At 43.1% G+C, this 115,343-nt stretch carries 76 protein-coding genes and 8 pseudogenes (1 of these 84 running past the window's edge); 12 read left to right on the plus strand and 72 right to left on the minus strand.

Going from position 1 to position 115,343, the window contains the following annotated elements; all coding sequences use genetic code 11:
* The first annotated feature begins 80 nt into the window (after positions 1–80).
* Positions 81–851 carry an IS3 family transposase gene (locus tag AC1DLI_RS25120; protein WP_477607210.1) on the plus strand — a complete coding sequence of 257 codons (771 nt, stop codon included), beginning with the start codon at positions 81–83 and terminating at the stop codon, positions 849–851.
* A gap of 110 nt (positions 852–961) precedes the next feature.
* On the opposite strand, the gene AC1DLI_RS25125 is transcribed toward AC1DLI_RS25120, so the two are convergent.
* The 10 genes and pseudogenes from AC1DLI_RS25125 to AC1DLI_RS25170 form a co-directional block, all read right to left on the minus strand.
* Positions 962–2,545 carry an extracellular solute-binding protein gene (locus tag AC1DLI_RS25125; RefSeq protein ID WP_477607211.1) on the minus strand — a complete coding sequence of 528 codons (1,584 nt, stop codon included), beginning with the start codon at positions 2,543–2,545 and terminating at the stop codon, positions 962–964.
* 59 nt (positions 2,546–2,604) lie between these two features.
* On the minus strand, positions 2,605–4,227 hold the full coding sequence (locus AC1DLI_RS25130) for a response regulator transcription factor (protein WP_477607293.1): 1,623 nt from the start codon (positions 4,225–4,227) through the stop codon (positions 2,605–2,607).
* A 9-nt stretch (positions 4,228–4,236) separates the two neighbouring features.
* Positions 4,237–5,976: a cache domain-containing sensor histidine kinase gene (locus tag AC1DLI_RS25135; RefSeq protein WP_477607212.1), complete on the minus strand. Its 1,740-nt coding sequence runs from the start codon at positions 5,974–5,976 to the stop codon at positions 4,237–4,239.
* 160 nt (positions 5,977–6,136) lie between these two features.
* A complete protein-coding gene (locus tag AC1DLI_RS25140; RefSeq protein ID WP_477607213.1) occupies positions 6,137–7,174 on the minus strand; it encodes a LacI family DNA-binding transcriptional regulator in 1,038 nt (345 codons plus the stop codon).
* Positions 7,175–8,053: 879 nt separating this feature from the next.
* Entirely contained in the window at positions 8,054–8,443 is a 390-nt protein-coding gene (locus tag AC1DLI_RS25145) for a DeoR/GlpR family DNA-binding transcription regulator (protein WP_477607294.1), read from the minus strand.
* A 166-nt stretch (positions 8,444–8,609) separates the two neighbouring features.
* Positions 8,610–8,846: pseudogene (locus tag AC1DLI_RS25150) on the minus strand (heterodisulfide reductase-related iron-sulfur binding cluster); the annotation flags it as partial.
* 265 nt (positions 8,847–9,111) lie between these two features.
* Complete coding sequence (locus AC1DLI_RS25155) at positions 9,112–9,384, minus strand: hypothetical protein (RefSeq protein WP_477607214.1); 273 nt, start codon at positions 9,382–9,384, stop codon at positions 9,112–9,114.
* Positions 9,385–9,451: 67 nt separating this feature from the next.
* Positions 9,452–10,000: an RNA polymerase sporulation sigma factor SigK gene (gene sigK, locus AC1DLI_RS25160; RefSeq protein ID WP_477607215.1), complete on the minus strand. Its 549-nt coding sequence runs from the start codon at positions 9,998–10,000 to the stop codon at positions 9,452–9,454.
* 24 nt (positions 10,001–10,024) lie between these two features.
* Positions 10,025–12,745, minus strand: a complete 2,721-nt coding sequence (locus AC1DLI_RS25165; protein ID WP_477607216.1) for an amidohydrolase family protein — start codon at positions 12,743–12,745, stop codon at positions 10,025–10,027.
* Entirely contained in the window at positions 12,735–15,539 is a 2,805-nt protein-coding gene (locus AC1DLI_RS25170) for a hypothetical protein (protein WP_477607217.1), read from the minus strand. The genes AC1DLI_RS25165 and AC1DLI_RS25170 overlap by 11 nt, the downstream gene beginning before the upstream one ends.
* Before the next feature lie 968 nt (positions 15,540–16,507).
* Here AC1DLI_RS25170 and AC1DLI_RS25175 point away from each other — a divergent pair.
* A complete protein-coding gene (locus AC1DLI_RS25175; RefSeq protein ID WP_477607218.1) occupies positions 16,508–16,918 on the plus strand; it encodes a DUF4362 domain-containing protein in 411 nt (136 codons plus the stop codon).
* A 77-nt stretch (positions 16,919–16,995) separates the two neighbouring features.
* Here AC1DLI_RS25175 and AC1DLI_RS25180 read toward each other — a convergent pair whose 3' ends face one another.
* The 15 genes and pseudogenes from AC1DLI_RS25180 to AC1DLI_RS25250 all read right to left on the minus strand — a co-directional run bounded on the left by AC1DLI_RS25180 (position 16,996) and on the right by AC1DLI_RS25250 (position 41,541).
* Positions 16,996–17,310, minus strand: coding sequence for a hypothetical protein (locus AC1DLI_RS25180; protein ID WP_477607219.1), 315 nt, complete (start codon positions 17,308–17,310; stop codon positions 16,996–16,998).
* Between the two features lie 47 nt (positions 17,311–17,357).
* Positions 17,358–17,618 (minus strand): hypothetical protein, encoded by a 261-nt coding sequence (locus tag AC1DLI_RS25185; RefSeq protein WP_477607220.1) that lies wholly within the window; start codon positions 17,616–17,618, stop codon positions 17,358–17,360.
* A gap of 303 nt (positions 17,619–17,921) precedes the next feature.
* Positions 17,922–18,683, minus strand: a complete 762-nt coding sequence (locus AC1DLI_RS25190) for a hydroxypyruvate isomerase family protein (protein WP_477607221.1) — start codon at positions 18,681–18,683, stop codon at positions 17,922–17,924.
* Positions 18,684–18,749: 66 nt separating this feature from the next.
* A complete protein-coding gene (locus AC1DLI_RS25195) occupies positions 18,750–22,220 on the minus strand; it encodes a glycoside hydrolase family 2 TIM barrel-domain containing protein (RefSeq protein WP_477607222.1) in 3,471 nt (1,156 codons plus the stop codon).
* Between the two features lie 30 nt (positions 22,221–22,250).
* Complete coding sequence (locus AC1DLI_RS25200) at positions 22,251–24,653, minus strand: glycosyl hydrolase (RefSeq protein ID WP_477607223.1); 2,403 nt, start codon at positions 24,651–24,653, stop codon at positions 22,251–22,253.
* A gap of 153 nt (positions 24,654–24,806) precedes the next feature.
* Positions 24,807–25,670, minus strand: a pseudogene (locus tag AC1DLI_RS25205) (beta-galactosidase).
* A gap of 199 nt (positions 25,671–25,869) precedes the next feature.
* Positions 25,870–26,078, minus strand: a pseudogene (locus tag AC1DLI_RS25210) (sigma factor-like helix-turn-helix DNA-binding protein); the annotation flags it as partial.
* Between the two features lie 118 nt (positions 26,079–26,196).
* Entirely contained in the window at positions 26,197–28,254 is a 2,058-nt protein-coding gene (locus AC1DLI_RS25215; RefSeq protein WP_477607224.1) for a glycosyl hydrolase 115 family protein, read from the minus strand.
* Positions 28,255–28,633: 379 nt separating this feature from the next.
* Positions 28,634–31,273: a family 78 glycoside hydrolase catalytic domain gene (locus tag AC1DLI_RS25220; protein WP_477607295.1), complete on the minus strand. Its 2,640-nt coding sequence runs from the start codon at positions 31,271–31,273 to the stop codon at positions 28,634–28,636.
* A 5-nt stretch (positions 31,274–31,278) separates the two neighbouring features.
* Complete coding sequence (locus AC1DLI_RS25225) at positions 31,279–34,401, minus strand: glycosyl hydrolase (protein ID WP_477607225.1); 3,123 nt, start codon at positions 34,399–34,401, stop codon at positions 31,279–31,281.
* Between the two features lie 8 nt (positions 34,402–34,409).
* Positions 34,410–35,294, minus strand: a complete 885-nt coding sequence (locus AC1DLI_RS25230) for a carbohydrate ABC transporter permease (protein WP_477607226.1) — start codon at positions 35,292–35,294, stop codon at positions 34,410–34,412.
* 27 nt (positions 35,295–35,321) lie between these two features.
* Positions 35,322–36,239 carry an ABC transporter permease gene (locus AC1DLI_RS25235; protein ID WP_477607227.1) on the minus strand — a complete coding sequence of 306 codons (918 nt, stop codon included), beginning with the start codon at positions 36,237–36,239 and terminating at the stop codon, positions 35,322–35,324.
* 83 nt (positions 36,240–36,322) lie between these two features.
* The gene (locus AC1DLI_RS25240) at positions 36,323–38,008 is read right to left on the minus strand and encodes a type 2 periplasmic-binding domain-containing protein (protein WP_477607228.1); all 1,686 of its coding nucleotides are present in this window, start codon (positions 38,006–38,008) and stop codon (positions 36,323–36,325) included.
* 145 nt (positions 38,009–38,153) lie between these two features.
* The gene (locus AC1DLI_RS25245) at positions 38,154–39,767 is read right to left on the minus strand and encodes a helix-turn-helix domain-containing protein (RefSeq protein WP_477607229.1); all 1,614 of its coding nucleotides are present in this window, start codon (positions 39,765–39,767) and stop codon (positions 38,154–38,156) included.
* Positions 39,760–41,541 (minus strand): sensor histidine kinase, encoded by a 1,782-nt coding sequence (locus AC1DLI_RS25250; protein ID WP_477607230.1) that lies wholly within the window; start codon positions 41,539–41,541, stop codon positions 39,760–39,762. Before AC1DLI_RS25250 ends, AC1DLI_RS25245 begins: the two co-directional genes overlap by 8 nt.
* A 431-nt stretch (positions 41,542–41,972) precedes the next feature.
* On the opposite strand from AC1DLI_RS25250, the pseudogene AC1DLI_RS25255 reads away from it, so the two are divergent.
* Positions 41,973–42,056, plus strand: a pseudogene (locus AC1DLI_RS25255) (IS3 family transposase); the annotation flags it as partial.
* Positions 42,057–42,131: 75 nt separating this feature from the next.
* Here the strand turns inward: AC1DLI_RS25255 and AC1DLI_RS25260 are convergent.
* From AC1DLI_RS25260 to AC1DLI_RS25280, 5 genes and pseudogenes are all read right to left on the minus strand, one after another.
* Complete coding sequence (locus AC1DLI_RS25260) at positions 42,132–43,832, minus strand: type 2 periplasmic-binding domain-containing protein (RefSeq protein ID WP_477607231.1); 1,701 nt, start codon at positions 43,830–43,832, stop codon at positions 42,132–42,134.
* 74 nt (positions 43,833–43,906) lie between these two features.
* Entirely contained in the window at positions 43,907–44,803 is an 897-nt protein-coding gene (locus AC1DLI_RS25265; RefSeq protein ID WP_477607232.1) for a carbohydrate ABC transporter permease, read from the minus strand.
* A gap of 3 nt (positions 44,804–44,806) precedes the next feature.
* Positions 44,807–45,700, minus strand: a complete 894-nt coding sequence (locus AC1DLI_RS25270; RefSeq protein WP_477607233.1) for an ABC transporter permease — start codon at positions 45,698–45,700, stop codon at positions 44,807–44,809.
* A gap of 170 nt (positions 45,701–45,870) precedes the next feature.
* Positions 45,871–46,239: pseudogene (locus AC1DLI_RS25275) on the minus strand (suppressor of fused domain protein); the annotation flags it as partial.
* Between the two features lie 358 nt (positions 46,240–46,597).
* Entirely contained in the window at positions 46,598–47,440 is an 843-nt protein-coding gene (locus tag AC1DLI_RS25280; RefSeq protein ID WP_477607234.1) for a helix-turn-helix transcriptional regulator, read from the minus strand.
* 116 nt (positions 47,441–47,556) lie between these two features.
* On the opposite strand from AC1DLI_RS25280, the gene AC1DLI_RS25285 reads away from it, so the two are divergent.
* Positions 47,557–49,542 carry a beta-galactosidase gene (locus AC1DLI_RS25285; protein WP_477607235.1) on the plus strand — a complete coding sequence of 662 codons (1,986 nt, stop codon included), beginning with the start codon at positions 47,557–47,559 and terminating at the stop codon, positions 49,540–49,542.
* Positions 49,543–49,825: 283 nt separating this feature from the next.
* Here AC1DLI_RS25285 and AC1DLI_RS25290 read toward each other — a convergent pair whose 3' ends face one another.
* On the minus strand, positions 49,826–52,003 hold the full coding sequence (locus tag AC1DLI_RS25290; RefSeq protein ID WP_477607236.1) for an alpha-galactosidase: 2,178 nt from the start codon (positions 52,001–52,003) through the stop codon (positions 49,826–49,828).
* A 205-nt stretch (positions 52,004–52,208) separates the two neighbouring features.
* On the opposite strand from AC1DLI_RS25290, the gene AC1DLI_RS25295 reads away from it, so the two are divergent.
* Positions 52,209–53,027, plus strand: coding sequence for an AraC family transcriptional regulator (locus AC1DLI_RS25295; RefSeq protein ID WP_477607237.1), 819 nt, complete (start codon positions 52,209–52,211; stop codon positions 53,025–53,027).
* Here AC1DLI_RS25295 and AC1DLI_RS25300 read toward each other — a convergent pair.
* From AC1DLI_RS25300 to AC1DLI_RS25340, 9 genes and pseudogenes are all read right to left on the minus strand, one after another.
* On the minus strand, positions 52,999–53,307 hold the full coding sequence (locus AC1DLI_RS25300; protein WP_477607238.1) for a hypothetical protein: 309 nt from the start codon (positions 53,305–53,307) through the stop codon (positions 52,999–53,001). The two genes, AC1DLI_RS25295 and AC1DLI_RS25300, sit on opposite strands and share 29 nt — an antisense overlap.
* A gap of 349 nt (positions 53,308–53,656) precedes the next feature.
* Positions 53,657–53,914, minus strand: a pseudogene (locus AC1DLI_RS25305) (sigma-70 family RNA polymerase sigma factor); the annotation flags it as partial.
* Positions 53,915–54,175: 261 nt separating this feature from the next.
* Entirely contained in the window at positions 54,176–56,428 is a 2,253-nt protein-coding gene (locus tag AC1DLI_RS25310; protein ID WP_477607239.1) for an AAA family ATPase, read from the minus strand.
* Positions 56,429–56,582: 154 nt separating this feature from the next.
* The gene (locus AC1DLI_RS25315; protein WP_477607240.1) at positions 56,583–57,044 is read right to left on the minus strand and encodes a hypothetical protein; all 462 of its coding nucleotides are present in this window, start codon (positions 57,042–57,044) and stop codon (positions 56,583–56,585) included.
* 158 nt (positions 57,045–57,202) lie between these two features.
* Positions 57,203–57,496, minus strand: a complete 294-nt coding sequence (locus tag AC1DLI_RS25320; RefSeq protein ID WP_477607241.1) for a hypothetical protein — start codon at positions 57,494–57,496, stop codon at positions 57,203–57,205.
* A gap of 55 nt (positions 57,497–57,551) precedes the next feature.
* Positions 57,552–58,064 (minus strand): annotated as a pseudogene (gene sigK / locus AC1DLI_RS25325) (RNA polymerase sporulation sigma factor SigK); the annotation flags it as partial.
* Positions 58,065–58,523: 459 nt separating this feature from the next.
* Positions 58,524–66,215, minus strand: a complete 7,692-nt coding sequence (locus AC1DLI_RS25330; protein WP_477607242.1) for a fibronectin type III domain-containing protein — start codon at positions 66,213–66,215, stop codon at positions 58,524–58,526.
* Between the two features lie 539 nt (positions 66,216–66,754).
* Positions 66,755–67,558: an imm11 family protein gene (locus AC1DLI_RS25335; RefSeq protein ID WP_477607243.1), complete on the minus strand. Its 804-nt coding sequence runs from the start codon at positions 67,556–67,558 to the stop codon at positions 66,755–66,757.
* 17 nt (positions 67,559–67,575) lie between these two features.
* Entirely contained in the window at positions 67,576–72,702 is a 5,127-nt protein-coding gene (locus AC1DLI_RS25340) for a S8 family serine peptidase (protein WP_477607244.1), read from the minus strand.
* Positions 72,703–73,210: 508 nt separating this feature from the next.
* Between AC1DLI_RS25340 and AC1DLI_RS25345 the strand changes: the two genes are divergently transcribed.
* Both AC1DLI_RS25345 and AC1DLI_RS25350 read left to right on the plus strand, forming a co-directional pair.
* Positions 73,211–73,342 (plus strand): hypothetical protein, encoded by a 132-nt coding sequence (locus AC1DLI_RS25345; RefSeq protein WP_477607245.1) that lies wholly within the window; start codon positions 73,211–73,213, stop codon positions 73,340–73,342.
* A 45-nt stretch (positions 73,343–73,387) separates the two neighbouring features.
* Positions 73,388–73,579: a hypothetical protein gene (locus tag AC1DLI_RS25350; protein WP_477607246.1), complete on the plus strand. Its 192-nt coding sequence runs from the start codon at positions 73,388–73,390 to the stop codon at positions 73,577–73,579.
* 292 nt (positions 73,580–73,871) lie between these two features.
* Here AC1DLI_RS25350 and AC1DLI_RS25355 read toward each other — a convergent pair whose 3' ends face one another.
* The 7 genes from AC1DLI_RS25355 to AC1DLI_RS25385 form a co-directional block, all read right to left on the minus strand.
* The gene (locus tag AC1DLI_RS25355; RefSeq protein ID WP_477607247.1) at positions 73,872–74,138 is read right to left on the minus strand and encodes a hypothetical protein; all 267 of its coding nucleotides are present in this window, start codon (positions 74,136–74,138) and stop codon (positions 73,872–73,874) included.
* Between the two features lie 53 nt (positions 74,139–74,191).
* Complete coding sequence (gene sigK / locus AC1DLI_RS25360) at positions 74,192–74,893, minus strand: RNA polymerase sporulation sigma factor SigK (protein ID WP_053374990.1); 702 nt, start codon at positions 74,891–74,893, stop codon at positions 74,192–74,194.
* Positions 74,894–75,029: 136 nt separating this feature from the next.
* On the minus strand, positions 75,030–76,703 hold the full coding sequence (locus AC1DLI_RS25365) for a recombinase family protein (RefSeq protein WP_477607248.1): 1,674 nt from the start codon (positions 76,701–76,703) through the stop codon (positions 75,030–75,032).
* Between the two features lie 76 nt (positions 76,704–76,779).
* Entirely contained in the window at positions 76,780–78,423 is a 1,644-nt protein-coding gene (locus AC1DLI_RS25370) for a recombinase family protein (protein ID WP_477607249.1), read from the minus strand.
* 3 nt (positions 78,424–78,426) lie between these two features.
* On the minus strand, positions 78,427–78,768 hold the full coding sequence (locus AC1DLI_RS25375) for a hypothetical protein (RefSeq protein ID WP_477607250.1): 342 nt from the start codon (positions 78,766–78,768) through the stop codon (positions 78,427–78,429).
* 236 nt (positions 78,769–79,004) lie between these two features.
* A complete protein-coding gene (locus tag AC1DLI_RS25380; protein ID WP_477607251.1) occupies positions 79,005–79,145 on the minus strand; it encodes a hypothetical protein in 141 nt (46 codons plus the stop codon).
* Between the two features lie 85 nt (positions 79,146–79,230).
* Positions 79,231–80,181 (minus strand): hypothetical protein, encoded by a 951-nt coding sequence (locus tag AC1DLI_RS25385; protein WP_477607252.1) that lies wholly within the window; start codon positions 80,179–80,181, stop codon positions 79,231–79,233.
* Between the two features lie 588 nt (positions 80,182–80,769).
* Here AC1DLI_RS25385 and AC1DLI_RS25390 point away from each other — a divergent pair.
* From AC1DLI_RS25390 to AC1DLI_RS25405, 4 genes are all read left to right on the plus strand, one after another.
* Positions 80,770–82,074 (plus strand): tyrosine-type recombinase/integrase, encoded by a 1,305-nt coding sequence (locus tag AC1DLI_RS25390; protein ID WP_477607253.1) that lies wholly within the window; start codon positions 80,770–80,772, stop codon positions 82,072–82,074.
* Positions 82,071–83,216: a tyrosine-type recombinase/integrase gene (locus AC1DLI_RS25395; protein ID WP_477607254.1), complete on the plus strand. Its 1,146-nt coding sequence runs from the start codon at positions 82,071–82,073 to the stop codon at positions 83,214–83,216. The genes AC1DLI_RS25390 and AC1DLI_RS25395 overlap by 4 nt, the downstream gene beginning before the upstream one ends.
* The gene (locus tag AC1DLI_RS25400; RefSeq protein ID WP_477607255.1) at positions 83,200–84,174 is read left to right on the plus strand and encodes a tyrosine-type recombinase/integrase; all 975 of its coding nucleotides are present in this window, start codon (positions 83,200–83,202) and stop codon (positions 84,172–84,174) included. The genes AC1DLI_RS25395 and AC1DLI_RS25400 overlap by 17 nt, the downstream gene beginning before the upstream one ends.
* A gap of 595 nt (positions 84,175–84,769) precedes the next feature.
* Positions 84,770–84,934 carry a hypothetical protein gene (locus tag AC1DLI_RS25405; protein ID WP_477607256.1) on the plus strand — a complete coding sequence of 55 codons (165 nt, stop codon included), beginning with the start codon at positions 84,770–84,772 and terminating at the stop codon, positions 84,932–84,934.
* A gap of 162 nt (positions 84,935–85,096) precedes the next feature.
* On the opposite strand, the gene AC1DLI_RS25410 is transcribed toward AC1DLI_RS25405, so the two are convergent.
* The 5 genes and pseudogenes from AC1DLI_RS25410 to AC1DLI_RS25430 all read right to left on the minus strand — a co-directional run.
* Complete coding sequence (locus AC1DLI_RS25410; RefSeq protein ID WP_477607257.1) at positions 85,097–85,939, minus strand: hypothetical protein; 843 nt, start codon at positions 85,937–85,939, stop codon at positions 85,097–85,099.
* 622 nt (positions 85,940–86,561) lie between these two features.
* Positions 86,562–86,753, minus strand: coding sequence for a hypothetical protein (locus AC1DLI_RS25415; RefSeq protein ID WP_477607258.1), 192 nt, complete (start codon positions 86,751–86,753; stop codon positions 86,562–86,564).
* A 24-nt stretch (positions 86,754–86,777) separates the two neighbouring features.
* Positions 86,778–87,908, minus strand: coding sequence for a DUF4238 domain-containing protein (locus AC1DLI_RS25420; RefSeq protein WP_477607259.1), 1,131 nt, complete (start codon positions 87,906–87,908; stop codon positions 86,778–86,780).
* Between the two features lie 33 nt (positions 87,909–87,941).
* Positions 87,942–88,529 carry a hypothetical protein gene (locus tag AC1DLI_RS25425; protein ID WP_477607260.1) on the minus strand — a complete coding sequence of 196 codons (588 nt, stop codon included), beginning with the start codon at positions 88,527–88,529 and terminating at the stop codon, positions 87,942–87,944.
* Between the two features lie 447 nt (positions 88,530–88,976).
* Positions 88,977–89,213: pseudogene (locus tag AC1DLI_RS25430) on the minus strand (RNA polymerase subunit sigma-70); the annotation flags it as partial.
* A 757-nt stretch (positions 89,214–89,970) separates the two neighbouring features.
* Between AC1DLI_RS25430 and AC1DLI_RS25435 the strand changes: the two are divergent.
* On the plus strand, positions 89,971–91,203 hold the full coding sequence (locus AC1DLI_RS25435; RefSeq protein WP_477607261.1) for a nitrate/nitrite transporter: 1,233 nt from the start codon (positions 89,971–89,973) through the stop codon (positions 91,201–91,203).
* A 158-nt stretch (positions 91,204–91,361) separates the two neighbouring features.
* Here AC1DLI_RS25435 and AC1DLI_RS25440 read toward each other — a convergent pair whose 3' ends face one another.
* The 20 genes from AC1DLI_RS25440 to AC1DLI_RS25535 form a co-directional block, all read right to left on the minus strand.
* A complete protein-coding gene (locus AC1DLI_RS25440) occupies positions 91,362–92,789 on the minus strand; it encodes a sulfatase family protein (RefSeq protein WP_477607262.1) in 1,428 nt (475 codons plus the stop codon).
* Positions 92,758–93,702 (minus strand): AraC family transcriptional regulator, encoded by a 945-nt coding sequence (locus AC1DLI_RS25445; protein ID WP_477607263.1) that lies wholly within the window; start codon positions 93,700–93,702, stop codon positions 92,758–92,760. Before AC1DLI_RS25445 ends, AC1DLI_RS25440 begins: the two co-directional genes overlap by 32 nt.
* Before the next feature lie 45 nt (positions 93,703–93,747).
* Complete coding sequence (locus AC1DLI_RS25450) at positions 93,748–95,166, minus strand: sulfatase family protein (protein ID WP_477607264.1); 1,419 nt, start codon at positions 95,164–95,166, stop codon at positions 93,748–93,750.
* Positions 95,167–95,221: 55 nt separating this feature from the next.
* Entirely contained in the window at positions 95,222–95,809 is a 588-nt protein-coding gene (cysC, locus tag AC1DLI_RS25455) for an adenylyl-sulfate kinase (RefSeq protein WP_477607296.1), read from the minus strand.
* Complete coding sequence (locus AC1DLI_RS25460) at positions 95,806–96,810, minus strand: Gfo/Idh/MocA family protein (protein WP_477607265.1); 1,005 nt, start codon at positions 96,808–96,810, stop codon at positions 95,806–95,808. The genes cysC and AC1DLI_RS25460 overlap by 4 nt, the downstream gene beginning before the upstream one ends.
* Positions 96,807–98,201 carry a sulfatase family protein gene (locus AC1DLI_RS25465; RefSeq protein WP_477607266.1) on the minus strand — a complete coding sequence of 465 codons (1,395 nt, stop codon included), beginning with the start codon at positions 98,199–98,201 and terminating at the stop codon, positions 96,807–96,809. The genes AC1DLI_RS25460 and AC1DLI_RS25465 overlap by 4 nt, the downstream gene beginning before the upstream one ends.
* Before the next feature lie 34 nt (positions 98,202–98,235).
* Complete coding sequence (locus AC1DLI_RS25470) at positions 98,236–99,039, minus strand: sugar phosphate isomerase/epimerase family protein (RefSeq protein ID WP_477607267.1); 804 nt, start codon at positions 99,037–99,039, stop codon at positions 98,236–98,238.
* A 37-nt stretch (positions 99,040–99,076) separates the two neighbouring features.
* Complete coding sequence (locus tag AC1DLI_RS25475; RefSeq protein WP_477607268.1) at positions 99,077–100,183, minus strand: Gfo/Idh/MocA family protein; 1,107 nt, start codon at positions 100,181–100,183, stop codon at positions 99,077–99,079.
* 411 nt (positions 100,184–100,594) lie between these two features.
* Positions 100,595–101,428: a carbohydrate ABC transporter permease gene (locus AC1DLI_RS25480; protein WP_477607297.1), complete on the minus strand. Its 834-nt coding sequence runs from the start codon at positions 101,426–101,428 to the stop codon at positions 100,595–100,597.
* Between the two features lie 68 nt (positions 101,429–101,496).
* Positions 101,497–102,363 (minus strand): carbohydrate ABC transporter permease, encoded by an 867-nt coding sequence (locus tag AC1DLI_RS25485; protein WP_477607269.1) that lies wholly within the window; start codon positions 102,361–102,363, stop codon positions 101,497–101,499.
* 90 nt (positions 102,364–102,453) lie between these two features.
* Positions 102,454–103,851 carry an ABC transporter substrate-binding protein gene (locus AC1DLI_RS25490; protein WP_477607270.1) on the minus strand — a complete coding sequence of 466 codons (1,398 nt, stop codon included), beginning with the start codon at positions 103,849–103,851 and terminating at the stop codon, positions 102,454–102,456.
* 292 nt (positions 103,852–104,143) lie between these two features.
* Positions 104,144–105,646, minus strand: a complete 1,503-nt coding sequence (locus AC1DLI_RS25495; protein WP_477607271.1) for a response regulator transcription factor — start codon at positions 105,644–105,646, stop codon at positions 104,144–104,146.
* Entirely contained in the window at positions 105,643–107,466 is a 1,824-nt protein-coding gene (locus tag AC1DLI_RS25500; RefSeq protein WP_477607272.1) for a sensor histidine kinase, read from the minus strand. Before AC1DLI_RS25500 ends, AC1DLI_RS25495 begins: the two co-directional genes overlap by 4 nt.
* Positions 107,467–107,708: 242 nt before the next feature.
* Positions 107,709–108,056, minus strand: a complete 348-nt coding sequence (locus AC1DLI_RS25505) for a hypothetical protein (protein ID WP_477607273.1) — start codon at positions 108,054–108,056, stop codon at positions 107,709–107,711.
* Positions 108,057–108,131: 75 nt separating this feature from the next.
* Positions 108,132–109,103 carry an ABC transporter permease gene (locus AC1DLI_RS25510; RefSeq protein ID WP_477607274.1) on the minus strand — a complete coding sequence of 324 codons (972 nt, stop codon included), beginning with the start codon at positions 109,101–109,103 and terminating at the stop codon, positions 108,132–108,134.
* On the minus strand, positions 109,096–110,007 hold the full coding sequence (locus AC1DLI_RS25515) for an ABC transporter ATP-binding protein (protein WP_477607275.1): 912 nt from the start codon (positions 110,005–110,007) through the stop codon (positions 109,096–109,098). The genes AC1DLI_RS25510 and AC1DLI_RS25515 overlap by 8 nt, the downstream gene beginning before the upstream one ends.
* Positions 110,004–110,804: an SGNH/GDSL hydrolase family protein gene (locus AC1DLI_RS25520; RefSeq protein ID WP_477607276.1), complete on the minus strand. Its 801-nt coding sequence runs from the start codon at positions 110,802–110,804 to the stop codon at positions 110,004–110,006. The genes AC1DLI_RS25515 and AC1DLI_RS25520 overlap by 4 nt, the downstream gene beginning before the upstream one ends.
* Positions 110,805–110,824: 20 nt before the next feature.
* Complete coding sequence (locus AC1DLI_RS25525) at positions 110,825–111,553, minus strand: uracil-DNA glycosylase family protein (RefSeq protein WP_477607277.1); 729 nt, start codon at positions 111,551–111,553, stop codon at positions 110,825–110,827.
* Between the two features lie 30 nt (positions 111,554–111,583).
* Positions 111,584–113,365: a glycerophosphoryl diester phosphodiesterase membrane domain-containing protein gene (locus tag AC1DLI_RS25530; RefSeq protein WP_477607278.1), complete on the minus strand. Its 1,782-nt coding sequence runs from the start codon at positions 113,363–113,365 to the stop codon at positions 111,584–111,586.
* 202 nt (positions 113,366–113,567) lie between these two features.
* Positions 113,568–115,343 carry the final stretch of a rhamnogalacturonan lyase family protein gene (locus AC1DLI_RS25535; RefSeq protein ID WP_477607279.1) on the minus strand. The gene runs 2,799 nt beyond the window's last position, so only the last 1,776 of its 4,575 coding nucleotides appear in the window; its start codon lies off the right edge, out of view; it ends in the stop codon at positions 113,568–113,570.

The raw sequence follows: 115,343 nt of genomic DNA on the forward strand, positions 1-115,343 counted from the left end.
AAGTGAGACAAATCAAAACACCTTCAAGAGAATGTGAACATGTCGTAAGATGTGGATACAACCTTGGAGGTGTTTTTGCGTTGGYAACAAGAGTAAGCTACCCAGTGGAAACAAAGATGAAGGCTATTGAATTGAGATTGGCAGGTGTCCTAGTAAAAGAAGTAATGGAAGAACTGGACATTCGTAATGTAACGCAATTGAAGGTTTGGATGGCATGGTTCCGGAATAATGAGCTCCATCGCCTGGAGCAGCCTGTTGGTAAACTATACAGCTATGGAAAAGGTCCGGAACACACTTCAGAGCTTGAGAAAGTGAAAGCAGAAAATCGGTTTCTGAAGCAACAATTGGACGTTCTAAAAAAGTACAAGGAGATGGAAAGGAGGTGGAACCGCGAGTCGTTGTCGCCTTATTTGCCGTATGGTGGAAAAATGTTATACCTATCGAGTATCTTAGACTTGTTTAACGGAGAGATTGTCGCTAGCAGTATATCAGACAAACAAGATACTGCATTTGTGCTGCACACGCTAAATCAACTGCCAGCTCTGCCAGGTGCTGTGCTCCATAGCGATCAAGGCAGCGTCTACACGTCGCAGGCCTATCAGGAAGCTGTAAAAGGAAAAGGCATTACCATGAGCATGTCCCGCAAGGGTACGCCCGCTGATAATGCCCCCATCGAATCGTTTCATTCCACGCTAAAGTCTGAAACGTTCTATCTCGAAGGGTTAACCTGTACAACGACAGCCATCGTTGAGCAGACCGTTCGAGATTACAACACTTACTATAACTCAATTCGGATTCAAACGAAACGAAATAACCAGTCGCCGATTGATTTCCGACGACTGGCTGTTTAAACTTGAAAGGTGTTTTGATCCCTGTCTCACAAACGGGGGTCAGTCCCATGGAGACACCAGCTTTTTTTTGCGGTAAAATGCCCCTTCCGCCTCGAAGTGAAGACATGTCATTACTTCAGCTTCTGACGTTCCTGATATTGCTTCGTCCACTCCTCCTCAACATCCTTAATACCCATCTTCGCATACTTGGCCAGCAGTTCCTCAAGGCGTGCCCGGGCATCTTTTACGCTATCAGCGATCAGCACTTTCGTAATGTCCATGAGCAGAGCGGATTTTATATTCGCCCAGACGATCCCCGCTTTGCTGTTCGGGTCGATCGTTAAAACGCTCAGGTCCGTTCCGTCAAATTTGAAAAGCTCGGCAATACGGCGATCCTTTTGCTGGTCCGGCGATTCGCTTTGCCTTTCCCAATTATACTTTTGATATTGGTTCAGTTCGAGATAACGTACTCCCGTTTTCTGACTGTAGCCATCCCAATCCTTCTGAAATTCCTTGTAAGCGTTCTGCTTCAGGACCGGTGTACCATCTTTCATTTCCCAAGTCTCGCCTTCGATGCCATAGAAGCTTAACATTTGGCCTTCCGGACTCATGTAGTAATTGAAGAAGCGCATGATCGCTTCGGGATGTTTGGCGTTCTTGGTGATGACCGCCACGTTCCAGCCGACCGTGCTATAGCCCCCCATATAAGGCTTGACACCGTCTTTTCCTGCCGGAATTGCGTAGGCTTTGTAATAAATGCCGGGATCGGTCTTCTTTAGCACCTCATTCGGCGTCCAATAATCCCAAATCGCCGAGTAGCTTGCCGCCCACTTCCCGTTGCTCCGCGCTTCCCTTTTCATTCCGTCGTTATAAGAGAAATTCTCGGGGTCAATCATTTTCTCACGGTACATCTTGTTCAGCCATAGGAGCATGTCCTTGGTGGACTCGTTGAACATAAAAAACTTGACCTTCTGTTCCTTCTCGTCATAATAGCGGTAGTCCTTGTTTTTGCTTCCCCACATGTTCGACATTTCAATAAAAGAACCGTCGTCATAATCCAAACCGAGAGGAAACACTATTTCACCGTTCGTCGTGCTCAGATTGGCATTACGCACCTTGGCTAAATAGGCTTCGAAATCTTCGATCGTCTTGATGTCGGGCCTTCCCATTTTCTCATAAATGTCCTCACGCAGCATGAGGGTTCTGCCGACAGAGAGCTCCCCCTTGTCGCTGAACCAGTTGGGGATCCCGTAAAGATGGCCGTCCGGGTGTTTCAAGCTGTCGATGACATGCTGCGGAATATAAGTACCGATCAGCTTGTCGTACCCGTACTTTTCCGCAAGCACGTCAATTGGCAACAGCGCTTTCGAATTGACATAACCGTCCCACGTCGGCCCGCGGTCCATCCACATCACTTCCGGATAGTCTCCGGACACGAGCATGACATTCGCCTTCTGATCGCCGTCACCGCCGGGACCGCTAAAATCGAATTGAACGCCGGTTTTTTCAGTAATACGTTTCGTGACCGGATCTGCACCCCACTTCTTTCCTTTAAACCAGTCATACATCCACATGGCTTTGACGGTTACATTCGTCATGATATTCGAAGAGTTTTCGGGCGGTATCTGCGCAGCAATCCCCTTCGGTTTCGAATCGGCGCTCCCGCCGGAACAAGAGGCGACCAAAGCCGCGGTCAATGTTGTGGCGATCGCCATGCTCACTCCCCTCTGCCAACGCATCTCAACCACACCTTTCCACTATTTGAAAGCCGTTATTATCCATCCCGCATCAAAGTCAACTTGCGGTAATCGAGAGGCGAGTAGCCACAGCACTTTTTGAATTGCTGGGCAAAATAAGAAAAATGAGAGAACCCGACTGCTTCCGCGACCGCGCTGATCTTCAAGTTTGTTTGGGAAAGCAGACATTTCGCTTCCTCCATCCGGACGTTCAAAATATACTCCGACAAGGAATACCCCGTTTCTCTGCGAAAAATACGGGAGACGTAACCTGCGTTCACATGAACGATCCCTGCGATCGTATCACGGGTAAACTCTTCATGGAAATGCTCTTGGATCCATTGCTTGATCTTCATGACCGCAACGGAATCATCCTTGCAATACGCTTTAAAATAGGACACGCACGTCCGTATTACCTTATCGCACCACCCCACAAAGTGATGAACGGAGCGCCTGGCGGCCGGGGCGGAAAGTAAATCTTCGTCCGGATAGATAGCGGAGATGGAAATTGTTTTTTTATGCGCGGCCATATAAACCATATGGAGGATAGTATAGTACAACGATTCCAGCATTTCCGGATGTAAATCTTGCTCCCGACCCCAATGGTTGATCGTTTTTCTGATTTCCTCCATTAGAAGCTCCTCTTCTCCCGCTTCCAGCAAAGCAGACCACTGTGATGCAGGAAACTGACGGAACGCCCCCTTCAGAAGTTGAGGCGATCCTTCACGCAAGGAAACGACTTGATTCGATGCCGACACACTATCCCGTTCCAGCTTGACGAGCCGCCTATATACTTCTGCCAAATCGGGAACTAGTGTCCATTCGCCGATATAACAGGACAAGCTGCATTTGAAATACCGTATGCATGATTGGATGTATTCCCGGCACTTTCCCTTGATCTGCTCGTCGAGGTGATACGGATCATCCTGTTGATAGGCATCGAGATGAATCAATACGACATTGTGGCCATCCAGGCTCTGTACGGTAGTGCCGCTCCCATCGTGCAGAATGATCTCCTGCGCAGCCTTGCGCAATGCATACTCCATAATCTCCTCATCCCTCAGGCTGAATTCTTCTTTCCAGCGTTCCACGCTGATGAGAATGGGAAGAATAGTTCCGCCTGCTTGGACGGGAATTTCGTAGAGCTGAAACATCGCATTCAGCTTCTCCGGTTCTAATCTGCACCTCTCTGACAGCAAATCCTGCCATATACGCTCCGACATAGAGGGAAGCTGATCTTCCCATAAGCGTACGTATTTATTGTAGGTTTCCCGAAACGCTTCATTTTCTTTGCGCTGCTCCAGCTTCCGTATCATTTCCTTCACGACAGACAGCAATTTATCAAGCTCAATCGGCTTAAAGATATAGTCGTGAATCCCGAGATGAACGGCTTTCTGCGCATACGAAAAATCGGCATACCCGGTCAGAAATACCGACTCCAAGCCGGGATGGTTGTTCACGGCCCACTCCATCAACTCAATTCCGCTTCGCCCCGGCATTTCGATATCCGTAATCATACAATCAACCGGTTCGCGGTTCAGGATTTCGATCGCCTGCTTGGTGCTGTATGCTTTGTAGACAACAGAAACACCGACACCGGACCAGTCGATTCCTTCCGCAATGGCTTGTACCGCTAGTTTCTCGTCGTCAACCACCAGCATCCGATACAATCAAGACATCCCCTTTTCCTGATGATTGTTGCAAACGTTCGGGATCTCCAGGGTCACAGCCGCTCCCTGAGGCTGCCTATTGGCAAAACGGATAGCCACTTCTTCCCCGAAATGCATCCGCAAGCGATGATAGACGTTCCAAATGCCCACACTTTCTCCTTGCCTGTCAAAGTATTCTCCGGTTTGCAACCGTCTTAGCTTCTGTTCCTCAAAACCCTCTCCGTCGTCGAATACTGCAATGAATATTTTCCCCTCCGCCGTATCTGCGTCCATTCTCACTTCAATCGAGATATGAAGAACCGCTTCTTCGCCCTGGAAACCGTGAATCAACGTATTCTCTACGAATGGCTGAATGGTTAGCGGCGGGATCTCGACATCTTCTAGCTGTTTCGGAAGCAGTACCTGATAGAATAGTTGATCCGGAAACCGCAGCCTCTGAATTTCCAGATAATTGGCGATATGGGTGCACTCCTCCTTCAGTGTAACGATCTGACGGTCGGTTCGGATCGTAAAACGGAAGTAATCGGCCAGATGAATCGCCAATTTTTGTACGGTGGCATGATCCTTCAGCACCGCCAAACTATAGATGATATTCAGGGTATTCAAATAAAAGTGGGGTTTGATTTGACTTTGCAAATGCTTGAACTCGGCTTTTTGCACCCTCAATTTCTCTTCGTACATACCGATTGTTAAGCCTTCGATTTCGGAAGCCATATGATTGAATGTCTTGATCAAATAGGCGATTTCCCATTGTGCGGGAACCGGGAGACGAATCCTCAAATTTCCCTGGCCGATCATTCGCATCCCTTTCAGCAAGGAGCTGATCGGTTTAATTAACACACGCTGCAAAATCATAACAAAAATGAAAATGAGAAGAAGTACAATGAACGGAATCGAATAAATCGCTCGTTGAAAAAAAGGCAAGTTCAAGAGCAAATCTTGTTCCGGGATCAACAGCAGCATCCATATGGAAGACTGGGTGTACGGATGCACCATGTATATATAGCTTGCTGCACTTTTGTCATTGATCGTTCCATATTGTCCGTTTTTTTCGTTCCCCGGGTTCAACAATGGATCGGGAAAATCATTTGCGCTTATCGAAGTGAGTACTCGTCCCTCATCGGATACCAGCAAAAATTTGCCTGACTCGCCGAAATTCAAATTTTTCACCGGCTCCATGAACCTGGATTCCGGAATCCAGGCTCCTACATACATTCCGCTCGATCGGACGATACGAATCAGGCCCGATTCCGTGCCGGTGCTAACCCAGCGCCATCGGTCGCCCGATTCAGACGTGTTCACTAAGCTGCGGATCAACGCATTTCGTTCGCGCCCCCGATTCGTATCGTACGATTCGTAATACGAAATCAGATCATCATTGTCAGCGTTATATGCAAAGAACGAATCGACCAGATTGTATAGTCCGTGATCCACATCGAATTTATGCATCAGCATGATTCGAGAGAAGATATAGTCCTCGGATTGTTCGGGGAATATAGCTAGAGTTTTGACATAAGTATCAGTGGTTGCGAGCTTGTACAAGTAGGAGTTGATATCGCTTAAGGATTTATCCATTGCTCGGGTGTGCAGGGACAACAGGTTCAGGTTCGATTGGGCGACTTGCTTGCGGACCACTTCCATTGCGTAATAATTGCTGTAGTACAAAAAGGCCGCCAGAGGCACGATGACGGACAGAAACCCAAAAATGAGTTTGGTTCGCAGCGAGCTGTTGATAGCCATTGATCTCCCCCCGAAAAAACTCTTCTTGTTTATTCCTCCACAACATTTTGAACACAAATCGGTCCATGAAAGTCATGGCAATCGACGGTATATAGCTGCGAATCATTAGCCCCTTCGTTCAGAAAAAGTGTGGTCCTGGATTCGATTCGTACTTTGTACGTCACTCTTTCGTATACCTGCCACTGCTCCCGCGTACCACCAGTGTCGTAGGTATGATTACTGTTAACGGTACTTCTCGCCCTCTTATCCGTTCAAGAAGAAGATTCACAGCTGTTTTCCCCATTTGCTCAGCATAAAGCTTTACTGTTGTCAACGGGGGATGTACATAAGCAGATAAGTCGATGTCGTCAAAACCAATGATCGTAACATCTTGTGGAATCCGGATTCCCGCTTCATGCAATGCACGCATCGCACCGATTGCGATCGGGTCATTCGCGGCAAAGAAAGCTGTCGGCATATCCCCATTTGCAATGGCCGTTAACATGAGCTCATATCCGCTTGCCGAATTCCATTCCCCAATATAGATATCGGATTCCTTACAGTAGCCTTGATCCTTCGCGATTCGTTCGAACGTTCTGTACCGAACTTCAAACTCTTCATCACCCTTGTTAAAACCTGGTTTCAGAGAAAATTCCCGTCCACCTATAAAGCCAATGCGGGTATGTCCCAACTGCAACAAGTAGTTCAGGGCTTGCTCCGTACCGTTCCCTAAGTCAGAAATAACACAATCATATTTTTGATGATCCGGAGGGAGGTTGTTTACAAACACCACACGATTATCGCGGGAATATATTTTCTCGATATCGCTCATAGAAACCTTAGCTACCACAATCATGCCGTCCAAGTGATTCAACGTTTCATCTTGCCTAAACTGATTCATCCTTATGGTTTTCGCGAGTTCAAAACCCGCTTCCCTCGATTGCTTCTCAATCCCTTGCCTTATGGTGTGGAAGTAAGGATCTTCATATTCATCCTCCATCGAACACCACATTAACAGACCAATTTTCGGAATGTTATCCTTCTTTGGCCGCTTTGGAGCTTTCCTCACTTTGTTTTGATATCCCAATTGGTTTGCAATGAAGATGATTCTTTCTTTTGTTTCCTTTGTAACCGAAAGCGTCGGATCTTCATTGAGAACTCTGGAAACCGTTGCAATCGATACCTCAGCCACTTTTGCGATATCCGTTATGGTAGCCAATACCATCAGCCCTTTAGTAAAATATTTGTTATTTTAGTTAAACCGATCCTATCATATGACCTTTTTTTATGTCAATCACAATGTATATCCGGCTAAATAAATGCCATTTTGGTTAAAATGCATTTTTAACTATTTTATTTAACCTTTTTTAACTGATATTTCGTAGGCAAACCGACCGTTATGTTAAAAGATGGATCTCCGTTTCCCATGAAAGCAAAGAAGAGTATTCAATCCTCGAGGGATAAAAACCCAAATACATGTTATTTCCTCCGTTAATGTGCTGGAGGATATAGGCTTTTAATGTTTTCGGACTAAATCCTTGAATACGTTTGTCAGCCTCATACAATCGCCACAGCTCTCTCAAATTCATAACAAAACCTCCCGTTTAGAAGCTCTTAAATCTAGTTTGCTTCTAATAGGAGGTTTTAATCTGAAAGCTTTGAACTAGCGTTCCTTGTTAACTTAAATTCGCCCTTTATCTGCATCTACTTTAATTTTATTTATTATGTGTAATAGCAGCCAAGGTTAGTTAAATGTCGGATGACAAGAACTTGTACCATTCCCGTAACAATGGCTGTGATGCACAAAAAACAGCGATCAGGTTTTTCACTGATAGCTGTTTTTCATTCCCCATGGAATCCCTCAAGTCTATCTAACGGCAGATATGTATTTTTACCGGGATCTAATTTCCCCAAGTAATTCTGCATACTACTTTGTTTCATAGAAGTTTTCGACGATTCCATTGTACTAGACAAATTTATTTGTTCTTTATTCGAGGATCAAGCGGGGAGTTGCATGCTGATAGAAAAGATTACTGAAAGGGAAACACAATCTTGATTTTTTTACATCTTTCCATATTTCAATTTTAATTAACTATTTCTATGCTAAAAAGATGCTTGTCTCAGCCGTTTGACAAATCGAAACCATTTCTTGATTCGGACTTTCGTCCGTAATTATGGCAGTTACGACCTTTAAATCCGCGAAAGAAACCAGCATGCTCGTACCGAACTTAGAGTGATCCATTACAATATACGACTCTTTTGCTTTTTGAATAGCAACACGCTTGATTTCTGCTTCATGCATATTGGAGTTACTGAATCCGTGCTGGGGATGAAGCCCAGTTGCTCCTAAGAATACCTTATCAAATGCCATGCGAGAAATCGTCTCCAGCGTGACAGGCCCTACCATTGACTTGGTCGTATCCATTAATATTCCACCAAGAACTATTGTCGGAATCCTTTTTTCTGACAACTCGGCAGCTACGTTAATAGCATTCGTATCTCCAGCAGATGGTTTTTAAGCAAAAGCAATAAACGATTTCATTTCCGAAAGGTTGTACTTTAATTGTATGGGATGAATTTTTGGAAATCAACAAAATATGTTTCATTTCATAATGTTTTCGTCCTTTTTAAACATTCTACTGCTTGTAACTACTTCATTGCTTCTCGACTTTCAGTCGATCATATAGAAAATCCACGATATGGACAGCTTTCACTCGTTCAGGAGCGCCATGTTTTTCGATCCCATGCTTCATTTGCAGCAAGCAGCCGGGATTGCTGGTCACAATATATTCCGCCTGTGTATGATTTGCATGCACCATCTTATGCTCCAGTATTAGTCCTGCCATCTCCGGTTGCGTCACATTATAAATGCCTGCAGAGCCACAGCTTCTCGTCAACAATTCGTCAACAACATCCCTAAAGCCCTCAAAGACGTAATACGACGAGAAAAGACAAAAGACAACAAAAAAACCCTTGCGCCGCAAGGGTTTTCTAATTGTTATATATGGTACAGTTGACAGGATTTGAACCTGCACGCCCGTTGGACACTACCCCTTCAGGGTCGTTCCCATAATAATTAAATAGGACAACGAAAATCCCAATTTTCGTTGTCTTATTTAATTTAAAAACGCATGAACCAGCTTAATTTTCAACCTCTCAATAACTAATACTACTTCTCCAATATTTAGTCTTTCTTTTCAAACGTTCCTTCAAGTGTCCAATATAAATCTGATCTGGATCATCTGGATTGTATTTCTTGAGGACGGCCTTATTAACCGAATCAATTTCTCTAGCAAAATCATAAGCATTTAAATAAAATCCAAAAGTACGTTTCACAGGCCGGTAATATCGCAGCAATATTCCTTTAGCATCGGCATAGCCTAAAGACTCCAATTCCTTTAATACTTCCTGAATATATGGCTTATCCATCAATGTTTAACCATTTAGCTACCTCTATCTCAAAAGTGAATGTCCCAATAAAAACAGATCAAACAGCTTATCTCTTCGCCTTATAAAACTCATGATACAGCTTCATTAGTGCCCGCTTCTCTATCCGCGACACATAACTCCGCGAGATCCCTAATTCCTTAGCAATCTCCCGCTGCGTCCGCTCATCCCCGCCATGCTCCAGCCCGAAGCGGCCAATGACAACTTCCTTCTCGCGGTCATCGAGTATATCTAAATTCTTATATATTTTGCTCTTCTCAATCTTCAGCTGCACCTTATCCACGATATCATCAGCCTCAGTACCGAGGATATCGATCAACGTAATTTCATTACCTTCCTTGTCCGTGCCAATCGGGTCATGCAAAGATACATCCTTCCGAGTCTTCTTCAAAGACCGCAGATGCATAAGTATTTCGTTCTCGATACAACGAGCCGCGAACGTCGCGAGCTTCGTGCCCTTACCAGTCTGAAAGCTCTCGATTGCTTTGATCAATCCAATCGTACCGATCGAGATCAAATCCTCGAGGTCCTCCCCAGTATTGTCGAATTTTTTGACGTTGTGGACACAACCTGATGTAAGAACCAAACAAGGCCTCATCGCTGCCAGTGATGTACTCTCCCATTAGCACTCTTCACAATAAATCGGGTCACTCAATGCAGTAATAAGATATTTCAATTGGTTGATATAATCGTAATTGCTCACATCGTCACGAATAAAAGAAGTATCCATACCTGATTTGCGTATTCTCTCGATCCACTCCAACGCTGCGCTTTTCCCCACGCCTCTGTAAAGCATTCCATAGTAGAGATATGCAATCTCATTGCTAATATTTGTATTAAATACGATAGGGTCATCTGTATTAATATTAATCATGATATTAGGCAAGTCTTCGTCATTAAGCTTGTTAATCTGGAAAAATTGATTATCGAATATCGATTTCATGTTTCCGATTACATAATTAGATGATGGATTAACCTCGACTACAATCCCATTCATAGCCACTTTATGTTTGACATAACGCTGCATGTCCATCATGATTTCTTGTTCTATGTCCGTCGTCTTCACATAGATAGGCTCTGCCATTCGCTCTAGGTAAACTTTCTCATGATACATTTGTATCAGACTATCTATATCCCAACCTTTTCTCTCATTAGCTGAGTTCTGCTGTTGAGCATTAATTGCCGCACGAACCGTCTCCGGAATAGACTTGAACCTTCGCTTATACACTTCATACAACATCTCGATCGATAAGTGATAATCGAAAGCATCCTTCAAAATGCCTTTAGCCACCTCATGAATTTTGTGCTGTAAGTACGAATAGGTTTTGAAGTTAACATCCGACACCCGAGTATATACGCCCCAAATCCACAACAGATTATCGAGGTATTCGCCCCGTGGAATGATAATGATCCGGTTTTCGGAAACCCAGTCCTCCACAGATACACCTAATGCAATTCCGTGCCCGATGCGATCACCCGAATGGAACTTGCAGAAATCGATCACTTCATCGATGCGGCGGAGTCCGGAATTCAAATGTCTGAAATCTTCGCCCGCATGAAAGGTAAAGAACATGCTCTGTTGCTTGGTGATTGCTGCATTCCGATCAATCGTGAGCATTTTATCATGGTCGCTGTTGCGGGCTGTTTCAAATACAGGTGCAAACACATGGATCGGCGTATTGTTCTCCAAGCTAGCCGCGTCCAAACCAACAATGAAATTGGATAAATAGGGAATTCTATTACGTAAGTTCAGAATAGATTGGACTTTAGTTTTATACTGCTTCTGAATTTGTCCGAAATGCAAGGCTTTCACTCTCTTGTCGTCATCTCTAAAAACAGTCCAATCTTTATCGCTTTCATCCTTCTCCTTCTTCAAATGATATACAATTCCTAATCTTGGGAATTTTGATTCCATATTATCATTGACATTATAATCTTCATCCAATATTTGCTTATAGGCTACCAAAATCTTTAATATTCTTCCACGATTGGTTGCATCCGTATTGGATATCGACAGCCTAAATTCAACCTTCTTCAAATATTGGTTCTGAAACAAGTTTCTGAGCATATCCAGATAATAGCTATCGTCCTGATTATCGAAGCCCTTGGTTGCCCTGCTAAAATACTCTTGGAAATAATCCAAACCATTAAGCGTCTTAGATTGATTCACCTGCTGGTAGAATTCATTTTTAATTCGGATGTATCGAAAGAACATAAACATAAATTCGTTAAAAACTTTGTCCTTCGCGTTGTTTTCTTCCAGCTGTTTTATATATTGCATCACTTGATGCAAGTAAATATTTTCGCCATAGGTCTTAATCGTGGCTAGTTTTTTAAAAACAAGCAATATCCAGTCGTTCCCATCCTCCTGCTCTTCATTTCCAAATTCATTGTTCAGTTTCACTAGGCACTCCGACAAATCAACAACGCTGGCAAACTGGCTTTCATCAAAACAGATCGAGATAATCTTCTGTGCATTAGGATAATTTTTACTAATCCAAGAGCTGATTGGCTTTGTTTCGCCTGATTCCATATAGCGAGCCAAGACAAGTCGAATGATGTGAGCTGTCAGAATATACTCTTTGATTTGTTCAGAATGGCAAGTTAAAGAGCTTTTGAAATTCTCCAAGTAACCCCCTATACGACTCTTAGCAAACTTCCCATTGAAATTCATGCATTGCTGCCATAACATGGAAAAGGTAAACGCCGCGCTCGCATGCAAATGATTCTCTGCCACTCCATTGCGCAATACATCATGCAAAGGCGCATCCGCCAGATTAATATGCTGAAATAAGCCGTTAAGCTGAAGCGGGTCTGTTAATTTATTAGCAGTATAATAGCTTGCAATTAGCAAATCCATTGGAATGATTCGGCTCAGCATGCTGAACATATGAACCTTGTCTAGTTCCGTATAGGCATCCCAAACATCAACGTAAGGGGTATCGCTATCCGAACGCTCATGCTTCCAATATTTAAATACCATCTCACCATCCCGATGAGACAATAGAGCACGCGCAAATTCTTTTAGTAAACCGGAGTAGTGATTATACAGCTTTCTCTCCATTCGGGCTTCATCCATCTTCAGTTCCTGAAAATACTTCCGGAACAAGTAGGGATGAAACTTTTCCATGTAGAGATCGATTTCATCCAGACTCGATGGGGCACATTGCGATAATAAGGCGCGATAGACCTTCTCCTTAAAGAGATCGCCTAACTTAGTGCGTTCTTTCGTGTGATTATGGATCGCAAGAGCCGTCTCTACCAACACTTTATTTTGCGCGAATAACAGATCTTTGAAGGGGATGAAAGCTGCATGCAGCATGAGATGCATTTTATCCAGCATCGTCATCTTCCCCAGAAACTTCGTCCTCCCAAAGCTCCATACCCAGCATTTTCAAATCTCCTGTAGCCAGCTGTTTCGCTTGATCGAAGGCTTCATCAAGCTTTACTCGCATTTCCATTTTCACTTGTTCATATTCAGTATCCACAAAAACAGATGTATTCACTTTATTTAAATAATGAATGAGATTTTTAATGACCCATAGTTCATCGGCCAACAAAATAGCGGGATCTAAATAGGCCTGTGCTTGAAGGTCCGCTGAGAGCTCTTTCGCTTCTTTTCTCCCATACCATACTTTAAAATTGTTAGATAGATCCTCAAGTAGTAACCTGCAATTACGATAGGTGTTGTAATCCGTATAGTCTCCTAGAAGCTGTCGGAATTCTTGTTTTACTTTGCTATAGTTTGTACCTGAGCTACCGTCGACTCCCTTATCAAATACATTAAGTTGAAGATTAATGATTGAGCTGTCTCTCCATAAGATCCTTAGCTTTCCTTCATTTGATATCGCTCTTTTAAATCCATTAAACAACTCTTTATAAAAGTCAGATATCAATCTGCTGATAATATTAATTTGATTTGGTTTAAACTGCCCACTATCGGTTTGGTTATGAGTCAGCTTATTTAAAACCGTTCTAAGCCGACTAGCTGCCGGATTACTTCTAACGTTTTCATTAACTATCAAATCCTTAAATGAATGATTAAAATCATCACTATCACGAGTTTGAATTTGAATAATCATATTAATAAAAAGCTCTATTACATAATCAGTATTGTACTGTGGCATTGTCGTTAATTTACGCCAATAACCTTGACCTTTCGGATATTCATACATGCTTTGATAGTAAACAAAATCTTTTCTTCTTGTACTTGTGTTATTTAGAAATTGAAGAACATTGTGTACATACCGATTCTTACGTTTACTCTTACTCGTAACATAAGCATCATAATAAAGATTCGTAAGCAAGTCTGGTTCTTTGTCATTACTCAGTAATTTATTAATCTGAAGCAGCATCCACTGGTCTTTTATTTCATTCGTATAAATTGATTCCTCATTCGCTTTATTGTAAGATTCTATTAACCAATTACTATGCTCCTCAATCTGGTTAATGAAAAAGAGCGAATTTTGAAAACTGATAAAATTCACAATTGCCTTTGCAACTCTACCTAGTTTTACAAGATTTATATCATCCAAATTATCCATCTTCAGCAGGTTAAGAAGCAGCTTATTTTGTAAAAAGTTACGAACCGCCTCATCATAACGTACCTCCTTAAGCAGCTGTTGAATGATTTCGCCGATAATGACCAATGGAAGAAGCAATGCAAAATCCAACACAATAATAGCTGAATTATCTTCTTTCTTGTTGAGTGCTACAACTTCTTCAAGCTTGGAATAATGAAGAATGGTGCTACTAGCATCATGTCCCCACTGAATAAAACCGTTGATTATATCCGATTGCTTTGCAAGAAGTGTTGTTGACGACAGCAGGATCGTGTCGATTAAGGATTTAACCGTATTAAACCAATTTTGCTTCTCCTCATCACTGAAACCTTGATGTTTTTGCCAAAAATCAGGATAGCGCTCATTGATTTCGTGAATATGGTAGTACACATTAATGATACCCCTCGGTGTAGTGTCAAATATACTATAGCTATTGTTGATTGGCATACGCTCTTCGCTGCCATCTGTTGTATAGCTGAATACATTTTTCACTCCGAGCAAACGATCCATCACATCCATCAGCGACTGTTTCCCAAAAGCGAATTTAGGCAGCGTATTTATATTCCACTTCAATAACTGATGCCGTCTGGCAGGAGGAATTATCTTTTTCAAATATTCATGCGCAAGAAATTGTTTTCGATCTTTAATGGAATGTTCCGCATTCACTTTAAAATGAACACTCAGATTCCCCTGACTGAGCCGTTCATCCTGAATAAGCCCCAGCATAATGGATTCCTGCATAATATAGTAATCGCCCGACAAGACCGTAATGATGTTAGGATGATTGGCATATTGCAGAATCGCTTCGACCAGTTCTTTGCTTCGAGTCATTTTCAAATCAATATCATCAATGAACAAGAATAGAATCGGCTCCTCCTCCGATTTCCGAATGCTTAAGTGCAATAGGGCACGCTGATTCTCAATAAAGGACGATATTAGCCAATGTAGTTTTTCCTTAAACTCGATATCAGGCGTAAGCAACCGCGCAGATTTTCTAATATGGGTTGCTAGATCGTCATAGGTGTGAATCAACAGCTTGCGGTACTCACTTGCTGTATACATATGATATTCAATTAATTCATTCAGGCTGTTCTGCAAGGGATTATTCGATTTATAAATACCTTTGCTAAAATATTCGTCAAAACCCTCTTTCCCTTCCAAATCCCGTAAATTCAACTGTTGAATTCGTTTCAGCTGCTGTTCAACAGCCCTTTTGAGAAGACCCACAACGGAGCCCATAATTTTGCTGTTATCACCGAAAAGGTCTGGTTCAATGATAGGAAGAATGATATTATGATGCGCCATAATGGAATCTGAATCCTGTACATCTGGACTCAACTTATTAATAAGCGTATAGAGCACGGATGTTTTACCCGTACCTCTTGCACCGAATATCCCAATTGTGTTGTTGACATCTTTTCTTATATTTTTTGATTCCTGAGCGCCTATCCGCAACTGCTCGATCTGCTTGACTAACAAATCGAATGTAGGCAATATTTTATAAACTTCCTCCTTCAAATCTCTGGCTCCTATAAAAACCCCAGATTTCTGGGATTGCTTATCGCTGCTACTCATCGATCTTCCTCCTTCAAGACTAAGAAAAATAGGTTTCAATATTGTATCAATATTACCAGAGTCTTACTGCATTTTTTACAATCATAACACAAAGTTCGACATTGGATAATCTTTCAATAGTACAGAATGACTACAAAATAATATATATATACCATCTTGGAAATTGCAAACAAAGCTCGTCTATCCAGCATGAGATGTCCCATTCGTTATTAAACTTGCTAAAGAAAATTATTTGAAAGGATTAGCCTGCGCAATAGGGTAACATGGTGTGCTCTACATTCCGCGCCTTCGTTCGAAGCGATTTCATTCACATTTCCCCCGCGGTCTGCTCTTTAGCATTCCACCAAACAACAAAAAACTACTTCCGAAGAAGTGGTTTTTTGTTGTTTGATGGAGCCTAGGGCGATCGAACCCCTGGCCTCATCGCTGCCAGTGTTAGAGATGGATTAGGATCTAGTATGATAATGTAGGAAGAATTCTTATAAAATAAGGGTTTTTACCGACTGTCGTATGATCTATTTGGTTCTTTTATGATGCTCGGTGACGGTTTTCGTCCCCAATTCGTCCCATTATTAATAAAAAGAAAATAATTGTTGAAAAACACGTAGCACAGCATATATTTCTAAAACGATGTATTACGTAGCGGAGTATATAGTTCGTAGCAGGTTTTATAAAAGCACAAAAAACGCTTTTCCAAAAAAAATTCACAACCCACTATGGGTGTAAGATAGCGCTCTTTGGAAAAGCGTTTTTAAGCCTCAGGACTCCTTGAGCCTTAAGGGAGGAGTAGAGTAGAGTAGTAGAATAGGATAAGAAAGATAGCTAGATTGTACCAAGTTGCTACGGGAGTTGCTAAAGAGCAAACCGCCCTTTGCTACTGTAAAGATGAGATTTTGAAGGGGGGCCGACTTATACTTTCTTAAAGCACAACTAGGCGTAGCCAAAAACATTAATAGAAGGAGATAATTATGAAATATCAAAATCTCTTTATTCTTGCCACACTTTTTATGTTATTATTGGGATGTTCCGCTACACCCGAAAGAGCTGTGAAAAATGGTGATGTTGTGTCTGACTTGGGTGTTGTAGGGAATATGGATAAACTAGACAATTTTATTTCAGAAGTATCAAACAAAAAAGACTCCAGTGTAAAGATTACACGTTTCACTAAAGAGGGAGATCCAGTATTCATTCAACTCAGTTATACTCAGAATAAAATAAAAATTGAAGAAGATCCCTCAAAGGATAAGAATGGTGATAAAGAAAAAAGGAACTATCTTTGTAAGAGTATCACTAAAAAAGAGCAAGCAAATGAAGTTCAATATCTCGTTTTGGATTGTAGCCCTTCGAGATCGAGTGAACTACTTGTTGTTCCGAAATAAAATAACCTCCCAACAAAGAGCAAAGCACTTCCTATTGTCATTTAGGGAGCGCTTTGCTCTTTGTCCTACATAAAGTTTTACTCGTTAAACTTAATGGTTGCCTCCTCAGTAAATTTCTTGATCATTTTATAATCACTATCGTCTTCTTCGGAATAAATCTCAACCGATCCGTCAGATGCTAACTTTCCTTGGGTTACACCATTAATTGTATAAACATTATCCACAGGTGTTTTGTTTAAGAATACGATATAGTTTTTGTTAGGGTTCATCGCCTTATATCCCTCGTAAGAAGAAACAACTCCTTTAAAAGTAGCAACCGGTTCAATTACCGTTATTGTTTTTACATCTTTTTTATTAATATTATCGGAATACACTTTATTAACTTCAAACACTGTCTCCGTATAATCAACGTCTATTGTTCCGATATCAGTGAGTCTTACTACTTCCTTGCCAGATAGTTTTTACCACGAACTATCAAATCGGAGTTTTGTTCTAGTTCTTCTATTGATTTGAAATAGTCTGATTTGCCTTCTGAAATACTTATTTTTTCTCCATCAACAACTTTATGAACTTCGAGTGAAAAAGACCTTTCTGAAGGGATTGCGTTTTTTTCTTCAATTTTATTCGTTCCAATGTTGATAATGATACAGATTACAGAAAAAACAACCATTGCAGAAATACCTATTATTTTTTTCTTCATATTTTACTCTCCTATATTCCGTTATATAGAGTGGTAATTTTATCTTGGTCCCACCAGGTTGGTGTGCTAGTTCCCAACCAGTCGTATTGAAGGCATCTGCTAACTCAAAAGAGCTTGGCAGATTTTCAATTGATAATCCTTCAATAAACCTATACTTTTGATCGTTATTGAAACTATTGGAATTCAACAATTGGTTTAAACATGAATTTCCTCCACATTCATCTATCTAGTTATTTATTACTAACAAAACATGGCCGGGCAGCTCACAGAGCGCCACGGCCACTATTTCTGATAAGCTATTTTTTAGGACGCATCCATCAAACTCCTAACGTAATCCAATCCTAAGGCAGGTTCAGCAGAAGGCATAAACTCCAGACCAAAATAGTTTGAATACCCCGCGTTGCGCAATGCTTGAATGACGTTGGCATAATGGATTTCGCCAAATTGTAATTCATTGCGCCCTGGACAACCTGCAGCATGTAAATGACCAATGCTTTGAAGATTACTCAGCATTGAGCTAATTAGATTACCTTCAGTGATCTGTTGATGGTAGATATCAAATAATACTTTCACATAATTACTTCCAACCTGTTCGATAAGCTCAAATGCCTCGCTGGAGCGCGTTAAGAGATACCCGGGATGATCAACTGTCGTGTTGAGAGGTTCCAGAAGGAGTGTAACTCCAGCCTCTTCCGCAATTGGAGCCGCCAGCCGTAACCCTGTCAAAACATTTTCAATTTGGTGCTCACGCGAGATACCACTTAATTCATTTCCAGTTTGAGTTATCAGCGTCCCGCAGCCAAGTCTTTTAGCAACACTTATCGCTTCCTTGAGGCCTTGCAAGTATTCCTTGTGAGACTCTTGGTCTACTAGATTGCCACCATCTGTACAAAACGTCGAGAGCGAAAGCTCAAGTCGTTTCATTTCGCTTGCCATCAGGTTTACGTCTTTATGTCTCCAATTCCAAAATTCGAATGCGTCAAACCCCGATGATTTTACATGTGACAATGCCTCTGACAAATTCATATTCCTAAATACGGAATCGATGCAAACTGAAAATTTCATAAGTTCCCCTTTCGTTATTACGCTCACTGTATCCTGTACTACTTCAATTAATATGGTGCATTAAACTCATCTCTCAAAGCGGAACCCTTTGAAGTCAAAATTGCTACCCGGTAAGAAGATAAACGTCACTTTCTTCATACTATCAACCTTTTCTAACTCAAATACTTGCTCTTCATAACCTTTGGTTTTCTTGAACTCTACGATTTGTCTTTTCTCACCATTCTCGTCGATGAACTGAATGTGAATAGTATTCTTGTCGATAGGTGATCTTCCCCAGACGACCAGCTTCGATGCACCTTCAACGGAAAAATCCATTTGTGAGAATTCAAGCGTAACGTTATTCCCGATGCCCTCAACGCAATGACCGGCCACAGTAAATGAGTCTCCATAGATATGGTCGCTATCTGCGGCCCAATTTTGCTCGAAAGCCCTGTTCTGGCGCTCAAAGGTGAAGCCTTTAATTTGCAGCTTTTGGTAGAGAACGATGCAAATTGATGTAATACCACGAAGGCGCTTAGAGAGACGATAGGTTTCTTCTTTATACGTACTCCACTCGTAAGGCTTTTGATAATAGGTGTCGGCAACTAATACGCTGCCGTCTTCTCCAGGAATTCCTTCCCAAATTTGAAGCTTGTATGCATTACTAGACAAGCCATAACCCGGAATCGTTACCGTGTCGGATCCGAAAGGTCCGAAGTCGATATTCCGGAAGCCAATATGCGTTTCGGTGTCATTAGCAGGCGCTACGCCTTTCTCATTACCAGTCGCTATATCTCCTTTGTTGTAATCGTATAGTCCTCCCGAAATAAAGGAGTAAGGATTCTTGTAAGCTGTTCCTAAACCCGTTACCTTAAATTCCAACTGTGAGATGAGTTTCGTTTTGTCCGTACCGTTCTTGCTTGAGCAACGAAGTAGAAAGTCGCCGTCACCAATAGCGTTAATTTTCACTTCCAATCCGTTTGCTTCTGTTCTCGCAATATTCGAGTCAATCCCTTGATCCGTTACAACCCGCCATTCGACATCTTGATAGGTGGTATTTTCCGGATATAGCCTAGCTTGAACGACGAGTTCTCTCACGGATTCGTTGAAAGATTGTCCCAATTTACTCACGATTTCGATTTTACGAAGTGGTATTTCGTCATTATGCCCACAAACGTATGGCTTTTCTTGATTTCTTGCATTCACAGAAATGCCGAAAGGTATTTCGTTATGTGCAGGGAAAGACTCAAACTGGAGTGTCTCCGTTTGTAAACCTACGCAATCTACTTCTACTTTAATCTTGCCAGGTTGTAGTGTCGCCCCGATTATCGCCATGAGTTTACCGCTGAACAATCTTCTACTTAACCCTTTGTATTCGTCGAAGTCGGTGCTGTCTCCATTATCAAGCCCGAGCAGACGCCCTTCCCCCGATACCTTTACATTCACGCGATTGTTTGCGTTCGCGACCGGGTTACCATCTTCATCCACCATACCGATCTCTACGAAAATCAAGTCAGTACCATCTGCCGTTAGAACCTGTTTGTCAGACTGAAGAGAAACTCGTTTCGCATCTCCAAAGGATCTTTGAATATCGGTTGCAATGACGTTGCCCTCTTCGTCATAAGCTATTGCTTTAATCTCTCCTTTTGCATAAGGGATTTTCCACCAACCTACAAGCTGCGTCCCATGATGATGGTCGATATCATAAGTACCTATGGTATAGCCGTTAAATTGCAACTCAATCTTAGGTGCATTCGAGCATACGCGGATGTCAATTAATTGTCCGTCATTGAAATCCCAGTACGGAAATACATGCACCATCGGTTGTGTCCGATAATCAGTCCAAGCAGCCTTATAGATATAGTAGGAATCTTTCGGAAACGTGGCCGTATCAATTTGGCCGAAATAAGAATTCTTGGTTTGGTACGGCGTCGGTTCTCCAATATAATCGAAGCCAGTCCATAGAAATTGCCCTAAGGAAAACGGAGCATCTCTTTCTGCAAGAATGCAAGCTTCAGCTGATTTCGCTCCCCAACTGAGCGGACTGTTCCCGAGGGCGGAACATTGTTCGTCGTCTTCGGAAAAAATCGACTTTTCGAATGGGAAATGATAGATCCCTCTGCTCTGGACGACCGAAGATGTCTCGCTGCCGTAGATGATCCAGTCCGAATGCTCGGCATGTTGGGTATGGTACAGATTTTCCCCATAGTTATAACCCGCCAGTTTCAAAACATCGGCACATTTCTGTCCATTCTCCCAGGCCATGTAGTTGGAACCGATCGTCGTCGTAGCATTTTTCTTTGGATCAAACTCCTCCACATATTCCTTGAGCATTCTAGTAATTTCTTGCCCTCTCTCGTCTGCATGCGTATCGTAAATCTCATTTCCGATACTCCACATAATTAGACTCGGATGATTTCGGTCCCGCAGCACCCAGCTTTTTATGTCACGGTATACCCAATCTTTGAAAAATCTTGCGTAGTCATAATTCGTCTTAGGTCGTTCCCACATGTCGAACGCTTCCGATGCGATGAAGAAGCCCATTTCATCGGCCAACTCCATAAGCTCCGGCGACGGCATATTATGAGCAGTACGGATAGCGTTGACACCCATTTCTTTCAGAATCCTAAATCTTCTGCGAAGGGCATTGACGTTAAACGCCGCTCCTAAAGCACCTAAATCATGGTGCTCACAAACACCGTTTAATTTCATTTTTACCCCATTAACATAAAATCCTTGCTCAGGATCCATTACAATGGTGCGGAATCCGAGGTTTTGCGTGATCGTCTCCAAAACTTCGTAACGTGGTTCCGCGTTAGGTTCGGACTCTGGTGCCTTTTGCTGCAATTTGGTAACCATTTTGTACAAATTCGGCTCGTCCGGGCTCCATAAAAACGGGTCCGGTACTTTCAATACCTGCTGATTGGACGCGATCGAACTGCGACTAGCAGTCATTTGCTCCAAAGTGGAAGTAATCACTTCTCCCTGATAAACAATGCTGTGTTCAAGATGCAGGCCTTCATAGTTGATGGCGTCGATTTGAACATTCGTATCAACTTCCACCAGCCATAGGCTGTCTTGTTCTTTCGTTGAAATATATACGCCATCTGTCACGATGTGATTGTTGTTTCTTGTCTTTAACCACACGTTTCGGTAGATTCCAGCACCCGAGTACCATCTGGAATTTGGGTGCTGGTGAACGACTTTCACGATGATTTCATTATCCCCTTCGACAAGTGCAGCCGAAATATCGTGTTCGAAAGAGGAATACCCATACTTCCACTCACCTACGAACTGTCCATTTACGTAGAGAGAGGAATCCATGTATACGCCTTCGAAATAGATTAAATGTTGTTGGCCGTTTTGTATGTCTGATTTTGTCCGAGATAGGATCTTGCGGTACCAGCCAATGCTATTCTCATATAGCGCCAACGTATTATATATGAGCCAATCATGGGGGAGATCAACTGGTTCAAAGCGTAAGTCCGTGCAATCTACTGCATCCACACCGCTCTTTGCAAATTCCCAGCTGTCATTGAAAAGCATTTTTGTATTCATAGTGAATTGCTCACTTTCTATTAATTGTTATTATCCATTATGCGGTACAGAAACAATAGCCGAAGCCTGGGTTTTGTTACCCGCATGATCAACGGCTTCATAGGTAACGGTGTATACCCTACCTGAGCCATTCCCCGATCTTTCGGCGCGCAAGAGAATCTTGTTATCACTTGTCCCAATCTCCGCGCCTTGGATATCTCCTGTCGTATTACCGTCTCCAGAGCCATTATCCGGCTCGTTGCTCGTAACTGATACTAGCTTCACACTTGCAATGCCAGAGTCGCTGTCTTCTGCTTCCCAAGAGAAAGTAACCTCTTCGAGTTTATGGTTGTTTTTTGTAAGTTTGGGCTTATCCGAAAAAACCTTTAAGGTTGGGGGAATTTTGTCAATATTATTAACGGTAGCCACTGCGGTCCCTTGGAGCCCTTTTTGATCAACAAACTCAAAGGTGAAACTTCCATTGTTGGCAAAGGTATAACTGCTCTTGCCATCATTATTCGTTATAGTGACCTGCTTATTCGTTGTGATGGTTGCCACCACATCTTGATTTGTTAAACCGGTTTTACTGTAGCTCACTTCTGCAACAGGTGCCAGCCCATATGAATACAAATCAGTGGGAAGTTCATCCCTTGTAATGACATAATCACTATGATAGACCTTTTGTAAATGCTGAGGATCATTCTGCAATCCATCACGGATCGAGTTTCCTGTCCAAGTCATGAAGTACAGCCAGTCCGCACCAAGGAGTGGTAAAAGATCAGGATCAGGAATAGGTCCATTCTCTGCTAGAGCAACCAACTTAGTACCGTTCACCAGCGAGACAAGTTGATCGTATTTGTTGACAAGTGGGTTGTAATCACCATTAGGAGCATAATAGTCTGTAGTCACGATATCAACGACGTCGTCGCCAGGATACCATTCTTCACTTTCCGAGTTAAATACCCAGATTAAGTTATTCAGCCCGTGTACATTTTTCATACGATCATACATGAGGCGGTATAACTCCTTGTATGCCTCAGGACCTTTTGCCCCCCACCAAAACCAACCGCCTTCAGCCTCATGCAATGGTCTCCAAATTACAGGAATATGTGCATCCTGCAGCCGCTTTAATTGATTGGAAATTACATCAATATCTCTAAGAAGCAACTGGTAGTCTTCCGAATCAGGATGGGCAAGTGCATAAGCAACGTCAAAAGTTGTCGCTCTCGTATAGAATCCACTCCACCATTCATTCCCAGGTTCGTCAAGAAGATCCTTTGGTGCGTTCCAATGCCAATGAATTTGAACAATCCCACCTTGTTGACCCCAATCGAGCGCCTGTTCAATCGATTGGGAGGACGTCCCATGTTCCACACGGCTAGGTGAATAATCCATCATATCTAAGCCAAGAAGTGCTGGGTACTTTCCTGTCTGATCATAAATCCAATCCGCATCATGTCTTTCCTGCTGACCAGAGATAATTCCGTTGCCATACGTGTCCACCAAGTAGTTCATCAATGCCTGTGTTTCTGGTGTAGCGTTCGGGTTAGAAAGAATTTTCTCAACTTGATGAGATCCGCCTACTTCAGCAGAAGTTACGATAATATAGTCAATATTGTACCAACCCCAGCCCAAGTTGATTTTTACTGTGTTATCACCGGATTGTAACTGTACTTTTCCTGCTGATACTTCTTGAAAACCTGTCGATTGCACTAAAGATATTTCACCCGTGCCTTGGCCATTCACAATCAATTCTGTTTTCTTATCTCCAAACGGTGAGTTGTAGCCGACAATGATTTCGAACAGTCCTTCATTAGGAGCGTGATAGGTAAGCGTTAAATCTCCCTCTCCCTTAAAAGAGGCATATCCTGAACCCGAATAACCGCTGATCGTATTTTCAACAGAAACCGTGCCTGTCTTGGTACCATCCTCTGCTTCGATCTTCTCAGATCCTCCAACAGGTGTTACCAAAAGATAGTCGAGATTGTACCAACCCCAACCCAAGTTGAACTTAAACGTATTTTCCCCAGCTTGCAACAGTACTTTGCCTGCTGATAGCTCATGAAAGTCAGCCGATTCCTCCAAGGAGATTTCGCCTGTACCTTGGCCATTCACAATTAATTCTGTTTTCTTACTTCCTAACGGAGAGTTATAGCCAACAGTGATTTCATACAGTCCTGCATTGGGAGCTTGATAAGTTAGCGTTAAATCTCCCTCACCCTTAAAAGAGGCATATCCTCTACCAGAGTAACCGCTGGTTGTATTGTCAACAGAAACCGTGCCTGTCATTACGCCATCCTCAGCCTCGATTTTGTTCCCTACTACAGAAACCTGAGTATTGGCAACCTGATTATTAACAGCGTAAACTGGTATGACAAAAGAAATTAACAAGCAAAGAGACAATAAATGGATTAAGCTGAATCTTAATAGTTTGAGACGTGATTTATTTTTCAAAATAAATTTCCTCCCTGGCATATTAGTTTTAAGATCGAATGAGTAAGCTTAAAAGCCAAAAAACAGTAAGTGTCTCTCTAAAACAATTAGATAAAACAGCAATCTTCTCTGTACTATTTGCCTGAAATCATTTCTCTGCCATACCACCCCCTCTCAGCAACGGATTAAGCTCCCAAATCGGAAGTTCGTCACGCGTGACGGTGACGGGGTCATCATAGAACTTGCGAAGCATCGTGCGTTCTGTATATCGCTCGGATAGCACGTTGTTGCCCACTTCATCCTAAATTGCCACATGTTATGCGTCACGAATTGGACTGGACAGTTTCTGCGTACAATTTCAAGCTGCCATCCTAGCAGATAGCCTACGCTGTCCGAGCAGAACCGCTTGCACTTCAGAAGATAAGAAGGATTCATCGGCTTGCTGGTACCGAGCGGCGTCGTTACTTCGGCCCAACTGCTGTACTCTCCGCTCCAGACGACCATACCCCACTCCCAATTCAACTCTTCCAGACTGGAATAACGCTTTTGCAGCCAAGCGACAAATGCACGATTGCACGTATCGCAATGGCATTCCTGGTAGTGCATCTCGTTATCGATTTGCCAGCCAATGATGGCGGGATGCTTCGCATAGCGCTGTGACACCGCTTCCACAAATTTGGAGCCCAGCATTCTCAAGGAATAGCTGTTGTTGCAATGATGTCCACGCACACCCGGCCGGATGATTTGACGTTGCTCAACCATTGGCAGTACATCCGGATAACGGGTTGTCATCTAGTTCGACGGCGTATTGGTAGGTGTGCATAACACGATCTCTATACCGCGTGCGGCGAATACTTCTATAGACGCATCCAATCAATCAAACCGATAATCACCCTCGGTCGGCTCCATTCGGCTCCAGGCGAACTCCGCCATTCGTACAACAGCAATACCCTTCTCTTGCATAAGCGCTGCATCCTTCTCCCATAGCTCGGGAGTCCATTGCTCTGGATAGTAATCAATTCCGATCTTAAACGTCATCCTGTGATCTCCTATATTCACCAATATATTGCGATTATATGCTATATTAACTGGAGTGAATATCTTAAATAATTAATACGATATAATAATATTAAGTTAACAGGAGAGTTGGTCGCATACCTCATCCCAATCGCGCTTTCCCGGTAAAGTGGATCGAACTTGAGATTGCCACTTCTTTAGTTGTGAACTGCTCACTTTACTACAGTTTCACCTTATAAAACTCATGATATAGCTTCATCAAAGCCGCTTCTCAATTCGCGACACATAACTCCGCGAGATCCCCAGTTCCTTCGCAATCTCCCGCTGACTCCGCTAATCCCCGCTATGATCCAGCCCAAATCGGCCGATCACGACTTCCTTCTCGCGGTCATCGAGTATATCCAAGTTTTTATAGATCTTAGATTTCTCGCATCATGATCCTGTAGATACCGATTCCGTATATCTTATTCGTGAGACCTCGTTCTCGCAGAGCTTGCATACTCATTCCTATCGCTCCTTTGTCAAGTACGACATATATTCCTCTACCTCACAGTTCAAACTTCTCTTTCAATCTTCGAGCCAACTCGTCGTCTGACAAGGGATTGCGATGCGTATTTTCTAAATAAATATATTTCTCCGTTTCCGGCATGAGATAATTTTTATACCAGGCAAAGAAATCGGGACTGTCTCCGTGGATACGGAGCCATCTTCTTAAAGTATCCATATTGTTCACAGTGCTCTGTATATTCGTGAGCCAGTCCGCTCTGTAGAAATTGTGCCAATGTCCGTGTTCAGCTTCTTGCATAGCTTCTAATCCCTGTTGATAGCACCACATTGCTCGCGATGCATGTACGAATGCAGCGGGAAATTCCTTATTCATATAAGCTTTATAAGAATCACCTAAAGCTACAAAACCCTCGCAGCCGGATAGATGCAGCTTGACGTGTAGCAGCAGATGATCATTCATTCTTTGCTGCTCCTCGTTCGGAAGCTTAGTTATAAGCTGCTCGATGCGCTTTTTGAGTAACTGCCAGCTAGGTACCGCGTCCGCACATTTACGGCTAAACCAATCAACCTGCTCCGCAAAACCGACCGACCCCGTTGCCCAGTTCAGCCTCTGCAACGGTTGTCCGTCTCTTCCTTGAAGCCAATGACCGACGATCTCTCGGGCCGGATGATGATAGAGTTCCTCACCCGCACGATCATCTTCATTTGGGCCGTACGAAATGGTCTGCTCAGCGTAATCAAGATGTAACGCGGCAATCTCGTCTTCGCAAGCGGAGTACATACGGTATACAAATTGAAGGAGGTGCTCCTTTGAATCCGCATGACCCTTGCTCCACAGCTCGCGGATAAAGTCCAAGGTATATACGTGCGGTCTAATATTACCGCTGTTCACCAGCAGGTATGAGCATGCTCCCGAATGGAAAGCATCCTCCAGTTCCTGCTGAATAAAGGAAGCTGGAGAGGGAAAAAGGGTCAAATGATTTGATGCCTGAAGATCGTGGAACGTTACATGATAATAAACACCGTGCTTCCCTCCGTCTTCTTTCGAAGGGAGCGAAGGAACTCTCAGATTATGGTTGTTATGACGACGGGAAACCATCTTACCGTACCCATTATCGGCCCATATTCGCATAATATCTTCAGGGATGTCGATATGACCTGCCTTGTATAATTCTGCGATCTCACCGTATAAAGCTACACAGCAATACGGTTCTTCAACCTTCTGCTTAACCATGTCATACTGCCTACGGACGACTCTGCTGATCATCTCTCCGCGCTTCTCTGGTGTATCGAATGAAGGGTCTTGTATCCAAAAAGGCTGGTCTCCTTGCCCTCGGAAGGAAAGAACCCAAACAATCTTCCGGTCCTTCTGTGTTTCAATTGCTTCCTCCCATAAAGCTTCGAACAGCTCCGGATTATCTTGATAGCTAGCCTTCTTGCCGGGATATGCACGCAGGAACATCTCAGCGCCAAGCGGCTCTGCATGATGGTGCGTTACCCATAACCCCATCTCTGACGCAAGATCAGCATGAATGCCATGTTTAGGCAGATCGGTACCGGGGATCAACATATTGCCGCCGCACCGCAGTAAGGCTTCGAAGACGGGATACCACACTTCTTTGGCTGGGGGATACTCCTCCTTCCATCCAATCAAGCACACTTCATCGTTGACGAACCATCCTCGGAAACGAACAAACGACTCTGGAGAATCGTAATTCTCTTCGGAAATGTGTATTTCGCCCCGGCGCACCGGGTATTTATCCATCCAGAACCAGAACGGATCCACTCCCAGATATCTGCGACTATATTCTAACAAACCAAATACTAGCCCGAGGTCATCGTGGGCCATAATGTGGAGCGTCATGACCCCATCTGCTTCGATAAACTGAAAAGAAAATGCCTCTGGATGCTCGGGGCATAGATCCTCCAGGAGAGCATAACGGACTTCCACTTCAACTGGAGCGTCTTCGTCCACTTGAAGCTTTGGCACCTCTCCAAACACATATTTAAGATCCCTTCCCACCATTTCCCAAGCATGGCGTACTGGAGAGGTTAACTTCTTAGGCAAGCGATAAGTCGTGTGTCGATCAATGATCATTGTTATCGAATTCCCCTTTCATGTACCTAATCGATGTAACACTGCATCTAGATCTCAACGATTTTCCGGTTTACTGAGCAATAAATGCAAAAGTCAGGCTATTGAGAACGTCTCATTGACTTTTGAACAGACCAATTTTTATGCTATTATTCTCATCTCGGAATGAAAAAGTTGATTAGAAACGATCTGAGAGACAGCTTTATCTACCGATTGACTAAATGCTCGGATCATCTTAACTATTGCAAACTTCCGATAGCTCTTATACAATTCCGACTATCCCAGTTTCTGCCCACGAGCCGGAAAAAGGACCATCCCTAAGGACGATCCTTTAGCAATGTTCTTGACACCTCTTCATACGTTTGAATGAGTAAATTTAGCCTTACAGATCCCCTGTACGGAACCTATACGCCCCCGAATGGATAGACGTTACGGCATAATGCTTTCCTTGTTCGCTTACCGGCTTGTAATCGACTTTCTGTCCGTTCTCATATAGATCATTACCGAATGAGAGGAGCGGAATCTTGACTAGTGCCGTTGTATTTGGAGGGATGCTTACGCTGAGTCTGGATCCAGCTTCGTCGTAAGAGAAATGAACGTCAATCAGCCCTCTTGCCGATTGATAACTGCCTTTGATATCCCGGACGGAATCCAGATACAGAGGAGAAATGTTTATTTCTTTGTAAGCATCTGTAATAGAAGAGATGCCTAGAAGCTCTCTATATAACCATTCCAAGATATGACCCATCATATCATGATTACTGGATCTTGCATTGTCCGTCCAAAACTCCGGCAGGGCCGTCTCGCCTTTCTCCACGAAGCGGATATAACTTGGGTGCTCAGGCTGCATCATCATATCGAAGATGATATCATTGCGCTTCATACCTGCGAGAGCATGGAATAAATAGCGAAGTCCGATCTCTCCCGATTTAAATTGCCTCCCTGCTGCGGCATTCAGCAGTGACGCTTCTACATCGGAACGATAGTTTTCGTCCACCAGTTCAAAAGATAATGGGATTGCCTGAATCACTTGGTTGAGCGGATCAAACTCTCCATTCCGTCTGCAATAAGCATAACGGTCTTCATCCGGTATCCAGCGCAATAGCTTGGCGTTATACACCACTTTTACCCGTTCCGCTTCTGACGCATAATGCGCGGCATCGTGATCCAGACCGAGCATAGTCGCAAATTGAGACAATCGTTTGTAGCACTCATAATAAAACGCCGTCTCGACATTTTCGATATAATCCCCGCCGCTTTGAGGCACGATTCCCCAATCCCCAAGCCCGTGGTTAATGAGTCCGCCTTCTACTTCTTTGCTCTTCAGATATCGCATGTACGCCTTCATGGCAGGATACGCTTCTACCATTGCCGTTCGATTGCCATACCATTTCAACAATAATTCGGGTACGAGAATAATAGCGCTGCCCCATGCGATAGAATCACGAAATCCTTCACTAAATTTGGAGTATTCCGGCGCAATATCGGGAATTAAGCCCTCTTCCGTCTGAGCTTCGATCATGTCTCGTGTTATTTTTAGCCACAGGGCTTCAACATCTTTGACAAACATAATGGAAGGTCCCATCAGACTCGCCGTTTCAATCCAGCCCAGTTTCTCGATAGTAGGACAATCCGAATGCACGCTTTGCAGATTGCTCTCGATCGCCTTAATAATAATTTGAGCAAGCTTGTTAATACGAGGATCATCGGTTTCGAAATGCCCCGCATCCATTGAAGCCGAAGTCACAAAATGCCCTTTCACATCATGAATGAATGGTTTGGATGTGTCCGACTCGTCACGCGTACATCCCTCGATTTGCACCCATCTCGCGCCATAACAGGAGAAGTCGGGTTTCCATACTTCCACTTCTCCGCTTCCGGCAAGAGTATATTCCGAATATGTGACAATATCCCACGGTGTAGCTACTGTAGCGTCTTCATTCCGAAGCTCACCAGGCTTGATTGTGACCTTGCTCCCCGCAGGACCGCTGACATAAATCTCGAACATACCCGACATATTTTGACCTAGATCAAAAACATAAATTTGATCCTTTGGCTCCTCAATCTTGATCGTATCGTAGGTGGTCTTCACTGTAATCGGGGGCTGGTTTTGACTTACTAGCTTTCCTTTAGGTGGCGTGAGTATCTTGGGAATTGCCCACGATGAATCATCATAGGAAAGATCATACCATCCTGCTGGATAAAGCCTTGCGTCGAAGTTCTCGGAACCATAAACATTAGCGAGTGTAGTCTTGCTTTCTCTAACTCTCCAATTCTCGCACTCCGTTCGTACATGTTGCACGGAACCGTCCTCATATTCGATATGCCATTCGCCTATTGCAAGCAACTCGGATCCATAAGACTCATAACCTTTATCGAGGGTATAGAAATGCCGGTCTCCGGCATCCCCCAAATAAAAGCCGTTGCCAACCGATAAACCTATTACATTGTTGCCATCACGCATCTGGTTCGTTACATCAAAACATACGTATTGTACGGATTTATTGTAGTTCGTCCAGCCCGGATCCATCTCGTTGGGTCCTACTTTCTCGCCGTTCATATAGAGTTTAAAATGACCAAGGCCAGACACAAGCGCATAAGCACTCTTAACCTTTCCTTCGGCCGCAAATCTCATGCGGGCATAGAAGGGCTTGGCCCCTCCATCTCCAATCCATTTTGCCTTCCAAGCTTCCTCATATAAATACCCCGTAAACAAGGACATCGGATCGCTCCAACTCATCTCTCCGTGCTGATTCCAGACGGCGACCCTCCAGTAATAAGTCGTTACACTTTTCAAAGGCTGCCCTTGGTAGCCGATGCCGAATTGCTCGGAAGAATACACTTTCCCGCTGTCCCAAAGTAAATCTTCGCATCGTTCGAGAGATACTTCCTGTTCAGCGAAGATGATTCGGTAATGGGATTGGCATTGATCCCGCTCCTCGCTATCCAGTTGCCAACCGAATAAAGGAACACCCGTGTCTATACCAAAGGGGCAGTAATAATTATTGATCCTTAACCGCACCGGTTTCAACGCTTCTCCACCTTTTTAATAAGCTTTATCGGTTCGATTAGTCCGTATGGAACTCCCTTGTATTCGGGAGTATACCCATCTTCCTTGGGATGGAAGGACCACCAATCCATCCAATTTGGCGCGTCATCCAATTCGTGAAGCGGACCAAACAAATTCCGAGGACTTCCAATAACTTCGATAACGACTTGACTCAACTTTCTATCCATCAAGCAAGGATCCAAATCCACCGATGATTCGCATCTCCAAGGAATCGTCTTACACGCTTCTCCGTTCACCTTCACGTCGAGCAGAACAGCTTCATACTTTCCGAGCTCCAGCTTGTATCCATTTCCAATTACAGCATCGTTATCAATTTCAAAACAATAGTTCATACTGCCGCAATAATAAGGATATCCTTGCTCGCGCCAGTCGCCGTACGACAGCATGCTAGGCTCGCGAGTGATTCTACGATTGTGATCCACCGCGAAATCACCGATGATATAACCATTTTCGAGCTCCATATCATGGCAATAAGCAATATGAACATCAAGGGTATTAATGCCTTCTCTCAAATCCAATAATTTAATCTTTTTCATGCAAATATCCATGTAGTAGCCTTCTGGCGATGCTTGTATGCGCCTGCCGTTTAGTTCGAACACGAAACGATCTGCATCTTCGAAAACCAGGAAGGTATCTGTCGCAGGGATATCCGTTACCACGAAAGTAAATCGAAGTTCAACCGCCGATTGATTGCAAGGATGCTCCTCATGAATCCACAAATACCTTTGTAGATTGCCATTATGGAAGACTTGACGCATGCCGAGGCGTTCACGGATGATTCGTTGAGCTCTCCATACCTCCATCGCCTCCGACCACTCTCCATCTTCCATACGGAATTGACATTGATCCAGAATAAAGGCGTTAGGTGCGGTTCGTTGGAATGCAACAGGTTCGAGCTCCGCAGCAAATTGTTCACCCGTGGTTGATTTCTCAACAAGACCATCGACCGCATCTGTTTCATTATTGGTCTGAACGACGGAGTCGCTCGCCAAGACATATAACCTGGACTGGGCAGGGCCAAATGTCTCGCGGAATATGACCGAATCACCTGCTGAATCAGTGAACCGTCTAGTAACCTTTCCCGTCCAAGCATCCCATTCTTCCAAGCGTTGTCCGCCCGAGATTTCAATTTCTACTTGATGAGTATGATGACGGTCATTATTCACAATGAAAACGACCGATCCATCATTGACTTGTCGATGCATGTGCAGGAAGTGTTCGGATTCGTTGCCCGACATATCCGTAATGGCAACTCCTCGGGACACCGTTTTCATCACATACGACTCAAGTTCACCTGCATTCTGTAAACGAATAAGATTTTTATGATTCAAAAACGCGTCCAGCCGATGACAATTGAATGTTGTTCCATCTAGTAAATAAGGGATTTCCCCGAACGAAACAACCTTCCCTCCACTGCGCATATAGGCAAGCAGCAATTCAAGTGTGGAAGACATGAGATTGTGAAGAGACGGCAACACAACTAAATGATATTGCGCCTCACCGACATGCATAGCTCCCCCCACAGCCGCGGCGAAGTCCTTCATGATTAGCTCATCGCCTAAATCGAAATCAATGTGCAATTCGACCAATCGGTTTACGAATGCATTAAACGAACGATCATACTCGGCAAGTATAGCTTCATTTCCAGCACTATTTTTCCACGATGCCGCATTCACGCTTCGCCCTAACCTTGACCATACAGATGTAGCTGGATGAATAACAAGTACGTTTCGAGTTAGTTTCCCTTCACTCAGTACGGCGCTAAGTCTGGCGTAATAATCTTCCATGCTTTTATTATGATTCCACCAATTCGTGTGATAGTTAAAAGAAGGGGGATAATCGCGTTTACGACAGCCTCTGAGCGAGTACCAAGATAAATGGTGCGTCAACAAATTAACACCTAAGGCAAATTGCCAATCTCCTATCCACCTGCGGTTCTCGAAAGTTAAGTCCCAGCCGGTTACGCCATAGGTTTCGGTAATGACCTGCTTCTTGCCCAGCTGGTTCGCAACGCTAGATACTTGCTTCAGAGTCAGATGCTCATCCGTTTTTTCGCATAAAGTATCGATCCCGGGTATATCTAGATACCGATAATGGGACATAACCGATCCGCTGTTCAATGCCTGACCGACGATACTGCCTTCGGAATGAAAATGTCCGGTAAATTGAAGACCGTGCTCCCTGCACCAATCTCCAATTTGTTTAGTATACGACTCGCTAAATGTTTCCGTAACGGTTAACCAATAATCGTAACGAATCTGCGAAGAAGCCGCTCCCCGGAAAAATAGGAACGGGAGGAGCTCCCATATCGAATAACCCCTTCTCCTTTCGAACTCCTCGGCTAATACCTCGCTCCATGCAATCCAAGTTAGATCAGGTTCTTCCAAACGCTCGGAAAAACCTTTAACCGTAGGTTCATCCGTAAATATCCCTGGAATTGTTTTTCCAAATTCTTCTCCTACTGCTTTTCTATATGGTTCATAATTCGTTTCGATAAATAATCTAACCGTTTCCGGATTCATTAGATCCGTATAGGTGTCACCGTGAGACCAATCATTTTTTTTAGCAATCCTTACACGGAATAAGAGATACACTTCATCGCTTTGCGAAAGTTCTTCTCTGACTTGTTTAACGGTTACTCGACTAAAATGAGTGAGATCATCTCCATTGATGTTGGCACGGTAAGCAACTAGGATCGATAGATCTTCAGGGTCAAAATTTCGGCTTATCGTCAGAGTCAGCGCCTTTGCGCGAACCGCATCCCCGCCTAATTTCGCAACCATTCCTCCTGCCATGCCGGAGGAATATCGGTCCTCATCATATAACCAGGCTGTCATTTCCGATTCCTTTGCTTTGGCGACACTATCCTTGATTCGGTCCATAAATAGTTCGCTCATGTAAGGGGTCTCTAAACCTTCGCGCACGTGCATCATAAATCCGCCCATGCCTTGTTCTTTGAAACCATCAATCTGACGATTCAATTCCTCTTGCTTTAACTCATCATTCCAAGCCCAGAAAGGAACTCCTCTATATTGATTTTCAGGTTGCTCAAAAGATTGCTTTAATTTCTCTCGATTCATTACACACCTCACCCTTTTACGCTTCCTAGTACGATTCCTTTAACAAAATACTTTTGCAGAAATGGATAGATACACAATACCGGCAGCATGGAGACAAACAGTTGAGCAGCCATGACGGTTCGATTCGAAATATTGGCGATAAGCGATAAATCGTTTGCGTTCATATTCGTTAAATCTCTAGAGACAATAACAGTTCTCAAATAGGTTTGTAGAGGATAGTTGCTAGGCGAGTTCATATATATCATGCCGTCAAACCAAGAATTCCAATGGAAAATGATTGTAAACAAAGCAATAGTCGCCAAGGACGGCATAGAGATTGGTAAATAAATACTCCATAACGTTCTCCAAGCTCCGGCTCCGTCCATCTGCGCCGATTCATCAAGCTCATGCGGCTGCGTACGGAAGAAATTCAGCATCAGTACAACATTGAATACATTAACCGCCGAGGGTAGGACGAGCGCCCAAATGGAGTCCATAAGCCCCGTTTCTTTGACCACCATAAAGGTCGGTATTAAGCCGCCGTTAAAGATCATCGTCACAACAAAAAACCACGAGTATGCCGTTCTCGATCTGAACTTCAATTGGGATTTGGAAAGCGGGTAAGAAGCTAGAACGGTAAGTGTCAAGCTTAGTGAAACGCCGATAAAAAGCCTTTGAAACGATACGCCTACCGTGTTCATAAATACATTGTTGCTGAAAATGTACTTGTAAGAATCCAGGTTAAATCCGATCGGCCACACCGTAACCCAACCAGCGGTTACGGCGGCATTGCTGCTCAATGACATCGCGGCCATATGAGCAATCGGAAACAAACAGGTTAAGGAAAATAAGGTAAGGAAAATATAGTTGGCGTATATAAACAATTTACGAGAAAACGTACGTCTTTCAATCATTCTGAATACCTCCTTATGTGACAATGATTAAAAAATCCGATAATTCGCGAGCCTGTAGGCTAGCAGGTAGGAGGTGCAGATAAAGACAAAAGAAACAAACGACTTGAAAAGTCCAACAGCCGTTGCTACGCCATACTGCATCTGTTCCATTCCAATCCGGTAAACGTAGGTGTCCAGAATATCAGCACTAGAATAGACTTGAGGACTATATAAATTGAATACCTGATCAAATCCCGCATTCAAAATATTTCCAAGACTCAACACGCTCAGCAACACGATAATCGGTCTCATGCCTGGCAACGTAATATGCCACATTTGTTTCATATGACCCGCACCGTCTAATGAGGCCGCTTCGTACAACGATTTATCGATGCTTAGAATGGCGGCTAAATACACGATCGTATCAAAGCCAAGTTCTTTCCAAATGTGTGAAGCCACTAATATAAAACGAAACCACGGGCCCTCGCCAAGAAAATAAATCGGTTCAAATCCCAGAAACGCAAGAAAATTGTTTACGATGCCTCCCGATGGTGACAAAATATCAATCAGAATACCGGATAAGATAATCCATGAAAGAAAGTAAGGCATATAAACGACGGTTTGAACGGTACGCTTGAATAGCACATTTTTGACTTCATTAAGCAAAATCGCCAAGCCAAGCGGAAATACGATACCCACTATCATTTTCAAAAAAGAGATTAATAAAGTGTTCACTATAACCTGCATCGTATTGGGCATTCCAAATACATACTTGAAATTGTCAAGGCCAATCCACTCCGACCCAAACCAGCCATTAGATGGGATAAAATCCTGGAAAGAGATTACGATGCCAACGATCGGACCGTAGCTATATATGAGAACCAAGATGACCGCCGGCAGCAGCATCAAATGATAAGCGCCTGTAGACAACCGACGTTTGCGGGTTCCTTTCAACTCCATCGACATGCACACTCCATCCCTATGTTTATATAGAAGAAGGAGGAATGACCGAGGTCCTCCTCCTCCACTGTTACTTATCGATACTTCAATTACTTCGCTGCATCCCAATCATTAACTTCCTTCGTTACCTCTTCAAGACCCAACTGGTTCAATTGGCTAACGAATTTCTCAAAGTTATTAACCGAATCCGATCCCATAATCACTTTTGTGTAATACTCTATGACCGCTTGTTCAATCGTTTTGAGACGATTTTTCATGACGTCAGTCGAAGCCCCATAGAACTCATCCATTTTAAATAAATTGTTAGTTACATACTCATTCATGGATTTGAAAGAACCGGTTTCGCCGAATACCTTCTCGAATTGGGCATTGGCGTTGTCTCCGTCTTTATATTTTTGGATATTATCATAATATCCCTTTTCCTCTGCATTAAGCTTGGAAGTATCTCCTGTTTTGAACGCTTCTTTAAGCTTAAGATGCGCTTGGAGATTTTTTTGCGCTTTCCATGCTTTCGCCACCGTCCAGTGATGTCCTGGAGCCGGAGCAGGACCTAGAAATTTGTCATACTCCTCTTGCGACGTATCCCCGTAATTCAGCTCTGTCCAGAAATTAATCAGCTTCATAATGGCTTCTGGGTGCTCGTAACCGCTGCGCATCACATAGTAGTTCTCCACATTCAGCTTGATTTGAGGATTGGCTGGCTGATCGTCTTTGGAAACAATCGGATTTGCCAGCCAATTGGAATCCGGGAAGTTATCCTTTGTTTGCTGAAGTGGAAACATCCCGTTCCACATTGCGCCGATATTGAAACCAACTCGTCCTGCAGCAGCCAATTCGGCTGCTTTATTTGAATCCTTAGCTGCAAAATCTTTCTCGATTAACCCTTCTGTATAAAGTTTATTTAGATAGGTTAGAGCGTCTTTCACCTCGGGTAATGCACTGCCGTAAACAAGCTTGCCATCTTCTCCGCGGACCCAAGTTTTCGGATATGCATCAAATGCATTGAATAAACCAATTGCTTCTGCCAAGCCCGGCGATAGAAAATCTTTGTTCATCATCAGACCAACGGTATCGTTTTTACCATTGCCGTCAGGATCCTGTTCTACAACTGCTTTGATAGCTGTATAAAGTTCATCTGTCGTTTTTGGAGCTGGAAGTCCAAGCTTATCCAGCCAGTCTTGCCTAGCCCACAGGAAGGAGGCGCCGTCGATTGCCGAATTCGTTCCCGGAATCGCAATGAGCTTTCCTCCGAAGGTAGCGGACTCCAGAGCCGAATTGCCTTCCTCCGTAATAATTCCCTTCGTTAATGATGTCGCGTAGTTTTCATACACTTCTGTTAAATCGGTATACAGATTCGTTCTGGACAATGTAGCGAGTTGTTCCGTGCTAACGCCGATAAGATCAGGAATATCACCAGACGCAATGGCAACGCTCATTTTTTGTTTACCTGCGTCAGAACCCTTCGTGTACCAAAGAGGCTTGATTATAATGCCCAGTTCATCCCGATAGGCTTTAATCCATACGCTATTTTCCCATTTTTCTTCTGTAAAATCGTCAGCCATTGCATCCCCGATCGCCACCCCAACGGTTAATTCGATTGGCGGATCAAACTTAGCCATAGGATCAATAGGAGTATTCGTCTCCGTACTGACGCTATTATTGCCCCCATTATTTGTTGTCTGGTTTGCATTGTTCGTGCTGCATCCCGCCAGTAGAGCGATACTCAGCGTAATTGCGGATACCATTGTAAACACTTTCCGTTTTCTGTAGTTCATGCTTGCTCCCCCATTCAGTCCTGATTGCTTACAAGATAATCATACTTTTCTGCGCAACAGAAAACGATTTCAAATTTCCGATTATCCTTGTATTATTCCGACTTCCATGTATGGTCGTCGTGAATATGCAATTCCAACTCAAGTTTTAGGTTGTTCGGAACTCCTGTGGGGTTTGTCCCGTTTCCTTCTTAAAAAAACGGCTAAAATAACCCGCCGATGTAAACCCTAGCGTCTTAGCAATGTCTTGAACTAGCATACGCGGATCGGAAAGCATTTCCTTAGCTTTTTGAACCTTCAACGCCGCGATGTATTCGGTTATTGTTAGTCCTTTCGATTGTTTGAACATTCTTGATAGATAATCTGGATTCAAGTAAACTTGTTCAGCAAGTTTTGTTACCGAAAGGTCCCCATCTAAATGATCAACGATATATTGAATGATTGTACCTAATACATCCACCCGCATCTTCGAGGACTGTTCTGCGTGATAATGATGAAATAAATTAACGATATGTTGAAGCAAATCAAGCCCTTCCTTGCGAGAATGAAATGAAGAAGGCTGTAAAAGCTTGATAAGATGCGGTGCAGCCGTAGAATCACGGTCTAAACCTATTTTGTTTGCTGATGACAAAATCCGAAGCGCTACCGCGTAATACAACTCCAGGTACCTCATCTCATCTATGGCTTCCCATTCTGTAAATGAGGCAAGTTCAGTGAGAATCATCTGAACCTCATCCTTGCGTCCTGATTCAATATAAGTATCGAGCGCATTCGCACGTTTATGGAATACTTCTATGAAGCCACGCACATCGTCTTCGTATTGCTTCACTTTCGACTGCACATTCTTATCCGTTACAATAATTTGTTTGGCATCAAAATAGCGTGACAAAAAGGCCTTAAGCACGATAAACTGTTTGGCCACATCATTCCATTCGATTGCTCTTTCGGTAAGAGCGAACGAGAACGTATATCCTGTGGATTTTTCCACTGTCTGTTGAATCGTTTCGAGTGAGCCGTGTAAGAAAGTCATTAGCCCCTCTAGTGTCTGAAAAGAGTTTTCGCGATCTTGAATGAATATAACGTAATATTCCCGACTGTAGCTAACATCCGTAAACTTCAGATAGGGTGATAATAAACGAACGTTAACGGAATGCAGTGCCGTGAATAGGAGATCCTTTTCTGGAAGACGCATCTTCGAGCTGGCTAAATCCATCCTGGCTATTGCCATAGCTATTGGGCTATCCATAGAGAGTCTAATACCTAGCCCTTCCAGCGTGAGCTGATTGAACTCTGACTGCGACAACATGCCATCCAACAAGTCAGATAGATAAATGGCTCGATGGTGTGCGACTTGTTCCCTTTGTATTTCGCGTGCTTGCTTAATTAGCATTCCCATCTTCTGTTGTTCGTCAAGCAGGGCTATCGATTTGCGAACGACCTCAAGGATCGCCTCGTCACCCTCGGATTTCAAGACATAATTTTCCGCACCTTGCTTTATTGCATGGTGAATGTAATTAAATTCATCAAAGCCGGTTAAAAATATTAATTTGCACTCCGGCCAACTTTGCTTAACCCGATCACCGAGTTCTAACCCTGACATCTTAGGCATTTTAATATCAGTCAACAGGATGTCGAAACGTTTTTCGGACATGGTTTTTAAGGCTTCCAATGCAGTCGAAGCCTTATATAGCTCAAGTCTGTGTCCTTCCATCTCCAAGAATAATTCATACAAGCCGTCCAGAATCAACTTCTCATCATCCACTATTAGCATTCGATACATCCGCAGTCACCGCTTTCGGATTAATGATTAACTCTATTTTGACGCCGCCTAGTGCGCTTCTGCCGACCTTTATCCCACTCTCCGGGCCATATTTGTAACGAAGCCTTTTGTGGACATTCAGAATACCTGTAATTTCTTGCGTAATCTGTTTATTCTGCTCGTCCATTACTAGAGCAGAAAGCCTTTCTAATCCTTCTTCGCTATTCTCCCCGTTATCTTCGACGACAATAACAAACCTTTCATGTTCCGGTACATCCACAAACGTCACTCTGAGAATGCCGCCTTCCAGAACGTTCTCTAATCCATGAACAAATGCATTCTCCACTAATGGCTGAATAATTAGTCGAGGCACCGAATATGGCTTAAGACTTGCCGGTAATTCTTCAAATTCAACGGAAACACGGTCTGAGAATCTTGCTAACTGAAGCATGACGTAGTTACGTGCATGAGCAACTTCATTTTCGAGCGGTACCGTATCTCTCGAATTACGAGTAATGAACTGAAAATATTTAGCCAACTGATTGGTAAAGTTCACGGCTTCATCATCTTTTTCCATCTTAATGAGACGAATGATGCTGAATAGGCAATTATAAAGAAAATGTGGATTGATCTGCGACTGTAATTGTTTCAGCTCTGCATTCTGCAAATGAATTCGCTGGTTGTAAACTTCATCTATCGAGATTTTCAAATTAATCAGCATCTCATTGAAACGTTCATATATATAACCGAATTCGTCTTCTTTATCATGCCGGATATTCAGCTCTAAATTGCCTTCCTCGATTCGTTTAAATGCTCTTACAAGCTTGACCATAGGTTTATTAATGATTTTGTTGATATAATACAGATATAAGGCGACCATTAGGATGGTCATGCAAAAAAACAACCAGAACCATTTGTAATACTCCGAAATCGTTTTAAACATAGTTGGTTTATATAAGTAATGGTCTACGTATAAGCTGCTATCCATAAGACTGGAATGTGTGAAAATATAGGTTTGATCAAGTTTGGCGGGAGGCTGTCTAACCGTCGCTTGTTTAGATGGCAACGATCGTCCGTAATGTTTCCTAATTGGCTCTTCCAACTTCTCGTCATTGATTATGTACATATTTTCAGCATTCGTACCCAATCCCAAAATCAGTGCTCCTGAATAGTCCTTTTTTAACGCCGCTTGAAAACCACGCTGAATCTCGCTCGGCCGCAATTCCATTTCAATTATTATGTTTGGGATTGTGGCAAACTCGCTTTCTAATGGATAGGCCACGATGAGCAGTTTATTATTATAACTGATAACATTATAAGGATCATGAAGCTTCGCAACAGGCACGTCCTCATCTTTCAAATGCCCATACCCATCGACCGCCGAAATTTCCACGTTAATTCCGGGAAGGTACAGACGAGTGTCAACGATTAATTCGCTGCTATTGCGCATGGAGACAAGCTTGGATCGCAAGAAGTGAATAAGTTCTATTCGACGATATGATTCAAGAATGTCGTATGTATTAACTAACTTATTCAAATATGTATCATTTAGCATATCGTACTGAAGCGAGTTAAAACGGCTAATCGTATCATTTAGCTCCCTTAAATAATTCTCGGACTGAGTTTCAGCTGAGTCCATAATATCCTGGCGAAGTAGATTTGATGCCCAGCTGTATAAGATGCCAGCAAGGATATATATGGGTATCGTTGCAATAATAAAGGCAATGATTAGCCGCTTGTAAACCGAAGATTGCCAAACTTTTCGTGAAAGCTTCATCTCCGTCTCCTTTCCAACTTACAATGTAATATTTCATTATACCCATCACTTAAGATGTGTAACAACGAGACAATTCCGACTTCACTTTCACATTTCCGATATCCGTCTAGCCCCCTTACAATTAAGATTCGCGCAAAAAAACTACTAAGAGAACTCAGTAGTCAGGCTGTTGGTAATCCCGCATTTTTTATGTCTTCCACAAGCATACCTAAACGGCTGGGCATCGAATTAAACAAAATCTCCAGATCGCCAAGCTCATCTTTAGCCGTGTTGCGGATGCTGACATCGAATTGATCTTGATTGACATTTACATACGCGTTCCTAGCTTATGAATGCGCCACACGACATTTTTCAGCACCGTCATAATCAAAAAAATGGAACAAAGCAGAAATTTGTCCCTGTAGCTTTCAAGCGCAAGATACCGCGCAGACTATATCCACTTTTACATTAACGAACGGTTACAAGCAAAACTAAACGGCCTCAGTCCGATGGAATACAGAACTAAGGCCGCTTAATTGATTTTTATTTATTGTTCTGTCTGCTTGACGAAGTGCAGTTCACTACAAGGATTGCTCCCTCATTGTTTATAGCTATCCTTGCTCTTTCAGCAATACTTCATATTGCTCCTGCCATTCTTGCTTAACTTCAGTCCAGTGCCCACGTTTCTCAAGGGCATCGCGGAAAGCCAACCAAGTTGCTTCGAACTGCTCGTCGCTTTTGGACATGATGAATTTCGCTCTATATTCTTTACGAATGTTTTCGAGCTCAGGCAAGTATTTCTCTAGCAGACCGCCTGCCTTCGCTTTAACTAAGTCATAGGTTTGCGTGCTGCGCACGGCGCCCATCTGTCCAACCGTTGCCGTGAATTCCGACGTTTTTTCGTTTCCGACTTTATCACCTGTGCCGTAATTCCACCACGGATACCAGTCGTTATTGTAAGAAGAAATCATGTAAAGCTCTGGCGTTACTTTCGCTTTCTGTGCAGGCTCGCCAGAATTACGCGCTTTATCATATTCTGCATCAATATAATTCCATCGACCTAGCGGCTGATCGATCCAGCCCCAAAACTTTCCTTCCGGTCCTTCGTTAATGACTTGCTGCTGTTCCGCTCCAGGCTTAAGTGAGTAATCAAGAAACTTCAAAACCGCCTCTAGATTTTTGGAATCTTTGCTAATGTAGACGTCATATCCTGGATACGGATTGATGACAGTGTTCGCGCCAAGCTTCTCGACGCCCTCTACCTTAGGGAATGGAACGACTTGATAGAACCAGCCTGGCTCAGTCGGGCCGTCCAGCGTCTCCCAGATTGAATTATCCACGTTAAAGAAGGAGCCTACGTTCATTGCTACGCGTCCAGCTTTGTTTTTCTCTTTGTAGCGTTCCTTTTTATCGGTTACGACCTCTGGGTCCACCAGATTGGAACGATACATTTTGTTCATCCATTGGTAAGCCACTTTATACTGTGGGTCGTCATACAAGAGGACAAGGTCGTCACCCTTCTTCTCTACCGGGATAATACCGCCTCCCGTCGTTACGCCAAACGTGCTCAAAACTGTATTTTCATCGTTCCAGCCTGCCGTATCGTTAGGATCCATTAAGAAGCTAAGCGGAATTAGCGGCTTGCCTGATGCGTCTTTTTGCTCAGCGGCTTTTTTCAAGTACGCTTCAACGCCTTCAATCGTAGCCAAATCAGCCGTGGTCATTCCCGCTTTCTCAAGCACGTCCGTACGGACAAGCCATGTTTGCGATGCCCAGCCCGGCCATGGATTGTCTGGATTTTGGTCGAACCAGGTTGGAATGGACCAAATATGCCCGTCCGCATCCTTCATTTGGTCCAAATATTGCTTAGGAATCGCTGCAAGGTTAGGATATTGATCAGGCATATCGAAATATTGCTCGACTGACATAATTTTATTGGAGCGAATCATCGCTGCTTTCACGATTTCACTGCGGTTGAAGACCGCTGCATCTTCGAAGCCGCCCGTATTCAGCTTCAAGTTAAGCGCCGTAACGGCGTCACCTTGAGTAGCTTCAAGCACAACTTCAATGCCTGGCTCCGTTTCCTTCCAATTTTTTTGGACGAGGCTATCATTATTAACCGTTGCTGACCAGCCCAGCCATAGATTGAATTTGTTCGAGCCTTTTGTCGTTTCCGTTCCGCCTTGCGCTGCGTTCGTGCTTTTCGGATCGTTCTTGGATGCGTTCGAACCGGAACATCCTGCGACCACAGAAAGCAGTACGACCGCGGACATAGCCATTAAACCGGTCTTCTTTACCCATTTGCTCTGCATGCTTCTTTTCTCCCCTTTTCGCTTGCCTAAATAACGGTATGTGATGAAGCCCAATACCCTCAAAGTAACGGCTCTTAACCTTTGACCGAGCCGATCAATACGCCCTTCACGAAATACTTCTGAAGGAACGGATACACACATAGAATCGGAATCGCGCTTACCATGACGGTTGCCATTTTGACTGACATGAGTGTCACGTTTTGCATTTGCGATCCTCTGGCTAGTGCTTCCTGATTCGAGTTCGAGCCCAGAATGGCTGACATATCCTGTGCCGACAATAACTGCTGCAGAAACGTTTGTACCGGAATAAGATCCTGCTTGGTAACGTAGAACGCCCCGGCGAACCAATCATTCCAATGGCCGACTGCGGTGAACAATCCGATCGCCGCGAGCATCGGCTTCGACAGCGGAACGATAATTTGGAGCAATACGCGGAACGGTCCTGCACCGTCCAGCTCTGCCGACTCCACAAGAGCCTCCGGAATGCCTTGAATGAACTTCAGCATGACAAACATATTCCAAGCCGAGAACATGCCAGGTATGATATAAACTAAGAAGTTGTTAATAAGTCCCAAATTATAAAGTTGAATATAAAGAGGCACAAGCCCGCCGCTGAAAAGCATCGTCAGCAAAATATAGCTTAGAATCGATTTGCGGAATGGAACCTTCGTATACGATAAGCCGAATGCCACCATCAGCGTGACCATAAGGCCAGCTATTGTACCCGCAATCGTACGCAATATTGTAATGAGATAAGCGTGCTGAATTACTTCGTTACCGAGTACGATTTCATAGTTGATTAGCGTGAATGCCCTAGGCCATAAATATACGCCGCCCTTCGCTGCGTCGGTTCCCTCATTCAGCGAGATCGCCAGCATATAGGCAAACGGATACAGCACGGACACACATAGCAGAATCATGAGAACGACAAGGATGCTTTGTGAGATGAGTTCTCCCATTGTACGTTTCATCGGTTACCACAACCCCTCGCCGTTCAATTTTCTAGATACCTGATTCGTGAACACGACTAGAATAAGACTTATTACGGATGACAGCAGTCCGATAGCGGTCGCCATACCGAAATACCCCTGTTGCAGGCCAGTTCGAAGAACATACGTATCAAGAACGTCCGCCACCTGCATGTTTGCCGGATTCAAGAGCGGATAAATCTGATCCATGCCTACGGTAATCAGGCTTGGAATGCTAAGAATAAGGACGATCGAGACCGTTGGGATCATGCCTGGCAGCGTGACATGCCGAATCTGTGCCCATTTGCCCGCGCCTTCCACCTTGGCCGCTTCATATTGCTGGGGATCGATCGCCGTAATCGCCGCGAGATATAGAATCGTATTCCAGCCCACTTCTTTCCATAAACCGCTAGAGACGATCATTGGCCGGAACCAGCTCTCCGAGCCTAGGAAAAAGATAGGTTCTCCGCCCATTTTCGCAATCAAGTCGTTTGCCAAACCGCCGTCTAGCGTAAGAAAGGATTGTAGAATATAAGCAACGACAATCCATGAGAAGAAGTGAGGCAAGTAGCTGACCGATTGAACAAATCTTTTGAAGCCTGCGCTCACCAATTCATTAATCATTATGGCCAATATGATTGGAGCCGGAAATCCGAATACGAATTTCAATACCGAAATAAACAACGTATTTTTCACGACGATCCAAAACTGAGGCTCTTGCAGAAACGTGAAGTTTTGGAATCCAACCCACGCGCTGTCCCATATAGAGGACCCGATCTGAAAATCGCGGAATGCGATTTGAATGCCCGCCATCGGAACATAGTTAAACAGAAACAAAAGCAAAACTGCCGGTAAAATCATGACATACTGCCAACGATATTTGTATAATTGTGCTAACATGATGTCGCATCCCTCCTTCTGTTATACATTGTAAGGGGTTACAATTAGTTAAACCATATAACGTTGATTGGATTTTCATCGTAATGATTTGTTCTTTGTGCCAGAACAAAAAAAAAGCGGCCATGAGGCCACCTGTTAATATCTTCGTTTTTTCTCGAGAATGCTTATTGTTACCTTATCCATTTGGAGAAAAAGGATTGCTTGCATGCGTTTTTTATATTTAAATTAATCACATCATCGATTCGATTGTTGGGAAACTTCCTAGCGAGCGCTTCACTACCCTGATTTAATTTGAATTTCATCTCTTCATCGAATAGCGGAACAAGGCAGTAGCAGCGTACATTGCATTCGCTGTCCATTATTAGTATATGAAAGGCAGTCTCTTTACGATTGGGAGATAGAAGATTGATGCCCGTCATCTTTTTGTCCGTTGAAAAAGGTTCTGTTGGATCTCCATTAGGAATGGTAGGTCCTTCGCTGAGCCAAGTATGGTGTTCATGAGGCAATCTTGCCAGCTTTTTCAACCAGTGGATTGGCCAATAGTGATTAAAATCTTTGAACGCCTAATCCGATAGCGGTCAGTCAGGCGGAAGTAAAACATTAGCTCTGCATATCGGTAAACTTCTTTGCCCTCTGGATATTCATGAGCAGATAGCTCATCCCCGTTATGAACTATACATAATAGGGTTGATGCGGAGTTGGCTTAATATGATGCACATCAATGAGAATCAAATCTTTGAAGAATGCCTGCTCAAGCAAAGCTGGCATTTCACTGAAATCCTAATAAAAACGCGTTATCCCATATGGATAACGCGTTTTTTATGTCCAATGAATTTGCTTCCAAGAAGTTGACTAGGTACAAATTTACTCTCCGTACGCACTTAGACAGCACATATGTTACGACTTCTGATAGCTACGGCGGAAGGCACCAGGAGTCAGCCGTTCCAGCTTCTTGAAGATAGCTCCATAATAGCTGGCAGATTCGAAGCCGACTTGATGAGCAATATCCTGCATCCCGTGCTGCACATTGTCGAGCAGCAGTTCCTTGCTCTTGTTGATCCTTACCTGATTGACATAACTAATAGGGCGAATGCCTGTCGTCTTCTTGAACAAATGGCAAAAATATTCCGGTGTGACGCACAACAATCCGGCGAGCGTATGCAAAGCAATCTCTTCAGCATAATGCTGGTCAATGTAATCCAAGACCGGTTTTAACCGCTCATACTGCTGCCCGACGGTATCGCTACCTTCGACAGAGACGCGCTGAATAATTTCCGTCAATAAGGTATAGAGGATGGCGGAACAGGCGTAATTGCTTAACGTTTGCTCTTGCGGCGTAAGGGCAGCTTGCAGCAGCTCCCGCATGCGGGATAAAAGGTATTCGGGCGATGCAAGCGCGAATACGCATGTGTCTACAATGCCGACTGTTTCAAACAAGCTCGCTGACCCGCTGCCATCAAAGATAATCCAGTCGACTTCCCAGTTCCCCGACAAAGCATAGTATTCGTGCTTCTGACCGGGGAACAGCAGCATGCCCATGCCTTGCTTGACGATATACTCCGTTTCGCTTAGCTTGAGCTTGCCTTCGCCACTGCGGCATTGAATCCACTGATAATCGAGAATGCCTGGGTCTCGGCGTATATGCTCCTGTTCATGATGCAGGCCAATGCCAAGCAAATAAAAAGGGAGCAGCTTGTCTCGGGCGGAAAGTACTGGGAAAACGCGATTGGGATGAGGCATGCGATCAACTCTCCTGATATCTTAATATTGTTATACTATATTAATTATTTAAGATTTTCACTCCAGTTAATATATCATATACTCGCAATATATTGATGGACAAAGGAGATTACAGAATGGCGATTAAGATCGGAATCGATTATTATCCAGAGCAATGGGCTCCCGAGCTTTGGGAGAAGGATGCTGCGCTTATGCAAGAAACAGGTGTTGCAGTTGTACGATTCGCGGAGTTCGCCTGGAGCCGAATGGAGCCAACCGAGGGTAATTATCGGTTTGAATGGTTGGATGCGGCTATAGAAGTATTCGCCGCACGCGGCATGGAGATCGTATTATGCACACCTACCAATACGCCGCCGAACTGGATGACAACCCGTTATCCGGATGTGCTGCCAAGGGATGAGCAACGTCAAATCATCCGGCCGGGTGTGCGTGGACATCGCTGCAACAACAGCTATTCCTTGAGAATGCTGGGCTCCAAATTTGTGGAAGTGATGTCACAGCGCTATGCGAAGCATCCCGCCGTCATTGGCTGGCAAATCGATAACGAGATGCACTATCAAGAATGCCATTGCGACACGTGCAATCGTGCATTTGTCGCTTGGCTGCAGAAGCGTTATTCCAGTCTGGAAGAGATAAACCGGGAGTGGGGCATGGTCGTCTGGAGCGGAGAGTACAGCAGTTGGGCCGAGGTAACAACGCCGCTCGGTACGAGTAAGCCGATGAATCCTTCTTATCTTCTAGAGTACAAGCGGTTCTGCTCGGACAGCGTAGGCTATCTGCTCGGATGGCAGCTTGAAATTATACGCAGCAACTGTCCAGGCCAATTCGTCACGCATAACATGTGGCAATTCCCGAATAGCTTGGACTATTATGATCTTTACAAAGAGTTGGACTTTGCCTCTGTCGATTATTACCCGAATGAGCTGTATCGCGATCATGGCGATCGGTTTCCGAGGAACGGAGCGCTGACGCTGGACTTGGTTCGCGGCATCAAGCGCCGCAATTTCTGGGTAATGGAGCAGCTGAGCGGAGCGCAAGGCGCCTGGATGCCAATTCAGCGCACCCCTTATCCCGGACTGATCCGAGCTCGTTCCTGGCAGACAATCGCCCGCGGCGCCGATATGGTCGTCCATTTCCGCTGGCGGAGTGCTGCCGTTGGAGCCGAACAGTTCTGGCATGGGCTTATCGACCATAGCAATGTTCCTGGACGCAGGTTCAGGGAGTTCGCGGAGCTTACTCGCGAGGTGAACCAGCTGGGAGAACTGCTTGCAGACTCGACGATCGTTACCCAGGTTGCTATTCTGCATTCGCATGATCAACACACGGCGCTTTCCCTTCAGGCGCAAACGGAAGGAGGAATGCATTATATAGACAACTTGTCCTCTATGCACAATGCATTTCTGAAAATGGGCGTCGGTACGGACGTTATCAACTGGACCGAGGAGCTCGATGGCTACAAGTTGGTCATTGTCCCATCCCTCTTTCTGTTAAGTGAAGAAGTAGCGCAGCGGCTGGAGCGATTCGCAGCCGGTGGTGGCACGGTCGTCCTCACCAATCGGACAGGCGTGAAGAACATGAGAAATGTATGTGAGATGCTGCCTCTGCCAGGGCTGCTTGCAGAAGCGGCGGGTGTTGTCGTGAGTGAATATGATGCAATCGGCAACAGCGAACATCGAATACGGAACGCGGCGGGACAGACATTCGCTGCGAAGCAATGGTGTGATTTGCTGGAACTGCGAGGAGCAGAACCGATTGCCTGGTATGACAACGACTTTTACGAAGGTGTGCCGGCGGTCACTGTCAATAAGCTTGGTGAAGGTGAAGTGTATTATGTCGGCACTTGGCCGGAGCCATCGTATTTCTATCAGCTGTTCGAAGGGATATTGAAGGAAAACGACTTGGCTCCCAAGCTCCAGCTGCCGGAAGGTGTCGAGCTCTCAATTCGAACGAAGGGTGAGGAAAGCTTCCTGTTCCTAATCAATTTGACGAATGATCAACGTGAGGTTACGCTTGACGTTCCCTATCGCAGCTTGTTGACGAGCGAGAGATCAGAGCAGAAGATCACGCTGCCCGCTCTGGGAGTAGATATTCTAACATTATAAGATCAAGCAGCTTGCATCTTGCTAAGGGCTGTCTCACAAAGCTGAATACTTTGAGGGACAGCCCTTTATCGATGTTCAACAGGAGTGTCGATGGACGCGTGATAAAAATGAAAGCATTTCATTCTTGTATATTCTATGTACAATATTTCTTTCATCCAAGGAGATTCTGCAACAAGAAAATATCTGACTCCCAGGCCATTTCGGCCGTTACATGCAAAATGCCCCTTTTCATAAAAATGGGGCATCAGTCAATTGCAAGTTCTCTAGAACATTTAAAGGAGTCTTACCCTAGCTTAATTGCTTTAAGTCTGAACGATCCACTTTCATAGTCTTTCTGATGATAAGCAAGGTGTAGTCCTAATTGCATGAGCCTGTCTCCCCCATAGCTTGACTTTTCACCATCGTCACCTGACCAAACTTCGTATTCAAGTTCCGGGTTAAGCCCATCAAGCCGCAAGGTTCTTCGCCTTGCATTCGGCACGGCCATCACTTGGAAAAAGTACACAACGGCTTCTTCTTTGTCTTCGGATACAAACATCCAAGCCGATTCGTTCCCTTCAAATGGACTCTTCAAGCGATACATATCGCCTTTTTGAACTAAACCACGAATTTGCTTGTAGGTGATGACTTGATTTTTGACAATCTCTTTTTCTTCATCGCTGAATTTGGTTAGATCAAGCTCATATCCAAAGTTTCCAGACATAGCGACGTTCCCTCGAAAATCAAGTGGCGTAATCCGTCCAACTTGGTGGTTAGGTACGGCTGATACATGAGCTCCAATTGCACTTACAGGGTAAACAAGGCTGGTACCGTATTGAATCTTTAACCTTTCTACAGCATCCGTATTATCACTTGTCCAGGTTTGAGGCATGTAGTAGAGCATTCCAGGGTCGAAGCGGCCTCCTCCACTTGAGCAACTCTCAAACAAAATATTCGGATATGCCGTGGTGATGCGTTCCAACAGCTCGTACAATCCTAAAACATAACGATGGGAAGTCTCCGATTGACGTTCAGGGGGCAGTGAAGCGGAACCCATTTCAGTTAGAGCGCGGTTCATGTCCCATTTCACATAAGAAACCGGCACGCTGGAGAAGATCGCTGAAAGGGAGTCGTAAATGTAATCTCGAACTTCCTTTCGAGTATAATCCAGCACGAGCTGCCACCTTGCTTCGCTGCGCCTGCGTCCAGGAACATGAAGACACCAGTCCGGATGCTCCCGGTAAAGATCGCTGTCCGGCGATATCATCTCGGGTTCAAACCAAAGTCCGAATTGAAGCCCAAGTCGATTAATGCGTTCCGCCACATCCGCAAGTCCGTCCGGCAGTTTTCGGCGATCCTCGTACCAATCACCAAGAGATGAATTATCGGAATCCCGCTTTCCGAACCAGCCGTCATCTAAAACGRACAGCTCTATTCCTAGCTTCTCCCCCTCTTCCGCTATTGCTAACAACTTTTCAGCATTAAAATTAAAATAAGTAGCCTCCCAGTTATTGACTAGAATCGGCCGCTCTTTATCCCGATATTCCCCTCGGCATAGCTTTGTCCGGTACAAGCGATGATAAGTACGCGACATCTCGCCCAACCCTTGCTTAGAGTAAACCATAACGACTTCCGGTGTTTGGAAACTATCACTTGGATTCAATAGCCATGTGAAATCAAAGGAATTCACTCCCATGCTAATTCGCGTAGAGCCGAATGAATCCACTTCAGCTACCGCTTCAAATCCACCGCTGTATACTAAGCTGAAGCCGTAAGCCTCACCATGGTTTTCTGTTGTTTCCGGAGTGACCAACGCGTAAAAGGGGTTTAATTGATGGCTGCTCATGCCTCTCTTGCTATCGATTCGAGTTTCACCTTGATGTAGCGCTCTACGGGTTATATTACCTTCTCGAGCCCAGGCTCCGGTGAGATAGATGATTTCTAAGTCCTCTTTATCCGGGAAGTCTACACTTGCACTTAAAGCACGGAGAAGCCGAAGCTTCTTTTCCCCTTCATTACTGAACCGCGCAGAACGGATAATGACATTCCGATCAACAAAAACAGTATAGATAAGGACAACTTTTAGACCAGAATAAGCATCCTTCAGCTCCAGCTCCAAAGTCTCTGCTTCGGTTTCATTTTCTACATAAACGGCTGGAAGTCCAGCTAATGAAGGCTTCCCCTTAATGAGCTTATATCCTTCGTACTTTAACTCCGTAATTCGGGTTCCATCCTCAAGCTCTACTTGATAAGCCKGGTTACGAAAATCCCCGCTCCCGTATTGAGGGTATTCTTGGAATAAGCGATCCAATCCAGCCTTCTCGGCAGTGTGAATTAATAAATCCGCCATGGGTTCCCTATGCTTCAGGTTGCCCCCCCAATATACATGGATAGGATATCCATCCTTAATTTGAATAAGATAACTCATGCCGACCGACTGCAGGTGAAAAAGCCCCGTATTCTCTTGAACAATGATGCCCATTAAACTTCTCCTCTCAACACTACCCTCTTAGAGCAAATGTTTTAATGTATTCTCAAAATAAAATATGGTTTTAAGCTTGGCACTAATTAATTGATGCTTTGTCAACTATACAGGAATAATATATCAATACTTAATATTGCGTACATAGCTTGATGCTCACTAGTTATGTTATAATGCTTGGAATTTAATATGAAGGGGATATACCATGATTGAGTATTTGTCACGAAGCAAACAGCACACTGAATTGTATTTAACACAATTTGGCATTGAAGAATGTATTCCAAGTCATTTTTTTGGGCCAGCCATAAGAAGTCATTTTCTTCTTCATTATATTTTGGACGGAGAAGGAATCTTTGAAGTCGACGGAAACAAATACCGGCTTCAGAAGGGTCAGGGTTTTCTTATTAGCCCAGCTGTCATTACTTATTATCAAGCCGATTCCAGAAGCCCTTGGTCTTATTGCTGGTTTGGTTTTGACGGAACATTGGCAGAATTGCTCCTCAAGCAAGCAGGATTAACGAGGGAATGCCCCATACTCAACTGTGGTAAAGACGATATGATTTATAAATATTTGAAGTTAATGGCCGAGCCCAATGAAAATCATAAAACGAGAGAAACCAGGCTGACCGGTTTGCTTTACCTATTATTATCCCTGCTTGCAGAATCTGGTCCAGTAACGCCTATAGAGCAAAAGGAAAGTCGTGCGGAAATTTACGTTGAAAAGGTAAAGGAAATCATCGAAACTAACTTTGCTCAGAAAATTACCATTGGAGACATTGCCAGCATAATCGGACTCAATCGCAGCTATCTATGTTCGTTATTCAAACAACAAATGAATACTAGTATTCAGGAATACTTAATTCGTATTAGGGTCCAAAAAGCATGTGAAATGATGGGGAACGTTGAGCTGACGATAGGTGATATCTCCCGCTCCGTCGGCTACAATGACCCTTTGCTCTTCTCCAAAATGTTTAAAAAGATTAAAGGAGCTTCCCCTAAGCATTATCGTGCTGAAACTGAATGATAATTCGTCCGTTTACCGTAATCACGTCGGTCCCATCCAGCAGACGAAGGCTCGCACGAAGTTCTTCTACTAAGCTTCGCCGCTGCTCCTCTCGGGGTACACCGGCTTGCTCACTGCCCACTGTCAAGATGAGCGTTCGGCACTGCAGTCGCTTCGTCACCTCCAGCGTTTCTTTCAATCCATCTAAATAAGACAAACGTGCGGAGGGCTTCGTCAGATTTGCATGCTTTACACAGAAGGCACTTAGCAATAAATTCAATTCCTGTGCCAGCTTCGTCATCAGACCTTAGTCCATCTTCTCTGTAAATCAGAACCTGCCAAACTCGAAATTCGAACCCGGCAGGGCCTTACCGAGCCTTGCCGCCATACGTTAATCCCGCAACGGATAGTTTTGAAGATCTGGCAGCTCGTCCTTCGTTATGGAGAAAGGGTGATGGTAAAATTTAATGAGCTGGTCGAGCTCCTAGCCTAGGGATAGAACCCATAGAACCCCTGACCTCATCGCTGCCAACAATGGACCAGCTGTCCCTAGCGATCAGATATGTCAAGTAAGAGAATGCTGACTCCCAAGGCTCCTCTGATTAATCCCATTTAATTGTTATACGGTATAACAAAATATACAAACCGATTCATCTCTTCGCCTTATAAAACTCATGATAAAGCTTCATCAGCGCCCTCTTCTCAATGCGCGACACATAACTCCGCGAAATCCCAAGCTCCTTCGCAATCTCCCGCTGCGTCCGCTCATCCCCGCCATGCTCCAGCTCGAAGCGGCCGATCACAACTTCCTTCTCCCGGTCATCGAGTATATCCAAATTCTTATATATCTTGCTCTTCTCAATTTTCAGCTGCACCTTATCCACGATATCATCAGCCTCAGTACCGACCCGATGTAAACCAAACGTCAACACATCTAAGTTCGTCCCTATAAAATAATATTCATGTCTCCGCACTCCACATACACCGTATTTGCAAAATATCTCTTGAAGATTTATTTTCTTACAATCGGATAAATCATTGGATTTACTAATCAGCCAAATGATTTGCGATGTTAAAGATCTCTTCTAGAGCTTTAATGATGAGGTTTTTTTCATTTTCACATCAATAATCCCAAAGATTTATTTAGTCCAGATCGGGCTTGATAAGAGTTACTCTGCTGCTGCACCAGCAGCTTCCCTGATCCCAGCAGTTACTTCTGAAACGACTTGAGATTGTGAATTTGCATTAATCTCAAATTCCTTCATCATCATACTGTAGTGAGCAAGATGATTTTTCTTCTCAAATATGCTCTTGAAGACACTCAAATATCTGCTTACTATGTCCAGGTTACTTTCTACATATAAATCTTCACTAACAGAATGAGAGCCATCATTTATCCATGATAGTAATGAACGACAAATCATTTTTTCATCATTATCAAAGTCATTTTCAAGATCATCAATATTTGTATCGCCAAAAAATTTAAAATAATTTTCAAGAATTCGTCTCATTGTATTTTGAATTGATACAAAATTATAATTATTTGGGTTCCTTAGTTCCTTCCAGAGTAATTCGTAAGATGTTCTAATTGGATTCCTAGAAAATGGCTCAATTGATGTTGTATCATTATTCTTTCTTAATATCCAATAAGTTGCTTCTCCAAAACTTTTATTCCCTTGGTTGAAGGTAACTTCTTTGTGAAAGTAAATATTATGCGTTAGAAGAAATAACTGTTTAATATCAGACGAATCCTCTTTTATTTCAAATATTATTTTTCTAATTAGACTACTAACCATAAAAAGAACGCTACTATCCAAACTGGAAATGGGGTCATCAATAACTACAATTTTCTCGGACTGTATATCCTTAATTTCATTACTACCTTTTAATAATTGGTAAAAATAAAGAAAAGTGATGAACGTCCTTTCACCTTCACTAAGTGTGTTATGTGCTTCTTCACCATTCTCTCGAACAATCCTATAATTTCCTTCTTCATCCGCGGAAGCCAAACGAAATGATTTAAAGCCAAATGAATGTAATATCTTATTAATCTCGGCTACGGAGTAATCAACGCTTGTAACTTGCTGTTGTTTTTGATGTAAATCTTGTTCAAACTGATTCATGAAATTTGCTTTTTGTTGTTTACTATTTTCTAATCCTAATATTACCCTTTCAAGATCTCCTTTCTTTTTCATAAATACTTGATAGTTCGAGCTATTTTGTTCGATTATGTATCTCCATACATCCCTAGACAGGTTTTCTTTTTCATTTTTTATATTTTCAATTAGTTTGTTATGCTTATCAATCTTTTGATTGGATTCCTTTACTTCTTGATTTATTTCAAAAATCAAAGCCTCTATCTCTGCCAATTCAACACTTCTGCTGGGCTCCTTTATTTTACCTTCAATTAACAATTTGTTTTCTTCAAGCTTCGATTTAATTAATTTCAGACTAATCTCTATTTTTTGTTTATTAATAAACTCACCTTTAGAATAATCCAACAAGAATTTAATTTGTATGATTACATTCTCCACATTCTCAATATATTTTTTCGATATCAAGTCTAATCGTTGAATGTTATCAATATAAGATTGATCAAAATATAAATTCAGCTTCTCCTCAAACATAGACGGAAGTGTTTGCTGGCAGAAAGGGCATACGTCATCTGTCTCTTTTACAATATTTTGACCTTGTTTAACCCAGTCACTTATTTGTAATTTTGTAATCAACGTAGCAATATCTACATCTTCTTTTCCGATGATTTTTCTTCTGAATATATGGTGATCATCTAATCGTTCCTCTAGTAATATTCTGTTATTTTTTTTGATCATTTCACCTTTTAACTCGTAAAGACTACTTTTGAGTTTCCCCAATTCTTCTAGCGAACGAATTTCTCTTGAATTGTTTGTGGCTTCCTCTAAAAATTTATCCATAAATTTATCTCGTGAATTTCTAACTCCTTCAATCGACTCTTTAAAAGAGTCATCCATTCTTTTTTTTATCTCCCAACATGAATCTTTAAAATCATCACTAATGCCAATTAAAACGGATTTCTTTTCAGAAATTGTCTCTTTTAATTTAAAAATTGCTTCATCATGTTTTCTTATTTTCTCTCTAAGTTCATTAATTTGAAACTGCAGCTCTACAGACTCTTTACCCAATGTGAATATTCCTCTAATGGAATTACCTATCCTAAAGTTTTCATCCACAAAATTTCGATTGTACACACAAATCTTGAGTACCTTACCATTCCAATCCATACTACTTTCAGGATACATTTCTGGTCTTCGTAGATATTCTGTTAATGTAGTTTTTCCAGAGCCATTGTTTCCATAAACGAAATTTATCTTCTTTAAACCATCCATCGAAACACCTAAATGATTATATGTAGCTGTATTTTTAATACTAAGTTTTTTGATCATACTGTTTTCTTGCCCCCATCTTTATCAAGTTCATATAGACTCATTCTATTCATTCGAGTTTGAGAAGTATGTCGAATACTGTAGACTAATGACTTGTATTTATGAATTGACCTTGCCCCTAATACTCAACATAACTTAACTAGTTGACCGCACACTATATAGCACCATCGATACTTACTCCATTGAACAAGTTGGGGTAGATATTAAATACGTGCAAAATTTTGTTGATTTTGGTATTAGAAGATATCGATACTAAACTCGGTATATCTTCAAACTTAAAATATCGATCATTTATACTACCTGAATACTGCTGCAATAAAAGAGATAAAAAGAATTTTTCACCTGAAGAAATTGATTTCACTACAGTTTCTAAATGATCAAAATTTATACCAACTACGTTTGTATTCTTATCAAATGCGCCTCGCCTAATCAATATACAATCTTCGAACTTTAATAAAGAAGTAGCAAAGATTTCTTCCCATAAATCTTTAATAAGTTTAAATTTTGTATATTTCTGATACTTCGTTTTTAGACATAACTCCAATTCTGATAAAACTTTTGTTAGTATATCTATAAGAATATTGGCTTTCTCAAGTGAAAAAGGATTACTATTCACAGTTCTCCCACCTAGGATATATTCCCTGTTTGATATTGTATTATCATGTACCAGTCTATTTCTATACTCCGAAACCTCTTCTATTGCACTTCTATTAAATGTTAATCCAATAGCCATAAGACTTTGTGCTATTTGCAAAAGAGCTAACGCATTACCTTTCAAATAGATTTAATTTCGGCATTAATAATAGTATCGAGTATGTAACTAGATGAATAAATATTATTAAAAATATCTGAATTTTTAAGTTTCGGCTGTTTTTCATCTGATAACTTTTCGGGAAAGGCAGCCAGTATGCGCCGTAAAGCCTCACAAATACTACTTTCAAATAAAGCAAATGAGTAAACAAAAAATGCTTCATAGTTATTTTTATCCAATTGTGCAGACATATCTTTAATCTTTTCGATATTTACTTTAAGGTCATTAGTCAGTTCTTCGCAAACAAGTATCCTCATTCTCAATTCACTCCCATTTATTAAAATAACTAATAAAAATAAACCATGATTAATTTTATTTCAACAAGATTAGAAGAGAGAAAAACTCATGATAAAGCTTCATCAACGCCCTTTTCTCAATCCGCGACACATAACTCCGCGATATCCCCAATTCCTTCGCAATCTCCCGCTGCGTCCGCTCATCCCCGCCATGCTCCAGCCCAAAGCGGCCGATCACAACTTCCTTCTCGCGGTCATCGATTATATCCAAATTTTTATATATTTTGCTCTTCTCAATCTTCAACTGCACCTTATCGACAATATCATCCGCCTCGGTGCCGAGGATATCGATCAACGTAATCTCGTTCCCTTCCTTGTCCGTGCCAATCGGATCATGAAGAGACACGTCCTTCCGAGTCTTCTTCAAAGACCGCAGATGCATAAGTATTTCATTCTCGATACAACGAGCCGCGAACGTCGCGAGCTTCGTGCCCTTACCAGTCTGAAAGCTCTCGATTGCTTTGATCAATCCAATCGTCTCGATCGAGATCAAATCCTCGAGATCCTCACCTGTATTGTCGAATTTTTTACAATACGAACCACTCTATTGAGAGTGTGATTCAATTGGTTAATATTACAATTACGAAAAACTTCCTAATCCCCTTGCTCAAGCTTCCTGCTGCCATTCTCATAAACTTACTTAATACCGTAATTTCACGTTCCACCCTTGTGTAGATACCAGCATACATCTCTAAGGCATATAAATTTTAAACTCTTGTAAAAAATCGTTTGTTTGTTTAGAAAATGGCATCGTATCAAAGTCTTCTTCACTTAGATAGGAACAGAATACCTATCTACGGCTATCATCTTCACAACTGAATAATCTGCTCTAGTCATTAAAAGTTTCTTTCAACCATGTCTCATTGTGCATCACTGCCTTTTGTAATAACTCGGTGACTTGATCTTTATGATGATTTTATACATCCTCTAAAAGAAAATACCCTCGCAGAAAGTGCGAGGGCTCTGTAATTACATTTAAATAAGAAGTTTATGCTAATGTAGCTTTATTTACTATAAAACTCCATACACTCAAATTGCCAGTATTCCACGCGCGCACTCTATAAATGTGAGACGTCTTCGGTGCTAGTCCTGTATGCACATATGTTGTATTTGCACCTACATTAATAACAATTCCATCTACTTCTATCTCATATTCCGTCGCACCTACAATAGATCCCCAGTTCACTGTAATTTGGTTATTCGTCGATGTCGCTGTTGCGGTTGGAGTCAACAGCAATGTTTTCGTCATTACCGGGGCGCTCCATTCTCCAACGCCCCCTGTGTTCTTGGCCCTTACACGTACAGTATAACTTGTGTTAGCTGATAAGCCTGATTTTGTGTAGCTCGTAGAACTGTTTGTGACGGCTGTTCCGTTAATTTCTACATCGTAGCCTGTTGCACCAATTACCGCTGGCCAAGTGACTACTAGTGATGCACTAGTTGGTGCTACATTCACTGTTTCTATTGTTGCAGGGGTTGTGTATTTCGTAACGATTGTACTCCATGCACTAGAATTATCAACACTTTTTGCACGTACTTTGTAGGTGTGAGAAGTACTTGGCGTAAGGTTTTCGTGCATGTATGTGGTGTTGGCGATGTCACTTGCAACGATTATTCCATCTGCTTCTACTTCATACAGTAATGCACCTACAATAGATCCCCAGTTTAGCGTAACTTGAGTGCTCGCCGATACCGCTGTTACGGTTGGAGTCAACAGTAATGTTTTCTTCATTACCGGAGCACTCCACTCTCCAACGCCCCCTGTGTTCTTGGCCCTTACACGTACAGTATAACTTGTGTTAGCTGGTAAACTTGATTTTGTGTAGCTCGTAGAACTGTTTGTGACGGCTGTTCCGTTAATTTCTACATCGTAGCCTGTTGCACCAATTACCGCTGGCCAAGTGACTACTAGTGATGTACTAGTTGGTGCTACATTCACTGTTTCTATTGTTGCAGGTGTTGTGTATTTCGTGACGATTGTACTCCATGCGCTAGAATTATCAACACTTTTTGCACGTACTTTGTAGGTGTGAGAAGTGCTTGGCGTAAGGTTTTCGTGCATGTATGTGGTGTTGACGATGTCACTTGCAACGATTATTCCATCTGCTTCTACTTCATACAGTGATGCACCTACAATAGATCCCCAGTTTAGCGTAACTTGAGTGCTCGTCGATACTGCTGTTATGGTTGGAGTCAACAATAATGTTTTCGTCATTACCGGAGCGCTCCACTCTCCAACTCCCCCCGTGTTCTTGGCCCTTACACGTATCGTATAACTTGTATTCGCTAGCAAGCTTGATTTTGTGTAGCTCGTAGAACTGTTTGCGACGGCTGTTCCGTTAATTTCTACATCGTAGCCCGTTGCACCATTTACCGCTGGCCAGTTGACTACAAGTGATGTACTGGTTGGTACTACACTCACTGTTCCTGTTGTTGTAGGGGTTGTGTATTTCGTGACTATTGTACTCCACGCACTTACATTGTCAGTACTAATTGAACGCACTTTGTAAGTGTGGGAAGTACTCGGTAATAGGCCAGTATGAGTATAATTCGTGTTCAATATGTTACTAATAATAGTACCGTCCACTTCTAGCTCATATCCAGTTGCTCCTAAAATTGATCCCCAGGTTAGTGTGATTTGGCTATCCAATGACACTGTTGTAACTGTTGGAGTCGATAATAGTGTTTTTGACACCACCATAGAACTCCATTCTCCCACTCCACCTGTGTTCTTAGCTCTTAAACGAATTGAATAATTTGTATTCGCCAGTAAGCTTACCTTAGTGTAGCTGGTCGTAGAAACAGAAACTATAGCACCATTAATCTCTAATTCGTAGCCTGTAGCACCACTCACCGCCTGCCAGTTAATTGCTAGTGTCGTACTCGTCGGTAATATGGTAATTTGTTCTGTTTTTGTAGGAGTAGTATATTTAGTAACTGTTGTACTCCATGCGCTTATATTGTCAGCACTAATCGCACGCACCTTATATGTATGCGATGTACTAGGTGATAAGCTTTCGTGTACATATTTTATATCCATGACATTACTAACAATAACTCCATCCAGCTGTACTTCATAATTTGTAGCTCCAGCAATAGAATTCCAATTTAGTGTTATTTGATTTTCTGTCGATGTTGCAGTTATTACAGGAGTAACTAACTGTGTCTTCGTAACCACAAGAGCACTCCAATCACCAGTTCCACCTGCATTCTTGGCCCTCATACGGATTGAATAGTTTGTATTGGCCGGTAAACTCGGTTTTGTATAACTAGTTGTGGTAACCGAGGTTAACGCACCATTTATCTCCAAGTCATACCCTGTTGCACCATTTATTGCTGCCCAGCTAATTGCCAATGAAGTACTTGTCGGTATTATATTAATTGATTCCGATGTAGCAGGAGTTGTATATTTCGTCGTAGTTGTACTCCATGCACTTGAGTTATTCGTACTCTTTGCACGAACTTTGTATATGTGAGATGTGCTAGGTATTAAGTCTGTATGGACAAAATTTGTATTTGATCCGTTACTAAGTACAGTACCATCAACTTCCACTTCATACTCCGTCGCACCTTCGACTGCTGCCCAGTTCAAAGTAATTTCAGTACTCTTGGCTACCGCCGAAATTACTGGGGTCACCAGTTGAGTTCTAGATAACAACGGGATACTCCACTCCCCGTATTCGGAAGTATTATTTGCTCGTATACGAATTGTGTAACTCGTATTAGCTTTTTGACCGCCTAATCCGTAACTATTAGTTGTTGTCTTTGAAACATATCCATTAACCTCAACTTCGTAACCCGTTGCACCAGTTACTGCTGGCCATGTGATTGAAATCGTTGTACTTGTAGAAACAACATTAACTACATCAATTGATGTTGGCGCAGTATACTTTGTAAATATTGTGCTCCATGCACTCACATTATCTACGCTTTTCGCACGCACTTTGTATGTGTGAGGAGTGCTTGGCAATAGATCTGTATGAGTATATTTTGTATTCGTTCCAGTGCTTATGATTTCACCGTCCACTTCAACCTCATACTCCATAGCATTTGCAATAGGTGACCAATTTAGTTCAATTAAATCTTTTGTGGACACAACAGTTATTGACGGTGTAAATAACTGTGTTTTAGTTACGACCAGAGTGCTCCATTCTCCAAGCTCTCCAAGGTTATTCTTTGCCCTAACACGTATAGTATAACTAGTATTGGATATTAAATTATATTTTGTGTAATTCGTAGAAGACACTTCAACAATTGATTCATTTATTTCTAAATCATAGCTTACTGCCCCTGATACTTGCGACCAGTTTATTACTAGAGATGTACTAGAGGGAATAACATTTAATATATTCGTTTTTATTGGAGCAGTTTTTTTATACAAGGATGTACTCCATGCACTTACATTTTCATTGTTCTTCGATCGTACTCTAAAGAAATATCCAGTATTAGGTAATAAATTATGATGTACGTAAGTCGTACTCAATCCATTACTTATTATTACACCATCCACTTCAACCTCATATTCGGTTGCTCCACCAATTGCTCCCCATCCCAATGTAATTTTGTTACTCGTTGAATCTGCTTTTACTATAGGAATTGTATATGAAGCAACTAACCACTTGACTTCAGACCACTCGGACCAAAGTGTTTCATCTTTTACTCTTACGCGAACTTGTAAAAGTTCATTTGATGGAAGCCCTACATTTGGTATCCAGCTTCCACTCTCTGAAGAACTATCCATAGAGACTATATTAGAGTCAGCAATAATTTCACCACTAAGATTTAATACCTGCACCTGGTACTCTTTAAAAATCGTATTCACGGCCGAATCCACTTGACTCCATGTAATTTTAGGGGTTCCAATAGTAGTTTCTGTTGGATTGTCCTTTGTCCCAAGCGGATAAGAAAGTGATATAATAGGCGCTGTATTCTCCTTCATTTGGACCGGAGTTAATCGTTGAATGAGCGTCCCATCACCTAATTGCCCATTGTAATTTTTCCCCCAAGCCCAAACCGTTCCGTCTGTTTTAAATGCTGCTCCATGTGCAGTTCCAGTTGCTACATCCTTTGAATTAAACAGGGAAGGGATGATCTTAGGAACGTTGCTTGCATTAAGTGACCCGTCTCCTATATCACCATAGTTATTGAGTCCCCATGCCCAAAATTCCCCATCACTTGTTAGCGCGTAAGTTTTCCCATAATTTACTCTTACTAAAACAACATTTTCTATACCACTGACTTGAGCAGCGGTTTGATTACTAACAAATCCGTTATTACCTACTGACCATAACGATCCATCTACTTTTATATATGCACTATGATTCCCACCAGCCGATATACTAACTACATCATTCAGACTTGTTTGTACTGGCAAAGATCGATTAGTGGTTGTTCCGTCACCAAGTCTTCCATCGTAATTACTCCCCCATGACCAAACCGTCATATCATCTCTGAGCGCAATTGCAAAATCGTTTCCTGCACTTATTTCGGTGACGCCATTTAGTGCAGTGATTTGTACTGGAGAAAACTGGTGACCATAATTCCCAATCCCCAATTGTCCGTAACTATTCGAACCCCATGCCCATATTGTTCCATCTTCTTTTAAAGCATAACTACTATTATCATAGCCGGAAATTCCAACAATGTTCGCAAGCCCGTCTATCCTCTCAGGAACAATTTTATCAATTGTTTGCTCCCTACCCAATTGACCATAGCTGTTATCTCCCCATGTCCATATTGTTCCATCAACTTTTAAAGCAATGATATGCCTCCTACCAACAGCAATTGAAACAACATCACTCAAGCCCGGAATTTGTATGGCCGTTGTTTTAATTGTTTTTGTTCCATCTGCAGATAAACCACTACCATTTTCTCCCCACATCCAAACTGTTCCATCTGGCTTAACATAAGCCGTAGTTTCATAAGAACTAGATAGGGTAGTTATATTTCTAAAATAACTATGTGTCACTGCATTAGACTCTACCGATTCATTACCTGCTGCATCCGTTGATTTAACTGTATATTTATAGGCATTCTTTGGATTTAGCCCCTCAACTAAATACTCTGTAGCATTGGTTGAGTCTATTAAGTTCCCATTTTGGTAAATGTTATAACCCACTATCTCTTCATCCATTGTAGAGTTGGTCCATATTAAGGAGACGGAGGTACGTGACCATGAGTCAACTTTCAAATTCCCAGGAGCATTAGGAGGATTCAGATCCGTACCAGTGGTAAATATTAAAGAATCACTAGCAATTGATACATTATCATCAGCATCTTTTGCTTTTATATAGACATTATATTCAGTATTTGGAATAAGACTAGTTAATGTATAGCTAGTTTTAGTAGATGCTCCAATTACATTTGCACCTGAATAAATTTCATACTGAACAACAGCAACATTGTCTAAGGATGCCTTCCATGTCAATTCATATGTACCGTTTGCTTTTTTCACTACTGCTAGTGAATGAGGAGCACTAGGTGACTCAAAATCCTCATTTGTTTTTACACTTAGCGAGTTACTTGGTAACGATAAATTTTCAGATGTATCTTTAGACTTAACTGTAAAATTATAAAGTGTATTCATGGAAAGACCAGTTACGGAATATGTGGTTGAATTAGTTGATCCAATTAACTTCCCACTTTTGTATATATTGTAACCACTTAATGAAACATCATCAGTTGATGGTAACCAAGAAAAAGAAATACTTGTATTGGTTTTAAGTGTTAATTTTAAATCACTAGGTGCCGAGGGAGGCTGAGTATCTGATTTTAATTGTAATCTCTCATCAGCTGTATCTACCATGCCTTCGTATTGAATGAGTGAATTAGTATCAACATATCTAACAGTATACGTTAATATTGTATTCTCTCCGCTCCAATAATAACTATTGAACTTCACAAACCGATGACTAATGTGACCAGAGACTATTTGTATGCTACTTCCATCTCGACCTTCAACTGAGAACCCGCAACATGTAGTTCCGCGTAAATATAATACTCCTATTTTATTGACATCTAAATTACTTGCATTGCCTGCACTATCAACTGATCTAGCATATATATCCGCTCCCGCACTAAACTTTAAGGTAAATTCCTTCAAGTATGTAATCCATTCTCCAGACTCCCCAATTCGGTACTGCGTAATCACGTCGCTTGAGTCATCTGTTCCTTTTGTTATAAGTACCTCTGCACTATCATGAGTCCATACAAAATCATTTATTTTATTCCAGGGTAAATTTCCTCGTTTAGTTTGGATTTTAGGTGGTGAAGGCGGAGTTCTATCAATTTTAATAACAGCACTTGCTTCTTCACTAATAATTCCCACATTATCAACAGACCTTGCATATATGGTTGAAGTCCCTACCTCAGAGAAAGTTAGATCGCCCAAATACTCCGTCCAAACTCCATCTTCTCCAATTTTATATTCATTCCCCATTACACCACTTAATGTATCTATGCCATCGACTATTTGAACGATCACATCCTCATTAGTCCATGATGTATGGTTTAATGTAATAGTTGGTTTTGTGGGTGGACTTTTATCAATCTTAACTACGGATTCTGCTTCCCCACCAATATTTCCAGCCCAATCTATCGCTCGTGCATAAATATCGTATTGCCCTTCATCTTCAATTACTTCGACTCCCATGTATTCTTGCCAAGTACCCTGTTCACCTATTTTAAATTCTAATCGTCGTATCTTACTTTCCTCATCCATACCCCCAGTAACATTAAACACAATTTCTTCATCTGACCAATCATCATAACTTAATTTAATTTCTGGAGATGTTGGAGGCGTTTTATCTATTGCTACTGTATCCATGGTTATTTCGCTTGAATTACCTGCAAAGTCTATAGACCTTGCATACACTACTTGTTCTGGATTATTTACAGTAAACGAACTTTCATAATTCGTCCATACATCCGTCTCACTAAGACGGTATTGTGTCTTCCTTATACCACTTTCTTCATCAATTCCATGAATTAATGATACATTTACACTAGTATTCGTCCAATCACTTGGATCAAACAAAATATGAGGACTAGATGGAGGAATTGAATCTAAATTAATTTTTGTTTTTTTGATCTTTTCAGTATTTCCTGCCTTATCAATTGAACGATAGGAAATCACATTTTTTTGGGGATCCTCAATTAAAACAGGAGCAATATACCTATTCCAAGTTTCTCCTCCATCAACGCTATATTCCGTATAATCTACCCCTGATTGATTATCAACAGCTGTAAGTATAATGTTTACGGCTCCTATATAAAATGAATTTTGGCCCATATTCCCTTGAACTTGAATAGATGTAGCAGGTGAAGATAAATCAGGCTTTAGTGTGAATTTTTTTAGTTTTGTACTTTCCACGTTATTATTATTATCAATAGAGCGGTAGGAGAGCGAATATACTTTGCTTTCAGTAAAAGTTATCGGAATTGTATAATTGCTCCAGGTTTGTCCACCATTTAAGCTATATTGCGTCTTTGACACACCTGAAACGTAGTCCTGTGCAGACAATTCAACCTGCAAATCACCATAATAGATTCCGTTTGAACCTAAATTTCCGTTCAAATTAATTGTAGTAATTGGCGGTTCGAAATCCGAAACCGCTAGAACTTGCGATGCCGGCATCACTAACATTAATAATGCCAATATTAAAACTATACTCTTCTTCAACAGTACAACCTCCGATTTGTTGTATCACATTCTCCAATTGGCAAGGTAAATAGTAACGAAACCAACGAGAATAGTATCTTGATCAATTTATCAATAAATGATTTTTATTCTATCTAGAATACTTATACATCTGCTATTACAGAAAGTAATTGAAACTACATTTATTAGCTGGGGGGACACAAATAATATGTTGAGGAGTTCTTAATTCTATCTATATGTATTTTCCATTATCCGGGGAATGCATTTCGAATTCACAATGTCTATATAATGCCAATGTACTAAACTGTTTCGTTGATATAGGACGTAATACATCACAAAAAGATATAAAACGATTATCAATTCATAAGCTGCGACCGCACATTCGCTGCCATTGAAGTAATGAAAAAATAGAGAATACTCTAACACCATACGTTCAAATTTCAAATGAAGGATGTAACCTTACGTCGTTGGGGCTACAGCCTTCACCTGAATTTTTAATTACGAAGCTTCAAAATAATCCAATAACAATTCCTAATAGCTAATAAAAACTACGAATCCCTCTAAATATCATATGATTCTACTTCATGATATTTCAAATCAAACAATATTGGTGGTAAATAAACTGGATTCATCCAAAAATATGATAAGTCGTTACCTAACTGACCCAACATCATAGTACCTGTTTTATTATGCTGTAAAATCCATTTCCCACTTGCAACCGCTTTTCCAGTTTGCACTCTTTCCATTGCCTCATGCCAGTTAAATTTAGTATCGCTACTTTTTTCTATTTCAATGAGCTTTTGTTCATAAATCAGTAATTTATTCTTTTCGATTTCTTCTGTAAAGTCAGAATCCCACACCTCTAAAAAATCAAAACCTTGTAACTTAGATTGAATAACTAAATCACGAAATTTATCTGTTACGTAAACGCTAGTGTTTACTTTCTCAGGTATTTTAAAAATCCACTCATCTTGTAAACAATGTTCATGGAAATATAATGAATTAAATCCCCCAAATCTCCCTGAAGGCATCACATCATAGTTTGATCTCACATAATCAACACAGTCAATTACATTTGTTACATTCACGAGAAACAATTCGTACTCATGTTCAATAGGTAATAACTCTACATAGGGATCTATGTACGTTTTCAAAATACTTAGTGAAGATTTTGATAAAACAGGTACCGATTTAGTGAAATTAGGAAAATCAATAATTTTCCTTTTTATAGTCGTTTTGAATTTAATAGGTTGCCAATCAACACTTTTTTCTCCATTAAATTTTATTTTCATTCGGTCTTCTTCATGATTAGTCGTCATAATAACGATACTTTTATCGGACGATAACAATTCCCATATCTTCAATATGTTCATCTCCAATTCTATAATCTTCCTAGAGTTAGTGTCCCATCTAGAAGCTTTTCACGAATTTTATGCATTTGAAAAAGAATCGCTGCTTGATCTCCTTCATAATCTTCAATCATTTCTAGAACATAATCATAATACCTTTTTGCATGGCTACCATTATGTGCAGCTGCTTTCCACATTACCTGTGTGTTTTCATCTATGAATTCTGTCGTTTTATCACCTTTTTTGATTGGCAACCATACTCCGTTTGCAACCGAATTTTTATAAATCCCTGCAGCTTCCATTATTCTTCTTGCTTCTTTAGCAGAATAAAATCTATTTTCTGAAGCTGGTACTATATGATGTGCTGCCCAACCAGTAATTCCACTTTCTAGTGGGGGTTTTTTTATATTATGTTTTTCTAGTTCGTTTGCTAAGATAGTACTATCTTGCTTACCACCGGTAGTAGTCTTAGTTGTTGGAAGAGTTCCACTGTAAGAGTTAATATTACAAACCAGATTATGGGTATACACCTCTAGTTCTGTCGCAAAAAAAGTATGATAATCCTTTACTGTTAAATTGTACACTTTTGTTTCTTGCATTTTTATTTCAATCGCATCTATTAAAATAAGAGAATTATCGCTTGATATTAATTGGTCACCTATATCAAGATTTTCTGCATCTACCCAACCCTTATCCTTAATCCAGAAAGGGTGATTATATGTTGTAGCAATTTCCTTACCACCAGCTGTAATAATATAAAGTTCGTTGGTTTCTTTTTCAAAAAGATATTCGACTGGTTTATGCATTTTCATGCCTGTTTTTTCATCTTTAGCTAAAACTAAATCTCCGATTTTAATATCTTCTATTTTTTTATTTCCTTTATCGGTTACCACTACGGTGCCCTCAGCAAAACAATTACATGGTGCTTTAGCATAAGTAGCATCATACTTTTTTAAACCAGCAATTTTCTTTCCGCTATATGCAGCAACTTCAACTATCGGTATCAATGATACTGCAGATATTGCAGCCTGGACATTATCACCTCTAATTAAATATACTACTGCATTCACTCCATCTGCTGGAGCACCTAAAACAGGGATAAACCCTATAAGTTCAATTGTACCTTGAATATTATCAATTACTGATTTTTTTTCATCATAAATTAATTTTTCAGTTTTCGCCCAGAACTTCTCTATGCCATTTTTACCATATATTTCTCTTGACCATGTTACATAACCTGTTTCAGGCGCAGGAGAATCAATTGGTAATACATATCTATAGTAATAATTTTTACATGCTTCACATGACTGTTTATTATCCCTAGTTACCTTAGTACCATCAGAATCCTTTTTTGGGGGTACAGGTACCCAATTGTATTCATTTAATGCATCATTAGAAACGTTAACATAATATACTCTTCGATGATTTTTGTTATCTTTTGGAGTTACTTCAATCCTGTATTGTCCATTTTTGGCCCAATATATATATCCCCCATCATAAGTATAGCCTGGGAAGTAGTGTCTATTTGCAAATACATCTCTGTTTGAGGTAACATCCCCCTTCCATTCGATTGACAAACTATTATTCTTCTTTTGACTAGTATACTTTTTGCTATGAGCTTTCATGTAATAAGCATCGCGGGGATAAATATCAACTAGTAATTCATTAGTATCAATTTTATTTTTATAATTAAATTTTACACCTTTACTTGTAGGCGTGGCATCAAATGATTTTGATGTAGTATTCGAAGAAGCACGTGCTAAACTTGGTACAGCTGTTGCTTCTTCAGGGTTATAATCCATCTCATTAATATATACACCCAGATAATATTCAAACTGATTAAATAATGAATACTCCAATAATCTTGTTTTCCCTAAAATGTCATTCTTTATTTTTAAATAATAGGTTCCTGCAGTCAGTTCAAATACTGACTCTCCTTTCTCACTAAAATAACCATATATACGCCCATTGCTATTTTCAATTAAGCCAGTTGCTTTTCCGATATTGATATTTACTTGTTCATCTTCAGTGAGATTTAAAACAAAATAATCAACATCATATAAGGATGTAATACTTAAGTTCCTATTTGTTCCATCTATTTCAATTAAATTGTTCCATTCAATCTGTTGTGCTGCTTGTTTAGACGAATGTAAACTATCTTCAATTGTGAATCTCACTTTTAGATCTTCTGACTGTGCCAGGTTCTTAACCGATATATAATAAGTTATTCCAGCAGTTAGACTATAATCCAGCTTTGAATATAAGGCGCCATATGGATTACTACCTTCTGCGTCATCATTAGTCGCTAATCTGTTATTCAATGAGCTATCTGAATATAATGTCACTTGGGTGTCCTGCCGTACATCCAAACCCTCAGGAGAAGCTGATGTAAATAATCTATAGGTCCCAGATAATTCGGGTATGAACTTTAAAATCTCGTATTCTCCAATTGATTTTGAAATATTAATAGGGACTCTATTATCAATTAGTACAGGTATTTGTTCTTTCTTTGTCACTAATAACCGAGCATATACTTTACTATTATCAAAACCACTTACTTTGATAAAATATGGAACCGCTTGTGTTAATGTCACTCCTACTTCTGAAAACACCGAGTCGAACGTATCATCATTATAACCATCGGGCAACAGGGTAATTAAATTAACATCTGTGAATATTGATATTTGTGTGTCATTTTCTCTACTGACAGGATTACCAGAATAAAAATTCGTGTTTATATTAAACTTCCCACTCTGAGTAGGAACAAATATATAGACTGTGCTATTGTTGTTTTGCTCATCAATATCTATAGATTGATTCTCTTGAATATAAGGGATGGTAGAGCTTATGACATCAGCAACTATACGTGCTTGCAATGTTTCCTCACCGAATGCAGAAAGTTTAATGTAATAGGTTTCACCACCAGTCAAACTCTGTTTAATTTGAGAATAGGATGACCCTTCAAATTCATCATTACTATTAATTTGTTTAGTAAGCGCACTATCTGAATAAATAGTTAATTGAGTATCACTACCTTCACCCGTTTGACCATTTGCAGATGTATTAAATCGATAGACACCAGTTGCAGCCGGATGAAATATAAATAATTGACTTGGTTTCTGTTGTTTAACATCAATTGGGGTAAAAACAATTAATTCCTGAATAATTGTACTTGATGTAATTTCAGAATATGAACTGATGATTCCATCTTGATAATGTGCTGCAACAGCTAACTTATACTGCGTTAATGGTTCTAAATTATTGAAGGTATACGATGCGTTAGCTGAATTACTAATGAAAACTCCATTCAATAACAATGAATATGAAACTGCTTCTTTTGGTGGTGTCCAACTTAGCTTTATACTGTTACCTGATGGAACTGTGATAAGGTCTGAAGGAGAAGGATGATCCATACCCTCTACATAAATGATAAATATATCATCATCGACACCAGTAGGACGCGCCGGATATCGAAACTTGATGTTATATGTTCCGGGTACCGTTTCTACTGAGGTTGTCCATAAATATTCTATCACTTCATTTAAGTTAGGAAATTCAATTTCTTTAGTAGAAATTATATTTTCCGGTTCGTTTCTTGGGTAAACCTCGATTATAATTTTCTCATGAATATTCTCCCCATTTTGATCTCCATTCAACTTAACAGATACTGCAGCAGTTTCACCTGCTGTAATAACTTGCCCATCTCCTGTCTGATCGTAGGATGCTATATTTAATTCGCCATCTTCTGAAGGAATCCAAATGTTTTCTTCGTTAATAATAGACTCGTTTGTTAAAGGGAGTATTGCATTTGCAGTTATCCCAATAGCTTTAGCAATATTGACTAATCCAAGTCCATATTCATTAACATCTCCAAGATTAGTTGAAGTGCCTGTTAGTAATGTTGCAATTTCATCTGGACCTTTAGTCCGATCTTTAGACCATAATAAAGCCGCAGCACCTGTAACATGAGCTGCTGCTATTGATGTACCTGATGTTACACTATAGCCACCGTGTTTATTTGTAGTTAATATATTCGTACCGGGAGCGACGATATCCAATTCCGGTCCAGTGCTGGAAAAAATAGATTTTCTATGTGCTTGATCAATTGCTCCGACTGCGATAACTTCTGGATATTTAGCAGGAAATTTAATGGTATTAATACCTTCACCAGAATTTCCTGCAGCAGCAATAACCAAAATACCATTTTCTTTAGCGATCTGAACGGCTTCATGTAATAATTCACTGTCGTTAGAACTAACGAAACTTAGATTTATAATATCGACCTCATTGTTAATTGCCCATTCAATACCTTGAATGACGGAGCTGATGTTTCCTTGACCTCTTGCATCTATTACTTTAACTGCATATAAATCAACATTGCTGGTACTTCCTACAATTCCTTTTAAATCATCCGCTGCGGCAATCGTACCCGCAATTTGGGTGCCATGCCCATTGTCATCAATATAACTTTCGTTTGAGGTTACAAATGAAACACCATCTTTAATAGATAACTCAGCATGATTGGAGATACCTGTATCAAAAACAGCAACCCCGATTCGCTCGCCTTTTGAATCCAGAGCGTTTACAGCATAGGCACCTGTTGAATAGATTCCCCATGGTACAAGTTGAGAGCTTGACTCAATAACCTGGTTATTAACCAATTCTTGCGTTTCATTAGCTATACTAATCTCCTGATCCGGTTCTATGAATTCTACTGACTCTTGTTGCATTAAATCTTCGACTTGGGATGTTGATAATTCCATAACAACGGAATTAATTATATCTAACTGTTCAATAACTAATCCTTCATTATTACCAGCTACTAAACCTTCACTAGTATCAACTACCAAGTTTTCCTGATTTATCTCTCTTGCTGAAGTAGCAAAGTTTTTACTTTCAAGAACAGCGGGTTTTAATCTAACTATATACTTTTGTTTTTCCAAACCATAAGTTGATTCAATAACAGATAATAGTGAATCAATGGCTTGGGCTTCTTCAGTACTAACAGATGATTCTGATGATTCTACAATAGTATTACTTTCCAAATCTGCTTCACTCAAAGTCATGTTCTTTTCTTCTGCATATGACTTCATATCAGAAAAAATTGTTGAGAGTAAGCAAACAAGCAATGTTAATGCTAGATATTTTTGAAATTTCATTTTTCATCCTCCACTTTTAAATTAGAGCTCGATAAATAAATGTCTATTCATTCGTTATTAAGAATAAATTTCAGTTAATTAACCCTTTTTAAAGGTACGAATCACATAATAATTTTTTACAACTTTGTAAATATGAACATTTCCCGCTATAAATAATAAGTATTTCTATTGATATTCTCCTTTTTCCAAAAATTATAAAATGCTCATTAATAGAATATATTCCTTTTTACATAATTCGACAAGAGTGTTAAAATGTCGAATCGTAGGTTATTTTGTCGCTCGATACTATTTGTTAGTAATACAATTTCTTTTCGATCCACCCAGTTGGAGTAAAGAGCGACGGGATCACGCTAGCAATTAGTAAAACCGCTTACGAACTCAATTTTCGCTGAGCGGCTCGATTTACGGTTGATAGCAATTGGTTATGATCCGAGACATTGAGTGTGCCAACCTTGTGCATTGATCGACAAAAGCTAATCATTCATCTCGAGCAGAATGCTGAGGATCTGTGCCTGAAGATCGAGAGATTGATGAGGCTACGGGCATCGACAGCGGCATGATTCTAATGTGGCTTGCCAATAGGATCGTCCTGCCTAATTTACTGAATGATTTATACAAAGGTGAAATTGATGAAGGATAATCCTCAATTTCATCGAATTTCTCTTTAAATTAGGAGGGTGATTCAATGTGGATTGATGAATATTTAGAGCTTGTYGTTGTATTGGAGCTAGAAACCATGGCGACTCATGAGGGCTACCTTGAAGATGCTGAGGGTAGTCACGTGAAAATTTCGAACAGTTCAGAGGTATGGGTGATTCCTAGGCAAGAAATAGTAAAAATTACTCCAATCTTGCCCAAGCGATTTAAAAGCGAATAAGCACAAAGATCGTTGGAAGCTCCATCGATATAGAGAACCATTCCTCATGCAATTCTCTTCAACAATTCGTCAACAACATCCCTAAAGCTCTCAAAGACGTAATACGACGAGAAAAAGACAACATAAAAAACCCTTGCGCCGCAAGGGTTTTCTAATTGTTATATATGCTGCGGCAGACAGGATTTAAACCTGCAAGCCCATTGGACACTATCCTCCCAATTTTCGTTGTCCTAAAAAATTTACAAACGCATGAACCAGCTTTATTTTCAACCACTCAATAACTACTACTACACTAATATTTAGCCTTTCTTTTCAAACGTTCCTTCAAGTGTCCAATATAAATCTGATCTGGATCATCAGGATTGTATTTCTTGAGAACGGCCTTATTAACCGAATCAATTTCTCTAGCAAAATCATAAGCATTTAAATAAAATCCAAAAGAACGTTTCACAGGCCTGTAATATCGCAGCAATATTCCTTTAGCATCTACATAGCCTAAGGACTCCAATTCCTTTAATACTTCCTGAATATATGGCTTATCCATCATATGTTTAACCATTTAGCTACCTCGATCTCAAAAGTGAATGTTCCAATAAAAACAGATTAAACAGTTTATCTCTTCGCCTTATAAAACTCATGATACAGCTTCATGAGTGCCCGCTTCTCTATCCGCGACACATAACTCCGCGAGATCCCTAATTCCTTAGCAATCTCCCGCTGCGTCCGCTCATCCCCGCCATGTTCCAGCCCAAAGCGGCCGATAACGACTTCCTTCTCCCGGTCATCGAGTATATCCAGATTCTTATAGATCTTCGATTTCTCAATCTTCAGCTGCACCTTATCCACGATATCATCAGCCTCAGTACCGAGGATATCGATCAATGTAATTTCATTACCTTCCTTATCCGTGCCAATCGGATCATGCAAAGAAACGTCTTTCCGCGTCTTCTTTAAAGAACGCAGATGCATAAGTATTTCATTCTCGATACAACGAGCCGCAAATGTCGCGAGCTTCGTGCCTTTTCCTGTCTGGAAACTCTCGATGGCCTTGATAAGTCCAATCGTGCCGATCGAAATTAGATCCTCGAGATCTTCACCTGTATTGTCGAATTTTTTTACAATATGGGCTACCAAGCGAAGATTGTGTTCAATTAGTAGGTTACGGGAACGCTGATTACCTTCTGCCATCAATTGCAAATGCTTTGTTTCTTCCTCCTCTTGAAGCGGTTGAGGAAAAGCATTATTTTTGACATAAGAGACAAGAAGTGAAAGCTGTTTAATAAAAAGCGCAATCGCTGAGAACAGTCCAGGCATTTACCGTACACCCCCACGTTGTATTTGCTTAGATGATAAGCACAATTGAAGCTTTATCTAAGCAAATTGAAGTCTGTTCTTTATTGTATGTGGGTAATAGCCTATACGTGCATGTACGCCTGATTCAAGACAGAATTCACATAATGCTTCTCCCTCTTTTTCTTTGTATCACACCATTTAAAATAACTGGTGGCCCATCAAACTCCTTAACTGTATCCTTACTAAGTCCTAAATGAAGTTCACTTAAAAATCCTACAACTTTAATTTGAATGTTCGGCTCTTTACAGGTGACGATTATTTCATTCAAAAGTGATTCAACGAGAAACCTCTTGTCATTAACACCAAGTTCACTCCCTCTCTGATTAATAAATGCTAAAATACTTTGAAACGCTTCATTATTGTTCTCATCTGTACTCCGTTTACTTTTCAATGTGTTTATCTGTTCTAAATATTGAACTCGTTTCATTTTCAACTCATTAATTGCGCCCTTCACTATGATAAATTCATCTTCCATTTCTTTCTCGTCGATGACCTCCCGTTTATACATAATCTTTATCTTATTTATTTCTTTTTCCTTTAGTAAAATCTGTGATTGAACGGATTCCGCTAGGTTCTCTAATTCTGAAATTGCTTCCATGGAGTTTTTAATTAATTGATTCATGTAGTCATTCGGATCAGATATTATCTCCATAATCATTTCCCAAACACATTCTTCAATAATCTCAGCTCTTACTGTATGACTTGGACATTTTGGAATGTTCTCCCCGTATCTTCTTGGAAAGATATTAGGGCAGCGATAACACTTATAGATCACTTTTTGGCCTGTTGCTTTATTGATTCGACCTGAATAATTTGTTGCAGACCACTTCCTACCACAATGCCCACATCTTATTAGTGAATTAAGTAAATATTCATGTTTAACGTCTCCAGTTCCTCTCATATTATTAACTCGTTGTACTTTTGCAAGCTCATATAACTCCTCATCTATAATCAAGGGCACCTCCACCGATATCCATTCCTTTTCATCACGTAATGAATATGTTTTTTTAGGTGCCCCTGATTTAGTTCGCTGTCCTTTTATTTTATTCCAATTTCGCCGATTGTAATAATAGATTCCTTTATAAATCTCTGATGTCAAAATTCTTAATATTGAGCTTGCACCCCAGTTTTTACTTTCTGCTCGTTTAGGYGTTGCCCCCATAACAAATAGCTTAGTACCAATTTCTTTGACAGTTAACTCGTCATGTACGTACCATTTATAAATTAGCCTTACAAAACGTGCCTCATCCTCATTAACTAATAAAGCACCATCACACCAATCATAGCCATATGGAGCAGATCTCATTGGCATTACTTTCTTGTTTTTTTCTACTGCATTAAGACGGCCGCGAATTGTTCTTCTCTTTATTAATGCTAATTCGTAATGTGCAATTACACTCATTAAATTAAAGAACAATTGACCTTCAGATGTTTTTTTATATTCTCCATCAATAAAGATTAGATTAATGTCCTCATCCTCAAATTCTCGGCACAAAGTCAATTTATCCGTTAAATCCCGTGAAAGTCGATCTGGATGAGTTACTATCACATTTGAGATTAATCCGTCTCGTACATCTTTCCTAAGCCTATTTAATTCAGGCCTTTCAATATCTTCACCACTAACTCCCCTTTCTTTATAAATGTTCAACTTGTCTTCGTTTACATTCAGTTCCTTTGCTTTTGCGAGACATAGCTCAATTTGGCTCTCCAGGCTTGTGCCATCAATTACTTGATTAATTGTAGAGACACGTACATAAATAGCTGTGTACATAACAATCTATTCCTTTCATATAAAAATCTCAGATAAGGAAAATTCCATCCTTACCTTCAGAAGATACCGCCCCATTTTATTTGCTTTTTAAATTCCCCACAATCATAGGAGCCCTAGTATTTTTCTCATGTTTAGAACCTGAACGAAGTTCATCTAAATAGCCAACTGCAGTTATTGTTATTTCTGATTCACCGTATCTAATAAGCAGCTCATCAACAAGACTATTAACTACAAACCTTCTGTCTTCAAAACTTAATTTATTCCCATTTTGCTGTATGAAATTATTGATTTTCTCAATAACATTTACATTCTCCTCATGTGTTGTAGCCTCTTCCTTCAATTGCCGAATCTGATCCTTATATGTATTGAATCGTATCTTTAATTCCCTCGTTTCATCTTTAATTAAACGGAACTCCATCTCCATTTCATCCTCATCAATCAATTCTTTTTTAAATAAAATCTTAATCTTCTCAGCCTCCTTTTCTTTTACCGAAATTTGCTTCTGAATAGATTCAGTTATCAGAGCTAATTCTCCCAGTAGTGATCCCTTCTTACTATTCAATCTCTCTATGTACTCCTCCGGGTCAGATATGACCTCCATAATTAATGCCCATACATAAGCGTCAATGGTCTCAGCTCTTATTGAACGACTAGGGCAAGCTTGAATGTTCTTACCAAAAATTTTCGGGTTTTTATTCGGACAGCGATAAACTCTATACTTTTCGCGTTTTCCTGATGACTTATCATAACCTCCCGAATACGTGGTTGCTTCCCACTTGCGCCCACAATGTCCACATCTAAGTAAAGATTTGAGCAAATACTCATATTTCACATTACCAGCGTTCTTCGTATTTATTACTCTTTGCTTTTGTGCTTGTTTAAATAACGCTTCATCAATGACAGGCGGTATTTCAACAAGAATCCAATCTTTTTTATCACGAATTGTATATGTTCTTTTTGGTGCACCATTTTTCGTGCGCTCCCCTTTCAGTTTTTGAGTATGTCTTCTATTGTAAAAGTACTTTCCGATGTATATTTCGCTCTTAAGCACATTTTGARTTGAACTCGCACTCCAGTTTTTACTTTCCGCTCTTTTTGGCTCTGCTCCCATTTCGACTAATTTGTTTCCGATCTCTCTCATTGTTAGGTTTTCGAAAACGTACCACTTAAAAATCAATTCCACATATCTTGCCTCTATTTCATTAATGACTAAACGATTTTCTAACAGGTCATAACCAAACGGTGGCACTCTCATTGGCATAATTTTTTTATCTTTTTCTACTGCTTTAATTCGTCCTCGAATCGTTCTCTTTTTAATCAATGATAGTTCATACTGTGCGATGACACTGATCAAGTTGAAAAACAATTGCCCTTCTGGCGTATTTTTATATTCAGTGTCAACGAAAAGCAAATTTACATTTTTCGATTCAATCTCACGACAGATAAACAATTTATCCGTCAAGTCACGAGATAGACGATCAGGATGTGTAATAATAATCTGCGAAATCAAACCTGATCTAATATCCTCCCTAAGTTCGTTCATGACGGGTCGATCTATATCTTCACCGCTGAAACCTTCTTCTCTGTATACTTTGATATCAGCAACAACTACGTTTAACTCCTTAGCTTTTTGGATGCATAGATCCACCTGGCCATCTAGACTAGTTCCCTCAATAGCCTGCATGCCCGTTGAAACCCTAGCATAAACGGCAGTAATCATGGTTTATTCCCCTTTTTTAAAAACTCCTCTTCCCTTGTTAACACTTCTCCTATCCAAAAAGCTTTTTATCTCTTTAACCATTTGCATTTTTTCGAAGTAAGGTTCCAACAAATCTGAAGTATTTTCTCTTCGATTAACTCGAAAACACATTTCATTTCTAACACTGAAATGAATAAAACCTTCATCTGGTTTATTTGAATCAACATAAAAATCAATTTCAACGGGACCTGACTCAAGGCTCTTTAAATACCATTGATCTTTAACAGATAATGAACAAGTATAGACAGCCCCATCTACTTCGATTCCATTCTGTGTGATGTAGGCTTTTTTAGATTGTATTGGCAATTTCAACCCACCTCTCAAATAAGAACATTTGTTCTCATCGGAAAAGTATGTCCTATTTAACAAAAAATAAACCGACTGAAGTAATATCAGTCGGTTATACTGTTCTTGTTAACTGGCTGATATTATTTCAGTCGGTTTTGATGATGATTTTTTTCAATATGTAGTCGATAACTTTTTCCTTTGCTTGTATTTCTTTTCGTTTATCAACTATTTGGGTCTGATCCTCATCGTTTATCTTATTCTTTATCTGTCTCACTCCGTTCCGGTTTCCGATTGCATTCTTGGTTTGTTACTCTCTCCTCCTCCTGCTTCAATAACTGATGAACTACCTCAAACGCTTTTCTTCGTAACTCTTCTTCGTTCTTTTCATTAGACATAAAAAACCTCCTGAAGTGTTTTCTTCAGAAGGTTACTCATGAATCATACATTAATTACTTATAACCCTACAGGAGGGTTATTTATTTAAGTGAAAGCGTTTATATCATCCTGTAACTCTGTAACAGACGTGATTTTGCGAATTTCATTCACATAATTAGCCATACCAATTTTGCTTTTTTGATCCGTACCGACAATACAGAGTTTAATACGATTCGGTCGTAAAATTGATGGAGCATAGTAATAGCAATAAGGTCTTAATGGGGAGAGCACTTTTAACAATTCGTCACCGACTATATGTCGAGATATGGGTAGAGAAAATCTTAACTCGTAGAAGTTTTTATAAATATGCACATTTAAAAAAAGTTCATTGCTGCTTGTTCGAACAACTAACGCAGATGCTTGTTTCGCGATCCCTTTAACTAGCCGCGTTCGTGCATCTTCAAGAGCGTGTCTGATACTCTTCAGCAATTCGTTCATAGATACAATTTTGATTCCCATTGAATAAAATTCGAATCCAGAAGTTTCTGTGAGATCTGGGGTCATTTCAATACAATACTCTGCTGGCAACTCCATTAAAATCGATGTCATCATTTGGTACGATAACTTAGTCATATTAGTTTCCTTTTTTTGATAACCCATTACGATGTCGTGGCCAGTACCACTCATAGGCCCCCCTAGATTTTTAAAACTCGCTTTAACCTCCTTATTCGTTAAATTCACCAAAGTTGTACATTGTCTAAGACGATTGATCGGGTCTAACTTTAACAAAACAGAGTCCAACTTTCGTGGATTGTTATAGAAATATGCGCGTCGCAGCATTATTTTCATCTCTCGTGCATCTTTAAGATATACATGAGTTGAATCATAATTTTCATTTTCTTTATCATCCAGATTTTCCTTGTCACCCTTTTTTTTATCGCCCCTTTTTGGGCGAAAAATCCCGTTTGTGGCTCCTAACGGATTGAGAAACCGCTCCACGATATCATGAAAACGTTTATATTCAGAATCATCATTCAAAAGTTTATATTCGTCCAAGCGCATCACCTTTTTGTATTATATTTGATAATTGTATATAAATGGCTATTGACCCGCTCTTGGGGTCACAATTCTTTTTTTTATCCAAAAACATTTCACTTTTCATGCATTCTATATTTTGGGCAACCCCCTGTTGGGGTTTCTGCTATTATTCCGAAAATATCGGGTACAATTGTGAACCGAGAGGAGGTTGTTAAAATGCATTCGCATAAGACTTTTCAAAATGATACTTGGAAACTCATTACACCTGACAAAAAAAAAAAGATGGATCAATAGTTGATCCATCTTTTCCCATTAGATTTCCGACCTACAAAAAAGTAGGTTGGAAATCTAGTATTTAATTTACAATTCCGGGAAAAATAAAAATACACCCATAAACACCAAACAGCAGTGTTGAAATGGGTGCATTCACGTTTTAGAACGCATTTAAGTAAGGTAGCTAAAATAGAATTCACAATTAGTGGCTTTCGACCAATTAGAACTTAATTTCCCCCAAGGCGCATGCCAGGGGAACGCTTTACAAATTACTTCCAGATATATCTACTATACCATTTCCAATTGTTTCTGAATATACGAGGAGTTGAAAAAATGGAAGCTGCAATGATCTTAAGTAAGACAATTAAAACTATACCGGTAGGCCACCAATCACAGTCTCCCTTAATTAATCAATATCTTGTAAATTATCGTGCTTCAATAAGAACTGTACAGGCCATAACGGGCCGACTTACACACTTTCTAAGGTTTATAGGAAAAACGCTTACAAAAGAAATACAAGACTTAGACAAAAACGACATCATATTAATAACATCTGAACAAGTATTGCTATACAAAGACGAAATACAGAGAACGAAGAAAAAATACTTGGCCCAATACTATCTCAATGATATAAAAAAATTTCTGTGTTTTCACAAAATTTCACGATCTCTTTTAAACAGCTTGGAATCAGGCAATCAACCTCAAGTTAAAATAGTCCAGAGTTTTTTAAAATATCTTGAGGACGTTAAGAAATTCAGTCAAATCCACACATATAGGAAGCATCTAAATCTATTTTTCAAATTCTTAAGCGACCGTTACAAGATCGATTTCCACTTGGAATATGAATTTAGCGAAATCGACTTAACTCATATCTTGGAGTATGAAAAATACCAAAGAAATCGGATTGAAAGACGACAGATAAAGAAAATATACGCCTACTCTTTACTCCGAACTGTCTCACAATTCTTTAGATATCTTAGGAAAGAGAACCTGTCAGATATTCAATACCAACCACCGAGATTTTTGCACAGAGATCGGGCAAGAAGAAATGATTATGTGGAAACCGACGACATGAAGGTAATGATTGAATCGGTTTTTGCAACGACTCCTGATATTCGACTAGCGTATCGAAATGTGTCAATTATTTTGATTTTAATTATTACCGGCTGCCGATCAATTGAAATTTGCAATTTAAAAACTCAAGATCTCTGGCATACAGATTACACCGCTTTGTTTAAATCAAAGAAATCTAAAAATCGGAAATTAAAAATGAACAAGACTGTAATGGATTGCATCAATCAATATATTTCTTTAAGGGATACTTTTGATCCACTAGATGACACTCTCTTTTTAAAGAAAAATGGACACCCGATTTGTTCGCGAGAGATTTACAATATTTTTTATAAAATCAACAATTTCGCCTTCGGAAAATCAAAGAACCCTCCTGTTGCACTTCGCCATACCTATATTACAAATGCTTGTGAAGCAGGATACGACTTGCGGAAAGTAGCTGCCGCGGCGGGACACAAGATACTGAGTTCAACAGATTGGTATAGGCACAAGTCGCCGGAAAGGTTGAAGAAAAACACCTTTTCCCATGATCCAACTAAAAGGTTCGAGAAGGAGTTTAATTTATGAGTCAAGAGCGATACACATTGAAGGAACTTTGCAATCTAATAGACTTACCCTTTGAACTTCTAACGAAGGTTAGGGACAATAAAGAGTTCATTCTTAGACAACTTTCCGAGCAAAACACCATCAATAAAACAATATTTGAGGTGATCAATGAGTTCCTAGTTGAACTAGACTCTCGAGTTGAACAAAATGTTATCACTAAGCGGTCGAAGGATAACTACATAGATTTTCTTCGGCCGTTCTCAAAATTTATCATAGCTAATTATGCAGATAAAGACATTTCGAGTTTGGATCAAAAGATTCTTACTGATTATTTAAAACAATGTAAAGTTTTAAAACGAGGAATTGAGAATGAGAATATCGATCAAAATGGCATAAATAAACATACAAGAAACGCTTACACTAAATATATTAGATCCCTTTTATATTTCGCTATGGATAAGGGATACTATTATCATCTTAATGGTACAGAAAGCATAAAAAAAATTTTCTATTATGTGAAACCGGAACGTCTACCACGTGCCGTGCCTGATACGCTTGTTACGGCCGTATTGCAAGAAGCCAGCAAGACACAAGAGGCATATCGAAATCATGCAATCATCTGTTTTCTGCTAGGAACTGGTGCTCGAGTGGATGAGTTAGTCAATGTTAAAATCACAGACGTAAATATAAAAAATGACATGGTTAAACTTGTTGGAAAATATCGCCGCACACGATTTGTACCACTGTATCCTTTTTTAAAAAAACTGCTAAATGCCTATCTTGACCTCGTGACGAAAAACTGTGAAACACCTCCGGTGTATTTGTTCACAACAAGTTATGTTAAAAAATATAAACAAATGGACGTAAGCACTGTACAAGACATGATTAGTGACCTATTTAGAAAGCTGGGGCACGCCAATGAGTACTCAACCCATTGTTTCCGACACACTTATGCAGTGAATTGTTTAAAGGCGGGGATGAAAATTGAGTATATTTCCGAATTGCTTGGTCACCGGACAATAGAAAGCACTCTGATTTACACCAAGCTGTTACCACAGGACCTGGTGGCTGAAGCTCAGAAATATCCTCTACCACTGGAGAAAATTCTATTTACTTTGCTAGAAATTGAGGAGGATCCAATCACTCATGAAGACAATGATTGATGAAATACAAAACTTTATTTTGACTGCAGATTTAGCCAAGAAAACAAAATCAAGATACAAAAGTCTATTATTACAATTTGCTAGATTCTTATCCGTTGAGACCGGTATTCCAATAGAAAATATCTACTTAGACAGAATACGGTACATCCCTTTTGATAATGAAAAAGGTATCTACCTGCCTATCAATACTTCTATAATAGATACGTACCTCGAAAAAAATATCGGTAAGCGCTACGATTGGTTAGCTTCGACCACTTCGGCTATGAGTAGTTTTTTTGAATATCTAGCATCCCAAAATAATTTTCGTAACGTTGTTAGAGATATTGAATTTCGACTTCGCGATCACTATATTGAACCTACCAAAAGAGCCTTTAATCGCCAAGAAATTTTAAAGTTTCTAATGACATTAATTGAACACAGTGATAATGTAACCCAAGAAGCATTATTATTTATCATCCTATTTACGACTGGGTGTCGTATTAATGAAATTCTTTCTTTGACAAAGAAGGACCTTAATTTTGATGAACAGACTTTCTTCTTGGCTAAGACTAAAAACAAACGCCAAATGTATGTCGCAACAAAATTAGGATTAATGAAGGCCTTACGTGTATACTGCAAAAAGTATAACCTTGGAAATTCTGACCCTTTGTTTAACGTGCTTGGAAAACCAATGCAGGATACCGATGTGAGAGAAAAACTGAAACGTTATTCTGAGCTTGGCAAGCTTCCTCCCACCCGGGTTCATGATATACGCAGTTCCTTCGTTACAATTATGTACGAGAACGGATCTGATATTTCCATCGTTCAACAGATGGTAAATCACATTACGATAAATTCAACCCAAAAATACCTAGAAGATAATGCAGTTCGGAATAGTAAAATCAACATATCGATGTATGATGAACTCATGAAGGAATGTCGGCCAATCATATTAAAAAGTAAACATATTATGATTTAAGGGAAATTTTGATCGAAAAAGCAATTACAAAATTAGAAAGAATTTAAGAAAACATACTTCTCAAGGAGTGGTTTTCTTATTTTTTTGTTTTTTACTTTTAAAAACCAACCCCACACTAATATCTATAATTCTCCTTGAACTTCACGTATAAATGTATAAAATAATCGGTTGCGGTGGGTAGTGAACCTGATACCAGTACATGCATATCCAACTCCAATGTCCTTGCTTCTGATAAGCCGCTCCTGCCACGTTCAAAATTGCTGATTTGGTTTTCAACCCGTTGGAACTCACCAAATCAATCTGACGCCCGCCGATCTGTGCAAGGAAAGGGAACGCCTTCGGCAATCAATGCAAACAACCTCATCGCCATTGGACAACTGAGGGCGCAGCCGTTCCGAGATCGGCGAGCTGACGCTGAACAGCGAGGTTCGACCCGTGTTTGTAACTTTAGTTATACCACCCGCATCTTTGGTGGAAGCAACCTCCTGATCGGTTAGGGCCATACCATTTCTACAAATCATTGTTCGTCAGTGCAACATACGGCTTAGTCATTGTACAAATAAAAGAATATAACTATTCAGGTGGGATTTTTTCTTTGACTGGGATGGCTATGGCAGACATGTTCGCAAATTCGGGATCTGCCAAAAAGGAAAAGAACCCAAATTACCCAGATGAAAATAATGATGAATTTGTTTTTAAAATGATTAAAAAAAAGAAAAGAATTGAATTAGAACTTGATGTTTTAGGAATAGAAGATTGATCTCAAACAAATTAAAAAAAAAGAAGAGCAACTTAATCGGGTTGCTCTTCTTTGATATGCTTTAATATTCTATTATCCTTACAATGTATATAGTTTAATAGTATAGTTAAAATGATAAAAGTAAAAAACCACTCAAAAATTTGACCTTTTAGATATTCTTATTTAACTAACACTTTCCTCAAGTGAATTTTGTAATTCTATCATTTTCGATGAATCTGTATACTCGTGAAATAAAATACAACCCTTTACATATCTAGCCAGTATTTCAGTGTTTTGAAACTCCCCTCTATCATTAAAACCATATTTAGCTAATAAACCACTGTAATCAAATTTTTCACTTTTTACTGAACAATAGTTTCTAACCATGTCAAGATAAACTTTATGGTAAGAACTCAAGATCTGTATAGCTGTTTCTGCAACTAGTTTACCATTCACACCGATTGAGCCATGAACTCTATATAATACTTGTGGATCTTGCCAGGAATTAGATATAATAACTCTCATTTGATTAAGAATTATTCTTAATTCTTCTGGAATATAAATTGCAACCTTATGTATATGATCAATAATTTGAGTATCTACTTCTAATCGTAGATTTTCGGAATTTTCTCTTAAGCGATTGTTATTTACTACTGAGTTCATAAAACTATTAAAGTTTATTAAATAATTTGTATACAATAAGTTTATTTGTTCAAGATGATCGAAAACTCTACCAAGTTTAACACTTTCAAGTTCCAATTTAGAAGTTAAATACTTGTCTTGAGCATCAAATATAGCCTTACTTTGGAATTCAAATTGCCTCAATTGTTTATCTAATTCATTTTTATGATCCGATAGTTGTTTATCCAAATCATGTTTATGTATTGATTGTTGTTTCGTAACTCTAAACTTTATAAGTTCTTCAACTAAGAATTTTAAGAAAAATTTCCATAGAGCACCTAACACAGCAACAGAAACAGCACCATAACCTAAATACTCAGCAATTTTCTTAAAAAGATCGTCCATTTATTTAATCTCCTGTTCATTTATCAACTCTTATTTCAATCTGGATAAAAGCATCAATGATTTCCTCCACTAATAGTGCCATCATTCTTAATGTAGAAATAACCATAATAGTAGGGGCCAGACTTAAAAAACATACATTGATTTGGTCAAGAGAGATAGCAGCACAATGTCCAGAAAAGTTAGACCAGAATTACTGGGACCAAATAATAACGTCTCGAAATCTACTTTTGCCAATTTAAACATGATACCTTTGGGATTAACATGTACTGAGTGGCTCGACATTCTGTAGTAAGGTCGATATTCCCATTTCTAGAGTTGGATCATGCTATGGAAAAAGTTATTGTTGGGCTTGAGAAGCCATAGTAAAATGCGATCCCAAAATTAATGAGTTAGAAGAAGCGTTGATTTAATTTTTTTGCATATTTCTGAAATTCCTGCATGGCTTTGTACGATTCTATATTGTTATGTAAGTAATATCGTCCAACTACTATTTCATCATTCTGACGGATAAAATTTCTACTGTAGATATTTCGCGTAAAATCCAATACCTCGAAAGTGCCCCGTCAGCAAATCCATTTTTAAGTAAAACTAGTACTTCTTGTGCAATAACACAAGCTCTTGATCAACACGCTTTTATGGTCTTTTTTAGATCCTCTAATAAGGATTTAGTAGTCTCTAAAGTACCGTCATTTACTATGATAACAATTACTTGATCAAGGGAAACATCTTTTTCTTGCTCCAAATCCAATAACATTTCTGATAAGAAATTGTTATCATATTCTTGTGAAAAGAATGATATTTTCTTTGAAGACATTGCATGTCTCCGTCCTAAACAATGTCATCTTGTTTTTGTACTAAAGAATTCTGTGACGCTGTATTCAGTTACAGCGGATGGGTGTGGTCTTACTTTTGAAGTTAAGTCTTTATCCCCAAATGTCGGTATCATTTTTTTAATAATCATAACCGTTTCTAGGCAACAGTTTTTTAATTTCTTACCACTGCCACACTTACATTGATCATTTCTACCGAAATCTTTAAAAGGAAACCACATTCCTCCAATAAACTCCTCCCATGCTTTAGTATCTTTTTCATAAAAAAACACCTCTTTCTTAAGGGTTGCTCCGCCCAATGAACCATCTCCATATTCCATGTACGATGAAGCTGGTGATTGATAATTAAAACTCTCAAGTGCTCTTGTTAGCGGTTCAACCGAATACCCAACACATTTGACATAAGAATTGTTTATGATGACTTTATTTATTTCATTTATTTGCTGTTTATTAAGAACATTGACTTTTCCTTCTTGAATATGATCAGGTTTCTTTCCATGATAGTACACAATGTAGTATTTACTTGAAATTGGGACAAGTAATATTACATCTATAAGTCCTATATGTCGATTGCTTATATTAGCAAACCTGCTTTTAATTGCTAATGCTGCCGTAGATAAATATTGATCACTTATTAAGAATTCATTATTTTCACTTTTAATGACAGCAAAATGGTAATATTTTTTTATTGTATCTCCTAGTGCAGATATATAACGGGTATTAGACAATTTTTCAATAAGATACCCGATTCTGACTCCTTTTTGCATATTCTCTAAGGAGAATTCATTTAATAAAGCCCCACTCCTATAATAAAAGACAATAATCGCTGACATGTATGATTCAATAAGTTTTTTTGCCTTATCCAAGTTTTCTGTTTCATTTTCTTGTGTGTCTAGTAAGCTAATTATTTTATTAATTGCAGGAGCAAAATCAGATTCTATGTCACCAAAAAACTTTTCTAATTCATTTGCTTCAAGAAATGGATGTTCATAAGTATATCGCTCTGACATCGATCTACTGCAATTTGTTTTGTAAATTTTTTTGTTCTTTAATAACGTTTCACAAACTTGCTTATTTTTGGAGAAATGATTTAAAACAAATTGAGGTATATAATGTTGATTGATTACTAATTCAGCCATTTTACCCTCCTAGTCGAAAATTTAATTAATTGCTTACATCTCTCCATACCTTGGAAAAATAGGAAACTTTGTTGAATTAACTCCAAAAATTTCTCTAATTCTCGGAGCATATTTCAGTGATTGTTCACGATCAAATCTATCCGCGTCTTTCTCAGTATCAAGATTTTGATAAATATCAAAATCGGTTGTTAAGTCATTGATTTCTTGTTCTCTACTGAAAATTTTAGGATCATTATAATGCTGCCAAGCGTGTCGAATTTCATGAAATAACTGTGAAATAGTCATGTATTGCACCATTTCTTCGTATTTCAAATCTGAACCGTCTGGAAATAACTTATCGTAATCTTTTCTTAATATTGTAAATGGGAACATTTTAATTTTATACAAATCAGGGATATAGACTCCTTTGGGTACTTTTGCCCCCTCTTTAGGCGAAAGCATTAAATCATATTCATTTTTCTTGAGTTCAAGTTTTTTGCTTTTACGCTCTGCCTTTAGACTATTTCTTGAATGTATTTCCACTAAAATGTTTAATGATGTATACATGCTTCCCAATAACTCAATACACTCCATCACTTTTGATCTGGAAAGTAGCCGTTCCATACTAACGACCTGAATCATATAATTCCCCCCACCCTTTAAACAAAAAAAAGCTCTGGCGATTCTTTCGCACAGAACTTTTTTGACCGATGCTTTCGGATTTGGTAATAATATAGCATATTATGTGATTTCTTGTCCATATTTTTTCCAGATATTTATAACCCCTCTAAACCCGCGCCATTATTGGGTATTCCTTTACGTGAGAATGTTTCATAACATCCTGCTATTCGACCTGCCAGTCACCGTGAAGCGATATTTACTTTTCTTATCGAAGCACCTTGAGAAACTGTGATAGTTTTCGCCCACAAAAAACAAAAGCCGCTCATATCGGCGGCTTTTTTAAATTATTAATTAATATTGAACCATAGAAGTACCTCTAACGACTTAGCAAATGATTTGTCAACCTTAATGCTTTAGGACGAGGTTCAAATATGTATGGGTGACACCATTCATAGTATTTGGTTCTTATAAGTTCGAAATGACATCGTTTCGCGTCCACAACCTCTTCACTATGTGAGCGACTAAGCGGAGATTATGCTCAATGAGCAGGTTACGGGAACGCTGATTGCCTTCGGCCATCAGTTGAAGATGCTTGGTTTCTTCCTCCTCTTGAAGCGGTTGAGGAAAAGCATTGTTTTTGACATAAGAGACAAGAAGTGAAAGCTGTTTAATAAAAAGCGCAATCGCTGAGAACAGTCCAGGCATTTACCGTACACCCCCACGTTGTATTTGCTTAGATGAAACCTCAATTGAAGCTTTATCTAAGCAAACTGAAGTCTGTTCTTTATTGTATGTGGGTAATAGCCTAGAAGTGCATGTACGCTTGAATCAAGACAGAATTCACAGGGTTTTGTTAATGTTCGGATTATAGTCAATGTTATTCCATTCCAGTAAAGCAGCATTGTGCATGGAATCTTCATCATCCGGCAAATAATTAGTAATGATGCGTTTCAGAGTGAAGCTGTTCATCATTCAGGAACAATGTTATGTAACTTAACATAAAAGTACTAACATTAAGACAAAAAGATCAAATTTTGATGATTTAATGATTTATTAAAAATTTTGATGTTAAGTTTATTGACATGAACAGAAAAGCGATTTATAGTAGCAATATAAGATTTAGCTCAACGGCACAATGACGTGTCAGTTCCGGCGTTGCAGTCTATCCATACAGTATTGTAGACGGGTAGGCTTTGTATTTTACATCGATTATTAATAAAGTCAGTCACGACGGTGTGGCTGCAATGGCAATGAGGCCGATTAACAGAATTCGCATTAGTGCGGTTCTGTCAGTCGGCCTCTTTTTGCCTAATGATTACCGAGAAATGGAGGGAATACCGGGAATTAGAGAGAGAGGTTGTAAATACTGAACCAGCATCGAATGAACGTGAATGATCCCGGCCAAAGCTATGATTTCGCCGGAAAGAAAACCAAGGTTTTTCAATTATAGGGGGAATGAAAAATGGAAGCACAAAGTTTTCGTAAGTCTGGTCACTTTCCAAGTTTGTTGTCATCTTTTCTCTATTTTGATGTAAGCTTTATGATATGGGTATTTTGCGGGGCTTTAGCACTTTTCATTACCAAAGATTTTGGTTTGTCGGATACTCAGAAGGCAACCATGGTAGCAATCCCGATTTTGGGAGGTTCCATTTTCCGTATACCGATGGGGATATTGGCGGACCGTATTGGCGCTAAAAAAGCAGGCCTTATCGGGATGGGGCTTACCACTATTCCTCTTCTCTGGGGTTGGCTCGGCGGAACAAGCCTGGTTCAAGTTCAGTCGATTGGGTTCTTGCTCGGTATCGCGGGTGCAAGCTTTGCTGTTTCGCTTTCATTGGCAAGCCGCTGGTATCCTCCACAGTATCAAGGTCTGGCGATGGGAATTGCCGGAGCAGGCAACAGCGGTACTGCGCTAGCTACATTTTTTGGACCTCAGATAGCGACAGCGTACGGATGGCACACTGTTTTTGGATTGGCACTTATACCTTTGATCGCAATCATGATTATTTATGCAATATTAGCCAAGGATGCTCCGAATGCTCCTGCGCCTAAAACTTTAAAGGATTACCTCAGTGTATTTAAATATGCGGATACATGGTGGTTCTCCCTATTCTACTCGGTAACATTCGGCGGTTTTGTCGGGTTTGCCAGCTACTTCAGCATTTTCTTCTATGATGTGTATGGCGATGGCGTAAACCCAGGTGGCTTAACCAAAATACAAGTAGGTTACTTGGTTACCCTTACAGTCATAGCGGGAAGCTTCTTTAGACCCGTTGGCGGTTGGATTGCCGACAAAGTTGGCGGAATGCGATTCTTGATCATATTGTTTAGCGTAGTTACAATATGCGCGTTTGCGATTGCAACAATGCCTGGTTCATTCCTTCTTATGCTTCTTTATACAAGTGTTATGATGGCTTGCCTCGGTATGGGGAACGGATCGGTGTTCCAGATTGTTCCGCAGCGTTTCTCCAAGGAAATCGGAGTTGTTACCGGGATCGTCGGAGCTGCAGGCGGTTTAGGAGGATTCTTGCTTCCTAAATATATTCTTGGTCCATTAAAAGAATCGACAGGCACTCACGTTACCGGTTTCCTTGTTATCGGATCGATCGTATTAGTTATGACGCTTGTTTTCTACGCAGTTTCGCGCTCTTGGAGAAAGTCTTGGGCTTCAACGGAATCAGGGGTTAATTTCTAAGCATTCCAGAACTGCCTATCACACTAAGAACGTATTCAATGCAATCAATGCCATAATAGGGATAGAAAAGGACAGTCCGAATTTATTCGGCTGTCTTTCTTTCGTTTAATATCCAGAGATAGTTGGCATTTTTCTATAGCAGGATTATGCACTTTTCTTCATGTCCCACCGAGCTTAGCGCCTTGCAGCAGCTGACGACGTGTCCATTCGTTGGCGACGATCGCATCGCCGTCCAAGGACAACTGCTCGTACAGCCGTCTCCTCAGCACAGCAAGCAGCTCTGCATGATCAGCTTTCCCGCTCAAGTTCGTCAGTTCGCCAGGGTCGCCGGCCAAGTCGTACAGCTCGTCGACGTCCGATAAATTCCAGATGTACTTCCAGTCTGTTGTGCGGATCATCCGAGTCGTGTACAACCCAAACTGCTGGCCGTTATAGGTCGACACGACGGCGTCACGCCAATCGGCCGGCTCCTCCCCAGCCAGCAGCAGCCCCAGTGAGCGGCCCTGCAAATCCCCAGGATCACGTGAATGTAAATCGAGAAGCTCCAGAATCGTCGGCGGCAAATCCAGAAAATTGTAGACGAACTTATCGCATCGCCAGCCCGGTTCTGCCTCCCCGCCGCCCGGCATCCGAACGATGAGCGGCACCCGTACAACATCGTCGTACATGATGTAGTGCTTATCCATCATGCCATGAGAACCGCACATGTCACCGTGGTCTGCGGTAAAGATCACAATGGTGTCGTCCGCCATGCCTAGCCGCTCCAGCGTCTCCATCACACGCCCGATCGCATCGTCGAGCTGACTGATAATGGCGTAATAACGGGCAACGATCGGCGCCCAATCCTGCCAGCCGTAACCGGCGACGCCCCAGCTCTGCAGCTGTTGGCGCTGAATGTACGGCTTGCCGGCAAATGTCTCGCGGAAGCCTGCCCATTCTGGGATATCCGCGGCATCGTACATCCCTGCGAAGGGAACCGACGGTCGGCAGGGCAAGTGGGGATCGCTGAAGTGCAGCGCCAAATGCCAGGGCCGTCCGTCATCATGCAGCCGCTCCAGTGTCTCGCCCGCACGCGCGGCAAACCAATGCGTCTCCGTGTCCYCCAGCGGCAGCGGGCTCTCTTCCCCGAAGAATCCGTTCTCGTAACGGACGTCTGGATGCTTCTGCGAGACAAAGTCACGATATACTGCTTCACTGACATACGACTCGTAACCATAAGCCGTAGGGCCGTGCATCGGATTAACACCCCATTTGCCCAAATAGGCCATCGCATAGCCACTTTCCGCTAACGCTCTCGTCCACGTATAGGATTCCGGCGGCAGTGCCGCCACAGGCAGGGCACCGCTGTAATTCCATAGGGCGCCGAATGTCTCCGGCCTCCTCCCACGAAGAAGAGACTGCCTAGCCGGCGAACACACCGGCAGCACGGAGTAGGCGTGGGAGAAGGAGACTCCCTGCTCAGACAGCCGGTCCAGGTGCGGTGTGCGAACCGGATATTTGCCGCTGAAGCCGACGCAATCCTCTCGTAATTGGTCGGCCGTGATTATCAGTAAGTTAGGCCTCCGCTCTCTCATCGAGTCTGGCATGCGTTATCGGCTCCTTTCCTTCCCACTGATCGTGTGAACCGGTCCGGTATTCGCGCGGCGAGCAGCCGGCATAGCGGACAAACAGTCGGCTGAAGAACGATGGATCGTCGTAGCCGACCATGGTCGCGACGTAGATGACCTTCTGGTCGGACTCCAACAGCATCCGTTTCGCCCGCTCGATACGAATTTCGTGCAGCAGATCGAATACGCTCTTGCCAAACTCCTCGCGGACCAGCCGGTTCAGCTGCCGGGTGCTGACATTGAACAGGCCAGACAGCGCCTGAAGCGTAATTTTTTTGTCAAAATGACGTTCGAGATAGCCGGAAATCCGTCTGGCCATCATCACTCTTTCCGATTGGCGAGGGGATCTATGGATACGATGACTTTGCATATAGGCGTAATAGCGGGACAGAAGCACAAGCAGCTCCACCATCTGCAGGCGGATCAACGTCGTGTGGCCAGATCCGCGGCTGCTGAACTCGCGGATCATGCTCTCCAGCAGCGCCAGCACGGACGACGCCTCCTGGCCGTTCAGATTCAGGTAATGGTTGAAGCGTACATCCTGCTTCAGGAAGGGATGCACATAGAAGTAGTCCATCGATGCTGTTATTTCCAGCTCCTGAAGCAGCGCATCGGGAATAAAGGACGGCATGAACAAGCAATTGATGATTTCCATATGCCCGCCAGGCTTTACGGAATAGGCATGTGTCTCGCCGGGATTGATAATAAACACGTCGCCCGCATGAATGTTGTAATGGTTGCCTTGGAAGATATGGACGCCTTGCCCTTGCACCACGTAGACGAGCTCAATGAACTCGTGACCGTGTTCGGCAATGGAAGTTTGCACCGTACGAGTGATCCAGAACGGAAATTCATCCTTCATGTAAGCATTGCTTCCCAAAATTCGTTCCATCCTTCATCCCCTCGCCTCATTATCGGATCAAGATCCGATGATCGGTTAATGCCGCCCATCAGCCGCCTGATCGAATCGCTCACGGCACGGATCCTGAAACCATTCTTCCCAAGTCATCCCGGATGCCGCCAGAATCTGCTCAATGCGCCTGCGGAACGGAAGTCCCTCCTCGCGGAGCTGCCGGTCCTTCGGATCCTCACGGCCGTTCAGCTTCGCTTCCACCCAGCTTTCCAGCTGCCGTTCCAGCTGGTCGGCGAGCTCCGGCTCCCGCTCAGCGAGATTCACCGTCTCTTCTGGATCCGCATCCAAATCATACAGCTCTCTTGGCGGTCTAGTAAAAGGCCCCGCGTCGTACGTGCGGATAAATTTGTAGCGATTCGTCCGTACGCCGCGCGCTGCCTGCCATGCGCATTCACTCAGGTAAACGGCTTCGTGCGTACCGTCCATTTCGCTGAGTATAGATGGCCATAAACTTCGGCCGTCCATTGAGGGCGGGTCTGCAACCTTCGCAAGATCGACGCCGTCTGGCTTTTCACTGCGTATCGCTTCCAGCACTGTCGGCATAATGTCCACCTGCTGCACAAGTCCCTGCACCCTGCGTCCCTCTGGAATACGACCCGGCCACCGCATAATAATCGGCACATGGACGGTCGGCTCGTACAAGCCGCAATGATCCCAGTAGATGTCGTGCTCCGTCAGACTTTCACCATGATCGCCAAACAGGATCAGCAGCGTATCCTCTTTAATACCCAACTTCTCCAACTGAGCGTCGAGTTCCTTCAGACGATCATCAAGATAACGGATTTCTGCGTCGTATAGCGCGTCGTAGTAGGCGCTGTCGGTAACCGGACCGACAAGATCGTAATGGTGATGCTTAAAGAAAGGGTAGGCGGGATGGTTGTACGCCCGTTCCATACTTCGGTTGTCCAGATCATACGGATCCCGCCCCGCTTCATAAAAGTCCGGAATATACGATTCCGGCGGCAAATAAGGCGTATGAGCGTCCCAATAATGAAGGAACAAAAAGAATGATTCGTCCTTGTGCTCCGCCAGCCACGGCAATGCCAGATCATTGACGGTCCGGCCGTCGATCCAGCGATTGCCGCCAACGCTGTTCGTATAGTAGCGGTAGCCGCGCGCAAACCATTCCTTAAGCTGGTACAGATTGTCCACCGCCGACGTCGTGAAGCCGGCGCCGCGCAGCAGGTTAGGCAGCCATGGGATCGATTTTGGCAGATGCGTCAGCTCTGAGCCGTGGGAGACAATCCCTGTCGTAAGCCCGACTTTGCCGGTAAAAATGCCGGTATGCGCCACTTCGGTTGGAATATCCGCGGCATATGCGCGTTCGAACAGCACACCTTGCTCGGCGATCTGGTCCAAATATGGGCTCGTCGGCTTCGAATAGCCGTACCCGCTCAACCTTGAGGCGCGAAGCGTATCCAGCGATATCAGTATGATCTTCATTGTATGCCGTCTCCTTCGGGATGTCCGGTGATCCGGTTATCAATCGCCACTCGGGTTATGCTCTTTGCGCTGCGTGCATGAACCGTAAATTGGCATGCAGCCAGCCGATCACGGCCTCGCTGTTATCCTGCAGCGAGGCGGAAGCCGTGTCGATCACGATGTCAGGGGACTGCGGTACCTCGAACGGATCGGAAACACCGGTAAAATGGCGCAAGTCACCGTTTCTCGCCTTGGCATACAACCCCTTCACGTCACGGCGCTCGCACTCGCCGATTGGGCACTGCACGTAAATTTCCACGTATCCTGGCAGCTCCGACCGGGCGTAGTCCCGCATTTCCTGGTAGGGGGTAATAGCGGAGACGAGCACATCCACGCTGTTGCGAGAGAGAAGCTTAGCAAGGTACACGATCCGTTTGATATTCTCAATCCGTTCCTCACGGGAGAAGCCTAGCCCTTTGCAGATCGTCTCTCTAAGCTCGTCTCCGTCCAGCAGCTCTACGTGCCGTCCTTGCTGCAGCAGCTCCGATGCAACATGCCGGGCCGTCGTCGTCTTGCCCGCTCCCGACAATCCCATGAACCATATAACCGAACCGTGTTGTCTGTCCATGTTGATCGTCTCCTCTCGCAGAGTTCTTTCGCTTATCCGTTCGCGGGTACGTCAACAGGCATACCGCCGGACTGATGCGAACGAATAGCGGCTTCGATTACTTCCTGTGCGGCAAGAGCATCCGCTCCGGATGCCTCGATTACCTTCGGAGCATCGCCTGCCTTGATCTGCCCGATGAAACGATTGATCCGATGTGTAAACGTATCATTGAAGCCCTGCATCCCGCCAAACAGCGAATTGCGGACTACGGTCAACTCGTCGGATTGATGCGGATAATACGTCAAACTTTCATACACGTTGTCGATAACGAATCTGCCTTCGCTGCCTGCCACCTCGCAATATTCGATCGGATGGCGCATCGACATGTCGTAGCTGCCGGTCAAGTGGCCGACCGCCCCGGATGTAAACTCCAGATTGACAGATGCGGTCGACCAGCTCTGACGGCCCGGCGCCTTGGTCATGAACGCCTGCACTCGCTTTACATCACCGGCAAAATACCGCATAACATCGATGGAGTGAGGATGCAGAGCACGCATGTGCAGCCACTCCGTATCCTCCTGCGAATTCTGAATGGTTAGCCGCATATTGAGAAAAAGAAGGGAGCCCAGCTTGCCCGCTTCCATCATTTCTTTCGCCTTGTAAGCAGCCGGCGTAAAGCGGTGATTTAAATTACAGGCGAGCCGGACGCCCCGTTCCCGGGCGGCTGCGACAAGCGTCCTTGCTTCCTCGATCCGGTTGGAGATCGGCTTCTCCACAAGGACGTCCTTGCCGGAGATGATCGCGATCATCGCTGGCTCGAAATGATGGCTGCCCTTCTCCACACCTGCCGTTGCAACCGCCACTACATCGATCTGCTCTTTAGCTAGCAGTTCTCTCAGGTCGGTATAGGCGGGAACGCCATGTTCAAGACCTGCCGCCTCCGCGCGTTCCGGCATCAGATCGCAGACAGCCGCAAGCTCCGTGTCCGGATGCTGCCGGTAGGCGCGACAGTGGATTTTCCCGATATTGTTGACCCCGACGACCGCAACCCGAATCATTTGGATGCCGCCTCCTCCTTGGTTTGGAGGGAGCGTGCGCTGATAATGTTGCCAATATGCAGCGACTCGTATGCCTGCTCGGACGAGGTGAACGCCACTCCCTTGCCATGCCAGTTCAGATTCGTATAGATAGGATTGGTACGGCCGGTTTGCTCTTCGCGTCTCGCGATATGTTCTTCCATCCGATTCGTCAGCAGCGCGACGACTTCTGGCTCCTGCTCCGCCACATTGTTGTTCTCCTCCGGATCTTGGATCAGATTGTACAGCTCTACCTCCGGCTTGAAGTGGAAGTCTGGTTCAAGCGCGCGGATCAGCTTCCATTCCGGTGTCCGCCAGCCGTGCTTGCGCATCCACGTGCATTCCGTAAGATACAACTCGCTGATCCTCCCCATTTCCTCGCTCGCAGCAGGCTCCATCAGGCTGCGTCCGTCGAAGGAAATGCCGCTGTCAATGCCAATCAGGTCCAGCAGCGTCGGCATAATATCCGTGATGACCGTCACATCCTGGGTCCGTGTTCCCGCAGGGATGCGACCGGGGAACCTGATGATGAGCGGCACGACAAGCGTACAGTCATACAGGCCGTGATGATCAAAATAACAGTCATGCTCATACAGCGTCTCGCCGTGATCCGACGTGATAACGACAAGCGTATCTTCCTCCAAACCGAGCGCGGTCAGCTTCTCAAAGATGCTTTGGATACAAGCGTCCATATAAGCGATTGCGCCATCATATTGCGCACTGACGTATGCTTCATCGGTGACGCCTTCTGGTATCCACGACTTCAGAAAGTCGGCGAACGGCTTGAAATCGTAAACCGGCGCCATTGAATCGTTGGCAGGGTCCTTCTCGTCCTTGCCGTAGAACATCCGCTCGAACGGCGCAGGCGGCAAATACGGCGAATGCGGATCCATATGCCGCATGAACAGAAGGAACGGCTTATCGTCCGCCGCAAGCCGCTCCAGCTCCGGAATTGCGACGTCATTCAGGTTTTGCGCCTTAGGCGTGCGTCCCGACTCGTCGGGAACCCAAGATTCATAATCGAGATACGTTTGGAAACCACGCGATGACGGATTACCCGTGAAGCCGACGCACGTTGTATTATAGCCGTTCTCAACGAGAACCTCCGGCAGTGTCCTGACGTGACCGCCGAGCGGTCCTTCATGGCGCAGCGCCACAACATCGGTGCCGAAAACGTCCATGCCTGTCAGCATCGATGCGTAAGCCGGCGTTGTTGGAATGCCCGGACTGAAATGCTTCTCGTACAGAACGCCCTGAGCTGCAATTTTATCAAGATGCGGGGTAGTCAGCCGGGAATAGCCGTACGCACTCATATGATCCCGACGAAGGCTATCTATGCCGAACAGCAGGATATTCGGTTTTTTACTGGCCATATTGAAATCCTCCTTTTGGATGAAAACAATGCTTTTATCTCGCGTTCAGCTGTTTAAGGACGGCATTTAGGTAGCCGTACGACTCCGCAGCTACGATGGATACTTGTGCAAGAGTATGCTCCGGTGCAGAGCCGATGACCTCAACGACGACCGGTCCTTCATAACCACCGTCCACCATTGCCTTGCAGTAGCCGTACAGATCGATGTCGCCGCGTCCGCACGCTTGCAGGGCTATCGGTCCCGGTCCCTGTTCGCGTCCCTTGCAATCACGGATATGAACATGCTTCACGCGATTAAGTACGGCGGGCAGCGCCTTCTCCGCATTTTCGCCGGCACGGTGGATATGGCTCGGGTCCATGTCGATGCCGAATGCCGGGGAAACGATGGCCTCCATCGCCCGCAGCGTGGTAGGCGTATTATGGATGGCGTTGCCAACATGTGCCTTCACGCAGAGCGTGATGCCGAACGAAGCGGCCCTCTCCGCCATCCGCGCAAGCATCTCGATCGACGCCTGCAGATCTTCTTCGACTCCAAGCTTTCCGCCAGGACCAACGTTGACGATCGGAATACCAATTTCAGCGGCAGCTTCAAACGCCGGCAGCAGCCGTTCCTCTTTGAGCGACGCAACCTCCGTCGAGAGAAACGTCAATCCGTTCTCCTGCACAATCGCTTGCAGCTCGCTCTTCTGTTCCTTCCAGCGTCTGAGATCCAGATGCTCGCACATTCCCTGGATCGCGGCGATCTCTACACCGTCGTAGCCACAAGCGGCGATATGCTTCGCTGCTACGGCGAAATCGAACTCTTTGAACAGCACGGAATTGACACCTAATTTTATCATGTAAGAATCCTCCTGAATGGTAGATTAGTTAATGAGATTATTTCAGATAAAACGGATCGCCGTGCAGCGGCGGCAGCGGCTGCGGCCGAACGACCTCACCACCCCGTTCATACGACTCCTGCACCGCATGCACATACTCCAGTACAGCAAGCGCATCTCGTCCGCTGGCGCGCAGCGCATCCGGAGATACCTTGCCGTTAACATCCTCCAGAAACGCGTGCAGCCGATTGTTGAACGTCCGGTTAAAATCGTTCGTACCGAAATCCGTCACTTCAGGCTCCGGCTGAACGCTGATAGCTGGAATACCTTTGTTTGCTTTCCAGAACGACACTTTCTCGACGCAGTTCTCAATTGTGAATGTCCCCTTCGAGCCCGCGACCTCCAGACTCCACCACCCGCCTAGCCCATAGACCGCATCGCCGCGTTGGCTCAATAGATAGCCGACACCGCCGTTTGCGAACTTCATATGGATGCTGTTGATGGACACCATAACGTCGCCTGCGCTGCGCCGGAAACCAGGCCGATCGGAGAACGTCTGGATATGTGTGATATCACCGCAGAAATGGCGCATGACACTGAACGGGTGGGTCAGGAACGCCCTCATGTGAAAGTAGGGGTGGCCTTTGATTTTATCCGAACTGGCAAGGGCGTAGTTAAGCTCTCCGCCGTTGAAGCCCATTTTGGCTAAACAGTAGATCAGTTCGCCAACCTCGCCGCTATCCATATATTGCTTCGCCTTCTCAGCCGGCGGCGTGAAGTAATGGTTCAGGTTGCAGCCAAGGTACACTTTCTGCTTCTCAGCAAAGGCCACCATCTGGCGACCTTCGCGCACATCGTTGCACAGCGGCTTCTCCACCAGCACGTGCTTTCCGTAAGACATTGCTTCCATCGCCGGTTCAAAATGCCAGCTGCCGTTGTCGATGCCGCCCGTCGTCACATCGACGACCTGGAGGTCGGGCTCATTCTCGATCATGTCCTTCAATGTATAGTACGCCTTTACACCATGCTTCTCCGCTGCTGCGTCGGCGCGCTCCTTGATGACGTCGCATACCGCAACGACATCAGCTAATTCATCCTCCTTATAGCAGTTCGCATGGTTGTTGCCGATGCCGTTCATGCCTACGATTCCGATTTTGACCGCCATGTTCAACGTCCTTTCGTCCTCTGAATTGGATAATGATTTTCCTAGACAAGATCAATAGCCGAATCGTCAAGCCGTCATAGTTGTAAACGCTTTATGTTTCTATCATACTGTCTCTTTCTGTCCGAATCATGGCGGTTCGGGACAAAAACCTTTCCGATCGAGACCGCTTTCATAAAAGGAATGGCTCGATACTGTTACACGTATGACAGCCGGCATACTTTGGTCGACCGCAGTCCTCGCGATGTGCCTTTTGTACCGACCGGCTCACCGGAATCATCCTTCATCGAAATAAAAAACCACAATCTGAAAGACTGCGGCTCTATTTCYTACCTGGGTAAGAGGGTCGGCTGGAGACAATGTACGGGTAAACTTTATTAAATGGCTCTTCTATTCGGCGCGGTCATGACTCGATTACCCCTTAACGGCGCCTGCCGTCATGCCGGCTACAATTTTCTTGTTGAAGAAGATGAACAGAATGAGCATCGGGATAGAGATCAGAACGATATCGGCGAACAGCAGATTCCACGATGTCGTGAACCGGCTCATGAAGTTGTACAACGTCAGTTGCACTGTCGCGTTGTCGGAGCCCGGGAAGAAGTAAAGCGGATTGACAAAGTCATTGAATACGTTTATCGATTCAAGCACAATGATGGTTGAAGTGACGGGCTTAAGCAGAGGAAATATTATACTGAAGAACAATCGCCCGCCGCCAGCGCCATCGATCAGCGCGCTCTCATCGATTTCGCGCGGCAGCGTTGCCACAAACGCTTTGTACAAAATCGCCGCGAACGGAAAATGAAGCGCAACTTCCACGAAGGTGATGCCGGCCAGCGTCTTGAACAGGCCGATTGAATCGAGCACCCAGATCGTAGGCACAATAGCGGGCGGGATCATCAAACCGGCCAAAACAAGAAAGTTTAAGAAGGAAGAAAACTGCCCCCCCTCGCGACGATGCAATACAAAGCCGGCCATCGCGCTTACGACGATCAGTACAGCGATCGACAGAACGGTCAGCAGCATGCTGTTGTAGAAGGCACGGACGAGCATATGATCGGAGGCAGTCAACACATCCCTGTAATTTTCCAAAATATGAAATGATTTCGGCCACGACATATTCATGAGCGCGGATTCGGCCTGATTCTTAAAGGAGTTAATGATGACGAAATAGAAAGGAATCCAGAAGATCGCGGTGCTGAGCACCAGCGCGAACACGCCAACGATGGCCCTCTTAGCTCCGCTGCTAATCCCCATGTTATCACCGCGGCTCAGCGCCTTGCCCACGCCTTTATCCATAATCCTGCTTATTTCCCTGCTCATAAGTGCACCTCGCTTTTCGTCAGGTACTTATACAAGGGAAACGCCAGCAGTGACACGCCGACGAACAGGATGACGTTGCCCGCAGTCGCCAGGCCGTAGAAGCCCGCCTGATACTGCTTGTATATGATCGAGGCGATCAGGTCAGTCGTGAAACCCGGCCCCCCCTTAGTCATGGCCCAGATCAGATCGAAGGAACGAAGCCCCCCGATAAATGCCAGTATGATGACCGAATTCATCGCCGGTCTGCTTAATGGAACCGTGATATACCGGAATGCGTTCATGCTGCTCCCGCCGTCGATTTTGAGTGCTTCGTAATACTCACCCGGAATAGCCGAAATGCCGGCGATATAGATGACTGTAGCGATGCCGATACCTTTCCATACGTCCACTAGGGCAACGGACAGCAGCGCGATCTTCGTATTGCCGAGCCAATCTGGTCCGATAATACCAAGCGCAGCCAGACTTGTATTGATCAGCCCTTGCGAAGGATGCATCATAATGGAGAATGCGATCCCGACCGCAATTGTACTGAGCAGTGTCGGGAAGAAAATAACAGAACGCAGATAGTTTTTGAACAGAACGGTAGAGGTGAGGAACGCGCCGAGTAAGAGGCCCAAGATGACCTTGAGACCACAGGTTACAACCGCGTAAATTAATGTGTTCCGGAAGCCGATGCTGAGTGCCGTCTCCGAGAAAAAAGTGACATAGTTATCAAATCCAATGTAATCCCAATCGGTGAGGGTCCAACGCGTCATACTAAAGAACAGCGATAACACGGTTGGCAGCAAATAGAAGACGAAGTAGATCAGAAATGCAGGCACTAGAAACATATACGAGTAGGTCCGAATCGTCAGCTTAGTCATGGCTCTCTCCTTCTTTCCGGAGAAAACGGACCCCGCAGCTCTTGCGCGGAGCCCCGTCTTCAACTAGAATTTCCGCTTACGGCGGACGATCTACCAGCCCGGCAGATTCAACTGCTGCGCCTGTTTCAGAATGTCTTTGTCATAGTCCTCGGCACCCTTCTGCGCGGAAGTGATACCGCTGCCGACAGCGACGGTGAGGTTCTCCAGGTTCGGGCCTTTGACCGGCGATACGAACTCAAGTGCAGGTGCCGTCCTGCCTTCATCAAAGTATTTCTGCATTTCTTTGACACCTTCGTAAGCATCGTCGGGGAGCTCGATTCCTTTGATGACATTGGGACCGGCCGCCTTGACTTTGGAGGCAAATATCGCTTGGCCTTCCTTAGATACGAAGTATTCCGTGAACTTTTTGGCGGCTTCTACTTTTTTGCTGTTCTTGTTGATATACAGGCCGCTAGGCATCCAAACTGTCAGTCCGTTCACGTCTGCGCTGTCGCTTGGAATCGGGAAAACCCCGATGTCGTTGATCTTGTCTGGGCTATTCTGCAAAATGGAATCTAAAGCGCTTGTCAGCATCGGATAGTGCACGCCTGTACCCTCGGCCAGCATCTTCAAGGCAACATCATACGTCGTGGCCAGGAAGTCCTTATTCATGTAACCGGCTTTGAACGGTTCCTCCGTCTTTTCGAAGCTGCGCAGTGCCTGTGGTATCGTCGCGTACTTTGCTTTGTTGTTCGTGTAATCGTCCGCGAAATTCGGTACCTGCGCCTGTAAGTTGTAGTAATCACCGAGGACAAACAGCTGGGACGTCCAGGTATCTTTGTAGGACGCGATAACGGCCGTCTTACCCGCGGCCTTAATTTTCTCATTGTTGGTCATGAATTCATCCCACGTTTGCGGAACGGTCAATCCGAGCTCGCCGTACACCTTCTTGTTGTACAAAATCGCACCTGCGGAGCTCGAACCGACGGGCGCACCGTAAACCTTGCCTTCGACCGTTACGACGCTTTTGAAAGAATCAAGCACGTCTGCCATGTACGACTCATTCGTCACATCGAGGAAGTTTTCCACCGGATTAACTGCCTTCAACAGCGAACCCGTGTTATAAACGAGCAGGTCGGACATATCACCCGTTGCCAGGCGCGTCTTGACGAGGTTGTCGCCTTCCGTGCCATCCGGTTTGATGTCATACTCAATGGTAATATTCAGCTTTTTCTCTGCTTCCATAGCAACAGCTTTAAGTGCTTCGAGCGTAGTGCCTGTATTACCGACCATCAGGGTTAACGTCGTTTTCTCTGCAGGTGCGTTGGTGGTGTCGGTGTTTGCGTTCGTTTCACCGCTAGCGCTGCCGTTGTTGTTCTTCGTCGCAGGCGCATTACTGCCGCTGCCGCAGCCGGCGAGCAGCACCACGATCATAATCACGCTTGTCACGAATGCGAGTGTTCTACCAGTCGTTCGTTTCATCGTTCCGCAGCCTCCCTTTGTTGGCATGAATCGTGCTCCCTTCGGCAGCCGTCCATAGTTGCCCCTCTTCGCATCTCTGATACCGTAAGTTTCAATTGAATGAATACGCTTCCATCAAGTGCGATCTTCCGTTCCAAGGGCCCGGGTTCCCTCGTAGTTTCAGTCTACGGGTTTCTGCTTTTGATGCATACTTGCTCTTTTGCTTTTTTAAGGGGGTAATTTTTCCTTTTTAACAAAAAGCAATGGATCGGGCGGGGAAACCATCCGATTCTCGAAGGTGCATCACCCTCTAATCGTCTAATCGTTTACTACATACGTCTCATTCACTCATTTTGCGTTTTGTGTAGGCGGTCGGCGTTTCGCCCGTTATTCTCTTAAATAGGTAGGAGAAATGCTTAGCATCCTCGTATCCGACCAGCTCGCCGACTTCCGAAGGACGCGAAGTGCCGTCAGCGAGCAGCTCCTTCGCTTTGCCGATCCGGTAGCCGATCAAATAGTCGGAGAAGGTATAGCCCGTCTGACTTTTGAACAATCTGGATAAATGCCCAAGACTTACATGATGCTCCGAAGCAAACTGCTGAAGTGAGAGGTCGCCTTGATAGTTGGCGTGGATCCAGTTCATCATGACCGGTACTAGCCCTTTCGGCTTCTGCTCCTTTGATTCACATTTCCCCGCAATCACGAATACCGCTGCCGTAAGCCATTCCGTGATGGGCTCGTAGTCTATCGCCTCGTTCAGCAGGCTCATATCCTCCGGCAGCCGGGCCACGGATTCTGATTGCAGATTAAACTTCAACGAATAGAACAGATCGCTGGCGAACTGTGACAGCTGCTTTTGGGTGACCCCTTTGCACTGAAGCCCCTTGACGATGCGCGATACCGTGTCTCGTCCTCTGGCAATATCGCCCGCTTTGATCTGCGCTTGCAGCGCGCGCACCTTCACCCAGATTTCGCCGATATCGGGTACAGCAGGCTTCGTATCCGGCGCTGCCCAGGTTGGTACGCCGATCCGTAAATGCTCTTCCAGCTGTTTGCTAAGGCGGACGAAGCTGCGGTTCAGACTCTCTCGCTCTTTCTTCATTCCGAAGCTCACATGGAGTAGAATGCCGCGGGACTCCACATACTGGAAGAACGATTGAAGCCTTATCTTTATCGACTTCGTGCTTGCCTCATCGTAAGCCGGCAGCAGCAGTATTCTGCGTCGGCAGTCGATCGTGACGCAGTGACTATCCGACTCTCCGTTCAAACCACTCCCAAAATGCGCGAGGATGTCCGATGCCTTAAGCCCGGCATCCTTCCAAGTGAGCGGCGATGCCCAGTTCTCCAAAAGCAGCAGCGCCATGAACATTTGCGGTTGCTCGGCTGCCGCTGGCTCCCCGCGCTCCTGCGCGTCCGCGGACAGCAGCCGCTGCAGAAGAGACCACTCGGCACGGTCGCTACGGCTCCGTGACTCCTCTTCAATACGCGCAAGCATGCGGTCTACCACCCTGTAAAGCGTCTCTTTCCTGACAGGCTTAAGCAAGTAGTCCGTCACGCCGGTTTGCATCCCCCGCTGCGCATAAGCAAAATCGTCATGGACACTGAGAATGATACCCTTGGCGTCCGGATGGCAGCGGCCTAGCTCGGCCAGCAGCTCTACTCCGTCCATGCCTGGCATTGTGATGTCGGTCAGCACGAGATGCGGAACTATGGATTTTGCGGCCTCGAGTGCATCTTCCCCGTTCTCGAACGCAAGCACGCGATGCTGCGGTTCGTATCGCTTGAACAGGGACTCGAGCTCCGCCAGCGCCCACCGCTCGTCTTCCACCAGGAATAAATTCATAATCCGGCCTCTCCTTTCACCTTGACGAAAAGTTCATATCGGAACGTCAGCCTGACGGTCGTTCCGAGGCCAGGAGCACTTATCAGCTCAGCTCCGTATTTGACGCCGTGGAACAGCTTGATCCGCTGCGCGATATTGGACAAGCCTATACCCAGCCCTTCCTCGTCGTAAGCGTCCGCCGCTTGGATGCTCCCGAGCCTCCTGCGCAGCATGTGGAGGCGTTCCTCTTCGATACCGCATCCGTTGTCGGTCACTTCGATAATCAGATCGCCGCCGAGCCGCCTGACTACGATGTCGATTCGTCCGCCGGACTTGACCTTGCCGAGTCCGTGAACGATAGCATTCTCAATCAACGGCTGCACGGTAAGCTTCAGCACCGAGGCTTCCTGCAACGGCTCCGGTATGTTCATACTGAACTCGAATCGGCTGCCGAACCGGTGCTGCTGGATATTCATGTAATTCCAGATATGATCCATCTCGTCACGCAGCGGGATAGGGTGTTGTAGATTTTTCATGCTGTATTTGAACAGCTCCGCCAGCGATTCTGCCATCTCGGCAACCTCTTCGATGCCTCGAACCCGGCTGATTGACTTCATAATGTTAAGCGTGTTGTACAGAAAATGCGGGTTGATCTGCGCCTGCAGCGCCGATAGCTGCGCATTCTTCTCCGCCAGCTTGGATGCGTACACTTCGCTGATCAACCGGGTAATACTGTCCAGCATACTGTTGTAAATACGGCTCAGACGACCGATCTCATTGTTACCGGCCACCTCCATTCGCTGCTTTAAATCCCCCTGCTCGACGCGCGCCATTTTCTTCATCAGGTTATGGAGAGGAAGCGTAATCTGATAGGAGAGCGCATAGGAAACGAAAGCAATCAGCCCCATCGCAAACAATCCAACGAGCATGAGAATATAGGCGGAGCGTTTCTGCTTGGACAGCAGGAATACGTTCGGAATCAGAATCAGCGTATTCCATTTCGTGTATGAGGACTTCGACGTTGTATAGAGATAGCTCTCTCCGTTCCATACCACCTCGTTAGACTGGCGATTTCCCCTGAAGATCGAAAGATCGATTCCCGGATCCTTGCTGCCCGTCAGCTCGTTCCTGTCGTCGTAGACGACGCTGCCTTCATCGGTTATGATGAACGCTCTCATATTCCGTTCAACGTCGTTGATATCTGAGTTGACGAGCATGTCCTTAATGACATCAACGTTAATATTAATTTTCATATACCCCAGAACATCCCGATAGGGAATGCGGTTGATGTTCCGCACGAAGGATATAACCTGGGCTTCACGATCGCCGCCCGTGCTCTCTGTTGTGACGGGCTGAAGCAGGAATTTGATTCCGGGCATCTCCAGCCGTTTCTCATACCAGCTCTCGTCCCGCAGTTTGAAGCTTACCTTTGGTCCTCCCGCCTTCGATACAAAGTAAGCGATATCGTCCGTCGTGAAGATATAGATGCTCTGAAGCTGGGGGCGCGGCTGAAGATGGGTGAACAACCTTTTGTTGATCGTCAGTTCGATCTCGTTCTGCGCGACGGGTTCCGGGATTCCGTAATGATCGATCAAGCTTTGCTGAATGATCGGATCGCCAATAATGGAGACGGAGAGCTTCTCCATGTCCTGAATATACAGCTCGAAGGTCCGGCTGAACTGCCGGGTAATCGTGTCGGAAAGCGACAAGGTTTGATTTTTGATATCGCTTACATTTTTATAATAGAAAAAAATGCATGTCAGCATGACGATAAACAGCGACACCGCGGAGAACACGATGAACATTTTACTCTTCAGCAGGTAGTCGTTCCATCTTTTCATCTCGGATTCTCCTCTGGTGTGAGTCGTAAACGAAATTGCGAATACAGCCCCCTTCGGATTTACAATTCTGTCAAGATAATATCATAGCTGAAGCAGCTGATGATAGAGACGATTTCCCCAAATGGGAAATCCTAGAATAGGCTCAATTCTATTGTATTACAATACAAAACAAAACAGGGTGCCTCCGCCGACAATCGGCACAAGCACCCTGCTCCGTCTATTCTATGTATCCCTGCTGTCCCTTATTTCTTATCCACCTGAAGCAGCTTAACCGTCTTTGTCGCAAAGGTGTCCTTCAGCTTTTCCTCATTAATGACGTTCAGCTTGATCAAGCTGGCGATTTTGGATGAATCGGGCTTCGAAAGCATCCGCCATAGCTCAGGATCCGGCAGCGCCTCAAAAAGCTTGTTGTCATCGTATTCTTTACGCTCCTGCACAACAAGCTTGACTTTGTGGCTTCCGATTTCCAGCTCSCTAGCTTCCTGCTCGGTCAAATAAGTCAAAATTTCGTTGCGCAGCTCTGTCAGCTCCTGCTCTATTTCTTTTTGCTTTTGTTTCTGCTGATAATATCTACGCACAGTCTTGTCCATTAAGATCACGCTCCTCTTCTACATGCATATGAGAAGACGAATCATTTTAGGACACGACGACCGCTGTAAAGCTGCTTAATAAATATCCTTCCTCATAAAAACGGTAAACGAAACGAGCAGCGAGCCCAGCATCCACGCCGCAAGCACCGAAAGCGAGAATCCGAGCGTCATGCCCTCGATCGGAGGAGCCGATCGGCTGACATAATCCATTAAGCCAAGATTGACCATAAACAAATATTTAGCGGAATCCCATGAGGACACCATGTTGCTTAGAATAGCTCCCGATATCAAGCAGGCCAGCATCGTCCCCATGCCTGCCGCGCTGCTTCGCATCAGAATCGAGAGCATGAAAGATAAGGTACCGACGACCACGGAAATAAACCAAGCCAGCCCGAATTGCTGAATAATATACTGCCACTGGGATACGAGGCGCACGCCCGATATGTCGAGCTCCCCGCCTTGCGTGGAGAAGCCCGTCAATACCGGTGCCGACCAGCCTTGGTTTCCGAACATCATAGCGGAGACGATGTAAGAGAGGAAACCGAACAGGAAGATAACCACCGAAACCGATAAAATAAGGGCGATGTATTTACTCAGTAGTATTTTAAACCGGCTCACCGGACGAGTCAGCAGAAGCTTTATCGTGCCCATACTCCGCTCGGAGGAAACAATGTCTACCGCAATGATCATGACGAGCAAGGGAAGAAACAGCTCCGCGGAGTTTTGTACAAAACCTCTGATAAAGGTGGGAGCGCCCGGCTCAGTCGGATTAACATCATTGTCCAAATAATACTCCGATTGCTTGATCTGGATTTGCATCTGCTCGCGCCATTGTCCCGCGCTGCTTAGCCTGTTTTGCATATCCACGATCTGCTGCTGCAGCTCGGTTCGCCAATCCACCGTGCCTAAACGCTCCTTGATCGCCTCCGATTCCTTCGCCTGCGCGTAGGTAAACATCGAGAGAAGCACGATAATAATAATGGAGATAACCATGAACCGGCGTTTGCCGACCAGCTTCGTCATTTCGTTTTGAACGAGATTAATCAATCGATTCGCCTCCTGTCAGCTCGAGGAATAAGTCTTCAAGCGCCGGAAGCTTACGATTCATCTCCAGCACGGTTACTCCCGCTTCCACAAGCTTGCGGTTCCATTCACCAACGGCATGCTCCGTGTAAGGGGTCGTCACCGTTTCCTCCGTCTCGTGCGAAATAACCGTAAGGTCGCTCAGTATGGTTTTGCCTAATATTAACGGATTCAAACGCCATACCAGCCGCTCTTCGCTGGACAGCAGATCTTTGACCGAGTCCACCCGAATAATTTCACCCTTCGAAATAATCGCGACCCGGTCGCACATCAATTGAATTTCATGCAGCAAATGGCTGGATACGAGTACCGTTAACCCTTCTTCTTCTGCCAAAAACCGAATAAAAGCACGCATTTCCCGGATACCGGACGGATCAAGCCCATTCGTCGGTTCATCCAAAATCAGCACATCCGGCTTGCCGAGCAAAGCTTGCGCAATGCCAAGACGCTGCCGCATCCCAAGCGAATAGGTGCTTACCTTATCATTCACTCGATCCTGCATGCCGACCAGACGAACGACCTCATCAATGCGCTCCTGCGTTATGCCGCTAATCATGACGGCAAAATGACGTAAATTTTCCATTCCGCTTAAGAACGGATACAGCTCCGGATTTTCAACGATACAGCCCAAATGCCTCATGGCCTTCGTAAAATGCTTCGCAATATCCAGCCCGCATATATGAATCGTTCCGGAGGTAGGCTTAATCAATCCGACCAGCATCCGAATGGTCGTCGTTTTCCCGGCCCCATTCGGTCCTAAGAAACCAAATACCTCGCCGCGCTCCAGCTCGAAGCTTAAATCCTTAATAATGGTCCGCTTGCCGATGACCTTTCGAAGGCCTTGAACCGATAACGTAATTTCACTCATGATGGTCCTCCTTCCCCGGTAATCAGTGCGGTTATCCGCTCAGCTATCAGACGATACCCTTTTTCATTCGGGTGAAAATGATCCGTAAACAAATGATCATTTATTTTCTGCTGAAATAAATCATACGTCGGAACGAACACTGTTTTTGCGTCCTGGGCAAGCAGCTCCGCCGCTTTGAAGTTCCAGCCTCTGACGACGCCCGACAAGAGCTCCCCATTCTCGAATTCGCTGAAAGGATTATATAAACCGAGCAAATAGACGGTCGCTTCCGTGTTCACCTCCCGAATACTGGAGATGATCGTCTTTAGGCTGACAAGATAAGCATCCTCCAGCCCCTCAATGCTTGTTTCGGAAACATCTGAGAGGGTTTGCCCACCGAGAAAGAGATCATTACCCCCAATCGTCATGAGAATGACACTCGCTTGTCCCAGCTGGCGCCTAATTTCCTTTTCCTTCATTTGCTCCGCCAACTGAGGGGAAGTTAACCCCTTAATACCCAAATTGATTAACGAGACCTCTTTGCCCGCTTCCTTCAGCTGATCGCTGACATAGCCGACATAACCTTTGCCTTCAATATCGCCCGTTCCTCTCGTTAAGGAATCGCCTAAAGCAACCATTTTCAGCGCATTCGTCTGTATGGCAGGCTCCTCTGTTACGGAAGGCAAGGACGATGTGCGCGATGCTCCGATTAAATAATCCTTTAACGTCCAGCCTAATCCGAATAACCATAGTAGACAGGTAAGTGTCGCGAAGGCGGTTATTAAACGAACTTTTCTGCTGTGCATTGTATATATCATTCCTCGCTCTCCTGTTGCTTTTAACGGCTGAACCACTGATAGGCCTGCTGCTGCATGCTTGTCCTATACTGCTCAAACTGTTTTTTTCGGTGCCCGTTGGCACCCGATGGATGCGGCATTTCGAATAAGCACCGCTCCTCGCTCAGCCATCCTTTTTCCACGAATGCTTGTACCACTTCCGAGACTGCCTTGCCGAGCGGTATAACAAGCGCATCCTTCACCGCGAGCAATTCTGGAAGCAGGATGCTTTCCGCATAGCGCAAAAGCACAGCCGATTTCAAAATCGGAGGGCTGTGTCCCGTATAGTTTTTGCCATGCTGGAACACCGGGTACCTGATCGCAGAGGTCGTGTGCAGCAAATCTCTGCGTTCCTCAAATAAGTGCCTGCTGCCTTCGACTCCGATGAGGGCAGGCAATCCGATTTGATCCAGCATGTCGATCAGGTTTATTCGCATAGAGCCTGCGAAGCTCGCGAGCTTCTTGGCGCGCTGATCAATCTGCCCGGTGGGAACTCCGTCCAATAAATCCTGGCGCGCACTTCGAATCGCCAGCTCCATTTGGGTGAAGCCCGGCGTAATGCCGATCATCATCACTTTTGCCTGCGTATTCACATACTCGTAGGGAACGTAGTATATCGACATATCCTGCTGCTCATATAAAAGCAAGTCATGGACGAACAGCTGCTCTTTGGACAACCGGCCCGGCGGGAGCGATAGGATAAAGGCTTTATATTTCTCAATCTGTGTCATGCGCTCCCGCCCCTTTGTTTGTGTATGCTGCTATAAATCAAGCTCTACCATGTTATGCGCGCGTGCTGGGAAATCCGTAATAATGCCATCGATCTCGAATTTGAGCACCTCTTTCAAATTACGTTCGCTGTTGACCGTCCACACCCATACTTCGCGGCCTTTTTTATGTGCGCGCTCGACGAATGTCTCCGTCAGCATGACCTGCTCAATCGTATAAAAATCCACGTCTAACAGCGAAAGATCGCCTACCGCAAAATATAGAATTTGGCCGATTCTAATGTCGGGATTCAGCTGCCTGATTTGCTGCAGCGTCTGTCGGTCAAACGACTGAATATAGCAGTCCTGAACCATGTCGAATTGTTCAATCAATGCTACAACTTCTTTGGCGAGCTCCTCGCCAGGCCCGTATGGTTTAAGATCAACAATCAGCTTCGCTTTCCCCTGCACCTCGGCAAGAACCTCCGCCAGCATCGGAATTTGTTCGCCTTCAGCAAGACTGCCGCTCCGGTTTCCGATATTCAGCCTGGCAACCTCATCATACGTCAGCTCATTCACGCGCTTCGGCACGCCGACCATCCGCTGCAAATTATAATCATGATGAAGCACGGCGACGCCGTCCTTCGTCAGCTGAACATCAATTTCCACAGCGTCGATGCCCTGCTCCACCGAGCTTCGGACTGCCGCAAGCGAATTTTCCGGCGCTTCCAGAGAATCGCCGCGGTGAGCGGATAAAAGCACGCTCCATTTGACATAAACCAAATTATCATTCGCCGCGTAGCTGACAGTCAGCGCCAATGCCAAATACACGGCTGCTATCGATACATATAATATCCGTGTACGGGTTCTTCCCTCCACATAGGCGTAAAGACGCTTTTCTAGTGGCCCGAACCAGCGGCTTTTGTGCAAATGAAGCTGGTCAACCGGCTTAACGCCGGGACTCCGGTTGAAATGATAATAAAGCCTTGTCAGATAAATGATATTAACCGGCACAAGCAGCAGCGTAAACATATAAGTAAGCACAGTCGATAACGTTAAGGAATATTGATCCGTGACTACTTTCAATATATTGTTGTCAAGCCAGGATGGCAAATAAGCAACTGCGGAAATCGTCATAAAACCTAGCGCAAACACAAGCGCATTAAGCAAAAAAAGATTGATGAAGATCGACAAGCGCTTGCCCTTCGTCAGCACAAGGCTGCTTTTGATTGCCGCACGAATCGATTTGTTTTCGATCATAATGTAATGCAAAACAAAAATCCATCGCAATACGAGGTACAACCCCGCTAGTAACAAAAATCCGTATAAAACCAGCATCGCAGCGGAAGAGCTCATGATGCGGCTGTTAAAAAAAATCGGGACATTAAACTGTGCAAACAAGGATGAAGACAGCGGCGAGTCAATGAACGGCACGAGAAACAGCAGGAAGAACAGCAGCTGTATGATGCCGAAGCCGAATAGCTTGGGCGTTTGCCGCAGCGTCGTCAGCACCGCATCTGCGATCAGTACATTTTTCCCAAAATAATGCTGCTGCGCAATCGTGATGACCACGCCAAACTCAATAAACAGCACCAGCATTGCTACAAAACAAATCGCGATTAGGCCGGCTACTCCCGCGTAGCTGAGTCCGATTTTGTAGAATTCTCCGTTCAAGACGGAGCCGGAACCGACTACACGGATGATACGGTTGAAAATAAACGAAATARTCGGGATGATGACAAAGCTCGTCAGCAGCATAAACAAATACTCGAATATAAGATGTTTTTTGTATGTGTCACGAAAGTCACGAATACTTCTACCCAATCGTTGAAGCATAAACATTCATCCTATTCTTTGTGTTGTGATTGAATATGGAGCAAAAGAGTTGCCAAATGTCTCCACTTCCCTATTATAGCGTATGACCCTACCCCCAAGTCGAATCGGAGCGCCGCAATACAAATACATCCGCTCTCTTCTAGAGAAAATAAGCATCAAAAAAGAACCACGCCGCTAAGCGGCATGGTTCTTAAATCAATCCTTATGCATTCGACAATTGAATAAGCTTATGAATAATTACGGCTGCCTGCGCTCTAGTCGCCTGCTCCTTCGGCGCGAACACTCCGCCTCCCATTCCTTGAATAATGCCCGCTGCTTGCATCGCCTCGGCCGCTTCAACCGCATAGCCGTCGATAGCGGCTTGATCTGCAAATGCTGCGGATGATGCTTGGCCGCCTAGTCCAAGCTTGAGATGCTGCGAAGCGCGATAAGCCATGACCGCCATATCCTGCCTTGTAATCTCGTCGTTCACGCCGAAGCTGCCGACAGCTTTGCCTAGCACGATACCCAGCTTCTGAGCGCTCGCAATGGAGCTGTAATACCAGCTTCCCTCCTGTAAGTCGCTAAGCTCGCTCTTCGTGCCCTCATCCGCAAGATCAAACGCGAACATGAGCATTTTCAGAAATTCTGCTCTAGTGACATTCAGATCCGGCTTAAAGGTTTGATTACCTACCCCATTAACGATATTTCGTGCTGCAAGGGATTCGATGCTTTCCTTCGCCCAGCTCACGCGTACGATGTCGGTAAAGCTTGTTTTCACGTAAGAAACCGCATATTGGCTGAAATGGCTTGGTTTAAACACGACTTTCCCCGTAGACGGCTGATAGGCCCCGTTTTTCACGAGATGAAGCTTGTTCTGCTCGTCTACATAATAAATGACAATGGCGTTTGGATTTTCCCCTTCGGCAAGCTTATAATCGAGCTCAACCTTTACGCTGCCGTCAAACGCGCTAACCTTCTTGCCGTCAACCGTCAGGTTAAAGTCTAGCACCGGATGGGCTCCTACCTTTTCCCTTACCTCTTCGGGCAGTGCGGCTGCATCTATTTTACGAACAGACAGCTCTACCTTGGAAGCCTCGTTTGTTACGCTTGACGCAATCAGCGCCTTATCGATGGAGACGGTCGCTAAGCCCAGTCGTACTTCAACGGTTTGAATCGTTTTGTCCACGCTTGTTTTTAGCGCCTGCGCAGGCAGTACAGCTTGCACAGCCGCTGCTGCTTTATCTGTTGCTACTTCCAGCACAAGCGATTTGCCTGCGGCGGTTTCCGCTGCTTTCGCAACATCGGCGGCTTTAAATTCAACTGCCACTTTGCCGGATGCATCGACTGCGACGGTTTGCTTAACGCTGCCGCTTCCAACCGTGACAGCCGGCTGCGGCGCTGTTCCTCCGCTTGGCACTTCTGTAATCGCAGCTTTAATCGTTAATAGGGCTGATCCCACCACAGCGGAACCATCCTTAGCGGCTGCTTCCACTTTTACCTTACCGACTGCTGCCGCTGTCAGAAGTCCGCTTGCATTAATTGATGCCAGCTTGGTGGCGGAGCCATCCTCATTATAAACTGACCAGCTTACGGTTTGATTCGTTGCTGCTGCCGGCGTGAATACGGGATTTAACTGGATTTGCTGTCCGACCGCTACTTCAGTCGATGAGAGCGATACACTTAAACCCGTGGCTTTGATTTCATTGGTGCGAATATTAGGCTGCGCCGGCGTTTCCAGCCCCGTACCCAAAAAGAAGCTTGTATGCGGCGGTTGGTTATAACCCGTATTCTGCCAAGCAATACCCACCCGATAGACCRGATCATGCATTAGCGTAGGAATGCGATGCTCCGTCACATCGGTCGTGGTATAAATTCGAAGCGCCCTGCTGTCCTCTGTACGCACGATGACCTCTTCGCGCCAATCCCCCAGCATATCTACTTGCAGTGCAGGATTCCCTTTTGTATCGTTATTCGAATGCGTTCCCGTAAACGTCTC

Source organism: Paenibacillus sp. 01T443 (genome assembly GCF_056398325.1).

Coding starts and splice junctions, on each gene's coding strand:
- AC1DLI_RS25280 (WP_477607234.1), bottom strand. CDS start 47,440: ATGCCTCATCCCAATCGCGTTTTCCCAGTACTTTCCGCCCGAGACAAG.
- AC1DLI_RS25525 (WP_477607277.1), bottom strand. CDS start 111,553: ATGACACAGATTGAGAAATATAAAGCCTTTATCCTATCGCTCCCGCCG.
- AC1DLI_RS25475 (WP_477607268.1), bottom strand. CDS start 100,183: ATGGCGGTCAAAATCGGAATCGTAGGCATGAACGGCATCGGCAACAAC.
- AC1DLI_RS25190 (WP_477607221.1), bottom strand. CDS start 18,683: ATGAAATTTTCAGTTTGCATCGATTCCGTATTTAGGAATATGAATTTG.
- AC1DLI_RS25265 (WP_477607232.1), bottom strand. CDS start 44,803: ATGAAACGTACAATGGGAGAACTCATCTCACAAAGCATCCTTGTCGTT.
- AC1DLI_RS25135 (WP_477607212.1), bottom strand. CDS start 5,976: ATGGCTATCAACAGCTCGCTGCGAACCAAACTCATTTTTGGGTTTCTG.
- AC1DLI_RS25130 (WP_477607293.1), bottom strand. CDS start 4,227: ATGCTGGTGGTTGACGACGAGAAACTAGCGGTACAAGCCATTGCGGAA.
- AC1DLI_RS25520 (WP_477607276.1), bottom strand. CDS start 110,804: ATGATATATACAATGCACAGCAGAAAAGTTCGTTTAATAACCGCCTTC.
- AC1DLI_RS25470 (WP_477607267.1), bottom strand. CDS start 99,039: ATGATAAAATTAGGTGTCAATTCCGTGCTGTTCAAAGAGTTCGATTTC.
- AC1DLI_RS25460 (WP_477607265.1), bottom strand. CDS start 96,810: ATGATTCGGGTTGCGGTCGTCGGGGTCAACAATATCGGGAAAATCCAC.
- AC1DLI_RS25225 (WP_477607225.1), bottom strand. CDS start 34,401: ATGAATCGAGAGAAATTAAAGCAATCTTTTGAGCAACCTGAAAATCAA.
- AC1DLI_RS25340 (WP_477607244.1), bottom strand. CDS start 72,702: ATGAAATTTCAAAAATATCTAGCATTAACATTGCTTGTTTGCTTACTC.
- AC1DLI_RS25380 (WP_477607251.1), bottom strand. CDS start 79,145: ATGTCTAATGAAAAGAACGAAGAAGAGTTACGAAGAAAAGCGTTTGAG.
- AC1DLI_RS25435 (WP_477607261.1), top strand. CDS start 89,971: ATGGAAGCACAAAGTTTTCGTAAGTCTGGTCACTTTCCAAGTTTGTTG.
- sigK (WP_053374990.1), bottom strand. CDS start 74,893: ATGCCTGGACTGTTCTCAGCGATTGCGCTTTTTATTAAACAGCTTTCA.
- AC1DLI_RS25410 (WP_477607257.1), bottom strand. CDS start 85,939: ATGGACGATCTTTTTAAGAAAATTGCTGAGTATTTAGGTTATGGTGCT.
- AC1DLI_RS25260 (WP_477607231.1), bottom strand. CDS start 43,832: ATGCAGAGCAAATGGGTAAAGAAGACCGGTTTAATGGCTATGTCCGCG.
- AC1DLI_RS25230 (WP_477607226.1), bottom strand. CDS start 35,294: ATGATTGAAAGACGTACGTTTTCTCGTAAATTGTTTATATACGCCAAC.
- AC1DLI_RS25395 (WP_477607254.1), top strand. CDS start 82,071: ATGAGTCAAGAGCGATACACATTGAAGGAACTTTGCAATCTAATAGAC.
- AC1DLI_RS25155 (WP_477607214.1), bottom strand. CDS start 9,384: ATGGATAAGCCATATATTCAGGAAGTATTAAAGGAATTGGAGTCTTTA.
- AC1DLI_RS25515 (WP_477607275.1), bottom strand. CDS start 110,007: ATGAGTGAAATTACGTTATCGGTTCAAGGCCTTCGAAAGGTCATCGGC.
- AC1DLI_RS25215 (WP_477607224.1), bottom strand. CDS start 28,254: ATGATCATTGATCGACACACGACTTATCGCTTGCCTAAGAAGTTAACC.
- AC1DLI_RS25310 (WP_477607239.1), bottom strand. CDS start 56,428: ATGATCAAAAAACTTAGTATTAAAAATACAGCTACATATAATCATTTA.
- AC1DLI_RS25195 (WP_477607222.1), bottom strand. CDS start 22,220: ATGAATACAAAAATGCTTTTCAATGACAGCTGGGAATTTGCAAAGAGC.
- AC1DLI_RS25495 (WP_477607271.1), bottom strand. CDS start 105,646: ATGAATTTATTCCTGGTGGAAGACGAGCGGTGGGCGCTGGCGGAGCTC.
- AC1DLI_RS25500 (WP_477607272.1), bottom strand. CDS start 107,466: ATGAAAAGATGGAACGACTACCTGCTGAAGAGTAAAATGTTCATCGTG.
- AC1DLI_RS25175 (WP_477607218.1), top strand. CDS start 16,508: ATGAAATATCAAAATCTCTTTATTCTTGCCACACTTTTTATGTTATTA.
- AC1DLI_RS25420 (WP_477607259.1), bottom strand. CDS start 87,908: ATGGCTGAATTAGTAATCAATCAACATTATATACCTCAATTTGTTTTA.
- AC1DLI_RS25445 (WP_477607263.1), bottom strand. CDS start 93,702: ATGGAACGAATTTTGGGAAGCAATGCTTACATGAAGGATGAATTTCCG.
- AC1DLI_RS25235 (WP_477607227.1), bottom strand. CDS start 36,239: ATGTCGATGGAGTTGAAAGGAACCCGCAAACGTCGGTTGTCTACAGGC.
- AC1DLI_RS25425 (WP_477607260.1), bottom strand. CDS start 88,529: ATGATTCAGGTCGTTAGTATGGAACGGCTACTTTCCAGATCAAAAGTG.
- AC1DLI_RS25320 (WP_477607241.1), bottom strand. CDS start 57,496: ATGAGGATACTTGTTTGCGAAGAACTGACTAATGACCTTAAAGTAAAT.
- AC1DLI_RS25465 (WP_477607266.1), bottom strand. CDS start 98,201: ATGGCCAGTAAAAAACCGAATATCCTGCTGTTCGGCATAGATAGCCTT.
- AC1DLI_RS25185 (WP_477607220.1), bottom strand. CDS start 17,618: ATGAAGAAAAAAATAATAGGTATTTCTGCAATGGTTGTTTTTTCTGTA.
- sigK (WP_477607215.1), bottom strand. CDS start 10,000: ATGAGGCCTTGTTTGGTTCTTACATCAGGTTGTGTCCACAACGTCAAA.
- AC1DLI_RS25270 (WP_477607233.1), bottom strand. CDS start 45,700: ATGTTAGCACAATTATACAAATATCGTTGGCAGTATGTCATGATTTTA.
- AC1DLI_RS25295 (WP_477607237.1), top strand. CDS start 52,209: ATGATTGAGTATTTGTCACGAAGCAAACAGCACACTGAATTGTATTTA.
- AC1DLI_RS25300 (WP_477607238.1), bottom strand. CDS start 53,307: ATGACGAAGCTGGCACAGGAATTGAATTTATTGCTAAGTGCCTTCTGT.
- AC1DLI_RS25165 (WP_477607216.1), bottom strand. CDS start 12,745: ATGCTGGATAAAATGCATCTCATGCTGCATGCAGCTTTCATCCCCTTC.
- AC1DLI_RS25240 (WP_477607228.1), bottom strand. CDS start 38,008: ATGAACTACAGAAAACGGAAAGTGTTTACAATGGTATCCGCAATTACG.
- AC1DLI_RS25490 (WP_477607270.1), bottom strand. CDS start 103,851: ATGCCAACAAAGGGAGGCTGCGGAACGATGAAACGAACGACTGGTAGA.
- AC1DLI_RS25390 (WP_477607253.1), top strand. CDS start 80,770: ATGGAAGCTGCAATGATCTTAAGTAAGACAATTAAAACTATACCGGTA.
- AC1DLI_RS25355 (WP_477607247.1), bottom strand. CDS start 74,138: ATGGTTAAACATATGATGGATAAGCCATATATTCAGGAAGTATTAAAG.
- AC1DLI_RS25170 (WP_477607217.1), bottom strand. CDS start 15,539: ATGAGTAGCAGCGATAAGCAATCCCAGAAATCTGGGGTTTTTATAGGA.
- AC1DLI_RS25400 (WP_477607255.1), top strand. CDS start 83,200: ATGAAGACAATGATTGATGAAATACAAAACTTTATTTTGACTGCAGAT.
- AC1DLI_RS25285 (WP_477607235.1), top strand. CDS start 47,557: ATGGCGATTAAGATCGGAATCGATTATTATCCAGAGCAATGGGCTCCC.
- AC1DLI_RS25450 (WP_477607264.1), bottom strand. CDS start 95,166: ATGAAGATCATACTGATATCGCTGGATACGCTTCGCGCCTCAAGGTTG.
- AC1DLI_RS25485 (WP_477607269.1), bottom strand. CDS start 102,363: ATGACTAAGCTGACGATTCGGACCTACTCGTATATGTTTCTAGTGCCT.
- AC1DLI_RS25250 (WP_477607230.1), bottom strand. CDS start 41,541: ATGAAGCTTTCACGAAAAGTTTGGCAATCTTCGGTTTACAAGCGGCTA.
- AC1DLI_RS25125 (WP_477607211.1), bottom strand. CDS start 2,545: ATGGCGATCGCCACAACATTGACCGCGGCTTTGGTCGCCTCTTGTTCC.
- AC1DLI_RS25415 (WP_477607258.1), bottom strand. CDS start 86,753: ATGTCTTCAAAGAAAATATCATTCTTTTCACAAGAATATGATAACAAT.